At 53.5% G+C, this 115343-nt stretch carries 104 protein-coding genes and 1 pseudogene (2 of these 105 only partly in view); 51 read left to right on the top strand and 54 right to left on the bottom strand.

Annotated features, from left to right (window positions below; all coding sequences use genetic code 11):
- Nucleotides 1–98: the final stretch of a ParB family protein gene (locus PW844_RS08830; RefSeq protein ID WP_299450445.1), read on the top strand. The gene continues 874 nt to the left of window position 1, outside the view; the window shows 98 of its 972 coding nt (coding positions 875–972); the start codon falls outside the window, past its left edge; it ends in the stop codon at nucleotides 96–98.
- Between the two features lie 451 nt (nucleotides 99–549).
- Here the strand turns inward: PW844_RS08830 and PW844_RS08825 are convergent, their stop codons facing one another.
- A complete protein-coding gene (locus tag PW844_RS08825; RefSeq protein WP_299450442.1) occupies nucleotides 550–2484 on the bottom strand; it encodes a sigma-54-dependent Fis family transcriptional regulator in 1935 nt (644 codons plus the stop codon).
- Between the two features lie 293 nt (nucleotides 2485–2777).
- On the opposite strand from PW844_RS08825, the gene PW844_RS08820 reads away from it, so the two are divergent.
- The 7 genes from PW844_RS08820 to PW844_RS08790 all read left to right on the top strand — a co-directional run bounded on the left by PW844_RS08820 (nucleotide 2778) and on the right by PW844_RS08790 (nucleotide 11057).
- Entirely contained in the window at nucleotides 2778–4184 is a 1407-nt protein-coding gene (locus PW844_RS08820) for an FAD/NAD(P)-binding protein (protein WP_299450439.1), read from the top strand.
- A 77-nt stretch (nucleotides 4185–4261) separates the two neighbouring features.
- Nucleotides 4262–5653, top strand: coding sequence for an LLM class flavin-dependent oxidoreductase (locus PW844_RS08815; RefSeq protein ID WP_299450436.1), 1392 nt, complete (start codon nucleotides 4262–4264; stop codon nucleotides 5651–5653).
- The gene (locus tag PW844_RS08810; protein WP_299450433.1) at nucleotides 5650–6669 is read left to right on the top strand and encodes a methionine ABC transporter ATP-binding protein; all 1020 of its coding nucleotides are present in this window, start codon (nucleotides 5650–5652) and stop codon (nucleotides 6667–6669) included. Before PW844_RS08815 ends, PW844_RS08810 begins: the two co-directional genes overlap by 4 nt.
- Nucleotides 6666–7364 carry a methionine ABC transporter permease gene (locus tag PW844_RS08805; protein ID WP_299450431.1) on the top strand — a complete coding sequence of 233 codons (699 nt, stop codon included), beginning with the start codon at nucleotides 6666–6668 and terminating at the stop codon, nucleotides 7362–7364. Before PW844_RS08810 ends, PW844_RS08805 begins: the two co-directional genes overlap by 4 nt.
- Nucleotides 7361–8236: a MetQ/NlpA family ABC transporter substrate-binding protein gene (locus PW844_RS08800; RefSeq protein ID WP_299450429.1), complete on the top strand. Its 876-nt coding sequence runs from the start codon at nucleotides 7361–7363 to the stop codon at nucleotides 8234–8236. Before PW844_RS08805 ends, PW844_RS08800 begins: the two co-directional genes overlap by 4 nt.
- Nucleotides 8237–8411: 175 nt before the next feature.
- Nucleotides 8412–9845, top strand: coding sequence for an MFS transporter (locus PW844_RS08795; protein ID WP_299450426.1), 1434 nt, complete (start codon nucleotides 8412–8414; stop codon nucleotides 9843–9845).
- A 3-nt stretch (nucleotides 9846–9848) separates the two neighbouring features.
- On the top strand, nucleotides 9849–11057 hold the full coding sequence (locus tag PW844_RS08790; RefSeq protein ID WP_299450424.1) for an acyl-CoA dehydrogenase family protein: 1209 nt from the start codon (nucleotides 9849–9851) through the stop codon (nucleotides 11055–11057).
- An 80-nt stretch (nucleotides 11058–11137) separates the two neighbouring features.
- Here PW844_RS08790 and PW844_RS08785 read toward each other — a convergent pair whose 3' ends face one another.
- A complete protein-coding gene (locus PW844_RS08785; protein ID WP_299450422.1) occupies nucleotides 11138–12094 on the bottom strand; it encodes a sulfonate ABC transporter substrate-binding protein in 957 nt (318 codons plus the stop codon).
- A gap of 264 nt (nucleotides 12095–12358) precedes the next feature.
- Here PW844_RS08785 and PW844_RS08780 point away from each other — a divergent pair, with 264 nt between their 5' ends.
- Together PW844_RS08780 and PW844_RS08775 are read left to right on the top strand one after the other, a co-directional pair.
- Nucleotides 12359–14410: an FUSC family protein gene (locus PW844_RS08780; protein ID WP_299450419.1), complete on the top strand. Its 2052-nt coding sequence runs from the start codon at nucleotides 12359–12361 to the stop codon at nucleotides 14408–14410.
- Nucleotides 14407–15102, top strand: a complete 696-nt coding sequence (locus PW844_RS08775; protein WP_299450416.1) for an aspartate/glutamate racemase family protein — start codon at nucleotides 14407–14409, stop codon at nucleotides 15100–15102. The genes PW844_RS08780 and PW844_RS08775 overlap by 4 nt, the downstream gene beginning before the upstream one ends.
- Here the strand turns inward: PW844_RS08775 and PW844_RS08770 are convergent.
- A complete protein-coding gene (locus tag PW844_RS08770; protein WP_299450413.1) occupies nucleotides 15094–16026 on the bottom strand; it encodes a LysR family transcriptional regulator in 933 nt (310 codons plus the stop codon). The genes PW844_RS08775 and PW844_RS08770 overlap by 9 nt on opposite strands.
- Before the next feature lie 130 nt (nucleotides 16027–16156).
- Between PW844_RS08770 and PW844_RS08765 the strand changes: the two genes are divergently transcribed.
- Nucleotides 16157–16990 (top strand): SDR family oxidoreductase, encoded by an 834-nt coding sequence (locus tag PW844_RS08765; RefSeq protein ID WP_299450410.1) that lies wholly within the window; start codon nucleotides 16157–16159, stop codon nucleotides 16988–16990.
- Nucleotides 16991–17034: 44 nt separating this feature from the next.
- Here the strand turns inward: PW844_RS08765 and PW844_RS08760 are convergent, their stop codons facing one another.
- From PW844_RS08760 to PW844_RS08730, 7 genes are all read right to left on the bottom strand, one after another.
- Complete coding sequence (locus PW844_RS08760; protein WP_299450408.1) at nucleotides 17035–17886, bottom strand: aldo/keto reductase; 852 nt, start codon at nucleotides 17884–17886, stop codon at nucleotides 17035–17037.
- Nucleotides 17887–18017: 131 nt separating this feature from the next.
- Nucleotides 18018–19289, bottom strand: coding sequence for an alanine racemase (locus tag PW844_RS08755; protein WP_299450405.1), 1272 nt, complete (start codon nucleotides 19287–19289; stop codon nucleotides 18018–18020).
- An 11-nt stretch (nucleotides 19290–19300) separates the two neighbouring features.
- Complete coding sequence (locus PW844_RS08750) at nucleotides 19301–20038, bottom strand: amino acid ABC transporter ATP-binding protein (protein WP_299450402.1); 738 nt, start codon at nucleotides 20036–20038, stop codon at nucleotides 19301–19303.
- Complete coding sequence (locus PW844_RS08745; protein WP_299450399.1) at nucleotides 20035–20679, bottom strand: amino acid ABC transporter permease; 645 nt, start codon at nucleotides 20677–20679, stop codon at nucleotides 20035–20037. Before PW844_RS08745 ends, PW844_RS08750 begins: the two co-directional genes overlap by 4 nt.
- Nucleotides 20676–21413: an amino acid ABC transporter permease gene (locus PW844_RS08740; protein ID WP_299450397.1), complete on the bottom strand. Its 738-nt coding sequence runs from the start codon at nucleotides 21411–21413 to the stop codon at nucleotides 20676–20678. Before PW844_RS08740 ends, PW844_RS08745 begins: the two co-directional genes overlap by 4 nt.
- A 49-nt stretch (nucleotides 21414–21462) precedes the next feature.
- Entirely contained in the window at nucleotides 21463–22299 is an 837-nt protein-coding gene (locus PW844_RS08735) for a transporter substrate-binding domain-containing protein (RefSeq protein ID WP_084881162.1), read from the bottom strand.
- A 109-nt stretch (nucleotides 22300–22408) separates the two neighbouring features.
- The gene (locus PW844_RS08730) at nucleotides 22409–22801 is read right to left on the bottom strand and encodes a RidA family protein (protein WP_299450392.1); all 393 of its coding nucleotides are present in this window, start codon (nucleotides 22799–22801) and stop codon (nucleotides 22409–22411) included.
- Nucleotides 22802–23195: 394 nt separating this feature from the next.
- Between PW844_RS08730 and PW844_RS08725 the strand changes: the two genes are divergently transcribed.
- Nucleotides 23196–23948 (top strand): IclR family transcriptional regulator, encoded by a 753-nt coding sequence (locus tag PW844_RS08725; protein WP_084881160.1) that lies wholly within the window; start codon nucleotides 23196–23198, stop codon nucleotides 23946–23948.
- A 122-nt stretch (nucleotides 23949–24070) separates the two neighbouring features.
- A complete protein-coding gene (locus PW844_RS08720) occupies nucleotides 24071–25177 on the top strand; it encodes an ABC transporter substrate-binding protein (protein ID WP_299450387.1) in 1107 nt (368 codons plus the stop codon).
- A gap of 50 nt (nucleotides 25178–25227) precedes the next feature.
- Here PW844_RS08720 and PW844_RS08715 read toward each other — a convergent pair whose 3' ends face one another.
- Nucleotides 25228–26091, bottom strand: coding sequence for a DMT family transporter (locus PW844_RS08715; RefSeq protein WP_299450384.1), 864 nt, complete (start codon nucleotides 26089–26091; stop codon nucleotides 25228–25230).
- Nucleotides 26092–26211: 120 nt separating this feature from the next.
- Here PW844_RS08715 and PW844_RS08710 point away from each other — a divergent pair, with 120 nt between their 5' ends.
- Nucleotides 26212–27636, top strand: a complete 1425-nt coding sequence (locus PW844_RS08710) for a PLP-dependent aminotransferase family protein (RefSeq protein WP_299450381.1) — start codon at nucleotides 26212–26214, stop codon at nucleotides 27634–27636.
- Here the strand turns inward: PW844_RS08710 and PW844_RS08705 are convergent.
- From PW844_RS08705 to PW844_RS08685, 5 genes are all read right to left on the bottom strand, one after another.
- Entirely contained in the window at nucleotides 27623–28720 is a 1098-nt protein-coding gene (locus PW844_RS08705) for an NADH:flavin oxidoreductase/NADH oxidase (RefSeq protein ID WP_299450378.1), read from the bottom strand. The two genes, PW844_RS08710 and PW844_RS08705, sit on opposite strands and share 14 nt — an antisense overlap.
- 83 nt (nucleotides 28721–28803) lie before the next feature.
- Complete coding sequence (locus PW844_RS08700; protein ID WP_084881156.1) at nucleotides 28804–29556, bottom strand: DNA-binding transcriptional regulator YciT; 753 nt, start codon at nucleotides 29554–29556, stop codon at nucleotides 28804–28806.
- A 94-nt stretch (nucleotides 29557–29650) separates the two neighbouring features.
- Complete coding sequence (locus PW844_RS08695) at nucleotides 29651–30913, bottom strand: DUF1479 domain-containing protein (protein ID WP_299450374.1); 1263 nt, start codon at nucleotides 30911–30913, stop codon at nucleotides 29651–29653.
- A gap of 195 nt (nucleotides 30914–31108) precedes the next feature.
- Entirely contained in the window at nucleotides 31109–32506 is a 1398-nt protein-coding gene (locus PW844_RS08690) for a Na+/H+ antiporter NhaC family protein (protein WP_299450371.1), read from the bottom strand.
- Nucleotides 32503–33648, bottom strand: a complete 1146-nt coding sequence (locus PW844_RS08685; protein ID WP_299450368.1) for a M20 family metallopeptidase — start codon at nucleotides 33646–33648, stop codon at nucleotides 32503–32505. The genes PW844_RS08690 and PW844_RS08685 overlap by 4 nt, the downstream gene beginning before the upstream one ends.
- Before the next feature lie 112 nt (nucleotides 33649–33760).
- Between PW844_RS08685 and PW844_RS08680 the strand changes: the two genes are divergently transcribed.
- Complete coding sequence (locus PW844_RS08680) at nucleotides 33761–34705, top strand: LysR family transcriptional regulator (protein WP_299450365.1); 945 nt, start codon at nucleotides 33761–33763, stop codon at nucleotides 34703–34705.
- On the opposite strand, the gene PW844_RS08675 is transcribed toward PW844_RS08680, so the two are convergent.
- Nucleotides 34671–35729, bottom strand: a complete 1059-nt coding sequence (locus PW844_RS08675; protein ID WP_299450362.1) for an SDR family oxidoreductase — start codon at nucleotides 35727–35729, stop codon at nucleotides 34671–34673. The two genes, PW844_RS08680 and PW844_RS08675, sit on opposite strands and share 35 nt — an antisense overlap.
- 98 nt (nucleotides 35730–35827) lie before the next feature.
- Between PW844_RS08675 and PW844_RS08670 the strand changes: the two genes are divergently transcribed.
- Nucleotides 35828–36727 (top strand): LysR family transcriptional regulator, encoded by a 900-nt coding sequence (locus tag PW844_RS08670; RefSeq protein WP_299450360.1) that lies wholly within the window; start codon nucleotides 35828–35830, stop codon nucleotides 36725–36727.
- Here the strand turns inward: PW844_RS08670 and PW844_RS08665 are convergent.
- Entirely contained in the window at nucleotides 36687–37382 is a 696-nt protein-coding gene (locus PW844_RS08665) for an O-methyltransferase (protein ID WP_299450358.1), read from the bottom strand. The genes PW844_RS08670 and PW844_RS08665 overlap by 41 nt on opposite strands.
- 91 nt (nucleotides 37383–37473) lie before the next feature.
- Here PW844_RS08665 and PW844_RS08660 point away from each other — a divergent pair, with 91 nt between their 5' ends.
- Entirely contained in the window at nucleotides 37474–38133 is a 660-nt protein-coding gene (locus tag PW844_RS08660) for a TetR family transcriptional regulator (RefSeq protein WP_299451101.1), read from the top strand.
- Between the two features lie 99 nt (nucleotides 38134–38232).
- A complete protein-coding gene (locus tag PW844_RS08655; protein WP_299450356.1) occupies nucleotides 38233–39054 on the top strand; it encodes a Cof-type HAD-IIB family hydrolase in 822 nt (273 codons plus the stop codon).
- Between the two features lie 37 nt (nucleotides 39055–39091).
- Here PW844_RS08655 and PW844_RS08650 read toward each other — a convergent pair whose 3' ends face one another.
- Nucleotides 39092–39979 carry an SDR family oxidoreductase gene (locus PW844_RS08650; protein WP_299450354.1) on the bottom strand — a complete coding sequence of 296 codons (888 nt, stop codon included), beginning with the start codon at nucleotides 39977–39979 and terminating at the stop codon, nucleotides 39092–39094.
- A 103-nt stretch (nucleotides 39980–40082) separates the two neighbouring features.
- On the opposite strand from PW844_RS08650, the gene PW844_RS08645 reads away from it, so the two are divergent.
- Entirely contained in the window at nucleotides 40083–40907 is an 825-nt protein-coding gene (locus PW844_RS08645) for a helix-turn-helix transcriptional regulator (RefSeq protein WP_299450352.1), read from the top strand.
- Here the strand turns inward: PW844_RS08645 and PW844_RS08640 are convergent.
- Entirely contained in the window at nucleotides 40849–41280 is a 432-nt protein-coding gene (locus tag PW844_RS08640; protein ID WP_299450350.1) for a helix-turn-helix domain-containing protein, read from the bottom strand. The genes PW844_RS08645 and PW844_RS08640 overlap by 59 nt on opposite strands.
- 113 nt (nucleotides 41281–41393) lie before the next feature.
- On the opposite strand from PW844_RS08640, the gene PW844_RS08635 reads away from it, so the two are divergent.
- Nucleotides 41394–42443, top strand: coding sequence for an NAD(P)-dependent alcohol dehydrogenase (locus tag PW844_RS08635; RefSeq protein ID WP_299450348.1), 1050 nt, complete (start codon nucleotides 41394–41396; stop codon nucleotides 42441–42443).
- Between the two features lie 64 nt (nucleotides 42444–42507).
- Here PW844_RS08635 and PW844_RS08630 read toward each other — a convergent pair whose 3' ends face one another.
- Both PW844_RS08630 and ascF read right to left on the bottom strand, forming a co-directional pair.
- Nucleotides 42508–43938: a 6-phospho-beta-glucosidase gene (locus PW844_RS08630; protein ID WP_299450345.1), complete on the bottom strand. Its 1431-nt coding sequence runs from the start codon at nucleotides 43936–43938 to the stop codon at nucleotides 42508–42510.
- 12 nt (nucleotides 43939–43950) lie between these two features.
- Nucleotides 43951–45399, bottom strand: a complete 1449-nt coding sequence (gene ascF / locus PW844_RS08625) for a PTS cellobiose/arbutin/salicin transporter subunit IIBC (protein ID WP_299450342.1) — start codon at nucleotides 45397–45399, stop codon at nucleotides 43951–43953.
- Nucleotides 45400–45681: 282 nt separating this feature from the next.
- Between ascF and PW844_RS08620 the strand changes: the two genes are divergently transcribed.
- From PW844_RS08620 to PW844_RS08590, 7 genes are all read left to right on the top strand, one after another.
- Entirely contained in the window at nucleotides 45682–46695 is a 1014-nt protein-coding gene (locus tag PW844_RS08620; protein WP_299450340.1) for a LacI family DNA-binding transcriptional regulator, read from the top strand.
- A 197-nt stretch (nucleotides 46696–46892) separates the two neighbouring features.
- Nucleotides 46893–47438 (top strand): helix-turn-helix domain-containing protein, encoded by a 546-nt coding sequence (locus tag PW844_RS08615; protein ID WP_299450339.1) that lies wholly within the window; start codon nucleotides 46893–46895, stop codon nucleotides 47436–47438.
- A complete protein-coding gene (locus PW844_RS08610; RefSeq protein WP_299450337.1) occupies nucleotides 47435–48466 on the top strand; it encodes an HlyD family secretion protein in 1032 nt (343 codons plus the stop codon). Before PW844_RS08615 ends, PW844_RS08610 begins: the two co-directional genes overlap by 4 nt.
- Entirely contained in the window at nucleotides 48463–50022 is a 1560-nt protein-coding gene (locus PW844_RS08605) for a DHA2 family efflux MFS transporter permease subunit (RefSeq protein ID WP_299450336.1), read from the top strand. The genes PW844_RS08610 and PW844_RS08605 overlap by 4 nt, the downstream gene beginning before the upstream one ends.
- 21 nt (nucleotides 50023–50043) lie before the next feature.
- On the top strand, nucleotides 50044–51321 hold the full coding sequence (gene fabF, locus PW844_RS08600) for a beta-ketoacyl-ACP synthase II (protein WP_299450334.1): 1278 nt from the start codon (nucleotides 50044–50046) through the stop codon (nucleotides 51319–51321).
- Nucleotides 51322–51463: 142 nt separating this feature from the next.
- Nucleotides 51464–53299: a methyl-accepting chemotaxis protein gene (locus PW844_RS08595; RefSeq protein ID WP_299450333.1), complete on the top strand. Its 1836-nt coding sequence runs from the start codon at nucleotides 51464–51466 to the stop codon at nucleotides 53297–53299.
- Nucleotides 53300–53470: 171 nt separating this feature from the next.
- On the top strand, nucleotides 53471–54547 hold the full coding sequence (locus tag PW844_RS08590; protein ID WP_299450332.1) for a diguanylate cyclase: 1077 nt from the start codon (nucleotides 53471–53473) through the stop codon (nucleotides 54545–54547).
- Between the two features lie 3 nt (nucleotides 54548–54550).
- Here PW844_RS08590 and PW844_RS08585 read toward each other — a convergent pair whose 3' ends face one another.
- Nucleotides 54551–55012 carry an OsmC family protein gene (locus PW844_RS08585; protein ID WP_299450330.1) on the bottom strand — a complete coding sequence of 154 codons (462 nt, stop codon included), beginning with the start codon at nucleotides 55010–55012 and terminating at the stop codon, nucleotides 54551–54553.
- 51 nt (nucleotides 55013–55063) lie between these two features.
- Nucleotides 55064–56092 (bottom strand): LacI family DNA-binding transcriptional regulator, encoded by a 1029-nt coding sequence (locus PW844_RS08580; protein WP_299450329.1) that lies wholly within the window; start codon nucleotides 56090–56092, stop codon nucleotides 55064–55066.
- A gap of 445 nt (nucleotides 56093–56537) precedes the next feature.
- Between PW844_RS08580 and PW844_RS08575 the strand changes: the two genes are divergently transcribed.
- The 3 genes from PW844_RS08575 to PW844_RS08565 are packed head-to-tail and all read left to right on the top strand — an operon-like array spanning nucleotide 56538 to nucleotide 60376.
- Entirely contained in the window at nucleotides 56538–57257 is a 720-nt protein-coding gene (locus tag PW844_RS08575) for a gluconate 2-dehydrogenase subunit 3 family protein (RefSeq protein ID WP_299450327.1), read from the top strand.
- A gap of 34 nt (nucleotides 57258–57291) precedes the next feature.
- Nucleotides 57292–59064 (top strand): GMC family oxidoreductase, encoded by a 1773-nt coding sequence (locus PW844_RS08570; protein ID WP_299450325.1) that lies wholly within the window; start codon nucleotides 57292–57294, stop codon nucleotides 59062–59064.
- A 1-nt stretch (nucleotide 59065) separates the two neighbouring features.
- A complete protein-coding gene (locus PW844_RS08565; RefSeq protein WP_299450323.1) occupies nucleotides 59066–60376 on the top strand; it encodes a c-type cytochrome in 1311 nt (436 codons plus the stop codon).
- A 406-nt stretch (nucleotides 60377–60782) separates the two neighbouring features.
- Here PW844_RS08565 and PW844_RS08560 read toward each other — a convergent pair whose 3' ends face one another.
- Nucleotides 60783–60947, bottom strand: coding sequence for a general stress protein (locus tag PW844_RS08560; RefSeq protein ID WP_013511857.1), 165 nt, complete (start codon nucleotides 60945–60947; stop codon nucleotides 60783–60785).
- A gap of 201 nt (nucleotides 60948–61148) precedes the next feature.
- Nucleotides 61149–62063 (bottom strand): LysR substrate-binding domain-containing protein, encoded by a 915-nt coding sequence (locus tag PW844_RS08555; protein ID WP_299450320.1) that lies wholly within the window; start codon nucleotides 62061–62063, stop codon nucleotides 61149–61151.
- Nucleotides 62064–62174: 111 nt separating this feature from the next.
- Between PW844_RS08555 and PW844_RS08550 the strand changes: the two genes are divergently transcribed.
- Nucleotides 62175–62780, top strand: coding sequence for a LysE family translocator (locus PW844_RS08550; RefSeq protein ID WP_299450318.1), 606 nt, complete (start codon nucleotides 62175–62177; stop codon nucleotides 62778–62780).
- On the opposite strand, the gene PW844_RS08545 is transcribed toward PW844_RS08550, so the two are convergent.
- A complete protein-coding gene (locus tag PW844_RS08545; protein WP_299450316.1) occupies nucleotides 62777–63745 on the bottom strand; it encodes a PDR/VanB family oxidoreductase in 969 nt (322 codons plus the stop codon). The genes PW844_RS08550 and PW844_RS08545 overlap by 4 nt on opposite strands.
- An 11-nt stretch (nucleotides 63746–63756) precedes the next feature.
- Entirely contained in the window at nucleotides 63757–64788 is a 1032-nt protein-coding gene (gene hpxD / locus PW844_RS08540; RefSeq protein WP_299450314.1) for a molybdenum cofactor-independent xanthine hydroxylase subunit HpxD, read from the bottom strand.
- 128 nt (nucleotides 64789–64916) lie between these two features.
- Here hpxD and PW844_RS08535 point away from each other — a divergent pair, with 128 nt between their 5' ends.
- A complete protein-coding gene (locus tag PW844_RS08535; protein WP_299450312.1) occupies nucleotides 64917–65831 on the top strand; it encodes a LysR family transcriptional regulator in 915 nt (304 codons plus the stop codon).
- A 69-nt stretch (nucleotides 65832–65900) separates the two neighbouring features.
- Here the strand turns inward: PW844_RS08535 and msrA are convergent, their stop codons facing one another.
- The 3 genes from msrA to PW844_RS08520 form a co-directional block, all read right to left on the bottom strand.
- Nucleotides 65901–66443: a peptide-methionine (S)-S-oxide reductase MsrA gene (gene msrA, locus PW844_RS08530; RefSeq protein ID WP_299450310.1), complete on the bottom strand. Its 543-nt coding sequence runs from the start codon at nucleotides 66441–66443 to the stop codon at nucleotides 65901–65903.
- Between the two features lie 76 nt (nucleotides 66444–66519).
- Nucleotides 66520–67305 (bottom strand): type I methionyl aminopeptidase, encoded by a 786-nt coding sequence (gene map / locus PW844_RS08525; protein ID WP_299450309.1) that lies wholly within the window; start codon nucleotides 67303–67305, stop codon nucleotides 66520–66522.
- Nucleotides 67302–67547 carry a ParD-like family protein gene (locus PW844_RS08520; RefSeq protein WP_084881122.1) on the bottom strand — a complete coding sequence of 82 codons (246 nt, stop codon included), beginning with the start codon at nucleotides 67545–67547 and terminating at the stop codon, nucleotides 67302–67304. Before PW844_RS08520 ends, map begins: the two co-directional genes overlap by 4 nt.
- 212 nt (nucleotides 67548–67759) lie before the next feature.
- On the opposite strand from PW844_RS08520, the gene bdcA reads away from it, so the two are divergent.
- Nucleotides 67760–68473, top strand: a complete 714-nt coding sequence (gene bdcA, locus PW844_RS08515; RefSeq protein WP_299450305.1) for an SDR family oxidoreductase — start codon at nucleotides 67760–67762, stop codon at nucleotides 68471–68473.
- Nucleotides 68474–68517: 44 nt separating this feature from the next.
- On the opposite strand, the gene PW844_RS08510 is transcribed toward bdcA, so the two are convergent.
- Complete coding sequence (locus PW844_RS08510; RefSeq protein ID WP_299450303.1) at nucleotides 68518–69411, bottom strand: LysR family transcriptional regulator; 894 nt, start codon at nucleotides 69409–69411, stop codon at nucleotides 68518–68520.
- An 86-nt stretch (nucleotides 69412–69497) separates the two neighbouring features.
- Between PW844_RS08510 and PW844_RS08505 the strand changes: the two are divergent.
- Nucleotides 69498–69842, top strand: a pseudogene (locus PW844_RS08505) (carboxymuconolactone decarboxylase family protein); the annotation flags it as partial.
- Nucleotides 69843–69926: 84 nt separating this feature from the next.
- Nucleotides 69927–70283 carry a carboxymuconolactone decarboxylase family protein gene (locus PW844_RS08500; RefSeq protein WP_299451099.1) on the top strand — a complete coding sequence of 119 codons (357 nt, stop codon included), beginning with the start codon at nucleotides 69927–69929 and terminating at the stop codon, nucleotides 70281–70283.
- Nucleotides 70284–70934: 651 nt separating this feature from the next.
- On the opposite strand, the gene PW844_RS08495 is transcribed toward PW844_RS08500, so the two are convergent.
- Nucleotides 70935–71102 carry a general stress protein gene (locus PW844_RS08495; RefSeq protein ID WP_299450301.1) on the bottom strand — a complete coding sequence of 56 codons (168 nt, stop codon included), beginning with the start codon at nucleotides 71100–71102 and terminating at the stop codon, nucleotides 70935–70937.
- A 30-nt stretch (nucleotides 71103–71132) separates the two neighbouring features.
- Here PW844_RS08495 and PW844_RS08490 point away from each other — a divergent pair, with 30 nt between their 5' ends.
- The gene (locus PW844_RS08490) at nucleotides 71133–71348 is read left to right on the top strand and encodes a hypothetical protein (protein WP_299450300.1); all 216 of its coding nucleotides are present in this window, start codon (nucleotides 71133–71135) and stop codon (nucleotides 71346–71348) included.
- 227 nt (nucleotides 71349–71575) lie between these two features.
- Here PW844_RS08490 and PW844_RS08485 read toward each other — a convergent pair whose 3' ends face one another.
- The 7 genes from PW844_RS08485 to PW844_RS08455 all read right to left on the bottom strand — a co-directional run bounded on the left by PW844_RS08485 (nucleotide 71576) and on the right by PW844_RS08455 (nucleotide 79622).
- Nucleotides 71576–72244, bottom strand: coding sequence for a fimbrial assembly chaperone (locus tag PW844_RS08485; protein ID WP_299450299.1), 669 nt, complete (start codon nucleotides 72242–72244; stop codon nucleotides 71576–71578).
- A gap of 22 nt (nucleotides 72245–72266) precedes the next feature.
- Nucleotides 72267–73646: a fimbrial usher protein StbD gene (stbD, locus tag PW844_RS08480; RefSeq protein ID WP_299450298.1), complete on the bottom strand. Its 1380-nt coding sequence runs from the start codon at nucleotides 73644–73646 to the stop codon at nucleotides 72267–72269.
- Complete coding sequence (locus PW844_RS08475; protein WP_299451097.1) at nucleotides 73600–76110, bottom strand: fimbrial outer membrane usher protein; 2511 nt, start codon at nucleotides 76108–76110, stop codon at nucleotides 73600–73602. The genes stbD and PW844_RS08475 overlap by 47 nt, the downstream gene beginning before the upstream one ends.
- A gap of 28 nt (nucleotides 76111–76138) precedes the next feature.
- The gene (locus PW844_RS08470; protein WP_299450297.1) at nucleotides 76139–76903 is read right to left on the bottom strand and encodes a fimbria/pilus periplasmic chaperone; all 765 of its coding nucleotides are present in this window, start codon (nucleotides 76901–76903) and stop codon (nucleotides 76139–76141) included.
- Nucleotides 76904–76961: 58 nt separating this feature from the next.
- Nucleotides 76962–77507, bottom strand: a complete 546-nt coding sequence (locus tag PW844_RS08465; RefSeq protein WP_299450294.1) for a fimbrial protein — start codon at nucleotides 77505–77507, stop codon at nucleotides 76962–76964.
- Between the two features lie 21 nt (nucleotides 77508–77528).
- Nucleotides 77529–78008, bottom strand: a complete 480-nt coding sequence (locus PW844_RS08460; RefSeq protein ID WP_299450292.1) for a LuxR family transcriptional regulator — start codon at nucleotides 78006–78008, stop codon at nucleotides 77529–77531.
- A gap of 723 nt (nucleotides 78009–78731) precedes the next feature.
- On the bottom strand, nucleotides 78732–79622 hold the full coding sequence (locus PW844_RS08455) for a LysR family transcriptional regulator (RefSeq protein WP_299451095.1): 891 nt from the start codon (nucleotides 79620–79622) through the stop codon (nucleotides 78732–78734).
- Nucleotides 79623–79758: 136 nt separating this feature from the next.
- Between PW844_RS08455 and PW844_RS08450 the strand changes: the two genes are divergently transcribed.
- Together PW844_RS08450 and PW844_RS08445 are read left to right on the top strand one after the other, a co-directional pair.
- A complete protein-coding gene (locus PW844_RS08450; protein WP_299450290.1) occupies nucleotides 79759–81081 on the top strand; it encodes a nucleobase:cation symporter-2 family protein in 1323 nt (440 codons plus the stop codon).
- The gene (locus PW844_RS08445) at nucleotides 81074–81550 is read left to right on the top strand and encodes a nucleoside deaminase (protein WP_299450288.1); all 477 of its coding nucleotides are present in this window, start codon (nucleotides 81074–81076) and stop codon (nucleotides 81548–81550) included. The genes PW844_RS08450 and PW844_RS08445 overlap by 8 nt, the downstream gene beginning before the upstream one ends.
- 50 nt (nucleotides 81551–81600) lie before the next feature.
- Here PW844_RS08445 and PW844_RS08440 read toward each other — a convergent pair whose 3' ends face one another.
- Nucleotides 81601–82194, bottom strand: coding sequence for a MerR family transcriptional regulator (locus PW844_RS08440; RefSeq protein ID WP_299450287.1), 594 nt, complete (start codon nucleotides 82192–82194; stop codon nucleotides 81601–81603).
- Between the two features lie 453 nt (nucleotides 82195–82647).
- Here PW844_RS08440 and mdcA point away from each other — a divergent pair, with 453 nt between their 5' ends.
- The 8 genes from mdcA (at nucleotide 82648) to mdcH (ending at nucleotide 89699) form a co-directional block, all read left to right on the top strand.
- On the top strand, nucleotides 82648–84303 hold the full coding sequence (gene mdcA / locus PW844_RS08435; protein WP_299450286.1) for a malonate decarboxylase subunit alpha: 1656 nt from the start codon (nucleotides 82648–82650) through the stop codon (nucleotides 84301–84303).
- Nucleotides 84303–85169, top strand: coding sequence for a triphosphoribosyl-dephospho-CoA synthase (locus PW844_RS08430; protein ID WP_299450285.1), 867 nt, complete (start codon nucleotides 84303–84305; stop codon nucleotides 85167–85169). Before mdcA ends, PW844_RS08430 begins: the two co-directional genes overlap by 1 nt.
- Nucleotides 85170–85178: 9 nt before the next feature.
- The gene (gene mdcC, locus PW844_RS08425; protein WP_299450284.1) at nucleotides 85179–85478 is read left to right on the top strand and encodes a malonate decarboxylase acyl carrier protein; all 300 of its coding nucleotides are present in this window, start codon (nucleotides 85179–85181) and stop codon (nucleotides 85476–85478) included.
- Entirely contained in the window at nucleotides 85471–86307 is an 837-nt protein-coding gene (locus PW844_RS08420) for a biotin-independent malonate decarboxylase subunit beta (protein ID WP_299450283.1), read from the top strand. The genes mdcC and PW844_RS08420 overlap by 8 nt, the downstream gene beginning before the upstream one ends.
- Nucleotides 86304–87092, top strand: coding sequence for a biotin-independent malonate decarboxylase subunit gamma (mdcE, locus tag PW844_RS08415; protein ID WP_299450281.1), 789 nt, complete (start codon nucleotides 86304–86306; stop codon nucleotides 87090–87092). The genes PW844_RS08420 and mdcE overlap by 4 nt, the downstream gene beginning before the upstream one ends.
- A 131-nt stretch (nucleotides 87093–87223) precedes the next feature.
- Complete coding sequence (locus PW844_RS08410) at nucleotides 87224–88183, top strand: AEC family transporter (RefSeq protein ID WP_299450279.1); 960 nt, start codon at nucleotides 87224–87226, stop codon at nucleotides 88181–88183.
- Between the two features lie 2 nt (nucleotides 88184–88185).
- Nucleotides 88186–88791 (top strand): malonate decarboxylase holo-ACP synthase, encoded by a 606-nt coding sequence (locus PW844_RS08405; RefSeq protein WP_299450277.1) that lies wholly within the window; start codon nucleotides 88186–88188, stop codon nucleotides 88789–88791.
- Nucleotides 88788–89699 (top strand): malonate decarboxylase subunit epsilon, encoded by a 912-nt coding sequence (gene mdcH, locus PW844_RS08400; RefSeq protein WP_299450276.1) that lies wholly within the window; start codon nucleotides 88788–88790, stop codon nucleotides 89697–89699. Before PW844_RS08405 ends, mdcH begins: the two co-directional genes overlap by 4 nt.
- On the opposite strand, the gene PW844_RS08395 is transcribed toward mdcH, so the two are convergent.
- Together PW844_RS08395 and PW844_RS08390 are read right to left on the bottom strand one after the other, a co-directional pair.
- Nucleotides 89681–90628, bottom strand: a complete 948-nt coding sequence (locus tag PW844_RS08395) for a LysR family transcriptional regulator (protein WP_299450274.1) — start codon at nucleotides 90626–90628, stop codon at nucleotides 89681–89683. The two genes, mdcH and PW844_RS08395, sit on opposite strands and share 19 nt — an antisense overlap.
- A 29-nt stretch (nucleotides 90629–90657) precedes the next feature.
- Nucleotides 90658–91851 (bottom strand): low temperature requirement protein A, encoded by a 1194-nt coding sequence (locus tag PW844_RS08390; protein ID WP_299450273.1) that lies wholly within the window; start codon nucleotides 91849–91851, stop codon nucleotides 90658–90660.
- 155 nt (nucleotides 91852–92006) lie between these two features.
- Between PW844_RS08390 and PW844_RS08385 the strand changes: the two genes are divergently transcribed.
- Nucleotides 92007–92234 carry a hypothetical protein gene (locus PW844_RS08385; protein ID WP_299450272.1) on the top strand — a complete coding sequence of 76 codons (228 nt, stop codon included), beginning with the start codon at nucleotides 92007–92009 and terminating at the stop codon, nucleotides 92232–92234.
- Between the two features lie 100 nt (nucleotides 92235–92334).
- Here PW844_RS08385 and PW844_RS08380 read toward each other — a convergent pair whose 3' ends face one another.
- Both PW844_RS08380 and PW844_RS08375 read right to left on the bottom strand, forming a co-directional pair.
- The gene (locus PW844_RS08380; protein ID WP_299450271.1) at nucleotides 92335–92667 is read right to left on the bottom strand and encodes a gamma-glutamylcyclotransferase family protein; all 333 of its coding nucleotides are present in this window, start codon (nucleotides 92665–92667) and stop codon (nucleotides 92335–92337) included.
- Between the two features lie 32 nt (nucleotides 92668–92699).
- Nucleotides 92700–92849 carry a hypothetical protein gene (locus tag PW844_RS08375; RefSeq protein ID WP_299451147.1) on the bottom strand — a complete coding sequence of 50 codons (150 nt, stop codon included), beginning with the start codon at nucleotides 92847–92849 and terminating at the stop codon, nucleotides 92700–92702.
- On the opposite strand from PW844_RS08375, the gene PW844_RS08370 reads away from it, so the two are divergent.
- Nucleotides 92817–93071 carry a hypothetical protein gene (locus PW844_RS08370; RefSeq protein WP_299450270.1) on the top strand — a complete coding sequence of 85 codons (255 nt, stop codon included), beginning with the start codon at nucleotides 92817–92819 and terminating at the stop codon, nucleotides 93069–93071. The two genes, PW844_RS08375 and PW844_RS08370, sit on opposite strands and share 33 nt — an antisense overlap.
- A gap of 21 nt (nucleotides 93072–93092) precedes the next feature.
- Here the strand turns inward: PW844_RS08370 and PW844_RS08365 are convergent, their stop codons facing one another.
- Entirely contained in the window at nucleotides 93093–93779 is a 687-nt protein-coding gene (locus PW844_RS08365) for a hypothetical protein (RefSeq protein WP_299450269.1), read from the bottom strand.
- Nucleotides 93780–93998: 219 nt separating this feature from the next.
- Here PW844_RS08365 and PW844_RS08360 point away from each other — a divergent pair, with 219 nt between their 5' ends.
- On the top strand, nucleotides 93999–94352 hold the full coding sequence (locus PW844_RS08360) for a DUF1428 family protein (protein WP_208717807.1): 354 nt from the start codon (nucleotides 93999–94001) through the stop codon (nucleotides 94350–94352).
- Nucleotides 94353–94394: 42 nt separating this feature from the next.
- Here the strand turns inward: PW844_RS08360 and PW844_RS08355 are convergent, their stop codons facing one another.
- Genes PW844_RS08355 through PW844_RS08345 form a run of 3 tightly spaced genes read right to left on the bottom strand, consistent with a single transcriptional unit; the run spans nucleotide 94395 to nucleotide 99503 of the window.
- Nucleotides 94395–95360: an acyltransferase family protein gene (locus tag PW844_RS08355; protein ID WP_299450265.1), complete on the bottom strand. Its 966-nt coding sequence runs from the start codon at nucleotides 95358–95360 to the stop codon at nucleotides 94395–94397.
- The gene (locus PW844_RS08350; protein WP_299450264.1) at nucleotides 95353–98415 is read right to left on the bottom strand and encodes an efflux RND transporter permease subunit; all 3063 of its coding nucleotides are present in this window, start codon (nucleotides 98413–98415) and stop codon (nucleotides 95353–95355) included. Before PW844_RS08350 ends, PW844_RS08355 begins: the two co-directional genes overlap by 8 nt.
- Nucleotides 98415–99503: an efflux RND transporter periplasmic adaptor subunit gene (locus PW844_RS08345; RefSeq protein WP_299450262.1), complete on the bottom strand. Its 1089-nt coding sequence runs from the start codon at nucleotides 99501–99503 to the stop codon at nucleotides 98415–98417. Before PW844_RS08345 ends, PW844_RS08350 begins: the two co-directional genes overlap by 1 nt.
- Before the next feature lie 461 nt (nucleotides 99504–99964).
- On the opposite strand from PW844_RS08345, the gene PW844_RS08340 reads away from it, so the two are divergent.
- Nucleotides 99965–102694: a cation-transporting P-type ATPase gene (locus tag PW844_RS08340; RefSeq protein ID WP_299450261.1), complete on the top strand. Its 2730-nt coding sequence runs from the start codon at nucleotides 99965–99967 to the stop codon at nucleotides 102692–102694.
- Here the strand turns inward: PW844_RS08340 and PW844_RS08335 are convergent.
- From PW844_RS08335 to PW844_RS08320, 4 genes are all read right to left on the bottom strand, one after another.
- A complete protein-coding gene (locus PW844_RS08335; RefSeq protein WP_299450259.1) occupies nucleotides 102683–103714 on the bottom strand; it encodes an AI-2E family transporter in 1032 nt (343 codons plus the stop codon). The two genes, PW844_RS08340 and PW844_RS08335, sit on opposite strands and share 12 nt — an antisense overlap.
- Nucleotides 103715–103875: 161 nt before the next feature.
- Complete coding sequence (locus tag PW844_RS08330) at nucleotides 103876–104895, bottom strand: hypothetical protein (protein WP_299450257.1); 1020 nt, start codon at nucleotides 104893–104895, stop codon at nucleotides 103876–103878.
- A gap of 331 nt (nucleotides 104896–105226) precedes the next feature.
- Nucleotides 105227–106498 (bottom strand): gallate dioxygenase, encoded by a 1272-nt coding sequence (locus PW844_RS08325; RefSeq protein WP_299450256.1) that lies wholly within the window; start codon nucleotides 106496–106498, stop codon nucleotides 105227–105229.
- Between the two features lie 13 nt (nucleotides 106499–106511).
- On the bottom strand, nucleotides 106512–107891 hold the full coding sequence (locus tag PW844_RS08320) for an aromatic acid/H+ symport family MFS transporter (protein WP_299450254.1): 1380 nt from the start codon (nucleotides 107889–107891) through the stop codon (nucleotides 106512–106514).
- Between the two features lie 408 nt (nucleotides 107892–108299).
- Between PW844_RS08320 and PW844_RS08315 the strand changes: the two genes are divergently transcribed.
- Nucleotides 108300–114911 carry a hypothetical protein gene (locus PW844_RS08315; protein WP_299450253.1) on the top strand — a complete coding sequence of 2204 codons (6612 nt, stop codon included), beginning with the start codon at nucleotides 108300–108302 and terminating at the stop codon, nucleotides 114909–114911.
- Between the two features lie 73 nt (nucleotides 114912–114984).
- Here the strand turns inward: PW844_RS08315 and attM are convergent, their stop codons facing one another.
- On the bottom strand, nucleotides 114985–115343 hold the final stretch of the coding sequence (gene attM / locus PW844_RS08310; RefSeq protein WP_084881079.1) for an N-acyl homoserine lactonase AttM. It continues 433 nt past the right edge of the window; the window shows 359 of its 792 coding nt (coding positions 434–792); the start codon falls outside the window, past its right edge; it ends in the stop codon at nucleotides 114985–114987.

Raw genomic sequence — 115343 nt, 5'->3', positions numbered from 1 at the left:
GCATGTTCAGCTATGAATTTAATCGACAGTCAAAAGAACTTCAGGACGAGTTGGATCGGGTGATTAACGAGACCCTGAACAAATACCTCAATCAATAAGCAATGCCGCCTTCGGGCGGTTTTTTTTGCCTCCTTTTCTTTCGCCAGCGTAATTTCACCGCTAACTGCATGAAATATCAGTAATGAGGTCTAAAATTTCAGGCTGAAATCGCCATGGTTTCACTCATCACGGACAATCCTTCCGATCATTGAACACAACCGGTGACGGCAAATTAACCATCCCGGTGTGAAGGCGACAATCCATTAAATTAAGATTGTCTGGAGCCGCACTGGACGGGAAATTATAAAGCTCGCCACGCCGATTTCATTCCTATCCCTATGAATCTAATGATTTTTAGAAAAAGATTTCAGGGTGAAATCGCCACATTTATGCACCCTGTCGAGACGCCATAATAAATACTGGCCAAAATTAGCCAGATGATATGCAACGATTTATCCACAGAAAAAGTGGATAACTTTCATCACACAGCAATTTGCTATGAGCCTCAAGTCAAGCCAGCAAACGTAATGTAGAAGAGAATTGCCAGACAGCATCTCTGACCCGAACCGGTTTATTAATTAAACCCAGCGCATAGAAACGATCGGCAATCGTCTGCTGTTCTCTGATAACTTCAAAAGCCATAGCTCGGGTCTGGTGACTGCGACGAGATAAAGCACGCTCAACCGAGTGAATTTCGAGACCCAATTCCTGGGACAGCAGCTTGGCAGATTCCTGTCTGTGACTATCGATAAACTGCCCGGTCTGCTGCAAGGCCTCCACCAGCTGGTGCACAATGTCATCGTGCTGCTGCACGTAATCACGGCGAGCCAGATAGAATTGATGATTCCGAACGCGCCCTTCTCCATTGGCGATAATACGTAATGTGGGGTTACTTTCTGCCGCGCTAAGTAATGGGTCCCACATCATCCAGGCATCTACAGCAAGATAATCGCTTACGGTTAACGGATATTTTGGCGGAGCGTAAACCACTTTTATCTCATCAAGACCAATCCCCGCTTCATCCAGCAACTGCAACAACAACCAATGAACATTGGAGCCTTTATTGACAGAAATGCGTTTACCGCGCAAGTCGGCCAGTGTGGTGATGTCGCTTTCGCTGGGGACAACGATGCCAACGCTGCTCGGCGCAGGGGGTTCCCAGGCGATGTAAGTCACCACATTACCGCTGGATTGTGCAAAGATCGGGGGAACCTCCCCGGTTGTGCCAAAATCAATTTCATTGTTCTGCAAGGCATAAAGCAACTGGGGACCTGCAGGGAACTCACTCCAAAGTACATTTACTCCCTGCTTTGCAAAGCACTGTTCAAGGCTCTGGCGGGCTTTTAACACGCCAAGATTGCCAAATTTTTGGTAACCAATACGAAGTTCGCGCTCACCAGGCGGAGACATCAGGGAAGATGCCTGGGGAGCAGAAGAGGATTTGCGACGGCCCTTAATCACGCCCTGATTGGCCAAATGCGTGCGTAAGGTATGGCGACTAATACCTAATAATGTGGCGGCCTGGGTCTGATTGTTATCAGTCAATTCAAGTGCGCTATTGATCAGGCTATTGATCACCCGGTTAAACAACTGATGTGGTTCATTGGCTAAATGCTGACGTAAAAAGCTATCAAGTGACGAATCTCGTACATCAGCAAAGCGGCGTTCACTGTAACCGGCAAGTCGCAGTTGTGCGGGAGTAAGGATTTCCTCCCGGCTAAGCAAAACCGCGTTATGCAATGTATTCTCGAGTTCACGGATATTGCCGGGCCAGCTGTATTCGAGTAACGCTTCGAGTGCCTCGGATGACAACCGCCTTGCCGGGCGACCGAGGCGTCGTGAATACAGGTTAAGGAAATGCTGAGCCAACACCGGGATGTCTTCGCGCCGCTGACGCAAGGGGGGTAACGGGACTACAGCAATATTGAGACGATAAAATAAATCCTCACGGAAACGACGTTCACGAATTGCCTGGGCGAGGTCAACGTGTGTGGCTGCAATTACCCTGACATCCACTTTGATGGGTTTACGCGAACCGACACGCGTAAACTCGCGTTCCTGCAATACGCGCAGAAGTTTAACCTGCAATGGCAAACTGAGTTCGCCAATCTCATCCAGCAGCAGTGTGCCACCCTGAGCTGATTCAAACCAGCCCGGATGCGCCTGGGTCGCGCCGGTAAACGCGCCTTTCTCATGCCCAAATAATTCTGCCTCGGCAAGGCTCTCAGCTAATGCGCCGCAGTTGACGGCGAGAAAAGGGCCATGACGGCGTGCGCTGTTATGATGCAGATAGCGCGCAACCACTTCTTTTCCGGTACCGGTCTCGCCGACGATCAGCACCGTAGCATCAGTCGGCGCAAACTTATCAAGCAACGACTGGAAAGCGCGTGATGCGGGATCAACCAGACGGGGTGAATCATTGAAATCAGCATAGGTTGTCAGCATGGTGTGTATCCTTAGTGAAGCATCACCACACGCTAACCAGGCACGTTCACTGTGAACAGCAGGAAAAAAGCATAACGAGTTGCAAATGCAACAAATGCTGTTGTGGCACGGTTGCGATTGCAACAGGCCAGATAGCAGCACCAGACAATAACCTACTGATAAATGGTAATTTATCGAAATTGCGAAGCTGGCATGATTTTCGCTATGGTCTATATAACTAAATAAATGCACCCGAATGTTCATTTTTTAATAAAGTTATATAGGAAATGCATACAGGCAATGGGGACAAGGCGATGCAGACACCGCATGTGATTATCGTTGGAGGCGGGTTCAGTGGTACGGCGCTTGCGATTCATCTTGCCCGAACTGCGACGACGCCCCTGCGCGTGACAGTGGTTGAACCAAGAGACAGCCTCGGCGCTGGCGTGGCTTATTCGACCCGGGAGCCTGCGCATCGCATCAACGTACCCGCTGCGCGTATGCAACTGAGCGGTGACGAGCAGGGCGCTTTCGACCGCTGGTATCGTCAGCAACCTGAATGTTCACTGGATTCAGTAGCGCATTGCGCTGATGGCGCGGTTTACCCACAACGTGGGATGTTTGGTCGCTATCTGGCGGAGCAATTTGCGCAAGCAGGCTTACAACATCCACAGGTGGTATTGCAGCACATTCAGGCCAGCGCCATCGCCTGGGAAGGAGAGCGACTGCTGCTGAGCAACGGGGAAGCACTACAAGGCGATGTGCTGGCATTGGCGATCAGCCATCCGCCACCGGCACTGCCTCGCGCCTTACTCCCTTTTGCGGCACATCCGGCATTGATTGCCAATCCCTGGCTACCGGGAGTGCTGGATAACATTGCCGTGAATGCCTCGGTCGCGATTATCGGTACCGGCCTGAGTATGGCGGATGTGGTGGCATCGCTGGCAACGCGTCAGCATCACGGGCCGTTGCTGGCGTTCTCACGTCGTGGGCAACTGTCGCGTGCCAATCTGAGCGGAGACTGGCCGGAGTGGACGCTTGCTCCGCAGCAGCAACCGAGCGTACGGCAGTGGCTACACCATATCCGTGCGGAAGTAGCACGCGCCGCCGAACAACAATTGCCGTGGCAGCGCGTGCTGGATGAGGTGCGCGTGCAGGGACAGGATATCTGGCAGTCCTTGCCGCCAGGCGAACAGCAACGTTTTGTGCGTCATCTGCGTTCATGGTGGGATGTCCATCGTTACCGCATCGCGCCACAGGTGGCGGCGGCTATAACCGAACGCCAGCAGGTGGGCAGCCTGCGCGTGTTAGCCGCACGCCTGATCAGGATCGATGCCAGCGACAAGCAACTGACAATTCAGCTGCATACGCGCCATGGCGTGACGGAAAATCATCAACTCGATCATCTGATTGTCACGACCGGCCCCGGCCATGAGGCATTGACCGCCAGCCAGCCGTTGCTAAAGTCGCTCAGTCAACAGGGCATCATTCGCGCCGATGCGCTGGGATTTGGTATTGATGTCGATCGCCACTCCCATACGCTGACGCAATCCGGCCAGCCGAACGCCGGGTTGTTCGTTGTCGGCCCGGCAGCCCGCGCGCGCTTTGGTGAGCTGATGGGCTTGCCGCAGGTGGCTGATCATGCCGCCGACGTCGCACGCCAGATTCTGGCATCGCTGCCACCCACTCACGCGGAGCGATGTCCCCCTTTCGCCCCTTAATTCCCCAACATTTCCCAAAAAATTAACTGACGAACGCCGGGTCGCACAGCGATCACGGCCTCGCTATGGAGATTGCTATGCCATCGCAACGTGAAATTCGCCTGAATGCTTTTGATATGAACTGTGTCGGACATCAGTCGCCGGGCCTGTGGGCGCACCCGCGTGACCGTTCCTGGCAATATAAAGACCTGGAATATTGGGTCGATTTAGCCCGCCTGCTGGAGCGCGGAAAATTCGATGGGCTGTTTATCGCCGATGTGCTGGGTGTTTACGATGTCCTTAACGGTAATGGCGATGCGGCCATTCGCCAGGCGACACAGGTTCCAGTGAACGATCCGCTGGCGTTGATTACGCCGATGGCGCTGGTGACCGAGCATCTGGGGTTTGGGCTGACGGCATCGTTGTCGTTTGAACACCCTTATCCGTTTGCCCGCCGTCTCTCGACACTCGATCATCTGACCAAAGGGCGTATCGGCTGGAATATTGTCACGTCGTACCTGGAGAGTGGCGCGCGCAATATCGGTCATAAAGCGCAAACCGATCACGACAGCCGTTACGACTATGCCGACGAGTATTTGCAGGTTGTTTATAAACTGCTGGAAGGCAGCTGGGAAGCGGACGCGGTGCTGCGTGACCGTGAACGGCGTATCTTCAGCGACCCACGCAAAATTCATCCTATCAACCACCAGGGCACCTTCTTTAGCGTGCCGGGCATTCACCTTTGCGAACCCTCTCCACAACGCACGCCGGTATTGTATCAGGCAGGGGCTTCCAGCCGGGGCAAGCAGTTTGCGGCGGAACACGCTGAATGCGTATTCGTGGCTGCACCCTCCAAAGTGCTACTGAAGAAAACCGTGGCGGACATTCGTCGTCGCGTGGCAGAAGCGGGGCGCGATCCGCGCAGCATTCTGATCTTTAACCTGCAAACGGTGATTGTCGGTGAAACCGATAAAGCGGCGCAGGCGAAATGGCAGGAATACAAAAATTGGGTGAGCTACGAAGGTGCGCTGGCGCTGGTATCAGGTTGGACCGGTATCGACTTCGGTCAGTACCAACCGGATCAGGTGCTGAAGTATCTGCACACCAACGCCATCCAGTCGGCGGTTGAAACTTTCTCAACGGCTGACCCCAATCGCCAGTGGACGGTTGCCGCGCTGGCGGAGTGGGTTGGCATTGGTGGCTTTGGCCCATTACTGGTCGGCAGTGCGGTAACAGTAGCCGATGAACTGCAAAGCTGGGTGGAAGAAACTGACGTCGATGGCTTTAACCTGGCGTATGCGCTGACTCACGAAACCTTCGAGGACGCGGTGGAGCTGCTGATCCCTGAGCTGCAAAAACGTGGTGTATATAAGCAGGACTACGCCAGCGGCACGCTGCGTGAAAAATTGTTCGCTGCGGGGCCACAGTTGCAGGCACCGCATCCCGGGGCCGGTTACCGCGTGCAGTCTGTACCGCAGGAGGTCATATGATCGAAATCGACGCGCTGAGTAAGCACTATCGTGCCCCCGATGGCCGGGTGACCGAGGTACTGAGATCGATCAACCTTGAAGTCCAGCCCGGCAACATCACGGCGGTGGTCGGGCCGAGTGGCGCAGGGAAATCGACGCTGGCGAAATGCATCAGCCTGTTGGAACAGCCGAGTGCGGGTAGCATCCGCGTTAATGGTCACGATCTTTCACGTCTGAGTGGTGAGGTGCTGCGGTGTGAACGACGTGCCATAGGGACAGTCTTTCAGTCTTCCGCATTATTGCAGCGTAAATCAGCGTGGGAAAACGTCGCGCTGCCACTGCGTTATCTCGGGGTGGTTGAACGTGATATCGCCGCACGGGTAGGGGAATTGCTGGAAAACGTCGGACTGAGTCATAAAGCCTGCGCTTTTCCCGGGCAGCTTTCCGGTGGGCAGCGTCAGCGCATTGGTATCGCCCGTGCGCTGGCGCTGCGTCCCTCGGTATTACTGGCCGATGAAGCGACATCCGGCCTTGACCCGGAAGCCACCGTCACCATTCTCGACCTGCTGCGCAAGCTACGTGATGAATATCGTCTGGCAATCGTATTAATCACCCATGAGATGGACGCGGTGCGCCGTGCGGCAGACGCCGTCGCGGAGATTCGTGACGGTCAGATTGTGCATTACGGCGTGGTGAAACAATTGCTGGCGCAGCCTGATTCACACCTGGCACAGCAGTTGTTGCCGCTGGCTCCACAGCCCGCGTTGTCAGAACTGGTACTGCAGCTCAGCTATCGCACCGATGTGCCGGTCGTCAGCGACTGGATATCGCGGTTGAGTCAGCAATTCGGGCTGCGTATCGATCTGTTGGGGGCGCACGTTGAGCAGGTTAATGGCCTGCAGCTGGGACGATTGCAGGTTGGTGTGCATTTCCAGCGTGAGCGTGTGTCGCTGTCGCATCTACTCAACCAGCTGGAACAGCTGGGGTTGAGTGCCAGCGTGGTCGCGGGTGTAACGATGTTGAAGGAGGCGGTATGAGCGTCTCGGTGATGAGTCAGGATACCCCGTGGAACGAGATCCCGGCGCTGATGCTGCCTGCCATCGGTGAAACCGCGTTAATGGTCGGTATCGTGATATTGTTTGTCGTAACCTGCGGCGGGGTTGTAGGGGTGGTGCTGTTTAACACCTCCGCGCGGGGGCTGTTTCCCCATCGTGGTGTAAATCGGGTACTGAGCTGGATCGTCAATATGGGGCGTTCGTTGCCTTTTCTGGTACTGATGGCAGCGATTATCCCGTTCACCTTCTGGCTCACTGGCACCACCATCGGCATTCCGGCGGCGGTGGTGCCGATGATCGCGGCGGGTATGCCATTTTTTGGTCGCCTGGTGGATAACGCGCTGCGTGAATTGCCGGGAGAAGTGACGGCCGTGGGCCTGGTATGCGGTGGTTCGCGCTGGCAAATCATTCGCCAGGCGCAGCTGAGCGAAGCCCTGCCAGCCATCGTCGCCGCCATCACCCTCAACCTGATTTCCATGATCGAGTATTCCGCGATTGCCGGCACCATCGGCGCAGGCGGGATTGGCTATCTGGCGGTGGTGTACGGCTACCAGCGTTTTGATAACCACATCATGATTGCCACCATCGTGGTGCTGATCTCCTTTATTCAAACGATTCAATTTCTCGGTGACCGCCTGGTTACCGCATTACGCCATCCTCAGGGGACATCGCTATGACAACACAGGAATTTGAGTTACGTAAAACCCGCCGCTGGCCGTGGCTGCTACTGATTATAGTGGTCATTGCTGGCGCGGCGGCGACATGGTTCTGGCGTAGCCAGCAACCACAAGCAGTAGTGTTTGGCTCCACGTTAAAAATTCACTATGAACCGGCGATGGCGGGCGAGCAGAAGCTGATTGAGTTTGTGAACGACCATATCGCGCCAGATTATGGTTTGAAGCTGGAGGCGGTAGGGGTTCAGGACCCGGTACAGGCCGATCGGGCAGTGGCCGAGGGACAATACGCCGCCACGGTTTACCAGCACCAATGGTGGCTGAAGCAGGTGGTGGATGCGAATAATTTTGCCCTGACGCCTGCGCTGCCGCTGTTCCAGTGGGCATTTGGTATCTATTCGGATCGTTATCGCTCGGTAGAAGACTTGCCACAGGGTGCCACCATTGTGGTGCCGGATGATGGGGCGAACCAGGGGCAGGCGCTGTGGCTGTTGGCACGCCAGGGGTTGATCACTCTCGACCCGAATGTCGAGCCCCGTACGGCGAAACTGAAAAACATCACCGGCAATCCGCATAATTTTGTGTTCAAAGAGCTGGATTTGCTGACGATGCCGCGTGCGCTGAACTCCGTTGACGCCGCAATTGGTTATGTATCGCAGTTTGATGCCGGTAAAGTGCCACGCGACAAAGGGATTTTGTTCCCGCCCGCACCACGGACTTTTGCCTCACAGCTGGTGATCGGCACGCCGTATCTGTCGCAGGAGAATATCGAAAAGCTGAAAAAAGCGTTTTCTGACCCCCGCTTACAGCAATGGTTAAAAACTACCAATGATCCACTGGTAAAAGGTGTTTTGGTGCCGGTATCCGCTGACTAAACCCACATTTTAGCCGACTTACCCGGACACGCGAAGCGTGACCGGGTTTTTGTGTTTTTTATTTGTTTATGTTATTGATATATAACAAATTAATATCCATATTTGTTGTTTTGCATCGCTGGATTTAACGCCTATAACAACCTCACCTGCATAACTAAAAACATCGTGAGGCGTTATGAGTACCATCCCTTTAGAAAACACCTTGCCGGTTTCAGAGCCGGTTCGTTCGGTCAGCGATGTCGCGCGGCTGATCAACACCCGCAGTGAGAAAAACAACTATGCCCGCATGATTGTGTTTCTTGCGCTTGGTGGCGTCTTCCTCGACGCCTATGACCTCACTACGCTTTCATACGGTATCGATGACGTGGTGCGTGAATTCCAGATCTCTCCTTTTATTACCGGGCTGGTGACCTCATCGATCATGGTCGGGACTATCGTCGGTAACCTGATTGGCGGCTGGCTGACCGATAAATATGGCCGCTACTCGGTATTTATGGCTGACATGCTGTTCTTCGTGGTGTCGGCCATTGCTGCCGGGCTGGCACCCAATGTCTGGGTACTGATAGGTGCGCGCTTCCTGATGGGCATTGGCGTGGGGATTGATTTGCCCGTGGCGATGTCGTACCTGGCTGAATTTTCCAAATTCGCCGGGAAAGGCAACAAAGCGGCCCGGCTCGCCGCCTGGTGTCCGATGTGGTATGCCGCGTCGACACTTTGCTTCCTGCTGATCTTCGGCCTCTATTTCCTGTTACCGAAAGAACACCTCGACTGGCTGTGGCGTGCTTCGCTGTTGTTTGGCGCAGTACCTGCCTTGCTGATCATTGCGGTGCGCAGCAAATTTATGAACGAATCCCCACTGTGGGCGGCCAATCAGGGTGACCTGAAATCGGCGGTACGTATCCTGCGTGATTCTTACGGCATCCATGCCCATGAAGCGGAACCGGAAGCGCCTCCGGCATCAGCCGCGCCAAAAGTGAGTTTCCGCGTATTGTTTGAAAAACCGTGGCGTGAACGCACCATCGTAGCTGGGGTGATGAACATCTGCATCTCGTTTGAATACACCGCGATTGCTTTCTTCCTGCCGTCGATTCTGGCGCAATTTCTCGGCGCAGGCGTATTTGAAACCATTTCGGCCTCGCTCGGCCTGAATGCGTTGTTCGCCTTCACCGGCGGCCTGCTGGGCATGCGTCTGGCGTGGAAGTATCCGTCGCGTCATGTGGCGATCGCTGGATTTGCCCTGCAATTCCTCGCCCTGATTGCGCTGGCGTTGATTGGTCATCCCGAGGCGGTTACGGGCATCGTGTTTGCCGTGCTGATGTTGGGTCTGTGGCTGTTTGCCGAAGGTTTTGGTCCGGGGGCGCAGTTGATGGTCTATCCGGCGTTGTCTTATCCCACATCGATTCGTGCTACCGGCGTTGGCTTCAGTCGCGCGTTGTCTGGCATTGGTAGCGCTCTCGCGCTGTTTATTCTGCCGATGCTGCAATCGGCGCTCGGTACCAACATGTTCTGGGTGGTGTCACTCAGCGCGCTTATCCCGATCTTCTTTCTGCTGGCGGTGCGCCATGAGCCAACCCGTCACGATATCGATGACCTTTCCCCTCAGGAGTAAACCATGACCTTACTTGCCACAGGCACTGATTACACCCAGCTTGCCGCCCATTTCCGCCCGGTGTTTGCCCGCATCGCGACGGGTGCTGCCGACCGCGAACGTCACCGCACGCTACCGGATGACCCCCTGCAATGGTTGAAAGAGGCGGGTTTTGGCACGGTACGTATCCCACGTGAAAAAGGTGGCTGGGGGGCATCACTCCCGCAGCTGTTCCAGTTGCTGACCGAACTGGCCGAAGCGGATTCCAATCTGCCACAGGCGCTGCGCGCACATTTTGCCTTTGTCGAAGATCGACTGAATCAGCCGGATAGTCAGGAACGTGATGGCTGGTTCCGCCGTTTTATCGATGGCGAGCTGGTGGGCAGCGGGTGGACGGAAATTGGCACGGTTAAACTGGGTGATGTTGTTACCCGCGTCACGCCGGATGAAAAAGGCTGGACGCTCAACGGCGAGAAGTTTTACAGCACCGGTACCCTGTTTGCCGACTGGATTGATGTCTATGCACGGCGCAATGACAACCAGGGCGATGTGATTGCCCTGGTCAGCGCCCATCAACCCGGCGTGAGTCGTGAAGATGACTGGGATGGTTTCGGGCAGCGCTTAACCGGCAGCGGCACCACGCGTTTTGAGAACGCTTATGTTGAGCAGCAGCATGTGTTCGATTTTGCCGAGCGCTTCCGCTATCAAACCGCGTTCTATCAACATGTATTGCTGGCGACGCTGGCCGGTATTGCCCGTGCGGCCGCGCGGGATGCGACACAGGGGGTGGCGGCTCGCCAGCGGATTTACAGCCACAGCAACGGCAGCGCGTCACGTCAGGATGTGCAGGTGTTGCAGGTGGTCGGTGAAGTGACCAGCCTGGCCTTTGCCGTGGAGGCGACGGTGATCCGCGCGGCACATTCACTGCAATCAGCATATGAAGCGCATATCAGCGCTGATGAGGATTACATCAACGCCGTCAATGCCGAGGCGGAAGCCGAAGCCGGACAGGCGCAGGTGATTGCCAGTGAACTGGTGCCCCGTGCCGCGACAGAATTGTTCAATGCGCTGGGGGCGTCCGATACCCGTCTGAGCAAAGCGCTGGACCGCCACTGGCGTAACGCCCGTACCGTGGCTTCCCACAATCCGGTGATCTACAAAGCACGCGATATTGGCGACTGGAAGGTGAATGGCACACCACCGACAGCCATCTGGCAAATCGGCGGGGTGTAGCGGCGTGATTTATCACGCAATTCCGCGCGCAGTGTTGGAAAATACCGCGCGATAAATTGCGCAGCTAAGGTATGTGCAAATTATTGGGTTGCTTTTTTATCCAGCGACCAGGTTGCGCTGCGTACGTCCACCTTCACCGGCAGCAGGCCGACACGGGTAAAACTATCCGCCAGAGCCTGCTGTTCAGAAAATACCTGCGGTGTCATGCGTTGCGCGCCATAGGGCAGGCGTGCCAGCGTGGTTTGCCAGATAGCTTTATCCAGCCCGGTTGATTTTGACAGAATCGCAGCGGCATCATCCTGGTGCTGGTTAGCCCAGTCGCTAAGCTTACTCAGCTCATCTACCACCTGTTGCGCCGCTTGTGGGTACGTTTCCGCAAAATGACGACTGGCGAGATAGAAGGTGTAATGTGGCACCAGGCCTTCGGCATTGCGCACCTGACGTGCGCCGGTATGCGCTTCCACTTCGGCGAGGAACGGATCCCAGATCACCCAGGCATCAATCGCACCTTTCTGGAACGCAGCACGGGCATCGGCGGGAGGCAGATAAACCGGTTTGATATCTTTGTAGCTTAGCCCGGCTTCTTCCAGCGCTTTCACCAGCAGATAATTGACGTCCGAGCCTTTATTCAGACCAACGCGTTTGCCTTTGAGATCGGCCACGCTTTTGATCGGTGAATCGTTGGGTACCACGATTGCTTCCGTTTTCGGATTAGCCGGTGAATGCGCGAGGTAGACCAAATCCGCTTTAGCCGCCTGAGCGAAGGCTGGTGGCGCATCCCCGGTAGCGGCGAGGTCGATACTGCCGACGTTCAGTCCTTCCAGCATTTGTGGTCCGGCAGGAAATTCGACCCAGTGAACGTTAATCCCTTCTTTTTTAAAGGTGTCATCCAGCGAGCCACGGTACTTCAGCAGCGCGAAGATATTGGCTTTCTGATAACCGATAGTGACGGTTTGCGGATTCGCCGCGAAGCTGTGTGCGGAAAGCAGCCCAAGGCTTAACGCCAGCGTGCTTAATACATGCGTTTTACGTTTCATCGTTGTTCTCTCGTGGTTTTTTCACCACCATAGCAAAGCGCATATATAACCAATAAATAACGATTTTTGATCGCTTATAACTTTATTTGCTGATTTGTTCACATTCACTGTAATCAGTAAAGTGAGAAAAACGTCGCGCGGAATTTCCATAGATGCCCATATAATTAGCACGGTAATAATTTGTATAACAAATCAAAATGCCAACCACAGAGGCTTCTGCCAGGATAGAGTTCCTCCCTGCCTGCTCAAGGTCTTTTAAGCTTTATGAAGTGGTTTTCTCAAAGCGCAGTGCTGTTTTCTGCCAAAACCTGTCTTGCTGCCTTTCTGGCTTTTTACATTGCTCTGGAACTCAATCTCGATAAACCGGCCTGGTCGCTGACTACAGTGTACGTTGCTTCCCAGCTCTACTCCGCTTCAACGGTGTCGAAATCGATCTTCCGTTTCTTTGGTACGCTGTTGGGTGGTCTGTTCACGCTGCTGATCTACCCGGCTACGGTGCAGGACCCGATACTATTCAGCCTCGCAATCTCGCTGTGGGTGGCGGTCTGCCTCTATCTGTCGTTGCACGACCGCACGCCGAAAAGTTATGTATTTATGCTGGCGGGATATAGCGCAGCCATCATGGGGTTCCCCGATGTGACGTCACCGGCGTCGATTACTTACACCGTCATCTCACGTATTGAAGAAATCACTGTGGCGATTGTGTGCAGCAGCCTGGTACATCGCCTGATTATGCCGGTGTCGATGCGTCATCTGCTGGAGCAGAGCGTCAGCCAGTGGTATCAGAACGCACGCAATCTGTGCCGTGAGCTGGTAACCGCGATGCCAGCCGAGAAGACGGTTGAACGGGAAGGCATCCTGATTCAGATGGCGAACTACCCGCTGAATGTGGAAACGCTGATTACCCATTGTGTCTATGAAGGAGACTCCGCGCGTCGTCTGGTGCGTCTGGTCAGCGTGCAATATCAGCATCTCTCTTATCTGATTCCGACCCTGACAGCCATTGAGTCGCGGCTTAACCTGCTGGCACAACAGAACATTCTTTTCCCCGAGTATGTTGCGCAGGCGTTTCAGCAATTCCTGCTGTGGCTGAATGGTGATGACGATCAACCGGTGCATGCCAATCTGGTGGCGGCGCAGGATCAACTGAAGCAGGCATGGGAAGAGGGTAGGTTGAACAGCGAGGAGAGCATTTTATTGCTCGGATTGCTGGAACGGTTGCTGAACTTTGTGCGTATCGCCCATGCTTACCACAGCGTCAGCGAGCGTGTGAGTGAGTGGACACCAACGGTGAAACCCGGAAAAACCGTGGCACGTACCCATCGGCATATCGACAAAGGTTTGTTGCTGCTCTCATCCTTTACCGCGTTTATCGCCACTTTTGCCACCTGTCTGTTCTGGATCGGCAGTGGCTGGGTGGATGGTTCGACCGCGCCGATGATGGCGGCGGTGCTGTGTTCATTCTTTGCCGGAATGGATAGCCCGATCGCCCCCATGAAGTTGTTCCTCAAAGGGGTGATCATTGCGGTAGCCATTAGTCTGATGTACATCGTGTTTCTTATCCCACAGGCCATCACCTTTGAAGCGCTGATCATTTGTCTGGCTCCGGGCTTGCTGGCGCTGGGTTTGGTGATCGCCAATCCTTCGACTAACCTGATTGGCCTGATCGTCGCGACACAGATACCTGGCTTTATCGGCATGAGCCATCACTTCAAACCGGATTTGCTGCTTATAGTGAACGCTGTGCTCTCGACCATGCTGGGTATCGTCTTTGGGGTGGTGATTACCGCCTTGATCCGTAATAAACGGCCATCGTGGACGGCGAAACGCGCGATGCGGAAAGGTATCCGCGAGCTGCTGCAATTTCTTTCGGCGATGCGGCTTAATGGCGTAACCCTGTCGATGCGTCAGCAATTTGTGGCACGCACGCTGGATAAGGTGAATGTGATCCTGCCACGTAAACGCGTTGATCCGGTGCCGGACCTGGTGGCGGGGGGAAACCTGATTGCTGAAGCCTGGCTGGGAGCTAATTGCTATGACTTCTATACACGTCATCAGACCTTACTGGCAGCGCATAACATTGATAGTGGAGCGATGTTTCACGAGCTGAGTCTGTTCCTGAAACAGCGTCTGAAGTCGCTGCAAACCCAGCCGCAAGCGGCATTGTTGCTTGAGCTGAACCGTTTGTTGCTGGGACTGGAGGCGGGGGCGTTACAGGATCGCGCTCTGTTTGTCCCGCTGTTCCATTTATTTAATATTCGGTTATCGTTATTTCCGACGGCACGATGGCCGGACAAAACAAAGGACGCACAATGAAACTGATCGGTCTGATTGGTGGGATGAGCTGGGAATCAACCGCGCTGTATTACCGCATTATCAATGAGCAGGTGAAGCAGCAACTGGGTGGATTGCACTCTGCGCGTAGCCTGATGTATAGCGTCGATTTTCAGGAAATCGAGAAAATGCAGATGGCCGGAGAATGGGAAAAAGCCGGAGAGATGCTGGCCGCTGCCGCCGTCAGTCTGGAGCAGGGTGGGGCAGATTTCATCGTGCTTTGTACCAATACCATGCATAAAGTGGCTCATCAGATCACGGAGGCTGTGCAGATTCCACTGCTGCACATTGCTGACGCCACGGCGGAGCGTATTCGTCACTCAGGGGTAAAACGCGTGGGGTTGCTGGCAACAGCATTCACTATGGAACAGGATTTCTATAAAGGTCGCCTGCAACAGCAGTACGGCATCGAGGTACTGGTGCCCGCCGCTGCGCAACGCAAAGTGGTACACGACATCATCTATCAGGAATTGTGTCTCGGTGTGATTCGCGATGAATCGCGGGCGCAGTATCGCGAGATTATCGCGCAGCTGGTGGCTGATGGCGCTGAAGCTATCATTCTCGGTTGTACCGAAATCACCCTGCTGGTCAAACCGGAAGATGCGACAGTGCCGTTGTTCGATACCACGCTGATTCATGCGCAGGATGCGGTGAAGCTGGCGCTTTCAGCGTAAGCGTTTTTCCCTGCGCTGCTTTTCTGCTGCCTCATTTCTCTGGCGTAAGGTCTGTAAAAATACCTGAAACGCCGGAGAAAGCAGGCGACGGCTGGGGTAATAAATGTGATAACCGGCAAAAGGTTCGCACCAGGCTTCCAGCACCCGCACCAGCGAGCCAGCCTCTAGCTGGGCTTGCACCATATCTTCCATCACCATAGCTAATCCCAGCCCGGCCTCGGCAGCTTTCAGCGTTGCGACGATATTATTGACAATAAATTGCCCATCAACGCGTACGTTGAGTTCGCGTTCCCCCTGATTAAATTCCCACACATAGATGCCACCTGAACTGGGCAAGCGGATATTGATACAGGAATGATGGGTTAAATCATGCGGCGATGCAGGAACGCCATGCCTGGCGAAATAGTCGGGTGTTCCCACCACCGCCAGGCGCAACTCGGGGCCAATACGCGAGGCGATCATATCCTGTTCCACCTGCTCGCCGAGGCGAATACCGGCATCAAAACGTTCACTGACGATGTCTGTCAGGGCGGAGTCCAGCGATAGTTCAACTTTAATGTCAGGGTAGGTATGCAGTACCTCGTTGATGGCGGGCCAGATCAGGGTGTCTGCTGCGTGCTGTCCCGCCGTGATACGAACCGTTCCGGCGGGTTTATCGCGAAACTGACTTAGCGCCTGTAATCGATTGTCGATATCGCTAAACGCCGGCCGCAGAGTATTTACCAGCTGTTCACCGGCTTCCGTTACGGCAACATTGCGTGTGGTTCGAATCAACAGACGCACACCGAGGCGTTCCTCCAGGCGTCGTACGGTCTGGCTCAGTGATGGTTGCGAGGTACCCAGCCTTGCCGCTGCGCGCGTAAAGCTTTTTTCTTCAGCCACCACTAAAAATGCGGCCAGATCGCCCAGCTCATCTCGAAGCATTTATAAATCTCAGATATAAGTTCATTAACTATTAAGCATATTATCACCTGAATCACCCGCGTATAGACTTTCGCTCATTGATTGAACCGCAGGGCGGCAATCCCTTATGACGAACTATTGAGAGGTCAATATGACGAAAGATATCGTGGTAATAATTGGTGCGGGTGGCATTGGTCAGGCGATTGCACGCCGTCAGGGATTTGGCAAAACGCTGCTGCTGGCCGATTTCAATGCTCAGACGCTGCAACAGGCTGCTGAGCAGCTCCTGGCGGCGGGATACCGCGTCGAGACGCAGGATGTTGACGTGACATCGCGCGACTCGGTACAACGGCTGGCTGCTTACGCGACTTCACTGGGTAATGTGATGCAGGTGGTCAATACTGCCGGTCTGTCACCGAATATGGCCCCGGTAGACAAAGTTCTTGAGGTTGATCTCTACGGTGCTGCGCTGGTGTTTGATGAGTTTGAAAACGTTATCGCTCCAGGTGGGGCAGGCCTGATTATCTCCAGCATGGCGGGCCATATGATGCCCGCGCTGTCAGCGGAACAGGATCAGGCGTTAGCCTTTACGCCAGCTGACGAATTGCTGGATTTACCTTTCCTGCAACAGGATGCTATCCCGAATACCCTGGTAGCTTACATGATGGCGAAGCGCGCCAATCATCTTCGTGTGCAGGCATCGGCTATCAGCTGGGGTGAGAAGGGTGCACGGGTTAACTCGATAAGCCCAGGGGTGGTTGTGACACCGCTGGCGCAACATGAACTCAACTCCGAAATTGGCGATATCTATCGCGCAATGGTCGATGCCTCTCCGGTGAAACGTATGGCTCCCCCAGAGGAAATTGCTGTTGCGGCGTCTTTCCTGCTGGGTCCGGATGCCGGATTTGTTACTGGCAGCGATTTACTGATTGATGGCGGTGTGATTGCGGCGATGCGCGCAGGAAAATTGCAAACACCGGGTTAATGAGGTGAATCTCTGGCCACCCGGTGTGGCCAGAGTTGCGTGGCTTAAATATCCAGCTTGTGTTTGGTGATCGCCTCAACGCGAGCGGGATCGCGGTGCGAGAAGAAGGCGCTGGTGCCGCTATCCATTGCGGTAATCAACAGCATCTCTTCCGCATTGAGCGCGAAATCTTCGATGGAAAAGTTTTCCTGCATCCGTTGTTTGCGCACGGATTTCGCCAGCGACACCACGCCGCGTTGCCATAACCAGCGCAGAATCACTTGTCCGACCGATTTGCCATAACGCTTACCGATATCGGTGAGCAGGGGATTTTCGAACAGATTATTACGTCCTTCGGCGAAAGGTGCCCATGCCTGCGGTTGCATCTGGCGGCTTTGCATCCACGCAACAGGATGCAGCTGCTGGTGAAAGGGGTTGACCTCGATCTGATTCACTGCCGGAATGATACGGTTATAGGCGATGAGGTCTGCCAGCCGGTCCGGGTGGAAATTGCTCACGCCGATGGCGCGGATTTTTCCCTGCGTGGTTAATTCTTCCATCGCGCGCCAGGCACCATGCACATCGCCATACGGCTGGTGGATTAAATACAAATCTACGTAATCAAGCTGGAGGCGGTTAAGAGAACGTTCGAACTGGGCTTTAGCCCCTTCGTAGCTGGTGTCCTGCAACCACAGCTTGGTGGTGATAAACAGTTCTTCACGTTTGATCCCACTTCGGCGGATAGCGTTTCCGACCTGGGTTTCATTCAGATAGGCAGCTGCGGTGTCGATGAGACGATAGCCGACCTCAATGGCATCCAGCACTGATTTTTCACACTCTGCCGGGTCGGTAATCTGGTAAACGCCGAATCCCAGCATCGGCATACTGACGCCGTTATTTAACAGGACGCTTTGCATTTTTATCTTTCCTGTGACGATGGAGAACTAAAAAGCATAGCGCCTGGTGGGCGGCGGAATAGACTTTTTTCGGTCGTTAGCCCCTATAAATGGCGTTCATAAATCAAGGGCCGCCATTGGCGACATATGACTCAGAATGCTGTTTCCAGTGAATCTGTGACGCAATAATCATCATCCACCAGCGGCAGATAGCGCCATTTATCGAAAGCGGTGCAGGGATGCGAAATCCCACAACCAACCCAGTCACCCACCTTTAATTCGTCTGCTTCCGGCAGCAGCAAATACGCATGTTGATCGTTCACTTCGCTGATACGCATCGCGCCAGCCGCACGAGGTGCACTGCCATCGGCATCACGTACCCACATCGGGTTCGGCAAATCCTGATCGAACGGCACATCGCGGCGGCCGAAATCCACAAATGCCAGTCCCGGCTCCGGGCGTGATAACACACGACCCCAGATCTCCAGCGCGGCATTAAAGTGATGCGTGGCACCCGGTTGCGAGAAGGGATTGATACGCGCATATAACCCGTTATCGTGCGCCATATAAGCACCGGAACGAATCAGCGGGGTAACGGGGAATGGCAGCTGCGCTTCGGTAAAACAGGCGGTGACTACATCAAACCAGGCTCCGCCACCGGCGCTGAGAATAATGTGGTCGCTCGCGAACAGCCGTTTTTCCGCCAGCCGTGCGGCAGTGGCGATCAGCATCTGACAATAGTCATGTACCCGGGCGATACCGGCGCTATCGCGACCCGCCCCCAATGCGCCCTCATAGCCCGCGACACCCACCAGTTGCAGGGCAGGGCTGGCAGCGATTGCTGTCGCAATCTCCAGTGCAGTTGCCTGGGTACGGCAACCAGTGCGCCCGCCACTGACCGACATCTCCAGCAGTACCGCAATCTGGCTGTCACCGAGGTGCTGTTCCAGCAAGCGTACTCCTTGTAGTGAATCTACGTAGCAGAGAAAACCGTGGTCGGGATGCTGTTTTTGCCATTCACCCATCCAGCGGATACCGGCAGGATCGACCAGCTGATTGGCGAGAAAGACGTTGCGAATACCAAACTGACGCAGCGCGCGTACCTGTGCCGGGGTGGCGGCACTGAGTCCCCAGGCTCCCCCCTCGGTAATGGCGCGGCGCAGAATGGCGGGCGACATTGACGTTTTGCCATGTGCCGCCAGCATCACGCCCTGTTCACGGCAGAAATCAGCCAACTGGCGCAGATTGTTTTCCAGCGCCGATTGCTTCATCAGCAGCAACGGTGAAAACACCTGTTCACTGCTGAGCACGGCGGTGCCAATCGGCAGCGGCGCGTCACCCGCACCGGCGACCGATTTGAATCGCGGTGCGTGTTGTTGTGCATCCAGCTTGCCATCCGCTACCAGCGGAAATTGAATCGACATAACGCCCCCGATCAATGTTCAAGTACGCGTGATAAAAACTGCTGCGTGCGCGGGTTTTGTGGATGGACGAAAATCTGCTCTGGCGATCCCTGTTCGGCAATCACGCCCTGGTCCATAAATACCACGCGGTCAGCCGTTTTGCGGGCAAAACCCATCTCGTGGGTCACCACCACCATGGTCATGCCTTCACGTGCCAGGCTGCGCATCACTTCCATCACCTCGCCCACTAACTCCGGGTCGAGAGCTGACGTGGCTTCATCAAAAAACATAATTTTAGGTTCAACCGCCAGCGCACGGGCAATTGCCACGCGTTGTTGCTGTCCACCGGACAGCTGCGCTGGATAGTGATGTGCGCGCTCAGCCAGACCGACGCGCGTCAGTGCCGCCATGCCGCGTTTATCGGCTTCCGCTGCGGAGAGTTTCTGCGCTTTGATCAACGCCAGCGTCACGTTACCCAGCGCCGTTTTATGCGGAAACAGATTGAACTGCTGGAACACCATGCCAACATGACCACAGATTTCCCGGCTGCGTTTGCGATCGTGCAATGGCACCTGATTGACCCAGATCTCGCCACCGTCGGCAGTTTCCAGCCCGCTCATAATGCGCAGCACGGTACTTTTCCCCGAACCTGATGCACCAATCAACACCAGCACTTCGCCGGGCGAGACGTCAAGGCTGATCTCTTTCAGCACCTGGGTGGCACCAAAGGATTTAGTAATACGGCTCAGCGTAATGGCGGATTTGCTCATGATAACTGGCTCCTGGTTTGATGATGTTGAACCCAACGGGAAAGTGGAAAGCACACAACGAAGTACAGCACGGCCACCAGGCCATACACCACTACCGGCTGGCCGATGCGGTCAACAATCGCCTGACCTTGATGCATCAGTTCCGACATGCCGATCATGCTGACAATTGAGGTGTCTTTAATCAGGGAAAGGTACTGGCCTACCAGTGGCGGTAGCACGATGCCGCGCGTCTGCGGCAGGACCACGCTAAGAAAGGTCTGGCGTTTCGACAGGCCGAGGATCCATGACACTTCCCATTGTCCTTTCGGCACGGCTTCGATCCCGGCACGAAAAACTTCGGCAATATACGCGCCCTGATAAATGCTCAGGCCGAGAATTCCGGCGGCAAACAGGTTAATTTCATAGCCGAAATACGCCACGCCAAAGTAAATAAACATCAGGGTGATCAGCACCGGTGTGCCACGGAACAGCTCGGTATACAGCACGGCAACCTGGCGCGCGACCGGTAATCGGCTGGTTCGCAGCACGGCCGCGAGCAGACCAAGTAAGGTGCTGCCAACAATCGCTGCCACCGACAGGAGCAGGGTGATACCCAGCCCTTTTAACAGCAGCGGTAAAGAACTGATGATCAGGTCGCTCATAGCGCGTTCTCCCGTTTCAGTGGGTTAGTCAGCCATTTTCTTGCCCACCACCAGGCGGACTTTTTTACCTGGGTCACCAGCGGCGGATGAAACATCCGTCGTCCTGCCAGATTGCCGAGCCAGGAAAACAGGTTGCTGAGCAGCAAATACACCACCGTCACTACGCTGAAAGTCTGGATATAGAGCAGGGTACGGGCGTTGATCACCGTTGCTGTGCCGGTCAGTTCTGGCAAGGCAATTGCCGATAGTAACGACGTGCCGAGTAGCAACTGAATCAGGTTATTGATAATCGCTGGCCATACAGCGCGCGCGGCCTGGGGCAGCACTACGCTGAGAAACACCTGACGACGCGGAATACCCAGAATCCACGCCGCCTCCAGCTGTCCTTTCGGCACGGACTGAATCCCGGCGCGAAAAGTCTCCGACAGATACGCACCAACGTTGATACCCAGCGCCAGCACACCGGCGGTAAAGGCGCTCATGGTGATGCCGAGAGAGGGCAGCCCGAAAAAGATAATAAAGATTTGCAGCAGGACGGGCGTATTACGGATAAATTCAACATAACAGTGACTTACCCAGCGCACCGGTGCCAGTGGAGAGGCTTTCGCCAGTGCTGCCACCAGCCCCAGCGCCACGGCCAGCGCAAAAGCCAGCAGGGTGACCTGGAGGGTCAGCCAGGCGGCGGCCAGAAAAGTTTCGCCATAATTCCACAGGGTTAACCATTGATAACTCATGGGCCTACTCCTTCTGACGGCGCAGCATGCAGCGCTGCGCCGCAGACAATCAGAATTGCGGGTTCAGCGGGTAACGCGGTTTGCTGCCAAACCATTTCTGGTACAGCGTGGCATTCTCACCGGAAGCATTGATTTCAAACAGGAATTCGTTCAGATAATTGAGCCATACCTGATCGCCTTGTTTCACCCCAAAGGCGTTGTATTCCAGCGGCACCAGCGCTTCGTTGGTGACGGTCAGCGTCGGATCGAGCTTGGCCTGATACGCAAGGAAGTTGTTATCCTCGATCATCGCATCGGCCTGGCCCTGTTTCACGGCGAGAATCGCTGCCTGTGAAGAGTCGTATTCCTGGATTTTCACGTCGATACCCATGCTGCGTACTTCGTCACCGTTGGTTGAACCTTTGACGGTCGCGATGGTTTTACCGGCCATGTCGTGGGCGGATTTGATGCCACTCTCTTTGCGTACCAGCATCGCTTCACTCGCTACCACATACGGGTTGGTGAACCCGATCTCTTTGGCGCGTTCCAGATTGCGGGTGAAGTTGCAGAACACCACGTCCACTTTATTGGTTTGCAGGTTGGGGATGCGGTTGGCGCTGGTGGTATTGACCATTTCCAGCTTGACGCCCATCTCTTTCGCCAGCGCTTTGGCTAAATCGACGTCATAGCCATCAGGATTGCCGTCCTTATCGTAAAAGCCGAAAGGTGCGAAGCTCAGACAGTCACCGACGCGCAGGGTGCCGCGTTGTAATACGGTTTGCAGCGCGGATTGTGGTGCCGCACCCGCCTCTTTTTTCTCCTCGGTGGGAGTACAGCCAGCCACGGCCAGCATAACCAGCGCACCTGCGACCATTCTGGCGCTCATCTTCAACGAAATTGCATTCATTTTTTATGCTCTCTTATTTAATGGAGACAACATGAAAAAACATGACTTATTAACGACACACCCTGGTGTGGGCAAAATAAAAATTCAGACTGTTGTTGGTGAGGTGATGTTATTTACGATCGGTACGGAAACATTTCATATCGACTTCAACTTTGCAGTCGACAACTAAATCCTGCACGCTACAAATACGTGCGGGAGGGTTCCCGCTAAATATCTCACTGAATACTTTATTAAATGAACTGAAGTAGCGGGCGTCAGTTAATACCGCAGTGACGTGCACCACATCTTCCACCCGGTAACCGGCTTCCCGCATGATAGACAGGCAGTTTTCGAACGCCAGCCGGGTCTGTTCGATGATGCCGCCTTCCACCACTTCACCATCGCGCATCGGTGTCTGGCCGGAGATATACAGCCAGCCATCAGCTTCTACCGCCCGTGCGAACGGCAGTTTCTGGCCGCCGGTGCCGGTGCCACCCTCAATGCCATAACGTTTGATCGTCATGCAACTCTACTCCTTTTTGATCAGGACAACTCCTTACTGAGTTGTCCGGTATATCAGACATGTATCTGTAATATCGGATAGGGCAAGATTTGCACAGGATTTTTGCTTTTGCAATATGTGTGGGTGGATTTAATTTTTTGTGATGTTGTCGCGATCGCAAAATAAAAAAATGAAGCTGAAGTTTTCTTAATCGGAATGTGACCTTTATCGTGGTTTTAAAAAATACAGCAAACGGCATGCGCTAAAATGAGGCCCCAAAATAGAACAGGAAAATATAAAGACAGAAAATAAAATATTAATTAACAGGGATGGGTTAACGTCAGCGCTGGGTGTATGATGCTTTTCTTTTTGGCGCAGTTCAGCCACCGCATTATTGCCTGAGGAGAATTTGCTTATGCCGGATGAAAAGCCATCACGGGCGCGCGGCGTTGACCGGGTTATCGACATTTTTCGCCAGTTGCATATCGCCCGGCAGCCGATGGCGATGCGTGATTTGATCGATGCCACCGGCGCACCCCGTTCCAGCGTTTATGAGTTAGTCAGCCTGCTGAGTGAAGCGGGTCTGGTGGAACTGGATGCCGATGGCGCGGTTTTCTTTGGTCGGGAAATGCACTACTACGGTGCAGACTACATGGCGCATAACGATCTCATCCGCCGTGCTCATCAGTTAATGGTAGAAATCGTCGCGCGTCATGGCGAAACCGTGCAGCTCTGTATGCTGGAAGGGGATAAGTACACCGTGGTGTTGTCGGAAAGTAATGCGCATCCGTTCAAAATCACATCGGACATCGGTGTGCGCGTGCCCATCACCTGGACAGCCACGGGACGTTTGCTGCTGAGTAACTGGTCCGATCGCGCGATTCTCGATCTGATCCCGGAAGAAGACTATCAGTTGGCGAATGGACAAATCCTCGATAAACAGGCGTTTTTGACTGACATCCACCGCGCCGGGCAGCTGGGGTATTGTCTGACAGAGGGCCTGTCGGAGAGTTTCACCTGTTGTATGGCCGCCCCGATTCGCTCGCGTAGCGGACAAGCGGTGGCGGCGATCTGCTTTATGGTGAGCCGTGATACCCCTGAGGAGCGTCGCCAGATGCTGTTGCAGGAACTGATCGTTTCCGGGCAAAGACTGTCTGATTTCACCTGAACTCCTTCGCGTTTTCTACACACTCCGACACAACTGATTGAAGTACAGTTTATTTTTTGTGTTTTAAAGTTGTGTTAAGGTTATTGATAATAATAACTATTCTTTTTATCACGGAGTTTGCGATGAAAACGCGCTTGTTACTGGCTATGGGGTTACTGGCTTCAACGGCGGCTTCGGCCACCACCTATCCAGTGAGCATTACTGATATGGATGGTCATACCCAGACCATCAACAAAGAACCGCAGCACATTATTTTGCAGGATGGTCGTGATGTCCTGACGCTGGCGTTACTGGACCGTGATGACCCATTCAAACGCGTGGTAGCCTGGAATAACCTGCCGAAAAAGCAAGACACCCAGACCTGGGACATGCTGAAAGGACGCTGGCCGGAAGCGACGAAAATCGTTGATATGGGGTTCAACGATCAGGGACAGGTCAATCTGGAAAGTGTACTGGCGCAAAAGCCAGATTTAATGATTGCGCAGCTGCGCGCCAAACCGGCGCTGAAGCAATCGGGTGTGCTGGATACGCTTAACAACCTGCATATTCCGGTGGTGTTCGTCGATTACGAACTGCACCCCGCTCAGAACACCGCGCCGTCTGTTACTCTGCTGGGTAAAGTGCTGAACCGCGAAGCGCAGGCCAAAGCCTATACTGATTTCTATCATCAGCACATGGAAAAGCTGACGCAGACGATTGATAAAATTAACAAGAAACCCACGGTATTTATCGAGCCGATTGCGGGTAACAGCGACAATTGCTGCTTTACTCACGGTCATAATGGCTGGGGTGGTCTGGTTGAAGCCGTGGGTGGCAAGAATATCGGTTCCGCGTTGCTGCCAGGTAGCTCTGGTTTTGTCGCACTGGAAAAAATTATCGCCATGAAGCCGGATGTCTACATCATGACCGGTTCAAAGCGTCCGAATACCAATGTGCTGCCGTTTGGTTACGGTGTGGATCCCAAAGATGTGAGTGTCACCTTCCAGAAACTGCTGAGCCGTACCGGTCTGTCGCAGATCGAACCGGTGAAACAGGGCCGTGTGTACGGGGTTTATCACCACTTCTATAACCATCCGTACAACATCATCGGTATGGAAATTCTGGCGAAAGATCTCTACCCACAGCAATTTAGCGATCTCAATCCGGTCGCTGATTTCCATACCATTATTAAAGATTTCACCACCTTCCCTGACGATGCGATCACGCTGAGTTACCCGGAAAATAAATAACCGACACGGATTGGTAACGGCGCGATAAATCGCGCCGTTACAGACGTGTCTCAACCCGCAAAGCGTTTAGCACCGAATACGCATACAAGGGTGGCGGACGCCACCATCAGCATGGCCCAGCTGACCGATTCGTGCAGCAGCAAGGCCGCCAGCGCAAATCCCATAAACGGTTGTATCAACTGCAATTGTCCTACCGCCGCAATGCCTCCCTTTGCCAACCCGTGATACCAGAAGATAAAGCCGATCAACATGCTGAAGATTGAGACGTAGGCGAACCCCAGCCAGGCAGACATCGCAATGTTGGCAAAGGTTACCGGACGAGTGAAAACGGTGATCGGTAACATAACCGGAACGGAAAGAATCAGCGCCCAGCTGATGACCTGCCAGCCACCGAGACGCCGCGAGAGTTTTGCCCCTTCAGCATATCCCAGCCCGCATAAGATGATGGCCCCGATCATCAGGCTATCACCCGTCATCATGGTGCTCGCCGTGCCGCTCAGCACATAACCGGCGATGATGGCTCCGCCGGTCAGTGAAAATAACCAGAACAGCGGGCGGGGCCGTTCACCACCGCGCAGCACCGCAAAAATTGCCGTGGACATCGGCAGCAAGCCAAGGAACACAATCGAACGCGCTGATGAAATATGCTGCACAGCCAGGCCGGTGAGCAGTGGAAAGCCCACAACGACGCCCAGTGCGGTAATCGCCAGTGCCGGAATATCGCCACGGGCAGGGCATCTCTGGCGCAGCGCCAGTAATAATAAGCTCCCCAGCAGGGCGGCAATGGTGGCACGCGCGCAGGTGAGAAACAGCGGGTTAAAACCGGTGATGGCGGCACGGGTGGCGGGCAGCGAACCGGCAAAAATCATCACACCAATAAAACCACTGACCCAGCCATTTAATACAATTTTCATCATCGTCTCCTTACTGAATGTTGCGCAGTAAACCACTGACAACGACGGTCAGACCAGATACAATCCAGTACGATTTCAAAGAACTGTACTGGTCATCAGGGCAGTACAGCAGGAGGCGATATGGCAACCCGCATCGAACAATTGATGGATGATATTCGTCAGCAGATCGCGTCCAGGGCGCTGACGCCGGGCAGTCGCTTGCCTTCGGTGCGTGCCAGAGCGCAGTCGGCAGGCGTGTCCGTTTCCACTGTGGTGGAGGCATATGATCGGTTGGAAGCGGAAAATATCATTGTCTCGCGTCCGGGGGCTGGCTTCTTTGTTTCCGGGCCGATAGCGCCGCTGGATCTTGCGCAGCTCGGGCCGCAGGTGGAGCGCGACATCGATCCGTTGTGGATTACCCGGCAGGCACTTGAAGCGACGTCGGACATGCTGAAACCCGGCTGTGGCTGGCTGCCACCCGACTGGATGTACGAAGAGGGAATTCGCCGCGCGTTACGCAAAGCGGCGCGTAGCGAAAGCGCCTTGCTGGCCGATTACGCCACACCCGCAGGCAACCCGCAATTGCGACAACTGCTGACCCGACGCCTGGCGGGTTATGGCATGTCGGTGAAGCCTGAGCAACTGTTGCTGACGGATTCCGGCACCCATGCCATCGATCTGATCTGCCGCTTTTTCCTCGAACCGGGCGATAGCGTGCTGGTGGATGATCCCTGTTATTTCAATTTTCATGCGCTGCTCAGAGCGCAGCGGGTTAACGTGATTGGCGTGCCCTGGACGGCACAGGGGCCGGACCTCGATGCGTTCCAGCAGGCACTGACACTGCACGCTCCGCGTCTGTACATCACCAACTCCGGCATCCACAACCCGACCGGTGCCACGCTCTCCCCGACGACGGCACATCGGCTACTGAAAATGGCCGAAGATTCGGATCTGGTGATTGTCGAGGACGATATTTTCGCTGATCTGGAAAGCAGCACGGCACCGCGTCTGGCCGCGCTCGATGGCCTGTCGCGGGTCATGCTGATCGGCAGTTTCTCCAAAACGGTTTCCGCCTCGGTTCGCTGCGGCTTTATCGCGGCTAAACCCGCGTGGGTGGATAAACTCACCGATCTTAAAATCGCCACTGGCTTTAGCAGCGGCCAGCTGGCGGCCGATGTGCTGTTGAATATTTTGAAGGACAGTGGCTATCGACGGCATATCGAGGCAATTAAGCAGCGTCTGGCGGATAATCGGGCAGAGGTCATCTCACGGCTCGGGCAGCTGGGCATCCGGCCGTGGCTGGTGCCGCAAAGCGGGTTATTTCTCTGGTGTGAACTGCCGGAAGGGATGAATGCTGCGGACGTCTCGCGCGCCTGTTTGTCTCAGGGGGTGGTACTGGCCCCTGGCAACACCTTTAGCCAGTCCGGCACTTGCGATCGGTTTTTGCGCTTTAATGTGTCGCAGTCAAATGACGAACGCATTTATACCGTTCTGAAGAAAGTCATGAGTAGCGGTGCGATAAATCGCACCGCTACGTATGGGCGCAGGAACGTTAACGGGCCTTAATACTTCCCTTCACTCCGTGCGGTTCAGAGCGCAGATACTGTGGCGGCACATGGACACTGGCTCCCAGTTCGGCTGCGGCATGCCAGGGCCAGCGTGGGTCGTAGAGGATACCTCGTGCCAGCGCCACCAAATCGGCATCGCCTTCCTGCAACAGGTCTTCGGCCATGCGCGCTTCGGTAATCAGCCCCACCGCGATGACCGGCATGCGGGTGATTTTGCGCAGCTCACGGGCGAAGGGCACCTGATAACCGGCTGATACGGTGATTTTCTGCTGTGCAGAAAGGCCACCGCTGGAGACATGAACATAGGCTGAGCCCAGCGCTTCGATTTTCTGACAGAACTCAGCAGACTGCACCACATCCCAGCCGCCTTCAACCCAGTCAGTCGCGGAAATTCGCACGCCCACCGCGACATGCTCCGGCACGGCAGCGCGTACCGCTGCTAACACTTCAAGCGGGAAGCGCATACGGTTTTCCAGGCTGCCGCCATACTCATCATCACGCTGGTTGGCAAGCGGTGACAGGAACTGATGCAGCAGATAGCCATGGGCGGCATGCAGCTCGATCAATTCAAAACCAATACGCACCGCGCGTTGTGCGCTGGCAACAAAAGCGAGTTTGATACGTTCGAGGTCTGCATGGGTCAGCGCGGTGGGTGGGCGCTCACCTTCATGCATCGGGATAGCAGAAGGCGCAACGGTCTGCCAGCCTTGCTGCTCCAGCGGAATCTGTGTGCCGCCTTGCCATGGGGCGAAGGTAGACGCTTTGCGTCCGGCATGGCCCAGCTGAATACCGAGACGAATATCAGCATACTGGCGAATATCGTTAACCACGGTTTGCAGGGCGTGCTCCGTGGTGTCATCCCACAGGCCGAGATCCTGGGGCGAAATACGGCCTTCCGGTTCTACCGCCGTAGCTTCGATGATCAACAACCCTGCGCCGGAGAATGCCAGCTGGCCTAAATGGATACGGTGCCATGCCGTGGCGCATCCCTGTTGTGCCGAATACTGGCACATCGGGGCAATCACGATGCGGTTATCTAACTGAAGCGCACCCAGTTTGATTGGGCTAAACAATTTGCTCATGGGTTTATCCTGGTTTCATGCCAAAGGAAGACATCATGCGCTTATCAGCGTAACGGGCAACGATCAATTTGTGCGTTATAACGTTACTTAGGCTGGGCGACCAGCTCTAACCGCACCCCGGTTTCCGTCAGTTGCTCGCGTGCGGTGGCGGGAATGCCGTCATCGGTAATCACGGCATCAAACGGGTGTTCCGGTGCGCTGGGATAGGGGTGGATCACGCCAAATTTGGAGGAGTCGGTCACGGCGATGGTGTAAGTCTGTTTGGCCATTACCGCATTGATCACATCGCATCGCATCATATCCCGACCGGTAAAACCGGTATCCGGGTGCCAGCCATCGACGCCGAGAAAGGCTTTATGGAAATTGATATGTTGCAGGCAGAAGCGGGTCAGCGATCCCACCATCGATTCACTGCTTTTCTGGTACTGGCCCCCGAGTATAATCACTTCACACTGCGAATCCCGCAGCAGTTGGGCGATGTAGTGGCTCACGGTGATGATGGTCAGATCTTTGCGGCTGGCAAGGCAACGCGCCAGCAACGCGTTGGTGCTGCCGCCCTCAATGAAAATGGCTTCGCCATCATTAACCAGCGACGCAGCGTGTTCGGCAATCGCCTGCTTGATTTTATAGCGGGTACGCATGCGCGAACCGACATCATCGCTGTCGGGGGCCACGGCTGAGCCATGCACGCGGCGCAGGAAATTTTCGCGCTCCAGTGCGTTGAGGTCCTGGCGGATGGTCACTTCGGAAACGCCGGTCAACTGCGAAAGCTCGCTCACGCTCACGCTGCCGCGCTCGTTCACCAGCTGGATGATCTGTTCGTGTCGGGTATTCATAGAGTTTTTAGGTGGCACGGTTAGGGTAAACCTCGCCAGTCTAGCAGAAAGCAGTGCGCCCGGTGGCGAACGATGGACCACCGGGCAGATTTCATCAGGCAAGCCCCAGGCTACGTTTGCCAATGGCATTCAGATCCGCAGTGGTGAAGCGATCCTGCCAGTCACGCTCATAATCTTCACGCGGGAAGTCGGGGGGAGAGATGCCGAAATCCAGCGCATTGGCGACTTTTTCCGCGTAACGCAGATTTTTGTCACATAACGGGGCTGCGGGAATATACATCACATTGCCCCAGCCCTGTTGTGATTCAACGGGAGCGACGGAATGGATCACATCGCAATGCCACCACACCGAGTCACCTGCCTGCAACGGCGGAATGGAAGATAAACCAGCGATCAGATCCGGGTGCCATTGCTGCGAAATCGGCAGTACTTTGCCGGGTGCCACACCACAGAGTTCATCTTCCGGCACATCACTGAGTAACGGGCGCAACAGCACATAAGCCATGGCTTCAGGCACCGGCACCACATGCAGCAAGCCCTGGCCCGCTTCCATATCTGAAAGCGCGGTCCAGCCCTGGAATGTGCGGAAAGCCGAACATTTAGTGGTATTGGCGACATCATATTCATCCACTTCGGTACGGTGCGCGGCATCCCAGGGGTCGTAGTCAGCAAACTGGTTATTGAAGATGTTGCGGAATACCTGCTGATAAGCGGGCAACAACCAGCGTTCCAGTGCACCGGAATCAGTATGCGCGCCCAGCCCTTTCGAGGTGGTACCCGGCAGGCGGCGACGGATACGGTCGGGATAGATAATGCTGACGTCAGGATCGAACCAGGTCACACCACCGCTATTAAATTTCCATAACCGATTCAGGAAGGACTGCGTCAGGGAGATCCCTTCGCTCTGGCGAGCTTCCATCTGCGATTTGGACCAGTAGATGGGATAAATTTCTGGTCGCGAGGCTTCCAGACTGCCGAAAAAGGTATCGCCGGGGCCACGATAGATGTTGTCAAAATCATTCAGTTCGAGGTAATCCAGCATCGCCTTATCCCAGGCCAGGGCTTCGTCACGAGCGAAGTTTTGCTTCACCACCACGCAGCCGCGACGCTTTATAAAGTCGATTTGCTCCTGAGAGATATTTTTTTCCGCGATATCACGCCAGCTCACCACCGGCCAGGCTGTTCCCCGCTGTGCTTCATCTTCCTTTGCTTCGGCAATGGCCTGGGTGATTTTGGCTTTCACCTGAAGGAATAAGCCTTCAACGTCGCCAATTTGCGCTCTCAGCTGTTGTTTCAGCAGCCGTATTTTTGCTTTGTGATCGTCAGGTAGGGTCACTGAGGTAAAAGAGGTGTTCATAGCAACTCCTGGTCGGTTCGGTTTGTTTCGAATGAATCTGAATTAACTTTCATTCGTAATATTAAGCGGAAATAACAAAAGCGCAACATCAAAATGTTGCGATCGCTCACAGATACCCAGGGGAAATTTTGCTCAAAAGAAAACGGCGCGAAAAATCGCGCCGTGTCAGGAGGTTGCGTTTACGTCGTTTCGGGCTTAGAAAGGCCCCCACTTAATCGACACGCCGATCAACAGCATCACCACGCAGATACTGAACCACACGGCGATCAGCGGCGCGATAAAACGCAGCCATTTACCGAAAGGAATACCGGCGGTCGCCAGCACTGCCATCAGTACGCCGGAGGTGGGGCTGATGCAGTTCACAATGCCTTCACCCAGCAACACGGTTTGCACCGTGACCTGACGTGTCAGGCCCAGGTTATCGCCCAGCGGAGAAAAGATTGGGATCAGCACCGCCGATTCGCCAGAGCCGGATGAGATGCCAAAGTGAATCAACGCTGCGCTGATAAACATGCCAATTGCCGCGAGCTTTTGCGGCACCGGTGCCAGCAGGTCGGTGAGGAAGCCAACAATAGGGTCGAGCACATGCCCCTGTTGCAGCACCAGCGACACTGCGCCCGCCAGGCCGACAATAAAGCCACCTTTCACCAGGCCAGAACAGCCGGAAAGGAAAGTATTGGCAATATCCGTCCCGGACATGCGGCCAATCAGCCCCACCACAATGGCCAGCAGGATAAACATGGCGGACATTTCATTGGTGCCCCAGTGCAGCCGCACGGCACCGCTGATGAAAATAATCAGCGCCAGGGCGCAGGTGATCAGAATCAGCTTATGGCGACCGGTGACGACAAGCGTTGCATCCTGTTCTTCTGCCTGTTGCGGGCGCAGATGACCTTCGCGACGCGCTTTACGTACCGACCAGATCAGGTAAGCAATGGCGCTCAGCGCAAACAACAGAAAGGTTATGCCGCGCAGCAGCATGCCGGAAAAAATCGGCAGCTGAGCCAGATGTTGCGTCAGGCCAGTGGTGGCCGGGCCTAATACCGAGACGTTAAACCCGGCAGCACAGGAGAGGTACACCAGCGATGCTCCAAGGATCGGCGACAGCCCCAGCGAACGCGCTACCAGCAGGCCAATTGGCACGAAGGCCACGACCGCATTGATTACCGCGCCAGTGGTACCGAGAATGGCGAAAATCACACCAAAGATCAGGATGATGCGGGTATCACTCAGACTGGTACTGCGGGCCAGCGAGTTCAGCGCTGTTTTAATCGCCCCAGTGGATTCCACCACCGTCAGCACACCGCCTGTAAACAGAATCAAAAAGATAATCGGCGCGGCTTTTACCATGCCTTCAGCGATGGCGGTAAAAATCTCCAGCGGATAGACACCGGACTGTGGCACCGCATGCAGGCTGCCTTTCACCGCAAACTTAATCCCCTCACGGGTGACATAATCGAATGCGCCTGCCGGGATCAGCCAGGTGGCAACAGCGGCCACCACCAGCATAATAAACAGTAGCAGATACGGACTTTGCCCGACGGGGCGGGCGGCAGGTGCCACTGCTGGCTGCGCGAGATTTACCTGGCTCATACCGCATCCTCTGCTGCACGGTTGCCGAGCACCATGCCTGCCACCAGGGCGGCACGCGGGACAATATTGGCAACGATAATGTGTTCATGGCGTGCGTGAATGCCCGCGCCGGTGGCACCGAGACCGTCAAGGGTGGGCAGACCCAGCGCCGCCGTGAAGTTGCCGTCGCTGCCGCCGCCGACGGATTTACCCTCAACGGCAAATCCGAGCTGTTGTGCGATCTGCTGCGCGTGTTGCAGCATCTGCTGTGATGCCGGAGTCTGGCGCATCGGCGGGCGGCCCTGTTCGCCCGTAACGGACAACACAATGCCCGGCAGCACCGGTTGCAGTTGGGTGATAGCATCATGGATGCGCTGGGCTTCAGCTTCACTGGTGACACGGGTATCAATGCCCAGTTCAGCATGGTCGGCTACCACATTGATCCGGCTACCGCCATTGGCGATGCCCACGTTGACCGTGGTCCCGCGTTCCGGTGCATTCAATGCATGGAGGAAGTGGATTTGATGCGCCATCTCCTGCACCGCACTGATGCCTTCTTCAGGATTGTTGCCGGCATGCGCCGCCTGGCCGGTAATCACCACGTCATAACGTCCGGTGCCTTTACGCGCAACTTTCAGGTCGTTGCTGCCTGCTACCGCGGGTTCCACCACCAGCACCTGCTGTGATCCTGCGGCGTTGCGGCCAATCCAGTCACTGGAGCTGGGGCTACCCACCTCTTCATCACTGTTGCACAGGAACACAATGCGCTGGCCGCTTAATAAACCCAGCTGTTGCAGGGCGCGCACCGCCCAGATGGCCTGTACCAGGCCCGCTTTCATATCCAGCACGCCAGGGCCGTAAAGTTTGCCATCCTCTTCGCGTAAGGCTAAATCACCGTGATCCCAGACCGTGTCGAAATGACCAATCAGGGTGGTTTGCGGCCCCTCGTTTCCGAGTGAAAAACGCAGATGATTGCCATATTCCGTCTGCTGATCCACCTGCGCATCAATGCCCAGGCGCTGCTGGAAAATGCTTTGCAGCACCTCGCCACAACGGTCCACCGCAGTCTTATCTAATGACGGTGATTCCGCCTGTACCAGTCGTTTGATATCACCCAGAATGTCATCAGCATGCTGTTGTAAGTAATTTTTTATGTTGTTCATTTATAGTTTCCTGCCTTAGTCCAGACGGCAGTATGCGCAGAAAACTCTGCGTATAAAAATGAGGTGGGAATGCTAGAATTGTTGACCTCAGAGCAACAGATAGGAACAACTTATGACAGCGGCCACTTATCCGGAGAAAGCGATAAGTTATTTGTATGAAGTCGGGATGCATGGCGGGATACGGCGTGCCGCCGATGCGCTGGGCATCAACCCTTCGGTCGTCAGTCGTCAGTTATCATTGCTGGAACGTAGCCTGCAATTACCCTTGCTGGAACGGCGTGGCCGCAATGTGGTGTTAACGGAAGCCGGTAAGTTACTGGCAGATGATTACGCGCAGACCAGCCAACGGCGCAAACTGCTGGAACGGCAGTTGCGCGATATGCGGCATATGCGCGGTGGCTCGGTGACATTGCGGGTGGGGCAGGGCATCGTGGAAGAGGTGGTCAACAACGTATTGAAGGAGTTTTCCGTCGCCTGGCCGGGTGTGTTTATCGATATCAGCTCGGGTGATATGCAAAGCACTGTGGATCTGATCATGCGCGGCGAAGTGGATATGGCGGTCGGTTTTGGCACTGCCGGGCCGCCGGGACTGAAGTCCCACAGTTTTCGTCGTGGACCCATTTGCGCCATTGTGCGCCCGGACCATCCGATTGCTGGATATAGCAAAATCAGCATTGCTGAACTGACCCAGCACCGATTGATCACCATGAGTGAAAACTTTGGCCTGCAACGTTATCTCAGCGCCATCTTCAAAAGCGAAGGGCAGGTGCTGGCCCCCGCCTATTGTTGCAACCTGTTTTCCAGTGCGCTGTCGCTGTGTCAGGCCGGGTTGGGCATTGCGTTTATGACCGAGCAGGCCATCCCGCAAGTGTTACGCCAGCAGGAACTCAGGGCGATTCCCCTGGATCATCGAATTGCCCGCGAAAGCCAGAGCCATTTGTTGCGCAGTGCCGATCATCGTTTCACCCCGGCTGCCAGCTATCTCTGGCAGCTGCTGTGTAATTTCCTCTACGAATCAGAAGTTAAGGAATCAGCCTCGCCTGGCGAAATGCGCTGAACAGATCAAAAAACATCTGGTCAGTGGCGCGGTACTGACTGAAACCGGCACGACGTAATTTGCTGCCGTCGCCAAACATGTCGTAATCCCAGCTAAAAACGAAATCAGCGAAACGGCCGTCGTTGAGTTGCAGGATATCCGCCTGCTGCAACGCGTGCTGTTGTGCCAGCGCCTGCCAGTGATCCCGGAAGTCGCGGAACAGCTGCTGGAACGACAACGCGACCGCCGGGGCACAGTCAAGTTCAAACCAGCGGGCAATGGCTGGCCAGAGTTCACTCCAGCGCCAGAGATCGCCGTTATTAACATTAAACGCCTGGTTGTGTGCCGCCGGGGCTTCGGCCGCCCAGACGCTGGCCGAAGCCAGTAAGCGGGCATCGGTATGATCCACCATACTTTGCCAGCTCAGTTCACACCCCGGAAACCGTAACGGCAACCCCGCTGCCTGACATAATGACGCGTAAACCGCGATGCTGAGTGCCAGATTCATCATATTACCCGGTACCGCGCTACCCACCACGCCTGGGCGCAGGGCACTCCAGTGCCAGTTTTTCCCCTGCTGGCATGCTGACAACCATGACAGCTGTGCTGCATTGAACTCCGCGCCTGGTACACCGGGATCGCTTTCACGCGCCGGGGTTTTAAAACGGCCAAGATGTGCACCATAAACCTTATAGCCCTGCATCAGGCTAACGTGTTGCAGTGGGGCATGCGCCTCAACGCCTTGTACCAGGTTGCGTAGCATCCGCACATTCGGTTCGACCATCGCTGACCAGTCCGCAGCATCGAGCCAGGCGCTATAAAAAATGTGGGTGATGTTAGTCAGCGGTGCCAGCGCCGCCGCACTCCCGGTGCTATCCAGCAGATCAACGCTGACATAGGGAATCGGTTGATTTTGTCGCGCCTGCTGACGCGTCAGTCCAATCACCTGCCACTGCTGCTCCAGCAGGGTGTTAACCAGCTGGCTGCCGACAATCCCGCTTGCCCCCGCCACCAGGGCCACCTTGTTGTGTGATGAATGATGCATTTGACCGTCTCCGCATGAGGTTGTGGCTGCATTCTCATCTATTATTTTTTGTGTTTATATCCCATCTATTCGATAGCACTTATCATGAAATTTAATAAATGAACAACAAACTCAATGCCATCACCACCTTTATCCGCGTCGCGGAAGCCGGTTCGTTCTCGGCAGCGGCGCGGCAGGCAGGTCTTAAACAATCGGCGATAAGTCAGCAAATCGCCGCATTAGAAGCGGAACTGGGTGTGGTGTTGCTTAGACGCACCACCCGATCGATGGCGCTGAGCGAGGCGGGGAGGCAATATCTGCAGCAGATATTGCCGTTGATGGAGGCCATGGATGAGATTGAAACCCAGCTGCGCCCGGCACAGCAACAGTTGCAGGGGAATCTGCATATGCAGTTGCCAAGTGGGATCGGTCAGCTTTTCCTGCCTTATTTACTCAATTTCCAGCGGGAGCATCCGGGGATCAGGCTGGATATCGCGCTCGACGATCGCTTATCGGATGTGGTCGTTGAAGGGGTTGATGTATCGCTGCGTCTGGCGGAACAGCCGCCGACAACCATGGCAGCGCGTTCACTGGCGCGGGTAGAAACGGTACTGGTGGCGGCTCCGGCATTTATCAGGACCACGCCGGTTAATGATGTTACGCAGCTGACGGCGTTGCCACATGTGCGTTTCCGGGGTATCGCCAGAGATGCGCCGTTAACTCTAATCGGCAGTGAGGGGATATGTTCCCTGGCGGTGAATACCGTATTCAGGGCTAACACCAGTCAGGTGCTGATGCAGGCCATAGAAGCGGGTATTGGCATCGGGGGCGTGCAACTACCGCTTAGCGCGGCGGCACTGGATTCGGGCAGGCTGGTGCACATCTTGCCAGACTATCGCCTGCCGGATCGCTATTTGTATGCTGTTTTTCCTGATGCGAGGTTTATCCCGCAGCGGGTCAGGGCGCTGGTGGAGTTCATTAACATTGCGCTGCAGACGATGCCGGGCTTCTCATTGTAAAGACCGAGACTTCCACATCCTCACCAAACGGCAGGGAGAGGTAACCGCTGTCGGCGGCCCGGACGCGGGCCAGATATTCCGGACTGTAATCAGCATTGTCGGCAATGATCAGCGCCCCGGGGCGTAACTGAGGTTCGACCAGGCGCAGAATTTCCGGATAAAGCCCTTTTGCCCCATCCAGCAACAGCATATCGATCGATGCTGGCAAATCCGTCGCCAGCGTTTGCAACGCATCACCGGCGCGCAGTTCAATCAGGTCGCTGACGCCTGCATCGGCAAAATGATTGCGTGCCAGCGCGACTTTAGACAGCTCGAACTCGCTGGCGATGATTTTCCCGCCCCCGTTATCGCGCACTGCGGCCGCCAGATGCAGCGTCGAGATACCAAACGAGGTGCCAAACTCCACGATATGCTGCGCCTTGCAGCTACGCGCTAGCATATATAGCAACCGTCCGGTTTCACGCGATACTGCCAGCGGCATATCCTTCAGTTGAGCATAAAGCTGGCGATATTCGGTTTTGCTTTGCATCAGGCGGATTTGCTCATCCCCCGAGAGCGCTGCGAGGCTGCTATTGCTGACTGGGGTGGTGTTTTCCGCCAGTTCAAACAGGTAAGCCAGCAGCGGCGCGAGTGGTGCAGAAGTTAAGGTATTCATCAGATTTTCCCATAGTGAGAGGTAGATTTCGTTGAGCGATAAGAATACGATGAATTCGTCGCATTTCACTATTCGCGTTCGGGAGATCGTCATGGGAGAAGGTCGTAACTTACGGATTTCAGAGAGGAAAAAGCCAAGGCAGGCACGCTCCAGCGAGCTGGTTGCGGCTATTCTGGAGGCGGCTACTCAGGTTCTGGCGCAGGAAGGTGCGACTCGCTTTACTACCGCGCGAGTAGCGGAACGTGCTGGCGTCAGCATTGGATCGCTGTATCAATATTTTCCCAACAAAGCGGCGATTCTGTTTCGCCTGCAAAGCGAAGAATGGCAACGTACCGGTAGCCTGCTGGGAGATATTTTACGCAACCCGCAACGAAGCGGAGAGCAGCGATTACACGACCTGACGCTGGCTTTTTTACAGTCCGAATGTGAAGAAGCGGCGATGCGCACTGCGCTGAACGACGCGGCACCGCTGTATCGCGACGCACCAGAAGTCCATGAGGCGCGTGCCGCGGGTGAGCATATCGTCAGCCATTTTCTGCGTGAGATGTTGCCGCATTTGCCTGATGATGAATGCGCACGGGCGGCAGATCTGATTAACAGCACGCTGGGGAATGTGGGCAAGCATTTTTCGGAAACGCCACGCTCCCCGGCAGAAATCCAGGCTTATGCCAGCGAGATGGCAACCATGTTCTGTGCCTGGATCGCGGGGAAAGGGGCAAAAATGCACGAAAAGAGGGCTGGAAAGCTCTGAAAGCGCGAATTCGCATTCTCAAGAACCCACACCACGAGTAAGCTTTATAAAACCTTTTCGCCGGACGGATTCGACGGCACTCTGATACGGGAGAGTAATATGGCAGTGAAAATGATTGCGGTGGATATGGATGGCACTTTTCTGGATGACAACAAGCAGTACAACAAGCAGCGTTTTCTGCGCCAGTACGCGTTGTTAAAAGAAAAAGGCATCCGCTTCGTGGTCGCCAGTGGCAATCAGTATTACCAGCTGCTGCGCTATTTTCCCGAAATCAAAAATGAAATCGCCTTTGTGGCGGAAAACGGTGCCTGGGTATCAGACAGCAACGAAGAGATTTTCTGTGGCGAACTGGCTCCCGAGGCGGTGCGTCAGGTGCTCGATATTCTGGCGAAAGAACCGGAAATCAGCACCGTGGTGTGTGGTCGTAACGGTGCCTATGTCCATACCTCAATGCCGGATGAGGTGATGGCGATGCTGGCTAACCATTATCATCGGCTGGAAAAGCGCGACAATCTCTACGACATCGATGACACCATCTTTAAATTCTCCCTGAATCTGGCACACGAAGGGGTGGATGCATTGCTGAAACGCCTGCACTCAGAACTGAATGCGATTGAAAATATTATGCATCCGGTTTCCAGCGGTTTCGGTTTTGTTGATCTGATTATCCCCGGATGCCATAAGGCGCACGGCATCGCCTTGTTGCAGGAGAAATGGGGTATCGATGATTGTGAAGTGCTGGCGATTGGTGACAGCGCCAATGACCTCGAAATGCTGCGTCAGGCGTGTTACAGCTTCGCGATGGCGAACGCCGCCCCGCAGGTCAGTGCTGTGGCAAGTTACAAAACTGAAAGCAACAATGACGACGGCGTGTTGAATGTGATTGCCCGCCTGCTGGCGCGTGAATTTCCGTTTGCCTGATTTTCACCTGATGGCGCGATAAATCGCGCCATTTCGGTTAACGAAAATAATCCGTCTCGCGCATATCCTGCAATAATCCCGGCCCGTTCGGCTGCCAGTTAAACGTTTTACGCGTCCATTCGCTGGAAGACAGATTATCGATGGCAGCAAACCGCGCCATCCAGCCCAGCCAGCTTTGCGCTTCATCCATCGTCAGACTTTTCACCGGCAGCGATAACCCGCTGGCAATGGTTTCGGCAATCTGCCGGAAGGCTATGCCTTCCTCTTGCACCGCATGCAAAATCGTACCGGCTTCGGCCTTTTCAGCCGCCAGGCAAAACAGTTCGGCAGCATCAAAGCGATTAATCGCAGGCCAGCGGTTCTCGCCTGATTCAACATAAACCGCAGCCCCTTTTTCTTTCGCCAGGTTGATTAGAATGGGCACAAAACCATGATCCCCTGCGCCATGCACCGTGGGGGGCAGGCGCACTAACGCCACGCGCACACCTTTATCCGCCAGCGCCAGCGCGGCGACGTTGGAGTCAGAACGGGGATGCGCGCCCGCTGCTGGTGGGTCCTGCTCGGTTGCCATACGCCCTGGTGCCACCAGCGCGGTGCCGGAGGTGACAATCAGCGGGCGATTTGAGCCTGCCAGTTCTTCTCCCATCGCCAGAATGGCGCGTTGATCAACCGCCGCAGCATGATCCATACGGCTGAAATCATGGATATAACCGGCATGGATCACGCCGTCACTCTGCTGCACTGCCGCGCGCAGGCTGGCGATATCTTCCAGGTCGCCGCGTATCACCGTCACGCCTTGTCGCTGTAGCTTTTCTGCTGATGCGTCGCTGCGCGCCAGACCCAGCACCTGATATCCACGTGCGTGGAGTTTTTTCACAATGGCTGAGCCGACAAAGCCGCTCGCCCCGGTCACAAAAATTCGCATAATCGTGCTCCTCACTGACTGGTAACAGGCACTATGATAAAAGCCTGCGGCGCGACGAAAAGTCGTGAGCTTATACGGGTATCGGGACTAACAGGATAAAACCATGACGATGCAAGACGACAATCTGCTGGGCAATTATCTGCGTGAACGCCGCCAGCGGCTGGATGCGGCCCGGCTGGGCTACCCGATGCAGCGTCGCCGCACGCCCGGTTTACGGCGGGAAGAAGTCGCGATCCGCGCCTGCGTCAGCACCACCTGGTACACCTGGCTGGAGCAGGGCAGAGGGGGTGCGCCATCAGAAGTGGTGCTGGAGCGGCTGGCACATGCGCTGGAACTGAGTGCGGCGGAGCGTGACCATCTGTTTCTGCTGGCGCAGAACCGCCTACCCGGTGTCACCTGGCAGGCGGGCGTCACGGTCTCACCTTCGCTGCAACGGGTGCTCGACAGTATGCCCGTGACACCGGCGCTGGTGAAAACCGCCGCGTGGCAGGTGGTGGCCTGGAACCGGGCTGCGACGAAAGTCTTTGTTGATTACGCCCAGTTGCCGCCTGCACAACGCAATATCCTGTTGATGATATTCCGCGATGAGCAGATGAAAAAACGCTTACCCGAATGGGAGAGCGTTGCACGGGGGCTGGTGGCGAATTTCCGCGCTGATGTGGCGCGCACCGGTGCCAGCGTTCATGTGCGAGCGCTGGTGGAGGAGCTGTGCACCATGAGCGAAACCTTCCGCCGTTTGTGGCAATCGCAGGAAGTCAGCCAGCATGGCGAAGGTATCAAGCAGCTGTGGCTACCGGACGAAGGGGTGCTGGAACTGGAGTACAGCACCTTCGCGGTAGAGGGCAAACCTGGACTCAGCCTGGTAGTGTTTAATCCGCATCGAGAACAGGATCATGCCTGTATGACGCGGCTGATGACTCGTCCATAGCGGCCTGATAATGCGTGGACATCTCATCCAGCGCTGCCTGATTCTCCAGGCCCCATTGATACATCTGCTCAATCGGCGCGGCAAAGGTCATGCCGAGGGGCGTCAGGCGATAATCCACCTTTGGCGGGATCACTTCATAGACATGGCGGGCGATCAAACCACGCTGCTCCAGTTCTTTTAAGGTCTGAAACAGCATCTTCTTCGAAATCCCCTGCAAACTGCTCTGTAATTCGCCGGTACGGGCGCGATGTCCCGGCCAGTGATATAACGCATGCAGCACCATGCTGCTCCATTTAAGTGAAAAAAGATCCATCAGACGACGCGGCGGAGAATCCGCGTAGAACATCAGTTTGCCATCAACCCAGGCAGGCATAGTCAGTTTCTCGCTTTATGGTCACCAAATGGTGACTACTATCAATATTGAACCATCTTCACTATAGTCTGCCGCCTTCACTCAGCCATTGCCAGTAAGCTTTCGGAGGCGCAATGAAAATCAACGCGTTAGTCGCACCCCATGCCACACAACCTTTGTCATCCGGCCAGATCGCGCTGCGTAGCGTGCAGCCACAGGATGTCCAAATTGAGATTCTGTACTGCGGCGTGTGCCACTCAGATCTGCATATGGCCCGTAACGAATGGGGTGTCAGCCACTATCCCCTGGTGCCAGGGCACGAGATTGTCGGGCGCGTGATGGCAACCGGTGCCGATGTCACCCGCTTTAAAGTGGGCGACGTCGTCGGTGTGGGCGTGATGGTCGACTCCTGTCGCGAGTGCCATTTTTGCCAGCAGCAGGAAGAACAATATTGCGAAGCCGGCTTTACCGCGACTTATAACGGCATCGATAAATATACTGGCGACCGCACCTGGGGCGGTTATGCGCAGCATGTGGTGGTCGATCAGCATTTTGTGGTGGCAGTGCCGCCGCAGCTGGCGCTGGCGGGGGTTGCTCCGCTGTTATGTGCAGGTGTGACGGTCTGGTCGCCGCTGCGTCATTTCAACGTCAAAGCGGGAGACCGCGTCGGTGTGGTCGGTTTGGGTGGCTTAGGCCATATGGCAGTGAAACTGGCGACGGCCCTGGGGGCGGAAGTGACACTGTTCACCACGTCGCCGGAGAAAGGTGCTGATGCACGCCGCTTAGGGGCGAAGCAGGTGGTGGTATCGCGTGATGTGGCGCAGATGGCGACCTGCCAGACCTCGCTGGATATGATTGTTGATTGTGTGGCCGCCCCGCACGACCTCGATCCTTATCTCGCCACGCTGAAAACCAATGGCAAATTGGTGCTGGTGGGCATTCCCGATCAGCCGCACCCGTCACCCAATGTGACGCCGATGGTGTTCCGTCGCCTGAGTATCAGCGGCTCGTCGATTGGCAGCATCAAAGAAACCCAGGAGATGCTGGATTTCTGCGGTGAGCACAACATCACGGCGGATATCGAACTGATTGCTGGTGAGCAGATTGAAGCGGCGTTTACACGTATGTTGCAGGGTGACGTGAAGTATCGCTTCGTCATTGATATGCAGGCAACGCGCTGGTAATACGGCAAAATCCCTGCTGTCAGGGCAGGGATTTCAGGCTGAAATCGCCAAACAAAGCGAGGGATTAGTCCAGATCCCGCCCGTTGCTGGCGATGACTTTTTTATACCACCAGAACGATTTCTTGCGCGTGCGATTCAGGGTGCCTTGCCCATGGTCATCGCGGTCAACGTAGACAAAACCATAGCGTTTACTCATTTCACCCGTCGAGGCGGCCACCAGGTCAATGCATCCCCAGGTGGTATAACCGATGATCGGGATACCATCATCAATCGCCTGCGCCATGGCATAAATATGTTCTTTGAGATAGCTGATACGGTAATCATCATTGATTTCGCCGTCAGCGGTTAACTCATCACGCGCGCCCAGCCCGTTTTCCACCAGAAACAGGGGCTTCTGGTAGCGGTCGTACATCGTATTCATGGTGATTCGCAGCCCAAGTGGGTCGATACCCCATCCCCAGTCGCTGCGTTTAATGTGCGGATTGGTCAGCGATTTCACCACGTTTGCCGCGCTGCTGTTTTGTTCATTCATCTCCGCTGAGGCACAGCGCGAAGCGTAGTAACTGAAGGAAACAAAATCCACGGTGTTTTTCAGGATCTCGCTATCGCCTTCCTCCATCTCGATCTTCACACCTTTCTCGCGGAACACCCGTGCGGAATAGGAGGGGTAGGCACCACGCGCCTGAACATCGATAAAGAACAGGTTTTCACGATCTTTTTCCAGCGCCGCCCAGACATCTTCCGGCTTGCTCGACCACGGATAGAAATTGCCACCCGCCAGCATGCAACCGACCTGGTTTTGCGGGTTGACCTCATGGGCAATGCGCGTCACCAGGGCACTGGCGACCAGCTCATGGTGTGCCGCCTGGTATTTAACCTGCTCGGGGTTTTCCCCGCTTTCGAACACCAGCCCGGCACCGGAAAAGGGGCTGTGCAGCAGGATATTGATCTCATTAAATGTCAGCCAGTACTTCACCAGGCCATCAAAGGCTTCAAAACAGGTGCGTGCGTAGCGGGCAAAGAACTCAATCATTTTACGATTGCGCCATGAGCCGTACTCGGTCACCAGATGCATCGGGACATCAAAGTGGCACAGGGTCACCAGCGGTTCGATACCGTATTTTTTACATTCGCTGAATACATCGCGGTAAAAAGCGATACCCGCAGGATTGGGCTGCAACTCATCGCCATTCGGATAGAGGCGGCTCCAGGCGATGGAAGTCCGAAACACGGTAAAACCCATCTCTGCCATCAGCGCGATATCTTCTTTGTAGCGATGATAGAAATCGATGGCGTTGTGGCTGGGATAATATTCGTCATCACGTAGGGTAAAACGCTTTTCAAGGCCCAGTTTCACCGGCATACGGTGCTGGCCATGTGGGATCATATCAACAGTGGTTAATCCCTTACCGCCTTCCAGGTAGCCCCCTTCAGACTGATTAGCGGCCAAAGCGCCGCCCCATAAAAATCCTGCTGGAAATGTCAGTTCAGACATGAATAGCCTCAATTAATTGGCGTTTACGGGTTTTACGATTTCAGGTGCCGTTGCCGGGGTTGTAGCGGCGGTTTTTTCCACCGGAATGTCTTCAAAGCCCAGCATCAGGGTCAAAATAAATGAGAGCACCACCGACAGCACCATCACGGCACCGACCCAGACAATACTCATCGGATTATTGGGATCAAAAAACTGCACGCTGGTGAACAAGCCGGGGGAGGCCATGGAATGGCTGGCAAGGCCACCAATCCCGGCCACCGCCCCGCAGATAAAACCACTGATCAGGCTGGCGATCAGCGGACGCTTGAGGCGTACCGCCACACCATATAGGGCCGGTTCAGAGATACCGGCGACAATCGCTGACGCGGCGGCGGCCAGTGCCGTCTGGCGCAGTTCCGGGTTTTTGGTTTTGAAGGCGACTGCCAGTGAGGAGCCGCCGAGGGAAAGGTTGGCACCAATTTCCGAAGGCATCACCATCCCCTCTTTACCGGTTTCGGCGATGGTCTGGATGATGGTCGGGGTAAATACCCGGTGCATGCCGGTCATCACCAGCAGCGGCCACAGCGCACCCATAATGGCCACCGACAGCCAGCCGAGATAACCGTGGATAGTATAAACCAGCGCGGAGATGCCGCTGCCGATCCAGATACCCAGCGGGCCAATCAGCACAATGGCGATCGGTGCAGCAATCAACACAATCAGCATCGGTTTAAGGAAATTTTTCGTCACCGCCGGGGTGATACGATCGACGATGCGTTCGATATGCGACAGGATCCACGTCATCACCAGCGCCGGAATAACGGTGTAGGTGTATTTGACGGCGGTCACTGGAATATATGCAAATTCAACGTGTTGCCCCTGTGCCGCTTTGGCCATCAGATCAATAAAATTGGGATGGATCAGCACCCCGGCGATGGCAATCGCCAGCGACATATTGGTTTTGAACTTCAGCGCGGCTGAGGCGGCCACCATCACCGGCAGGAAGAAGAACGCGCCATCGCCAATCACGTTGAGAATCACTAACGTTGATGACCCTTCGGCAAACACGCCAAACATATTCAGGACCATGGCGAGCAGCTTCACCATCGATCCGCCAATGATGGCAGGAATCAGGGGTGACATGGTGCCCACCAGCGCGTCAAGGATGCCTGTGCCGATACTTTTCAGCGTGATTTTTCGTTTCACCGATGTCGCGGCGGCGGTTGCTCCTGGCGTGCCGAGCTTTAACACTTCCTGATATGCCAGACCGACGTTATTGCCGATGATCACCTGGCATTGCGCATCGTTATGCACCACCCCCATCACGCCGGGGATGGCCTTCAATACCGGGTTGTTGATTTGATTACCGTCTTTGACCACAAAGCGCAGGCGGGTCATGCAATGCGTTACGGCTTCGATATTTTCCAGCCCACCTAACGCCTGGACTATGGCGCGGGAGACTTCGACATAATTCTTCGACATGGATTTTTCGTCTCTTATCAAAAGGTCACTTGCTGGCCGGTCGCACATCCGTTGTAGGGACAGAGGCGGAACGATTGCTCAGTTTCTCGCCATGAGAAACCGGTTTCACAAAATAATGAAATTGTATTTTTAACCTGGCAAGATATTTAAAATTTGATTTATGACATTGTGAACTGAATCACTTAATGGTGGTTGCGTGTCAAAGCCGGACATGCGAAAAATTTCCCAATCAATGAGCATGTTAGGTAGACTGCGAAACGTCTTGAATAAGATGAGAAAACCATGACAACCATTCTTGAAGTGGCTGAAAAAGCCGGTGTGTCGAAGGCCACGGTGTCGCGCGTGTTGTCGGGAAATGGCTATGTCAGCCAGGAAAAACGTGAACGGGTGCTGCGGGCGATTGCTGAGACTGACTTTCGCCCCAACCTGCTGGCGCGCAATCTGGCGGTTAAATCGACCCAGACCATCGGCCTGGTGATCACCAATACCTTGTATAGCGGCAGCTACTTTAGCGAGCTGATGTCCCATTCTGCACGCCTGCTGGAACAGCAGGGGCGTCAGTTAATTCTCGCCGACGGTAAACACAGCGCGGCGGAGGAGCGGGCGGCGATTCAGTTTCTGCTGGATTTGCGTTGTGATGGCATCATCATTTACCCACGTTTTCTCTCCATCGATGAGATGGATGAGATCATTTCTCAGCATAAACAACCGATTCTGGTGATCAATCGTCGCCTGCGGCAGCACCATAGTTTCTGCATTTATTCCGATCAGAAAGCCAACTGTATGCAGGCGGTAAACCAGCTGGTGGCGCTCGGGCATCGTGATATCGCCTTTATCACCGGATCACTCGATTCTCCCACCGGGCTGGAGCGCCTGTCAGGTTATAAAGCGGCGCTGGCTGAACATCAGATTCCGGTGCAGGACGCACTGATTATCCCCGGTAAGTGGAATGCGCACAGCGGGATGGCAGCGGTGGAAGCCTTGCTGGCGGGCGGTTGCCGCTTCACGGCGATTATCGCCAGCAACGATGAAATGGCCGTGGGGGCCATGAAACAACTTGCTGCGGCCAGCATCGCCATTCCTGAACAGGTTTCCGTGGTGGGTTTTGATGATATCCCCCTGGCACCTTACACTATCCCGTCCTTATCCAGCATGAAAATCCCGGTGACGGAGATGGTGCAGCAAACCATTGCACAGCTGGTTTCGATGCTGGACGGCGGCGAGATCGGCCAGCGCAAAAGTTTCAATGCCAACCTGATTATGCGCGAATCAGTCGGACCCGCTCCGAAACCTTAATTTCCGCTTTGATCCCGTAGTGGCGCGATTTATCGCGCAGTATTCAGCGTTTTCCAGGGCAAAAGACGCGCAATAAATTGCGCCACTACGTTTTGTACAGTCGTTATCCACTTTGAGCTGTCGAGACTGTAGTGACTTGCATTTTGAAAGTCACTATGGAAATCTGTGCGCATTAAGACCTTATCTGAGTCAGCACCATGAAAAACGAACCGCTTTGCCAGACCCCATGTCCGATTGCGCGCAGCCTCGGGAGGATTGGTGACAGCTGGAGCATGATCATCCTGCGCGATGCCCTGGCTGGATTTACCCGTTTTGATGAGTTCCAGAAAAGCGCTGACATTGCGCCCAACATTCTCTCCCGTCGCCTGAAAGAGCTGGTGGATGATGGTCTGCTGGAAAAGGTGTGCTACAGCAGCACGCCGCCGCGCTACGAATACCATCTCACCGAGCGGGGACGGGATTTCCGGCCGGTGATGCTGGCGCTGGCCGAATGGGGTAGCCGCCATTTTTCACCCGAAGGGCGTCAGATGCAGCTGGTGGAAACCGCCACTCAACGCCCGGTGCAGGCGATTATGGTGGATAGTGCAACCGGCCAGCCAGTCACGTCAGATAAATACAGCATGATCCCCGCCCCCGCAGCGGCACCCATCCTCCACTATCGCTACGAGTATTTGCAGAAAAAACGCGCGGGTGAGGCTGCGCTGAAGTTTATGCCGCAGACGCAAAAAGGCGTACAGCCATGAACAGACGCGTGGTGATCCCGGTGGTGGCCGTCGCAGCGGTGGTGCTGGCATCCGGTTACGGCCTGTGGTGGTGGCAATCAGGTCGCTTTATCGAGTCAACCGATGATGCTTATGTTGGCGGCGATATTAGCGCCATCTCCGCCAAAGTGGCGGGCTACGTACAGGATATTGCGGTGCAGGACAACATGCGAGTGAAAAAAGGCGAGCTGCTGGTGCGGCTCGACGCGCGTGATTATCAGGCCGCGCTGATGCAGGCCAGCGGTGAGGTGGATGCGCAACAGGCCGCACTTGCCGATATCGCCGCCACACGTGAATTGCAGCTGGCGACCATTGTCGGGTCGTCTGCGGCGGTGAATGCCGCTCAGGCGATGACGGAGAAAACCGCCGGGGACAGCCGACGTTATGGTGCGCTGGCGCTGAATTCTATCGTTTCGGCACAGACCCGCGAATATGCGCAGGCTGATTATCACCAGGCGGTGGCCCAGGAAGGGAAGGCGCGCGCCGACAAAAATGTGGCAGAACGTCAGTTGATGGTGCTGGATGCGCGTGAAAAGCAGACTCAGGCGGCGCTGGTCCAGGCGCAGGCGGGGCTGGAGATGGCAAAACTCAACCTGAGCTACACCGAGATACGAGCGCCTTTTGACGGCGTGATCGGCAACCGGCGCGCCTGGTCGGGAGCTTATGTCACCAGCGGTACGCAATTGTTGTCGCTGGTGCCCGCGCAGGGATTATGGGTAGATGCCAATTTTAAAGAAAACCAGCTGGCACATTTACACGCGGGGCAAAAGGCGCAGATCGTTGCCGATGTATTACCGGGGCGTACTTTTACCGGCCATGTTGTCAGCCTGTCCCCGGCTACCGGTTCGCGTTTCAGTATCCTGCCAGCGGAAAATGCCACCGGCAATTTCACCAAAATTGTTCAGCGCGTACCGGTGCGTATCGCGCTGGAGGGCGATGCAGCGAATCTCGGTCTGCTGCGCCCTGGGCTGTCAGTCACGGTAACGGTTGATGAGAAGCCATTGCCATGAGCAACCAGACTGCTCTGCCTGCCATTCCGTCATTGCAGATGCCGGTCAGCCAGAAGGTGATTGCCTTTGCCACCATGTGTCTGGGGATGTTTATCGCCTTGCTGGATATTCAGATCGTCTCCGCTTCGTTACGGGATATCGGCGGGGGTTTGTCGGCAGGAGATGACGAAACTGTCTGGGTGCAGACCAGCTACCTGATTGCAGAGATCATCATCATCCCGCTTTCCGGCTGGCTGGCACGGGTGATGTCTACGCGCTGGCTATTCGCCGCCTCAGCAGCAGGTTTTACCCTGATGAGCGTGTTATGCGGCTGGGCGTGGAATATTCAAAGCATGATTGCCTTCCGCGCGTTGCAGGGGCTGGCAGGTGGCTCGATGATTCCGCTGGTGTTTACCACGGCGTTTGCGTTCTTTCAGGGAAAACAGCGGGTGATCGCCGCCGCCACCATCGGCGGTCTGGCATCGCTGGCACCTACCCTTGGCCCTACTGTCGGCGGCTGGATCACCGAGAATTTTAACTGGCACTGGCTGTTCTTTATCAACATCCTGCCGGGCATCTACATCACGTTCGCCGTACCCGCGCTGGTAAACATTGACTCACCGGATACCTCGCTGTTGCGCGGTGCCGACTATCTCAGCATTGTTCTGCTGGCGGTGTCGCTGGGATGCCTGGAATACACACTGGAAGAAGGTCCGCGCTGGGGCTGGTTTGACGACAGTACCCTGACCATCACCGGCTGGCTGGCGCTGATTTGCGGGGTGCTGTTTATTGCGCGCACGCTGCGTCATAAGCAACCGGTGATGGATTTATACGCGTTAAAAGACCGCACCTTTACCCTCGGCTGCTATTTTTCCTTTATGGCCGGGGTCGGCATTTTTGCCACCATCTATCTGACGCCACTGTTTCTCGGCACGGTGCGCGGCTATAGCGCATTGCAAATTGGGCTGGCTATCTTCTCTACCGGCCTGTTTCAGGTGCTTTCTATCCCGCTTTATTCCTGGTTAGCTAACCGGGTTGATTTGCGCTGGCTGCTGGCAGCGGGGCTGATTGCTTTTGGTGTGTCGATGTACAGTTTTGTGCCCATTACCCACGACTGGGGCGCGCAACAACTGTTGTTGCCGCAGGCCTTTCGCGGCATGGCCCAGCAGTTCGCAGTGGCACCGACGGTGACGCTCACCCTCGGTAGCCTGCCGCCGGCACGTCTCAAACTGGCATCCGGGTTGTTCAATCTGATGCGTAACCTGGGCGGTGCCATCGGCATCGCGCTGTGCGGCACTATACTTAATGATCGAACAAACCTGCATTACAGTCGCCTCGCGGACCATCTCAATAGCGCCAGCCTGTCGTTAGGCGAATTTATGCAATCTTCTACCGCAGCACTGATAAAACAGGGCTTCAGCCCCGATGCTGCACAGACCGCCGCGCTGAAAAATCTTGCGGCACTTACGCTCCGCGAAGCCAAAACTCAGGCTTTCGCGGATGCTTTCTGGCTGATCATGATCGGGTTTTTTATCGCCGCCTTGCTGGTGCCGTTTATGAAAGTGCCAAAAACTTAAGTCTCACTATCCGGAGATCATATGGATATCTCATTAAAGCGCATCGTCGTGACTGGCATGGGTATTGTCAGCCCGTTGGGATGTGGTGTGGAACATGTCTGGCGTAACCTGGTGAAAGGGCAGTCCGGCATCAGCCCGCTACCTGAAGCTATTGCGCAGGATATTCCCTGCAAAGTGGCGGGCCAGGTGCCTTCGGTTGAACAGGATCCGCAACATGGTTTCGACCCGCTGGCGGTTATCCCGGCCAAAGAGCGCAAAAAAATGGATCGCTTTATCGAATTCGCGCTGGTTGCGGCTCAGGAAGCTCTGACGCAGGCCAACTGGTTCCCGCAGCTGGAGGCGCTGCGTGAGCGTACCGCGACCATCATTGCGACCGGTATCGGCGGCTTTAACGAAATCGCGGCGGCAGTAGAAACCACCAACAATCGCGGCCCACGCCGTTTATCACCGTTCACCGTGCCATCATTCCTTGCCAATCTGGCGGCCGGTCATGTTTCGATTGCGCATGGCTTTCGCGGTCCGATTGGCGCGCCCGTCACCGCCTGTGCCGCCGGTGCGCAGGCGATTGGTGATGCCGCGCGGATGATTCGCAGTGGCGAGGCGGATATTGCCTTGTGTGGTGGAAGCGAGGCGGCAATCCATCGCGTCAGCCTTGGCGGTTTTGCGGCAGCGAAAGCACTCTCCAGTGGCTTTAACGATCAACCCACCAGCGCCTCACGACCTTTTGATCAGCAACGCGACGGTTTTGTGATGGGTGAAGGGGCGGGCTTGCTGGTGATTGAATCGCTCGATCATGCGCTGGAGCGTGGTGCTACGCCGCTGGCGGAGGTGGTGGGTTATGGCACCAGTGCTGATGCCTACCATCTGACGGCCGGACCGGAAGATGGCAGCGGTGCTCGCCGGGCGATGGAGACGGCGATTCGTCAGGCAGGGATCACCCCTGACGCTATCCAGCATATCAACGCCCACGCCACTTCAACGCAGGTGGGTGATAAAGGCGAACTGGCCGCCATTCGTTCCGTTTTTGCCGACAATCCAGTGGCGATCACTTCAACCAAATCCGCGACCGGGCATCTGCTGGGTGCAGCAGGCGGCGTTGAGGCGATTTTCAGCATTCTGGCGTTGCGCGACCAGCTGGCACCGCCAACGCTGAATTTGCATCAGCCCGATGAGGCGGCTACCGGACTCGATTTAGTGGCGTTGACGGCTCGCCCGATGCCGATGGAGTACGTACTCTCCAATGGATTTGGCTTTGGCGGGGTTAATGCCAGCCTGATTTTCCGCCGCTGGCTGGGATAAACCACCCCACATCACGCCGCTCCGCTGCGGGCGGTGTGATGACTCGCGCATTTTTGTGCGCCTTACGATAAACAATTCCGCAATTCCTCCGATAACTCCAGCAGCAAACTTAACAAAAACGAAAAACGCAGGAGTGGGAAACATGGGATTGGTATCGCGATTGCGGAACGTGCGCATCACCAGAAAATTGTCGGCGGGATTCGGCATCGTGCTGCTGCTGGTGGCGCTTGCCTCCGGGCTGAGTGTGCAGCGCTTTAATGAAATCCATAATATCTATCAGAAAACCAACCTGATTTATGACATCAACATTGAGGTCTTCCAGGCGAAAATTAACCGCCTTAAATATCTCTATGGTGATGATGCGTCAGGCGCGGTAATGGCGAAGTATGTGACTCACGCGCAGCAACTCACCGATGAAGCCAAAAAACTTAACTGGTCAGATGGCGGCACGGAAATCATCAGCAATATCAGTACATGGCTGGCCGATTTTCAGCAGCGTATTAAGGCGATGACCCAGGCGACACAGCAGCTCAATAGCCTGCGTGCGCAGCTTGATAGCATCAGCCAGCAGGACACCACCTCACGCTACACGCAACTGATCCGTACTCCGGTTGCCACCCCGGAACTCACCAACCAAATCTATGACCAGTTGTTCGCCATCAGCAACGTGCGCGAAGAAGCGCTGGCGCTGCGGTTTAACGTCAGCGAACCGTTGCGCAAAACGCTGGAAACCCATTTCAGCCAGGCGGAACAAGGGATGAAAGCGCTGCTGGCGCAATTACCGCCGGAACAGCAGGGTGGATTTAACGCGCTGTGGCAGGACACCGAGCGTTTTAAAGATCTCAGCCTGCAGTCAGCACAGGCTTATACGCAACTGCGTAGCGCGGAAGATGGCGTGAAAGTCGCGGGTGATAAAAGCAGTGCGGCGATCAAACAAATCATCACCATTGTGAAAGCACGCAATGATGAACTGGCTAACGGCTCTTCTGCGCTGTTATTGCTGATTGGTGGGCTGGCGATTCTGTTTGGTGTTCTGGTGGCCTGGTACATTATTCGTCAGATTACTCAGCCGGTCTTTCATAACCTTGAACTGGCGGAGCGCATTGCCAGTGGCGATCTCAGCTCGCAGTTTGCCACCGATCGGCATGATGAACTCGGCAAGCTGACGTCGGCGATGGGGAGAATGAACGAGCGGTTGCGCAGCATGATTGGCGATGTATTAAGCAGCGTTAACAGCGTGTCGCACGCGGCCAGCGCCATCAATCAAGGCAACCTTGATCTGTCTTCGCGTACCGAGCAGCAGGCGGCGGCGGTGGTCGAAACGGCCGCCAGCATGGAACAGCTTACCGCGACGGTGAAAAACAATGCTGAAAACGCCCGTCAGGCCAGCCAGATTGCCGCGGAGGCCACCCGCAATGCCAATCAGGGCGGCGTCGCGGTGCGGGATGTGGTGAGTACCATGGGCGAGATTTCGGAAAGTTCGAAGAAAATCGCCGATATTACCGCCGTCATCAACAGCATCGCTTTCCAGACCAATATCCTGGCACTGAACGCGGCGGTTGAAGCGGCGCGCGCCGGTGAACAGGGTCGTGGCTTTGCGGTGGTAGCAAGTGAGGTGCGTAACTTATCGCAGCGTAGCTCGCAGGCCGCAAAAGACATCGAACAGTTGATCAGTGAATCGGTCAGCCGCATCAGCAATGGTCATCAGCAGGTGGCACGCGCCGGTGAAACCATGGATCACATTCTCAGCAGCATTGCGCGCGTCAATGAAATCATGGAAGAGATTTCGGCAGCCTCGGATGAGCAGAGTCGCGGTATTGAACAGATTGCCCGCGCGGTGGGTGAACTGGATACCACTACCCAGCAAAATGCTTCTCTGGTGAGCGCTTCGTCGGTTTCGGCTAACTCGCTGGAAGAACAGGCGGTTATGCTGGAACGTCTGGTGGCACAGTTCCGTTTACAGGGAACTGCCCGCTAAATAAAAAAGGCATTGCAGGCCGCCTGTATGGCCTGCGATGCTGGTTTTATTCGCAGATCGTCAGAAATTTATTCTGTTACTTATGCGCAAGGGAAAAAATCTGAAAAAGTCCGCTCGGATTCGTGCTTTTCCGATAAACTGGATTTCTTGACGATCTGATATTTCCCGTGAATGAATTACTACTCACCTGATGATAACCACCTGAAGCGACGATCTGTTCGCTTCGTCCGTCGCATGTTCCTGATGCGCCAGCTTGGCACGATCCTGTGTTTCTTCCCGATCCTCTCGGTTCTGATGGAAATGAATCGCGGTCTGGCATTCTGTGGTTTGCTGTTTACCAACGCGTTCATCTGGCCCTGGATAGCTTATCGCCTCGCGTTACGGGCAGAAGATTCTACCGCGACAGAGAGACGAAATCTGACTCTGGATGCCGCCTTCGGTGGCATCTGGGTGGCGCTGATGGGGATGAGCCCGATGCCGTCGTTTGTCATCATGGCGGTGCTGGCATCGGACCGCTATGCCGCTGGCGGTGGTGCGCAACTGCTGGCGGCCCTTCAGGCATTCTTTTGCACCTTTATGGTGGTGTGGCTGTTCGATGGCACGGGTTTCCATTGGGCGTTCAGTACCCAGACAGTCTGGCTGACGCTGCCTCTGGCAACGGTGTATATGCTGGCGCTGAGCGTAGCTTCCTACAATCTGACCTGGCAATTGCGTAAACGTAACCGCGAACTGGAGCGCATCGCGCTGATGGATCCGGGTCTGGAAATCCCCAATCGGCGCTTGTTCGAACGGCGACTGGAGAGTGAATTCCTCAGCACGCGTCGGGGTGACAGTTCCGCCTATCTGCTGCTGATCGATGTCGATAATTTTAAGGCGGTCAATGATACCTGGGGACATGAAGCGGGCGACTTTCTGCTGGCTGAGATCTCAGCGTTGTTGCGCAATTATGTCGGGCTGCAGGACATCCCGGCCCGTTTTGGCGGCGATGAGTTAGGGGTGATTGTGCACCATGCCTGCGACGAATCGGTGGTGGCACTGGCGGAGCGTTTGAAAGAAAAAATTGCGCAGCTGCGGTTGCCGGCATCAGCCGATTTCAGTTGCTCGGTGAGCATTGGCATTGCGGGTGCCGCCAGCGCGGAATCGCTCGGCTACTGGTTGCGTCACGCCGATGAAGCTTTATATCAGGTGAAACGCGCCGGACGGAACGGGGTACGCTTGTGGCAACCCGCGCTGGCCGGCGCGGCCTGAAACTTAATCGAAGCGGGGTTCGCAGTTCACTGGAAAGTTAAAGGAGTTGGCAACATAACAGGCCTCATGAGCCTGATGATGCAGCTCCCGCGCGCGGTCAGCATCTGCCGGATTGCGCAAGGTGATGCGCGGTTTTAAGGTGATTTGCGTAAACCGACCGCGCGTACCTTCCACCATTGTCCCTTCCGCTGCATCCTCATAACCCTCAACGATGATCCCTGCATCCGCACATAGATGCAGATACCACAATTTATGGCAGGCTGAGGCTGCCGCCAGCAGCAATTCTTCCGGGTTCCAGCGTGTGGCATCACCACGAAAGGCGGGATCGGCACTCAGCGGCATGGTGGGCTTGCCGTTTGCCAGCAGCTCGCCATTGCGGTCATAAGCGGTGTAACTGGCGGTGCCGTCACCGCGATTGCCGGTCCAGCGAACCGTCACCTGATAATGATGTTCCCGTGCTGCCATCGTTGTCGCTCCTTTTGCTGTTTAAGCCTGATAAATCGTCTGTGCAGAGTTTTACCGATTGTGCGGGAGGTTTTCGGCGGTGACAATCCTTAGTTCTACGCTGCCATCCTGATATATATCAGGCTGGTAGCCTTGCTCAAGATGACGCAGCAGGAGCTGTGTGGCCAGTTCAGCATGCTGGCGTGCGTTCTGGTCGAGGGTATAGGCCAGCACGTCTTCCTGTAATAAACGGTGGGTCACATCATACAGCTCATGGGTGATATAGCAGCAGTGACCAGCCAGACCATGCAGGCGCAGCAGTTCGCTGATATCGCTATTGCTGTCGCCGGAATTATATAAGCCGACCACCTTGTTTGATTGCTGTAATGTCTGGTGTAACAGAGCGCGTATTTTGTGGCGTTCATCTTCACCGGCCAGCACTTCACGCAGCCGCAGCCACGGGGCGCGTTGACTGATGGCATCACGGAAACCGGAAATACGTTGAATATGGGCGCGAAAATCAAAACGGCCACTGACCATAATGACGTCGCCTTCCGTTGGCATACTGCGGCTCATTAATAAACCGGCAGTGCGCCCGGCCTGATATTGATTTATTCCCACATGACATAAACGATGAGATTCGGGTAAGTCACTGGCCAGTGAAATCACCGGAACCGATTTTTGCTGGCACTCTGACAATGCCTGGTGAATAACCGAATAATCGTGACCAAAGACAATAATACCGTCGCGTAACTCACTACTTTTATTTATCTTTTCTGCCAGTTTTTCCGGTTGTGATTCCGCCACCAGCGTACGGAATAATTTTATTTTTCGATAGCCAAGCCGATCGGCAATATGGGCGAATTCTTCCGCCAGCTGACGGAAAAACCAGGTGTTGTTGCTGCTTAAAAAGACCTCAATTTGCCAGGGTTGCTGTGATTCCTCCGGCAGCAAACGCTGCAAACCCGCCTGACGCGCGGCGCGCAACACTTTGCGAGCTGTCTCTGGCCGGACGCCACCTCGTTCATTTAACACCCTGTCGACGGTCGCAATCCCAACCCCGGCCAGTTCGGCCACTTTAATCAGGGTGAGTTTTTTCATTTTTTCCTCAGCGCACCAGTATAAAAATTGTGCTGCATCATCCGGCAGCAAAGTTTGCGTTTTACATCACAGCAGGGCTTATTTTTGCGCCGTATTATGCTCAGGCGATCATCGCGTGCAAGCGACTAAATGTTGCGAAACAAAAACGCACTGTACAACTTATCGTTGCCGCAATTAAAAAAATCAATGATGGGAAACCATCAAGAAAACCCTTCCAAAATGCAGGGTGAGAAATTAATCTTTGCAACGTTGTTAAATTTTATTTAATTCCTTGATTTGAATGTAAAGGTTATTGCCTCGTTGTTATTCTGATTATTAAACGCCCAATGGGCATGTCTGTATTTAATTCATACAGCTTTTCTTTATGGCAAGTTTATCGCCAGGCTAAAACACGTCTGTTATTTAGCCCGGTTAGCAATGTGACAAATTCATTGGCAGGGAAAATATGAAACGCAGAGAATTCCTCACCTCCATCACCGCATTGGGAGTGGTGTCCTCGATGCCCACGCTGGCACAGGCCGACATTGTTAATGGCGGGCAGCCGTGGGAACCGGGCAAAGTGCAAACGCCAACAGCACCCCCGAAAAAAGGGGGGTTGCAATACCTCACGCGACACGAATTCGACACCGTAGGTGCTATCGCTGAACGTTTTATTCCGGCTGATGATATGAGCATCAGCGGCAAAGACGCTGGTTGCGCCATTTTTATCGATCGTCAGCTGGCCGGTGATTACGGCAATGGTGTGGCGGTCTATCGTCTTGGCCGCTTTGTTAAAGGCACTCCGGAACAAGGCCCACAGTCACCGCTGACTCCCGCACAACACTATCGTCTGGGCCTTACGGCGCTCGATAACGCGACGCAAAAACAGTACGGCAAAACGTTTGTGGCGCTAACAGGTGAGCAGCAGGATGTGGTTTTACAGGCCATGGAGAACAACAAGCTGGATCTCGGCCAGCAGGTGGAGACGAAGGTGTTCTTCGAACTGCTGCTGCAAAACGTCCGCGAAGGCTTCCTTTCTGATCCGATCTACGGTGGCAATAAAGAGATGGCCAGCTGGAAGATGATTGGCTTCCCTGGCGCACGCTACGATTTCCGTGACCTGCTGGCGAAGAAAGGGCAGAAGCTCAACATCATTCCCACCAGCCTGATCGATAACACCCTTTAATTCTTTGTCTGCTGCGCAATAACGAGTTCTGAACATGAATAATGTCCGTCCAAAAGCTGATGTCGTCATCGTCGGTCTGGGTTGGTGTGGTTCTTTGATCGCCGAAGAATTGACCCGTGCTGGTTTGAATGTCGTTGCCATTGAACGTGGCCCGTGGTTTGAAACCGCGACTGACTTCCCCCCTTCGATTGATACCGATGAACTGCGCTGGGATACCCGTCGCAGTATGCTGCTGCCGCCCGCAGTGGAAACCACCACGTTCCGTAACAACCGCAACCAGACCGCGCTGCCGTCGCGGGAGTGGAACCTGAACGAACTGGGCTACAACGTCGGCGGGTCCGGCACCCACTGGGCTGGGATGGCCTGGCGTTTTACCCCGTTCGATTTTGAACCTTACACACAAACTGTCACCCGCTATGGCAAAAAACAGATCGCAGAAGGGCTGATTTTGCAGGACTGGGGCGTCACTTATGACGAACTGGAACCTTTCTATGACCGTTTCGAGAAGATTGCCGGGGTGTCGGGCAAAGCGGGCAAGCTGAATGGCGAAATTATCCCCGATGGCAACCCATTCGAAGGCAATCGCAGCAGCGACTATCCGTTACCCGCGCTGGAAAGTATGCGTCTGACCGATCTGTTCCGGGATGGTGCGAAGAAGCTGGGTCTTAATCCATTTATGGTACCAGCCGGGCAGGCCTCGCGCGCCTATGTCAATCCGCTGGGCGTGCGTATGGGGCCCTGCACCTATTGTGGCTACTGCCTGTATTACGGCTGCGGCAACTTCTCCAAATCCAGCCCCAACGCCTGTGTGATTCCGGCGCTGATGCAGCGTGAAAACTTCACCGTGCTGACGGATTCTGCCGTCGTACGCGTCAATAAAGCCGCCGATGGTAAAACAGCCACCGGCGTGACCTATATCGACAAGAACAAGAAAGAGTGGGAGCAACCAGCGGATATCGTGATTTTGTCCGCATTCCAGATGCAAAACGTGCGCCTGCTGCTGCTGTCGCAAATTGGTAAGCCTTACGATCCGGTGAGCAAAACCGGCGTAGTGGGCCGTGCCTACAGCTTCCAGACCGTGTCCGGTGCCAATTTGTTTTTTGCGGATGAGAACCTTAATCAGTACATCGGGGCCGGTGCGTTATCACAGCAGGTTGATGATTATAACGGTGATAACTTCGACCATACTGGCCTCGGTTTTATCGGTGGTGCAGGCATTCTGGTGGTCGCGCGCGGTGCGCGACCGATTGGTAACGCCGATGTGCTGCCACCGGGTACGCCGCGTTGGGGTAAAGAGTGGAAACAGGCGTATACCCACGCGTTCCAGAACGCCACCTTTATTTTCGGTCAGGGCACCAGTTACTCGCACGAAGATTACTACCTCGATCTCGATCCGGAATACAAAGATGACAACGGCAATCCACTGCTGCGCGTCACCTATGACTACAACGAGAACGACCGTCGCTCAGCGAAGTTCATCGAAGAAAAAAGCGTCGAAATTGGTAAAGCAATGGGCGCACAACAGGTGATTGGCACCAACTCGGCATCGGGTAGCTATTCCCCTTATAACTTCGCCAGCGATCACACCATTGGTGGTGCGGTGATGGGTACCGACCCGAAAACCAGCGTTTTGAACCGTTATCAGCAGAGCTGGGATGTACATAACCTGTTTGTTCTCGGGGCGTCGTCCTTTCCGAACAATGCGGGCTACAACCCCACCGGCACCATTGGTGCACTCAGTCTGTGGACGGCGAAAGCCATTATCGAGCAGTACCGGAAAAACCCTGGCCCGCTGGTGAAGGTGTGACATGAAAAAAACAACGATTGCAGGTGGCGTGGTCATTGTGGCCGCCGCCGTGGCTGCGGCATTGCTGTGGCAAAACGGGAACACATCGGCGGATGATGTCGCAAGTCAGGATGTGCTGACCAGCCAGCCGCCAGGTGCTGATGATGTTGCGGCCGTCGCTCGTGGTCGCTATGTCGCGATTGCCAGTGACTGCACGGCGTGCCACACCATGCCGGAGAGCAAATTGCATCTGGCCGGAGGTTATTCGATCAGCACGCCATTTGGTGGCATCTACGCCAGCAACATCACGCCTGATGCGGAAACCGGTATTGGCAGCTGGACCGAGCGGGATTTTTTCCGCGCGGTACGACATGGCAAAGGCAAACAGGGTGAGAACCTTTATCCGGCGATGCCTTATAACGCCTACGTTAAGCTGACCGATCAGGATATGCATGACTTGTGGATGTATATGCGTTCCGTGCAGCCGGTGCACTACAAGGTGCCGGAAACACACCTCGGTTTCCCGTATAACATCCGTCTGGCGATGATGGGCTGGAATCTTTTGTTCTTCAAAAATGCCGGTTTCCAGTCGGATCCGAATCATTCCGCCGAGTGGAATCGTGGGGCTTACCTGGTGGAAGGGCCGGAGCACTGTGCCGCGTGCCATACTGCGAAAAACCTGATTGGCGGTGACACCAGCGATTATTTGCAGGGCAGCAACCTTGCGGAGTGGCACGCACCGGACATCACGCCGAATGATTACACCGGCATCGGTGGCTGGAGCAATGACCAAATCGTGCAGTACCTGAAGCTGGGCAGCAACCATGTCGCGGTGGCATCGGGTCCGATGGCTGAGGCGGTGACCAACTCGACTCAGCATCTGACCAATCAGGATTTGCAGGCGATTGCGGTGTATCTGAAATCGGTACCGGCTTCAGCAACGCAGCGTCCGCAGCCCCTGTCTGCGGATACTGCACAAATGAAGATGGGTGAAAATGTCTATTCGGCCAACTGCAGTGCCTGCCATAACAGTGATGGTAAAGGCATACCCAACCTGGCGAGCAGCCTGGCAGGGAATCCGGGACTGATGGCTGAAGATACGTCATCAATCATCACCACCGTGTTGCAGGGTGGGCGCGGGGCTGTCACCACCGGCAATCCTACCAGCGGTGCGATGCCATCCTTTGCCTGGAAACTCTCGGATACCCAGGTGGCGGCGGTAGCGACTTATCTGCGTAACAGCTGGGGCAATGCTGCGCCCGCGGTGACCACTGACGACGTGGCGAAACAGCGCACATCACTGCGGCTGCCTGCGCAAATGGCAGAACATTAATCGTTAAACCTGTGCGAAAACGCGCTGCGGAATTGTAGCGGCGCGATTTATCGCGACTGATGTTGTGATTCTGTACAAATTATCAAAGTATCACTTCGCATAATTCGCCATACCGAAACACATATTCTTCAGGAAAGTAGCATCAGAAATGCAAGAAATCACGACTTTTTATAAGGTTAGTTAGTGTCAGGTCCATTTATTAATTGAGATATATTCAGTTCTGGATTTGTTTTAATTTGTACAAAGATAATATCCTTGTACAAATTAAATAGGCTGCTTGTATAAGATGGCGGGGAATATCCTGGTGTTTGTGGGAAAATAACTCTCCGATAGCATTTAACATGTGCGTCAGGAAAGGATTTCCCACAAAAGGCAGAAATGAATATGGAATATTTGGATGTTTTCGTTACTTGCGGCGACTGATTTTTCCACCTTTTCGGCCTGCTTCGATGGCGCGTTCCGGGTCATTGCGGAAGTTTCCGCCACTCATCTGACCACCTTTGCGACCTGCTTCAGCCGCGCGCTGCTTATCTTCTGCAAAGTTACCTGAACCACCACGACGTTGTGTCATTGTTTATTCCTCATCGATGTATTTGGCGATTAACGGTACGTGCTTCTTTTACCTCATGAAGCAAGAGTAACTGTAGCGGTGATTTTAATTATGGTGGTCTAGGAATAATCCTAAGTTTGCAATTTTGTCGGGTTTAAATTCTGCTGTTAAAATTATTTTCGCTGATTTAGATAGCTACAAAATAATTTCCAGCCTAATGTTCTAAGCGCCGATGTTTAACTGTTGCACTCCCTCTGGCAGTTCGGCAGGGACATGTTCTTTCAGCCAACACCACAACGCTTCGGTCTGAGAGGTTTTGGCACCGACGCGCGGGCAGACAAAGTAATATCCGTCACCGGTTGCCACCGCCTGTGTAAAAGGTAGCGTCAGCAATCCATCGCGCACCGCAGTGAGACTCAACATCAGGTCACCCACCGAAATACCGTGGCCGCTGATTGCCGCCATATTGCCTTGTTCCAGCGTGTCGAACACCTTGCCCTGCCAGAGATTGGGGGCGGGGGTGTGCCCGGTGGCGTGCAACCAGCGTCGCCAGTCGCGCCGATCGGCCGTGGGATGAATTAATTCACAGTTGGCAAGATCCTGCTGCGCCTGGTGTTTCAGAGCCGGGGCACACAGCGGAATCAGCCACTCTTTAAATAGCAACCGACTTTCGCTATCAGGGCCAAAATCACCGTTGCCGAGCAGGATAGCGCAATCAAAAGGCTCGCTGCTGAAATCGACACTGTCGGTTTCCATCCAGACGCTGGTGATTGCCACGGGTTGTGTAGAGTTTTGCTCACGATAGGCCTGCAATACATCGAGCAACCAGCGCATGGTCAGCGTTGACGGTGCTTTCAGACGCAACGCTTTACCCTGCTGGCTGAAGGCGGCACAGGCACGTTCAAGGTTGTCGAATCCCTCCTGCAATTGCAGCGCCAGTATTTTTCCCGCCGGGCTGACTTCCACCTTTGGTCCACGCCTGATGAAGAGTTCACAGCCAAACACGGTTTCCAGCGTACGGATATGACGGCTGATGGCTCCGGGGGTGACATGCAACACAACAGCAGCCTGGCTGAAGGACCCAAGCCGGGCCGCACAGGCGAAGGCGCGCAGAGCATAGAGAGGTGGAAGCGACATCATCGTCTTCTATTGTGAGTAAAACTCATATTCAACGTCAGTTTTATCCGTTTTTCAACTGGATCAGAGCGGGGGATACTGGCGCTTCCTTTTTCTCCGCAGATGTCGCTTATGAACCTGGTGTTGCTCAGTACCTATATGTTGACCGTTCTCACCCTATTAGCGACGCCAGGTCCGGTGGTGGCGCTGGTAACCGGCACCGCTGCACGCCACGGTACACGGCGGGCCTTTGCTACGGTGATGGGCACACACGGTGCGTCGCTGGTGCTGATTGCGCTGGCAACCCTGATGTTGGTTGGATTGGTTTCGATTAATACACTAAGTTTGCGCATCGCGGCGCTGGTAGGATGCGGTTATATCGGTTTTGGCGCATGGCGGGGATTAACCGCGTCAGCATCACCTGCGAGACAGCAACATGTTATGCAGGGCGGGGTGTGTCAGGGTTTTTGGGTCGGGGTGGCGAATCCGAAAGATATTCTGTTTTTCGCCGCGCTGTTTCCTCAATTCATCAGCGTCACGCCTCACGTCAGCACCAGCCTGATGCTGCTGACAGTGGTGTGGATGGTGTTCGATTTCAGCGTGATGACTTGCTACATCCTGGTGGTACGTCACTGGGTGACGGGCAAACAACAGCGGCGGCTGGAGGTGTTATCCCAATGCTTTCTGCTGCTGATTGCCCTTGCTGGCGTGGGCTATAACCTGTGGGAAATGTTCTAAAGATCAATCACCAGGTTGCGCGACAAACTGCGCGAACAGCACAGGGCGATATATTGCTCTGCGGCGCTTTTCTCGGCGTCTGATTGTACCGTATCGCGATGATCGGCTTCCCCTGCGGTCACACGCGTCAGACAGGCACCACACATGCCCATCTCGCAGGAGAGCGGAACATCGACGCCGTTTTCCAGTAATACCGTGGCGATGGTCTTTTCTGGCGGCACCGGCCATTGCTGACCGCTGGAAGCCAGGGTCACGGTAAAACTCTCTTCGTCGCTACTCGTCAGGGCAGTCGTCAGGGGCTTAAAGGCCTCAATATGGATATTTTCCTCATGCCAGCCGTGCTGCTTTGCCGTGGTACGCATATGGACCATAAACCCTTCCGGGCCACACAAATAAAGATGGGTATCGTCTGCCGGTTCCAGTAACTCTGCCGGGACATGATTACGCGGACTGCGTCCTTCACTGCTGTGCCAGATTTCACAGAAACCGTGTTGAAAGGGTTGGGATAATTCCGGCAAAAAAGCTTCGTCACCCCGTTCACTGACATAGTAATGGAGCATAAAGGGGACACCGGCGGTTTCCAGCGCCTGTGCCATGGCGTACAGCGGCGTAATACCGATACCCGCCGCCATCAGAATCACTTTGCCTGCGGTGGTGAGCGGGAAAAGGTTACGTGGCGGAGAAATGTCAATCACCTGGCCGGGGCGCAGCACCTCGTGCACGTAGCGCGATCCACCACGCGATTGTTTATCACGTGCAATACAAATCTGGTAATGGCCGGTATTTTTGCTGTGTCCGGTCAGTGAATATTGCCGTACCAGCCCCTCACGGAGATGGACATCGATATGCGCTCCTGGTTGCCAGCACGGTAAAGGCTGCCCATTTTCTGCCACCAGATTAATCCCCAGATTGTGACGACCCTGGCGATAAATCCCATCAACCACGACCCGTAACATGTTGCTCATCATCGCCTCCATTACACCAGGAAAAACTCACCAAAGCCCATACGTTTCAGGCCGCGACGATAGGCGATCGAGCTGCGATCTGCCGGGATATGTGCCTCCAGCGTCAGGTCAAGCGGCAGGCGTTCTGGCATTTGGGTTTCCACCATCAGCCGGTCCTCCTCGAACACACGCTGGTTAAAGGCATGGACATCTGCCACCGGAATGTGCAAATCAAAATTGCGGGCAATCGGGGCGAACATGCGGGTTTTACGTGCTGAAACCGGTGACGCCGCATTCATGATTACCAGTCGCGCCTCGCCGGGAAAATGGATAGTCAGTGTGGCAGTGAACGGCAGGTGCATCTCAAAATGACGCAGCCACTCGAAGCCTTCCGGCGCCTGCTGGCCGCTGTCGGCGGCGAAGTTACTGACGGAACTCCAGTAATCCACCGCGAAACCATAGGCGGTTTCGATGGGGTTATAAGGCGGAACGGTCTGGTTCGCCGGGTCGGCAAAGGTTTCGGTATGCACCCAGGCGAAATGCGCCACATCGAGAAAGCCTTCCACCTGACGACCGGCAAAGCCGTTAACATCAAAGCCCGGGCAGTTAATCTGCTGGAATCCGGCATCGTCCCAGTGCGGCATCACCGGCAGCGGAGCGGGGTTGTCAGCGTCCGGGGCCATGCACACCCAGATCAGCCCGTAACGTTCTTCCACCTGATAATTGATCAGGTTGAGTTTGGCGGGGATCGGTTGTCCAGGGCTGGAAGGGATGCGGTTACAACGCCCGCCTTCACCGAAGCGCAGGCCGTGATAAGGACACACCACCCCTTCTTCATCATGAAAACCGAGGGTCAGTGGCACACCACGATGCGGACACACATCGCGTGCCACCACCACCTGACCTTTGATGCGATACACCACCAGCTGCTCATCCAGCAGCACCGCCTTGGTGGGGGCACCGGCGATGTCACAGGAACGTGCCACAGGATGCCATTGGCTTGCCAGACGCAACCAGTCATCAGGTTCAAAAGTGCAGTGGGCGGGTGGGGTGATGGTGTTCATAGCGATGTCCTGTCGGTTGCTCACATTAAAAGACTTCATTTTTGTCTGGTCATTGTTGATAATTATCCCTGTACAAATCCATCAGCATTAATTCAATTATGTGTTGCAAAAATTAGTACAGGTGAAGCATGAGTCCATTTTCCCGATTCGCGGTTTATTTTGCCGAGGTGGCGCGCAGCGGCAGTCTGCGCAAAGCGGCGGAGAAGTTGCATGTATCGGCGTCTGCCATCAACCGGCAGATTTTGCAGGCAGAGGAAGGTTTCGGTACGCCGCTGTTTGAGCGTCTGCCTGATGGTCTGCGTATGACGACCGCCGGTGAATTGTTGTATGACGATGTGATGCGCTGGCAGCGCGAGTTCCGCGTCACTCGCCAGCGTTTTGATGATATTCAGGGGTTGAAACGCGGCAATGTCAGCGCCGGACTGGTGCAGGCGTTGACCAGAGGCAGGGTGGCCGATGCGCTGGCGGAAATCGCCCGGCAACATCAGTGGCTGCGGCTGGAGCTGACGGTAGACAATAGCCATGCCATCAGCCAGTTAATCCGCCAGGCGGAAATTGATTTTGGCCTGATTCTCGATCCCGCCGGACAAAGCGGGCTGGAAGTGCTGGCGTTTGCCGAACTGGATATGGGGGTGGTGCTGCCACCAGAACATGCGCTGAGTGGCCAGGCATCGTTATCGCTCAGTGAGCTGAGTGGTGAACGCCATATCATTCCCGGTGAGTCGCTGGTGGTGCATGAACGCGTCGCTGCGTTGTATCGCAAGCAGGGGCTGGAGCCGGATAATATCATCGCCTGCAACGATATTCGGCTGATCCGCAGCCTGATTGCCCAGGGCACCGGTATCTGCGTATTAAGCCGGCTGGATGTGATGAGTGAAGTGGAAGAAAATCAGTTGAACTTTGTGCCGCTGAAAAACAGCGTATTGCGCCCCCTGACGCTGGCACTGTGTACGGCACCTTCCCGTCAGCTGTCGCGCGCCGCACAACGGGTGATTCAGCGCATTACCGAAGTGATTGATGAGATGACGCCGCCCGGTGGCTGAGCGGCGTTGGGATTTAATAGGCCGGCTGAACATGATCTGGCCGTTTAAATAAGCAACTACCGGGAAGTATCAGGTCTGGTTTTCTTTTGCCTGTTTCGGGAACTTATTGCGCAGTTTTTGCAGTTTGGCGGGGATATTCATCATGCAGAAGGCATTTTCCTGGCCCTCTTTTTCCCAGAAGTTCTGATGGTAATCTTCGGCTGGATACCATTCGCTTAGCGGTTCAAGTGTGGTCACCAGAGGCTTACCGATTTCAGCTTCTGCGCGTGCGATACCCTGTTTAGCGGCAATACGCTGTACTTCAGAGGTGGGGAACAATGACGAACGGTAGCGGGAACGTTCAATGCCATCTTTGATATTCGGCTGGCTTGGATCATGAGTTGCGAAGTGGATATCCAGCAGATCGTCGTAGCTGACGATGTCGGCATCAAACACGATTCTGACCGCTTCAGCATGGCCCGTGGTATCGCTATACACCTGGTCATAAGTCGGAGAGGCCACATGGCCGCCGATATAACCACTTTCTACTGAGATAACACCATCGATGGACTGAAAAATCGCCTCGGTGCACCAGAAGCAGCCACCGGCAAAAATCGCGCTTTCACTTTTCACGCTAATATCCTGACCCTGAAATAAATGATGGCGCTACCCTACATCACTGGCAGGGAAAGCGCCATCGTCCAACATGTCAGATGGTCGGGTATTCACCGGTGCCGTCCGGCCACGGCGTCAACAGGTCAAATCCGCTTTCCGTCACCGCCACGGTATGCTCCCATTGGGCAGACAACGAACGATCTTTTGTCACCACCGTCCAGCCATCGGACAATACGCTGGTGCCCGCCTTACCTGCATTGATCATCGGTTCGATAGTGAAAATCATGCCAGCTTCCAGCGGCATCCCCGTTCCCGCTGTACCGTAATGCAGAATTTGTGGGTCACCATGATAAATTTCACCGACGCCGTGACCGCAATACTCACGCACCACCGAAAAACCGGCTTTCTCCGCGACCTGCTGGATCGCCGCGCCAATATCACCCAGCGTTGCGCCGGGTTTCACAACGCGTATGCCAGCCACCATCGATTCATAGGTGATCTCCACCAGACGTTTGGCGCGCACTGACGGCGTGCCAACGAAATACATCCGGCTGGTGTCGCCGTACCAGCCATCTTTGATGATCGCCACGTCGATATTAACGATATCGCCGTCTTTCAGCTTCTTCTCCCCCGGAATACCGTGGCACACCACATGATTGACGGAAGTGCAGGTGGTACGGGTATAACCGTGATAGCCGATATTGGCCGGAATCACCTTTAATTCGTTAACGATAAAATCGTGACAGATGCGGTCCAGTTCGTCGGTCGTGACGCCGGGTTTGACATAAGGGGTGATCATTGCCAGCACTTTGGCGGCATCATGACCGGCAGCGCGTGCCAGTTCAATTTCCTGGGGTGAATGCAATTTGATGTCGTTCATTGCGCGGTTCCCTGCGGTGTCAGTAAAGAGGTGTTAAGCAGCTTAGCAAGATCGGAGCCGCCATCGATTTCTACCCGCATCAGCAGACGTGTCAGTTCCTGATGGCTTAATTGTGGATAGAGTTCGGCCAGCATGCCGATTTTCATCCAATGCTCCGCCTGAGCGTTGATCGAGCGGCTTAACGCCGTGCTCGCTACGCGCAGATTCTCGTGCATCAGATCGGAGATTTTTACGATACCCATCACATGGCCTATATGAAACGTATATGGTTTATATATAGGTTACGCCGGGCGCACTGATTTTGAAAGATAAAGTTTTCGCTGGCACGAAAATGAATCTGCGAACTTCAGGTTACGTCTTTGTCGGGAAACGTGCGGCGATAGCGCAATAAACGTCAGCTAAACTGAGTGCATCGTAGCCAATGGCGGCTACCCGAAATCACTAAGGAGTGCCCATGTCTTATTTCCAAGGTAAGTCTGTCCTGGTGCTCGGCGGCAGCCGGGGAATTGGTGCGGCGATTGTCCGGCGTTTTTGTGCTGAAGGTGCTAACGTCATCTTCACCTATGCCGGGTCGCCCGATGCCGCCAGACAACTTGCTGAATCAACGGGTAGTCAGCCTTTCCAGACTGATAGCGCAGACCGCGACGCCGTGATTGCCCGTGTAAGGGACAGTGGCCCGCTGGATGTGCTGGTGGTCAATGCGGGCATCATTGCCTTCGGCGATGCGTTAGAACAGGATCCTGACGAGGTTGAACGGCTGTTTCGTATCAATATCAATGCACCTTATTTTGCCTCTGTCGAAGCAGCCCGTCAGATGCCAGAAGGTGGACGCATTATCATCATGGGTTCCGTAAATGGTGATCGCATGCCGATACCCGGCATGGCGTCTTACGCCCTGAGTAAATCTGCCTTGCAGGGCATGGCGCGAGGACTGGCGCGTGATTTCGGCCCGCGTGGTATCACGATTAATGTGGTGCAGCCTGGCCCCGTCGATACGGATGCAAACCCGGCGGAAGGACCATTAAAAGATCTGATGCACGGGTTTATGGCGATTAAGCGTCATGGGCGGCCTGAAGAAGTTGCAGGGATGGTCGCATGGCTGGCTGGCCCGGAAGCGGGTTTTGTCACCGGGGCAATGCATACTATCGATGGCGCATTTGGTGCCTGATTTATCCCGGGTTCGGGAACATTCGCCCGCGCTGGCGGGCGTTATCATGCGCTTCTGACCATCTCAAGCAATGCCTGTAAGGCGGGGGAGGTATTGGATTTGAGAAACGCCACGCTAACACCGATTGACAGCGTGCTGGCTTCCGGTTTCAGTTCGCGAAACACCACCCCCTGCCGTTTAATATTCCTCAATGAGGAGGGAATCAGCGCGAACCCTTTCCCCTCGGCAATCAATCCAAGCAGGATGTGATGATCCGGTGGTTCTGGCAACATCGTTGGCCGGAAAGCGATTTTATCGAAGAATGACTGGCAATAATCATAAAAGCCGGGATTCAGCGGACGCTCAAACCAAAACATTGACTCGTAACTGAGATCGCCGAAGCTAACTTTGCGTTTACGCGTGAGGGCATGATGCGCAGGCAGGGCCACCACCATCGATTCTCGGTGAATGACTTCTGTAGCAAGATCGGCAGTATCGGTATGTAAACCAATAAATGCCACATCCATTACGCCGTTCCTGATATCCCGCACCAGGTTGATGGAGTGATTGCCTTTGGTGATGAGCTGCCATTGGGGAAAGCGTTGCTGAAAGCGGGAAAAAACATCGGGAAATACGCTTCTGTCAAAAACAGTGGTGTAGCCAATAACGATTTTTCCCTGAGTCACGTCTTGTGCCGATCTGGCCGCCGCAATCGCTTTTTCTGCCTGTGCCAGTGTGCGTTTCACTTCCGGAAGAAATTTTTCTCCTGCCGCTGTCAGGGTGACACCACTCCCTGTGCGTATAAATAATTCAACGCCCAGCTGTTCTTCTAATTGCCGGATTTGTCTGCTGAGCGGTGGCTGAGAAATATGCAGACGCCGGGCAGCACGCCCGAAGTTACGCTCCTCACTGACTGCAAGGAAGTAGCGGAACTGGCGAAGATCGATAGAAGTATTCATACCGAAAAGGTATCACAGAAAGGGTATTCGCCACATCCTTTCGCGGGTTGTAGAGTTCGTCAACTTAATCATTTCAGGAAAAAACTATGTCAACATCAACTCGCTATGATTCAGGTCTGGCAACGTTAAAGCAGGTTGGCGGAGCCGACTATGATGGCCCACTGAATCAATTAAAAGATGTCGCACCGGATCTGGCCCGTTTTACGGTGGAATTTTGCTATGGCGACATCATGTCACGCAGCGAGCTTGACTTGCAGACCCGCCAGTTGAGTACCGTCGCGGCTCTTGCGGCAATGGGGAATGCGCAGCCACAGCTCAGGTATCATATTGCGGGAGCGCTTAATGCAGGCTGTGAGCCTGAAGCAGTGATTGAAGTGATCATGCTCTGTGCGGTCTTTGCGGGTTTTCCTGCCGCCGGGAACGCCATACTGGTGGCTAAAGAAGTTTTAGCCGAACGTGGCTCCTCTTTTCAGCCAGTAATGCAAGCTGCCTCTGACAACCGCTACGCAACTGGCATGGCGGCACTGGAAGCGATCAGTGCCGGAGCGGGTAAAAACGTTACGCAAAGCCTGATGGGGATAGCGCCTGACCTGGCCCGGTTTGTGGTTGAGTTTTCATACGGGGATATCTTGTCCCGGACGGTGATCAATCATCGCACTAAAGAACTGACTATTGTTGCCATGCTGACTGCGCTTGGCACGGCTCAGCCGCAGTTAAAAGTGCATATCAGCGCAGCGCTTAATGTTGGGGTAACCCCGGTTGAAATTACTGAAGTCATACAACAGATGGCTATTTATGCCGGATTCCCGGCGGCGCTTAACGGTATCTTTGCAGCGAAGGAAATCTTTAACAACAGGAATACCGCTCGCTGACTTTTCAGTGTAGCAACTGAAAGTTCGACGTTTTTCAAGACCAGCATTCACGTTAACGGAAAGAAAAAACCCGCGAATCGCGGGTTAAAATGCATCAGATTCGAAACCAGGAAAACTCTCGTTCGCAGCACGTTGCTGTGTGTGCTTTGCGTCGCTATATTAGCAACGGCCAGAAGGATGTAAAGATAATGTTAAATGAAGAAAATCGACCGTGATGATTAGTTTTTTAATCAGAGAGTATGACGATAGCTGCAAGGTAACGAGAGTGCATTCTATCGTTCCGCATCAGGCGGTTAACAAAATCATCGCCTGCACGATCGCGATGCTCTTGCTTTGAGGAATATTCAGGTTTAAACCGCAATTCTCACCGGCTTGCCGACCAGTCACCAGTAATGAGCGGGGTTCTCATGCTCTTTCATATCCAGAGTGAATAATCTTAATGGAAATTTGAAGTGATATTTTAAAATGTGGTTTATGACTTTGTTAATACAAGCAGTAAAGGGAAGCTTGTTTTGTTCATGGAATGAATTGAAGGAATAAAGCCCCCTTTTTTGTGAATATTTAGACATTTTAAAAGCCAGTAGAGAATGTAAAATTCCAACGGAGCATCCCTGCTCCAGCGCCTATCATCCCTGAATCAGTTAGCGCAGATCAGGAGCCGCGATTGTTATGCTGGCCGCCTTTCTTACCTGCGTCTGACGCTCTGTCACGGTCATTTTTAAAGTTGCCGCCGCTGTTCTGGCCGCCTTTCTTTCCTGTTTCGGATGCTTTGTGTTTGTCTTCATCGAAATTTCCTGAACCGCCTCTATGTTCAGCCATAATATATCCTCTTGATGAGTAAAAAATAACATGACGGCCAACTCACATCACATGTGTGTTACGCAATTAATCCTAATGCAATATTCCTTTAGTGCAAGCGGTGAAAAAAATGAAATGGCTTTTTTTACGGATTTCACTGAAGGGATTGGCATAATGTTCTGTGCTGCAAGGGATTATTTTTTTGTAAAATATATCCGTTTCATTAATGCGATGGCGCTATTGGTGTTAATTGATATTGTAAAATAAGATAGGCTTCTGTTGTTTGCCAGTTTAAATTTCCGGCCTGTTTCTGAGAATTGTCTTAATAAAAGGGGCCAAAAACGGTGGCCTATTTTCGCTGCTGGCACATGAACTCGAATGTATCAGCGCTGGTATTCCATCTGAAATAATCATGCAGTTAAGAGGAAGAAAGAGGAGGGCAATGATGTGTCCCTCGCTGTGCTGCGCCAGATTTGGCACAGCACAGCCCAAAGTTACACCAAAGGTAAAATGTTGGTGGAGTAATTTACCGGATTGCCATTATCATCGATCACGTCATATTTAACTTTCTCCCCTGGTTTGAACACCTCGCTGAGTGGCACGACTAACTGGGATTGGGGCTCAATAAGGAGATTTTTCAAATTATCGTGACTGCCAATGGTGGCATTGATACTCATGTACCAGGGAGTGGGATTCTTTACAACCAACTGCCTGTCTTTTGCCATAAACTGGATTTTTGCCGGGTCGGCAATCTGCGGTGCATTAAGCCCTGCAGGTCGTACAAACACCTTAAGCCGAATCCGTAAGGGCAACACCACCTTCTTCTCAACTTTACTCATATCGCTTTTCAACGAGGGTATCTGATAGATGTTTAGCCAATAGAGGCTTTCTCTGTCAGCAGGAATAGACCCCCTTGATGTTAACATCAGACGCAGTGAACGGAGTTCACCAGGAAACATCTTCATAACAGGCGGTAAAGCTATCACTGGTGTTCTGCTTTGATCTGGCGAGGCATTGATGTCGCCATCATCAGTCCATACCTGAACAATGGTTGGGCTTTCACTGCTGTTAACTAAATTAATCGACTGCATATTCGCCGAGGCGTTAAAAATAACCCTCGTTTTGTCAACATTGACTACAGCAGAGGCAGTGAAAGTAGCCATCGTTATTATTAAAATCATTGTCTTACTGAAAGCTGATGACAACTTGCAATTGTGCATTGACTGTTCCTGCTGTAATAGTTTGCCCATCGATGGCTTCGAGAGATGCGGTGAAATCCCCGCTATAGATGCTGGTGGAGTCTGATGAAACCAACGTGGTGAGATCTTTATAGGCATACCACCCACGGGTATTTCCTGTTCCGGTGCTGGTGAGGTCTGGCAGCAGATTTATTGCTGTGCCGTTACTGTTATAGATTTTGATTCCTACGCCAGATGCCACGCCGCTGCTACCATAATGGGTATCAAGCAACCAGGTTAGCCCGCCGCCAGAAGTGACCAGGCCCAGATTCGTTGCCTGGGTGACTGCGTTTGATTGGTTAACTAAAAAACCCATCGCGACATTTGCAGAGCCTGAGGAGGAGGTACTGGTGCTGGAAATAGCACCTGACTCACACTCAATACTGACGGAGAAGGGAGCCTGACTGCTGCCACCGGCTGAAAGTGTACTGATACTGACCGTAGGCAAAAGGACCACGGAAGGATAATCCTTGACCTCGCACAGTGCTCCACGCACATAGGTCACGTCACTGTAGCTGCTCCAGGTACCTGGCCAGTTGCCATACCAGCCATAAAAATAGCTGGCGCTATCCATACCGGCCGTAAGGCTATTGGTATCCAGTCCCGGACCTTTGAACGCAATATATCCCCTCGGCTGACTCCTGGAATCAAGCCAATAGTTGCTGGAATTATAATAATAAGTTGTTGAATCGATCTTAAACATTTCATACAGCACATTACTGAAGGCGCTGGCGGGTATGTAAATATAAGTACCATCAGAGTACCAATTATCGGATGTTAATTGCCGTTGCTTCCAGTAACGGCTGTAATATTCTCCGGTGCTGAGGTTAGTCATGCGCACAGCAACATTTTTGGCCTGATCGTAATATGCCCCGTCCACTTCAGAAGTGGTATATTTTCCGGTGTAACTGTCATCGCCATTGGTTGCATACATTTCATATAAACTATCGGCATCGGCGACATCACAGCGATATAAAATCTGATTGGCTGTGTACGCTGTATTACTGGCTGAGGTCAGGAAGTTACCGACAGCGCTTGCCAGCAATGTGCCAGAAGCCTGGAATGTGCTGCCACTGTTGATGCTTATAACCGCAGGTAAGCCTATGTTTCCATTGCAGTTATCACAGGCTCCTGTCCAGGATGTTGCCGTATATCCTGCCGCAATCGCGGCAGAAGATAAGGAAGAGGAACTGGTGATTTTGGTACAGCTCGCCTGTATTGAGAAGCTAATAAAGTAAAAAATAAATAATATGGGGAAATAAATTTTTAAGCGCACAGGGTTATTCCTTGCTGCATGAGCTATTGAGGTGAATAATTCCTTCGTCATCACGTCCTGTAATCTGATAATTGACGTAACAGGTGCGGGTGGCTGATTCGCCCCAATTCACTTTTAATGTGCCGGAATCATGGGGTACGCGGGCATATAACTGTCCGCCCTGGCCAACAACACCAATTAATGTATTATCAGCATCACGAACTTCAGCGCCCATCGGCGGAACTTCACCATTACGCATCGTCAGATTAATGAGCACGGCTTTACCTCGGATGGTGGCGAAGTTAATTTTTGCCACTGCACCGGCATAGGGCACAACTCGTTGGCTACCACCACTCAGTTCTGCATCCGAACTCATATTCAGCGTATCGAGACTTACCGTATTGGCACGATAAGGTGTCAGAGAGGGCAGAATGGCGTAGCCAAAGCTATCGACTACCGCGCCCTGACCATTGCGCACTGCTGCACCTTGAGCACCATCAGCATGGATTAAGGCAAATGTATCGCTGGTGTAAGGGCCGAGGGTGACCCCGCCGCTATGAATCAGGATGGTTCCTGATGCCCCCAGGCCTGCCTGCCGATAGTTACTTCCCTGACCATAATTGGCACGGAAGTTACCCACGCGCGTATTCTGCTGAACGCTGCCACCAAAGGTGGTGGAATTGCTGTTGCCGTCTGTACGATCCTGATCGGTACCTGCGTAGATTGAATAGCTGAAGTCGCGGTTTTGTCCAGCAGAACCGGTTAATGAAACGGTTGAGGAGCGGGTTTCCTTCGATTGGTTATAGTTGTATGCCACTGACGACAGGTTGTTGCCCCAGTTCAGTGGAATAGAAATATTCAGAGAGACGGTATTTTCCGTGTATTTCTGTTTGCTGGAGTCATCATCGGAATCATTGACGCTAACATTGTAGCGATCGTAGTTATAGGATGTGCGTTGACGTGCGACATTGAAGCTATAGCTAATCTTTTTCCAGGTATTGCTGTATCCCATCTGCAACTGCGTAATACGTGACTGATTATTATAGTAATCTGCTGTGCTGGCATTCAGACTAACCATCCCCAGACCATCAAAAGACTGGCTGAGGGTGGCCGATAAGCGATTGCGCTGATGCAAAGTATCTGAGTAGTAGCTGACACCTGATTGGTTCTGGCGCCTTACGCCCAGCACATCTTCCAGGTCTCTGAACCCACTGGTGGAGTAACGGTAAGCGGCCAGCACCAGGTTAGTGCCTGTCTGGAATGTTTTGCTATAACTGACTTCGGCACGCCAGCCAGTGACATTTTTATTTTGCTCGGCTTTGGCATCGGAGAACGTGGTGTTAACACCCAGCGCACCCGCTTCGGTTGCCAGCACACCCCCCAACAACCATGCCTGGTAGTCTTTGGCCAGCCGTGAACCCGCAGTGGCGGTCAAGCGGTTGCTGATACCTTTTTGCAGTATCCCTTCAAAGAACGCATTATCTACCGAGTAATATTGCCGTACCCGGCCCAGAGCGAGTGAATAGTGCCAGTTTCCGGGACGGACTGAATCCGGAACCGAGGAGTAAGGCACGGTAAAAGTAGAGGTTTTACCGTTCGCTTCAATCACTTCAACTTCCAGATCACCCTGGCTGCGTGTGTTATACAGATCGTTGATGACAAATGGACCCGGAGGAACCGTCGTCTCGTAGATCACTTTGTTTAACTGTTTAATCACCACGCGTGCGTTAGAGGAGGCGACGCCCCGGACTTCAGGCGCATAACCACGCCGACCCTGTGGCCACATGCGTTCATCAGTCGCCAGTTTGATACCATTAAAGGACAAGCTGCCGAAAAGTGAGCTTTCGGTATAGTTGTCCCCAATTGACATCAGGCTATTGATGCTTTCCAGTGGATGCTGGACCCAGGTTTTCACCACATTGTAGCGATAACTGCTGCCGCTACTGCTGGTTTGGAGGTAGCGTAAGTTTCCCTGGTGACGAAATTGCCAGTTGGCAATATTGGTGCCAGCAGTAATACCACTCCATAGATATTGGTAGCTGTAACCGGTACCTGGATTTTCCGTCCAGGTATAGTTGGTGTTATGGCGAATAAATAAGGCCGTCATCCCATCATCCCACTCAGCAGCTGGAATATATCCTCTGGGTATCCTCTGGAGCTCGGCCATTGGAATCATCAATTGCAAGCGCAGAGAGGACTGGTCAAATTCCCACTTTCCGGTTTTCACCCACCATGAAAGGGGATGGCATTGATCGTCATTTTTGCCATCTGGCATTGCTTTGATTTGCATTAACTTAGCGATGGAATCAGGAATACAAGGCTCAGATTTGTTCCCGGCATTACCTGCCGCGAAGTTGACCTTTACGCCTGATTTGATCAGTTGGTTGTTAAGGTAAATATCGACCAAATAGTTTCCCGCAGGTGTGCTGCTCTCATTAAATCTTTCGAGATTCTGGCCAAAAGCCGAGCCTTTGAAGAGTGATGAATCAAAATAATATTCATCACAAAAACCTTTGGCTGGGAAATACGTGGAAATACTTAAAGCGAAAAAAGTGAATTTAACGTTACTGCACTTCAACCGTATAATTTTCACTTATCCTTGCTCCCTGATCATTAATAGCAGCTAGCGATGCCACACCCGCACCCTGCAAGTGTTTACCCGAAGCCGGAAACCAAAATATTTGTTTAGAAAATGGTGCGACCATGTCCGGTCGGGCTTGGAATGTCTGGCCTGCAATTTTCAGCGATACGGTAACAAGTGAGGCATGCCACGGCTGTGGATTATCAATCTCAAGACCATTGCCTTTTTTGCTGTCCCTGATGTGCCGAATTTTGAGCCCGTCTAAAATATTGCCCGGCTTACCGATAGCCGCTGGGCGGTAGAAGATCTTGATACGATTGCGTAACATCACCATCATCGCATTTTGTTGTGTCGCACCTGCCCGATTTGCCGGTGGGATTTGCAGGACATTAAACCAGAAAACCGATTCTCTATCCTGAGGCAGAGATTGATTGCCACTGAATATCACCCGAACAATTTGGCCTGATTTGGGTTGAATACGAAATACCGGTGGAGTGACAATAAACGGTGTCTGAGTTGTCTGTTCCGGTCGGGAATCAATATCACCGTCATCAAACCATGTCTGCATAACATAAGGCAGGTTGTCATTATTTTTTAACTGCACATCAACTGACTTAGCATTCGCCGGATAAATAATACGGCTTCCCTGAATGGTGACGCTGGCTTCAGCCGTTACTGAAATAAAGCATGACAACAATAAAAGGGTCAGAACTGTTTTGAATAGCGAGAGATTACGACTTACAAACATACCTGGGTTCTCAAATAGAAAAAGTGCGTATCCTGTAACCGATACGCACCAAAAAATATTACTGATAGCTCACTGCATACTGGAGTGAAGCGACAACCGTACCTGCTGTAGGCACGCCTGTAGCGTAATATTGAACGTTATAGTTGGCGCTGGATTCGGTTTCACCCGTCGCCAGGGTGAGGTCGCCGCTGGCGGTGTATCCGTCAGTCAGGTCAATCACCGTGTCTTGCGGGTCCAGAATCTGAACTTCTACATTTTGCGCGGTTCCGGTGTTGGTCAGGTTGCCGGTTGAACTGACGTTATTACCGACAAAAACGGTTGATACACTGGTTGATGCCGTTGAGTCTCCAGTACAACCGGTCAGGCCCATGGTGAAGGTGGTTTCACCGGCAGTATCACCGCTGGCCGCTAAATCAGTGGTACTTACTGTAGGCATCAATACAACCGGTGACGTGGTGTTGCCATTGACTGTGACGGAGCAAGTCTCAGCGGTGACTTCGCCCTGGAAACTGATGGTGTTATCAGAGGCTGAATACGCAAAACCCGAAACCAGACTTGCGCTCATGATCAGTGACAAACATGATTTCGTTACTTTGTTAGCCATCGAATAGTTCCTTTATCTCTATTATCTTGAAAGAAGCTTATTAAGACTGATACCGGTTTTTCTGCGGATAGAGTCTTTCATGTTATAAATTTTCTTGACCTCGACCATCAATTCTCTGGAAATCGAAATGAGTGATCGATCATTAACGACCAGATCGAGAAATCTGACTTCATCTTTAGTTAGCGGATTTCCTTTATACTTTCCCCCTCCCTTTATGCCGTAATAGGAGTAATTAATTGACTTCTTAATTTCTTCAAGACTTTCCCGACCAGTGATTACGGTGCTGATTGTCTGATCTTCTCTTTTCCAATAAAGGGCGAGAGCCTCCATAGGGGCGTCACAGATCAGAATAATATTCAGTTTTGTCAACCTGAGATAATCTATCCAATTTCTATTGGTGAAATAACGCAGGTTCCTTGCTGAAAAATCAACAAATACACACCCTCTGCAAAATACACTTTCGTATTGGCCGCTAACAATAGAAAGTACCCCCTTAGTCATGAAGTAATTTCTACCTGGCCATACGGCGATCTTCTGTAGGGGACACCGGTTAAGCAGGTCTGTTGCTTCGCCTGTAAGCTGACAACCAAACTTACAACTGACGCAGCAAATGTCCTCTCTGGTTATGTTCTTCATAAGCTGATCTCGACCGCTTCGTAAGAGAGTTGAGACAATCCTAAGGTTTTAATCCTTCCAATTCAATGGGTTAAAATTATTCGTGTTTTTGTGGCCTGGGAAAATTCTTAAAAGTAGCCGTAGGCATTTAATGAGAGATGTTATTGAGTTTTCGTAATTTAGGCTTTATCTAAAAGAGTACATAACTCTAATTAGGTAGGATGATTCTGAGGGGTATAGGATATTTCCGGGGAAATTGAAGTTTTGATCAATAAAAAAATCGCATTATTTGCTAAAGTTTTTTCGAGATTTCGTTCTACCGCATGAAGCATTTTGACGGATTACTTAATTGTTGAGTAACGTATCTCAATGATAAATAGAATAATTAACTTACCCGTATGGCGGATGCAGATTTTTTTCACGGAAATTGGACTTTTGTTGCGTGAAGTTTATCGTAATTATTTTTTTGAAATCGTTGATTAAAAACAAAAAATAGCCATGTCTGCACGTCAATGTAGAGTGATTGTGTAGTTTTGTCTTAGTTTTTTATCTAAAAGTAACTAATTATACAGACAAGCTTGTGTAGGTCGTAAATAGTGTGGATTCCCCTCAAAGCGTAGTGCTATTTCCGGCATGATCCTTTTCGAAAATTTTATTTTTAAGTAAACGATCAATCAACCAGCTCATGGCGCGTCCGGCGCGTTTTTTTCGCGACCACAACAGGTCTACTCCGACAATCCAGTCCGTATGCGGATACTCCTTTTGCCGTAACTCAGTTAATACCCCTGTCTCCAGTTCGCGCTGTACAAAAATGCGTGGAACCGAAGCCCAGCCGAGTCCGGCAAGGGCCGCATCGATCATTGCATTGTAACTCTCGACTCGCCAGACCAGCGGGCTGCCGAGATATTCGGTACTGGGGATGGTTTTCTGTTGTTCGCCAAAGGTGATATGTCGCCAGCGGTGCAAATCGGCAAATGACACCGGCAGACGTTTCGCGAGCGGATGTTCTGAACTGACCACATGCACCATGATCAGCTTACCTAACTGGGCGAACTCAATGGCATCACTGTCCACCGGACGCGACATGGAGATACCGACATCCACTTCATTTTTCCGCACCATCGCTTCCACATCACCCTGAAAGGGTTCACGGACATGAATATCTACTTGCGGGAAATGCATAGCAAATTCGTATAGCACGGTGGCGACCGTCTTATAGGGAACTTCGATTGCCAGGCTGACATGCGCTTCGGTTTCAATGTTGAAGGCACTGACTCGCTGCTCCAGAGCATTGCATTGTTCCAGAACGGTTTTGACATATTCACGCAAGGTATTGCCTTCCGGAGTCAGGCTTATCTGGCGCGGCGTGCGAACAAAAAGGCTGAGGTTGAACTCGTCCTCAAGATTACTCATCGCCATATTGACCGAAGATTGTGAGCGCTTCATCACGCGGGCTGCTGCTGAAAATGAACCTGACTTTGCGACTTGTTCGAAGGTCATAAGTTGATCTAATGAATACTTCACGTAATGCCTCACCTTTCAGTTTTATTGAAAGCAGCTGATTATCGGTTGCCATTTTTAATTACATATAGTCGAACGGTCGTTCAGTCAACGTTTTCATTTTTCAGGGGGCAGTATGGAAAGCGTGTTAAATAGCGGGCAGGCGGATAACCCGTTGACCTTAAGGCGTATTTTGACGCTGGGATTCCAGCATGTATTGGTGATGTATGCAGGTACCGTGACGGTTCCGCTGATTCTGGCATCGGTGCTAAAACTCCCGGGCAGCGAAACCATCGTGTTGATTAATGCCTGTTTACTGACATCGGGGTTAGCCACTATTTTGCAATCGCTAGGGGTAGGGCGTTTCGGTGCGCGCCTGCCTTTGATCCAGGGGTGCTCTTTTGTGGTACTAGGGCCGATGTTGATGGTCGGCCAGCAATATGGCATTACCTCGGTATTTGGTGGCGCGATTGCCTGTGGCTTATTTACCTTGCTGGTTGCACCTGTTTTCAGTCAACTGGTGAGGTTTTTCCCTCCCGTGGTGATTGGTTGCGTGATCACGCTAATCGGCATATCGCTAATGCCCGCCGCTGCGATTTGGCTGGGAGGCGGCAATCCTGACGCCCCGGATTTTGCCAGCGTCGATAAGCTGCTGCTCGGTGCCGGAACCTTGATCATTACCCTGATTTTCTACTGCATGACGCGAGGGGTGATTCGTAATTTCAGTATTCTTTTTGGCCTGTTTTGTGGTTCCGCGCTGTCCTGGATGATGGGCATGACCCATTTTTCTGCGGTCTCCAGTGCGGGGTGGGTGGGGTTGAGCATGCCATTCGCCTTTGGCCTGCCCGAGTTTCATTTTGCGCCGATACTGGTGATGTGCCTCTCGATGCTGATTGTGATGACGGAAACCACCGGCAATGTTCTGTTAATCGACAAACTGATTGGCCAACCGACGACCTCACACCGTCTGGCGGATGCGATTCGCGCTGATGGGTTGTCCACTATGCTCGGAGGCTGTCTGAATAGCTTTCCCTACAATGCATTTTCGCAAAATGCCGGGCTGATCATGCTGACAAAAGTGACCAGTCGGCTGGTGCTGATTGCGGCGGGAGCCATTCTGGTGGGGCTTGGCGTGTTTCCTAAGCTGGGTGCCATCATTGCCGCCATTCCCAGCCCGGTATTGGGCGGGGTAGGGATTCTGATGTTTGGTATGACGATCAGCGCCGGGATTCAGGAGCTAAAGAACACAGATTTTAATAATGAAAAGAACATATTAATTATCGCTGTCTCGATAGCGGTGGGGATCGTGCCGATGGCTTTTCCGGCAATTTTCCATGCCTTGCCTCCGTCGTTAAAGCTGGTCTTCGACAGTGGAATCTTCCTGGGTGGATTCACCGCTGTGTTATTGAACGCGGTACTGAATCGCCATGCCTCGCAAACGGAGCGCTCCCATGCTTAATGATTATGATGTTGAATTTATCCGCTTATCCAATGAGGTAGGCAGACGTGCGATTGCGCTGGGAAAACATCCGTTTGGTGCGGTACTGGTGGCTCCAGACAATAAAACCGTGCTGCTGACACAATGCAATATCGATAGCGTGAACCATGCGGAATCGACGCTGGCGCGTAACGCGGCAACGAATTTTTCTCCCGAGTATTTATGGCAATGCACGCTTTATACCGCAGTCGAACCCTGCTGTATGTGTGCCGGGACCATCTATTGGGCGAATATCGGGCGGGTGGTGTTTGGCATGAGCGAAGCGCACTTGCTGGAATGCACCGGCAGCCATGAGGAAAACCCAACCATGAGCCTGGCAGCGAGTGAGGTTTTTGCGCATGGGCAGAAAGATGTGCGTCTTATTGGACCGATTCCTGCGCTGGAACCCGAAATCTTTGGCTTGCAACAATCATTCTGGCAGAAAAGATAAATGACAAGGAGGTTCTGCGGAACCTCCTTCTTTGGCTGAATATCATACCCTTAGCCCGGTAAAACAGTCGTCACACGATTAAATGTGCCAGGGTTATTAACCTGATGAGAAGTAAACTCATTTGTTTTTAATTCCATGCTACCGTGAAATGAGAATGCCGGTTGCTGTAATGGTTTCAATCTTTTCTGTACTGTACAGGGATAGTCAGTCATACAGGCCAGCGCTCTGATCGTTGCGACAGCAAATTGATGGTTCTCCGGTTGGTTTATTGCCGAAGCAGGTTGATGAATCAACGGGAGAAATAAATATTTTGTCAGGTCATAAAAACAATAAGTCCTGGTCAGTTTTCTCAGGTGATCATTAATAGCGAAGCGGCTATGGTTATCTATTAATGCCTGCAACTCTTTTCGCCGGGCTGGCCAGCCGCTGGGTCGGTAACACCATGAATCATTGAGGAGTTGTTTAATTTCTTCCAGCGTATCGCCAGATGACGTCAGCGCCTTAATGACACGGATATCAGCAAGGCAGGCCTCACTAATCTGTTGTGAGAAATCTATTTTTATCAGGCGGTTTCTATGCCAGTTGCGCAGAATCTCAGGACAAAGATGGGTTAATCGGCACACTTCATCTGTGGTGTATCGCATATTTCATACTCTCCGGGGGAACTGTAAACAGAACATCAATACGCCCCTATCATGCTTTATTAATCTATCGGTTAATTGATCGCGATCATCATACCTCTTAAGAGGTATTATATTTCCTGTTGAACATCTTTAGACACAATAAATAATTGGATCTGTGAATGATTGTAAAAAAGCAAATATAGCGCTTCGCTTAATGACTGGCATAAATTTGTCGCGGCGAGATTAATCGCGCTGTTTCATTTTCGGCATTGTAAAAAGACGCACAATAAATTTCGCTGCTACGGAGTGAGAAAAAACGTCCGCGTCTTTGACCCACATCAAACTTTTTAATATTTAATCATTACTCTCAGGCTAACGATTTGCTCCCGGGCTTGATTGATGAAATTGCCCCTGAAGACCAGACTCAATCCAGTTGCAGCAATCATTGAGATTCGCTAATTCAGGAGGTTAGTCATGTCATCAGGACAGAATACGCCGCGTGTCTGGAATACGCGGCGCATCGAAAAACAGCGGAGACTGGCATCCGTACCGGTAGCGGGCAAAGTGCTTCCGGGCGATCAACTGGTAGAAATGCTTGAACGGTTGATTTCACCAGGTGACCGGGTGGTGCTGGAGGGGAATAACCAGAAACAGGCCGATTTCCTCTCACGCATGCTGGCGCAGGTCAATCCTGCTAAGGTCAACAATCTGCATATGATCATGCCGAGCGTTGGGCGCAGTGAACACCTGGATATTTTTGAGAAAGGGATCGCCCGTAAGCTCGATTTCTCTTTTGCCGGTACGCAGAGCTTGCGTATCTCCCAGTTACTGGAAGATAACATTCTCGAAATCGGTTCCATCCATACCTATATAGAGTTGTACTCGCGTCTGTATGTCGATTTAGCGCCCAACGTCGCGCTGATTGCCGGTTATAAAGCCGACCGTAAAGGTAATCTGTACACCGGTCCCAGCACCGAAGATACCCCGGCGCTGGTGGAAGCCGCCGCCTTCCACGATGGCATTGTCATTGCTCAGGTGAATGAACTGGTGGATGACGAATGCGATCTGCCACGCGTTGATATACCCGGCTCGTGGATTGACTACGTGGTGGTGGCAGATAAACCCTTCTTTATCGAACCGTTATTTACCCGTGACCCACGTCTGATCAAACAGGAACATATCCTGATGGCGATGATGGCCATCAAGGGCATCTACGCCGAACATCAGGTGCAGTCGCTGAATCACGGTATCGGGTTCAACACGGCGGCGATTGAGCTGCTGCTGCCAACCTACGGCGAACAACTCGGCCTGAAAGGCAAAATCTGTAAACACTGGACCCTCAACCCGCACCCCACGCTGATTCCCGCTATCGAAAGCGGCTGGGTGGAAAGTGTGCACTGCTTCGGCGGTGAACTGGGGATGGAAGAGTACATCCGCGCTCGTCCCGATATTTTCTTCACCGGTGCTGACGGTTCCATGCGTTCCAACCGCGCCATGTGCCAGCTTGCCGGGCAGTACGCAGTCGATATGTTTATCGGCTCCACCTTGCAGGTTGATGGCTCAGGGAACTCCTCCACTGTTACCCGTGGCCGTCTCGCGGGCTTTGGTGGCGCACCTAACATGGGCCACGATCCACATGGCCGTCGTCACGCCACACCCGCTTGGCTGGCAATGATCAACGAGCCTGATCCGCTCCAGCGTGGCCGTAAGCTGGTGGTGCAGATGGTGGAAACCTTCCAGGCCGGGGTGAAACCGACCTTTGTGGAAAAACTGGATGCAGTTGATGTGGCGAAAAGCGCCGGTATGCCGCTGGCTCCGGTGATGATCTATGGCGATGACGTCACCCACGTACTGACGGAAGAGGGTATCGCTTACCTGTATCGCGCCACCAGCCTTGAAGAACGTCGGGCGATGGTGGCGGCGGTGGCGGGTATCACCGATATCGGTCTGGGCGTAGATGCGAAACGCGTCGCCGAACTGCGCCGCAGCGGCAAAGTGGTGTTCCCGGAAGATATCGGTATTCGTCGTTCAGATGCCACCCGTTCTCTGCTGGCGGCCGGTAGCGTCGCTGACCTGGTTGAATGGTCAGACGGCCTGTACAACCCGCCCGCGAAATTCCGGAGCTGGTAATGAAACGACTCTCACCCACACCGGTTGAACATCGCCTGCAATGGCTGGCGCAGGTGGCGACCGATTGCCTGATTGAAGAAGTGAACCTCACGCCCAAGCCTGGGTTGGTTGATCGTCGCGGTAGTGGTGCACATCACGATCTCACGCTGGCATTGATGGAGCAATCCGCCCGCAGCCTGACACCGACTTTCTACGCGCTGGCGCAGCAAAGCTGGCAACGTCCGGCGGATATCGCTCTGCGGGAAACCATCGGGCAACTGGGGCGTGAAGGTGAGAGACAAATGATGATGGTGACCGCCGGGGTGAATACCCATCGCGGTGCCATCTGGGCACTGGGATTGCTGGTCAGTGCCTGCGCCATGCAGGCAGGGGTTGGCACCAGCCAGCACATCTGTGAGCTGGCCGCTCAGCTGGCAACATTGCCGGATCGCGCCGCGCCGAAAACCTTCAGCAAAGGGTTACGGGTGGTGCATCGCTTCCGGGTTCCCGGTGCACGCGAAGAAGCACAGCAGGGCTTTCCCCATATCACCCGACTGGCGCTGCCGCAGTTGCAGGCCAGCCGACGTAACGGGGCCGATGAAACGGCGGCGCGCATTGATGCGCTGATGGCCATTCTGACTTCTCTGACCGATACCTGCGTATTGCACCGGGCCGGGTTGCCAGCGCTGCGCGCCCTGCAGAACGGCGCGCGTCAGGTCCTGGCCGCCGGGGGCTATGCACAACCGGCAGGGCGCAGGGCGCTGGAAAAACTGGATAACGCGATGCTGGGGTTCAACGCCTCACCGGGCGGGGCCGCCGATTTACTGGCCGCCACATTGTTTCTTGACCGGATGACGGGCGCTCACGCATTGCCACTCAATGAATAAGAGGTAGCTATGGAACACATAACGTTGTCATACCCGTCCAGCCGCACGCTCAGCGGTAAGGCGCTGGCGGGGGTTGTGGGATCGGGTGATATGGAGGTGCTGTTTTCAGCTGACGATAAAAACGTCCTGAATATCGCGATTACCACGTCGGTGAACAACAGTCAGGCGCGCTGGGAAGCGTTGTTTAACCGCCTATCCCAGCTCACTGATTTGCCTGCGGGCCAGCTGGTGATTCATGACTTTGGCGCTACACCGGGTGTCGCACGTATTCGTATTGAACAGGTGTTTGAGGAGGTCGCTCATGCGTAACGACAGCAGTTTTATTGAGTTACGGGCGCGGCAACGGGCGCTGGCGTTACTCGACGCAGGCAGCATCCGCGAGTTGCTCGATCCTTTCGAAGGCGTGATGTCGCCGTGGCTGGAAAAGCAGGGCATCGTACCGCAGGCCGATGATGGCATGGTGGTAATGAAAGGTACCCGCAACGGTAAACCTACCGTGGTGGTCGCTATCGAAGGAACTTTCCAGGGCGGCAGCATGGGCGAAGTGTCCGGGGCCAAAATGGCCGCTGCACTGGAACTGGCTGCCGAAGACAACCGTAAAGGCATTCCGACTCAGGCAATTCTGTGCCTCGAAACTGGCGGTGTGCGCTTGCAGGAAGCCAACCTCGGCCTGGCAGCGATTGCCGATATCCATGCGGCCATCGTTGACCTGCGGCGTTACACCCCGGTGATCGGCATCGTCGCCGGTACGGTGGGTTGTTTTGGTGGTATGTCGATTGCCGCAGCGCTATGCAGCTATCTGATCGTCACTCGCGAAGCACGTCTGGGCCTGAACGGTCCGCAGGTTATCGAACAGGAAGCCGGCATTGAAGAGTACGACTCGCGCGACCGTCCGTTTATCTGGAGCATGACCGGCGGTGAAATTCGTTATCAAAGCGGGCTGGTGGAAGCGCTGGTGGGTGATGGCGTCAATGCGGTGCAGGCAGCGGTGGACACGGCGATTGCGCAGGGCGTACCGGCGCAGCATCGCAGCGATAACTATGCCTTCTATCTGGATCGTTTATCCCGCTTTGATACGCAGCAACAGGCCAGCACGGCCGTGATTCAACAGGTCTTTGCACCGGAGGTGAACAAATGAGCGCAATTAACAGCCGTGGTGAACTGTGGTTTAACCAGCTGACCGCCGGAGCAGAAAGAATGTTGGGCCTGTGCCCCTCGGTGCTGGCAGCTGATGCCGACGGTGTCCGCTATATCGCCGTGATCCCGGATGCACACAATCGCTACCCGCGTGCCGCCAAAGGGGAAGTGGGGTTACTGGAAGGCTGGACGCTGGCGAAAGTGGTGCACCAGACCATCGCCGCCGATGCCGATAAACCGACCAAACGCCCGATTGTCGCGGTGATTGATGTCCCCAGCCAGGCGTATGGCCGCCGTGAAGAAGCCTTCGGTATTCACCAGGCACTGGCGGGCGCAGCGGGTGCCTATGCCCAGGCCCGGCTGGCCGGACACCCGGTCATCGGGTTGATTGTCGGTAAGGCAATGTCCGGGGCGTTTCTGGCGCACGGGTATCAGGCCAATCGTCTGATTGCCTTTAATGATGCCGGTGTGCTGGTGCACGCAATGGGTAAAGAATCTGCCGCCCGCATCACGCTGCGTACCGTGGAAGCGCTGGAAAAACTGGCGGCGACCGTGCCGCCGATGGCCTACGACATCAGTAATTACGCCACCCTGGGCCTGCTTTCTTCGCTGCTGAACATTGCCGACCCGGATGCGCCGGGCGCGAGCGACCTCCAGCGGGTGCGTGACACGCTGGCTGCCGCGATTGAGGATGCTCGCCGTGATCCACGCCGTGGTTCCGGTGAGGTAGCTGCCAATCGCCAGGCTTCTGCGCAGGTACGCGAACGTATGCGTGCCGCCTGGTAATAAAAAAATAACAAAGACTTACCTGCCGGATAGCGACAGGACCGGGTGTGTGACTCACGCCCGGTGACCTGAAGCATCTGTTAAATGAACACCATCGCGTCAGTATTCACTCTTCTAATAACAGGTGATTTATGACTTACGTGATTCTTCATGCCCTTGCACCCATTTTTGTCATCATGCTGTTGGGTTTCTGGGCTGGCAAGGCTGGGATGGTCGATAACAAGAACGTCTCACTGCTCAATATTTTTGTGATGGATTTTGCCTTACCGGCGGCGCTGTTCAGTGCCACGGTGCAAACTCCCTGGAGCGGTATCGTTGCGCAGATGCCGCTGATTGTGGTGCTGACCCTGGCGATGTGGATTGCCTATGCAGCACTGTATTTCATTGCTGTCGGTGTGTTTAAAAAGTCTCCACAGGATGCGGCCGTGCTGACGCTGACCGTCGCGCTGCCCAACTATGCCGCGCTCGGGCTGCCGATTCTCGGCAGCGTGGTGGGTGAAGGTTCTGCTACCTCGCTATCGGTGGCGGTTTCCATCGCCTGCGGCTCCGTGCTGATGACGCCGTTCTGCCTGCTGATCCTCGAACGTGAGAAAGCGCGTGCTGCCGGTGAAACACAACGCTCAACGCTGGCCATGCTGCCGGTACTGATGTGGCGTTCAGTGAAAAAACCGATTGTCTGGGGACCGTTGCTGGGTGTGGTGCTGTCAGCATTTGGTGTGAAAATGCCTGACCTGCTGCTGGCGTCGATTAAGCCGCTGGGCCTGTCAGCCACCGCTGCCGCCTTGTTCCTGACCGGGGTGATCCTCTCGGCGCGTAAACTGAAAATCAACACGATGGTGATTAGCTCTACCGTCACTAAGTTGCTGATTCAACCAGCGATAGCCTGGGGGATTGTGTTGGTGTTCGGTTTACACGGCACCGTCGCGGTCACTGCTATTCTGATGATTGCGCTGTCTGCTGGTTTCTTTGGCGTGGTATTCGGCAACCGTTTTGGCGTGCAGTCACCGGATGCGGAAGCTGTGCTGTTGCTTAGCTCGCTGTTGTCGATTCTGTCGCTGCCGCTGTTTATCTCTTTAACCGCAGGAATCTGAAAATGAACTTCGCCGCACGTCCACATGACCTCCTCTGGCTGCGCCATGATGCAGCGCTACTTGGGGTGACAGAACCCTGGGTGGCGGAACTGTGGAACCATCAGCAACCGGTGGTGGTGCGGCGTGATGTGAGGAAGGATGGACTGATTCCGGTTGGCGTGCGTGGTCAGGCACGCCATCAGCGGGCTGCGGGTTGGGTCGCACCGCATGATGTCACTCACATCATCTCACCCGAAATGCTGGTCGTCCCGGCGAAGTTAAATGACCATCCGACGGTGCAGGCGCTGGTGATGTTGCGCCAGCACCCCTGGTCGTGGGAATGGGGCGTCACCGGCAGTACCGGCTTCGCACTGGCAACCGCTTTGCCGGTGTTGCATCGGGACAGTGATTTAGATCTGCTGATTCGTGCACCACAACCCCGGCAGCCCGTAGATTTTGCCCGCTGGCAACAGGCGCTGGCGGCGTTGCCCTGTCGCGCTGATACCCAGATAGAGACGCCGCAGGGTGGTTTTGCCCTGAATGAGTGGTTGCGTAGCGGACGGGTATTGCTGAAAACTGCGCGCGGGCCGCGCCTGACGGCTAACCCCTGGGCAGAGGAGACGCCATGAAAACCTTATTTACTTTCCCCGGCCAGGGTGCACAAAGGCCGGGCATGTTAGCTGAGTTGCCGCGCGATGAAACATGGCAGCTGGCGCAGGAGATACTGGGTGATGAACTGGCGACACTGGATAGCCACGAAGCGTTGCAGCACACCCGGGCAGTGCAGCTGGCGTTATTGATTGCCGGGGTGTCAGCCGCACGACGGTTGGTAGCCCAGGGCATCGAGCCGGATATGGTATGTGGTCTGTCGATTGGCGCTTATCCGGCGGCGGTGATTGCTGGGGCGCTGGATTTTGCTGATGCCATGCGGCTGGTTGCCCTGCGTGGTGACGTAATGGAAAGCGCGTATCCGCACGGCTATGGGCTGACGGCGATCAACGGTTTGCCACTGGAGCAGGTTGAACCGCTGGTGGATAACCAGCACAGTTTTATCGCCAACATCAACTCGGAAACACAAATCGTGATCGCTGGTAGCGAGCAGGCGATGCAATCCGCCGGTGATGCGGCGCGCGCGCGCGGGGCGCGTTGTGTCCGACGTCTGGCGATCAGCGTACCCTCCCACTGCGCATTACTGGCTGAACCGGCGAGTAAGCTGGTGGCGTCGATGAAACGGGTGACCCTGCAACGTCCGCGTTGTGCTTACCTGAGTGGCAACAGCGCTCGTGTGCTGTGGCAGCCGGAGCGTATTGCGGATGATCTGGCGCTGAATATGGCGCGCCAGGTACGCTGGCATGAGGCGATGGTCGCGGCTGAGGAGCGCGAAGTGCGGCTGGTGCTTGAAATGCCGCCAGGCGGCGTGCTGACCGGGCTCACCCGCAGCACGCAGCCGCAGGGTGAGTGTCTGGCGCTGGAACGCAGCAGCATGGAACTGGTGCATCATCTCTATGCCCGCCTGCATCAGGACGAGGGGCGCTGAGCCTTATGTTGTAGGCTTAAGGCATACATTCGACCTTCTGCCACCAGCGCCAGCAGGTTGGGATCGTGCTCGCGGTTGCGGGCAAAGACGATGGCGATTTGCTGGCGCATCTGATACGGCTCGGCCAGTTTAAGAAACTGCAAATCGTGTTCGTATTGTTTGCGCATGCGGCCCGGCACCAGCGAATAGCCCATCCCGGCCTGCACCAGACTCAGCATGGAAAAGATGTCATTCACCCGCGTGACAATATTGGGTTCGAAACCGGCGACATGACAGGCTTCCTGGAAGCCGGTAAAGGTGGCGAATCCTTCATCCAGCGAGACAAACGGCTTATCACTGTAGTCGCGCAGATCAATATCTGCTGTTGAATCGCGCTGCTCGGCAGTGGGCACCGCCAGATAGATATCATCCTGAAACAAACCCACCTGCTCAAACACCCTCTGGTCGATTTCGGTTGCCGTCACCGAGATGATCATCGCGTCCAGCTGATTGTTTTGCAGCATGCCTGTCAGCACCTGATTCGACCCCATCGTCAGGTTCAGCTCCAGCTCGGGGCGGCGCAGCTTCATATTCATAATCAGGCGCGGCACGGTATCCAGCGACAATGAATAGAGGGTGCCGATCCGCAGATGACCCAGCCCGATACCCGCCGTGCGTCGCGTCTCTTCCAGCCCCTGGCTCAGAGTTTGCAGCGCTTCATTGCTGTATTCCAGCAACGTCCAGGCGGCAGGTAACGCCACCAGATTGCGCCCCTTGTGGGCAAACAACGGACAGCGCAGACTCTCCTCCAGCGTATGTAACGCACGATGCACGCTGACGGTGCTAATGCCGAGAGTTTCTGCCGTGCGGGCCAGATTCTCGCTTTCCATATAGGTGCAGAAGATAAAAAGCTTACGCACCGTCAGGTCGTTATCGAAATTGAGTTTCATGGATAAAGGCTTAAAAATGAATTCGCTGGCTATGATACACCTTTCATTTTAATCATGCGGCTGCGATGTACCCGGGATTCGGCAAACGCGGAAATCAGCATAATGACGGTGGTGAGCCAGCCTGCCTGTTCCAGCGTCAGTTGTTGCACAATCCCCACAGCCAGACACAGCACCAGCGCCCCGACAATATGCGTCAGCGGGATGGTGCCGTACACCACCCGTTTATAAATGGCGCTGCCAATCAGGAAGATGATCGAACCGGCGCAGATCACCGCGCCGTGCAGGAACGTGACGCTTTGTTCCGGGTCTTCCTGAATCAGATCATTGCCCACCGCCATGACGATAATGCCGCCCACCAGGATCACATGGACGTAATGAAACATCGCGCCCATCCTGCCCGGATCGGTGGAATGGGTGATGGCCTGAGTCGCCTGTTCGCCGGAGGTGCCAAAGTAGAGCCACCACACTGCCATAGCCGACAGAAAGGTCGCCGCCATTGCCGACAACACCGGAAACGTCCATTCATCACTGGCGGCAAGGCTGCCGCCGGTTGCCAGCAGTGTTTCTCCCAATGCCACAATGACAAACAGCTGACAACGTTCGGTGAGATGTCCTCCCTCAATGGTCCAGTCGCGTGTGGAGGATCGCCCCATGCCGGGAAAGGCAAATCCGCTCATGGGTGAAAGGTACTCACATAACACGGCTAACGCCCACAATGCGGTACGCAGACTGTCGTTGCTGCGCGCCCCGGCACACCATAACGCCGCCGAGATAAGCAACCATACCAGCATGCGACGATAGTTGGCGGTCAGCGCATGGTGCTGACCAAGCAGGCAGACAATCCAGGCTGTGCGTCCCACCTGGATAATCACGTAAGCAGCAACGAAATAACCCGCCTTATCACCGAAGGCTTGCGGCAGGGCGGCGGCCATGATCAGCGCCGCCGCCATCACGACAAATAACAGCGTGCGGATCTGCGGGGTTTCCGGGCTGAACCAGTTGGTGACCCAGCAGGTGTATTGCCAGCCGAGCCAGACGGCAAACCACAGAATCAGCGTATGCAGCATGCCGCTGGCGCTAAGGTCGTGCAGCAGGGAATGACTGAGCTGCGTTACCGCAAAGACGTAAACCAGATCGAAAAACAGTTCTTCCCAGGTGACACGGGCATGGTGCCCGTCACGCTGGCGCAGCAGCGGATGCAGACGGCTATCTTCATCGGTCATGGCACTTACCTCAGCAGATGATCAACAGTGGAGTCAACTTACATATTAAGAGGTTATCGATAGTTGCGTGACGTTATCATTCAACATAAGATATTTGCGCTAAATTTGTGCCGCTCTCTCCCTGTCGGGGGCTTCCCGGCTTTAAAGAGGGCACAATGATGTGCGATTTAGTATTAAAACTGCTGGAACTGGCTGGCTTTGCGGGTGATGCGGAAGCGCTGATCCAGCACTGCTGGACAGGGGCGGCAACACAGGCGGGGAAATATACCGTTATTGTGGTTGTTGTTTTGATCGGACTTATGGTCCGGCGGTTGTGGAAAAAACTAAGGGGGCAAACGCTGCAACGTCGGCCCCCCAGGATAAACCACAAACGTAAAAAGTAGTTTTTCCGGCGGCACGGTCATACCCACTGTGCCGCCGTTTTTTATTATCAATAAGGTCTATATTTTCGTCAACCGTAATTTTTACGACCCATGCAAAATGTTACTCACTACGCGGCTGCAACTGATACACCCACGCGGTCACCTGCTGGCCTTGTGACGTCGTGACATCAACCTCCACCCGGTCATAGCCGTCTTCAAACTCATCCAGCATCGGCCAGTGGGCATCCAGCTGGTCTGACAAAAACAAATAACCCGCCACGCGCGGGCCGTTTTTATCCAGCACGATACCCGGGAAATCTGCCGCTGCGCCCCAGCCACGTTCGAAGAAGGTGCCAGTCACGTAACCCGCCAGCCAGTCGCCGCCGATGTTTTCCAGAATATGCGCATTGGAACGGCCCGGGCATAGCGTGCCGTAGACAAATAAAGGTTTCATTTTCCCTCGTAAAATCAAACAAAAGAACCACTTTAGCGCTCGTGGTGCGGGATGTCACCTGCACCACAGGAAAGCTGATAAGCAAAGTCTATCGCATTGAAAACCAATAACGTCTGGCTGGTAGCGGGCAGGGTGCGAATAATCATGTTATGACTATCTATCGCGTAAGAGTGGGGTTTCATAACCCTTCAGCCCTGACTTTCAGGCAGCTTGATGAAATTCTCGAACCACAACGTTTCTGGCGTACTGAGCCTGACAGTGGCCGCTTCCGTTACTTCACCGAATATCAATACCAGTCTGAGGTGCGGGACCTGTGTTCGGTATGTTCACTGGCGTATTCCCAGGCTTGCCGGGTGAAGCGTTGTCCCTTAATCCTGGTGGAGGTGATAGCGGAAGCGTGCTGAATCTAAAAGGGCGATTCATGCTTACGGCTGTTCTTTATCATCGTCAGCGGGGACGAGAGGTTCATCAATCTCGCTCTGCTTACCGGATTTCAACAGCTGAATATCCAGGATCACATAGGTCATGGTGGTAATAAACAGCGAGATAACACTGCCGATCACGCCACTGGTGGTAAAGGTGAAGAAGTTATACATCACCACCCAGGTCAGGCTGATAAAAAGCGCCAGGGAAGTCATGATCGCTGAGAAGGAATAATGTGTGGTGCGCGCACCCATCGCATTAATCTGCTGGCTCAGGTTGGTGCCGGTATATTTTTCCAGCAACACAACGCTGCGTTCCCAGTTCCGTGCGCGACGTGCGCTGCTGCGGGTAAAGAACAGAAACAGCAGCGAGAGGAAAAAGCCAGAAAAAGCGATTAAGACCGGCACCGCTTCCAGTGCGTACGCGATGCTTTTATGGCTGGTGTCTTTGGTGCTGAGGTCCAGCGTGAGCGATGCACCCAGCGCCGCGTAGAGAAATATAAACAGCACAAGAAATATCGCACCGCGCTTCCAGTTCAGCTCTGCTTCCTGGTTTACCTGCTGACGCGCCACCTGTAGCGCCTGCCGTAGCGGGTTTGCCTGCGCAGAATCCGCATCAATGCTGTCAATTTTCTCGCCAAAAAAGCTATGGATAAAGGGCTGATCGGCCTGTTCGATTGTAATACGCATAAAATTCCGTGTGACTTAACGAAGGTGGGTGAAAGTTTAACGCATTGAGCAGGTTAAAGGGACTGGTGAATATAAACGTGGCATGCCTGAGGTAATTTCACCGCCATTGAAGGCATTCAGAAGTTTTGCGGCCCATCACGCAAATCCAGTTTACCTGGCTCACGTACACTGAACCTCGCGATCATCACCGATCGCGCAGTTGACGACGGAGGATCACCTATGTCCTATGTTGATGGATTTGTTGTGGCGGTTCCGGTAGACAACAAGGAGGCTTATCTGGCGATGGCGGCCAAAGCCGCACCTTTGTTTAAGGAGTTTGGCGCGACGCGCATCGTTGAATGCTGGGCAGATGATGTACCGGACGGTAAAACCACCGACTTCCGCATGGCGGTAAAAGCGGAAGAGGACGAAACGGTGGTGTTTAGCTGGATTGAATACCCTTCGAAAGAAGTGCGTGATGAGGCTAATAAAAAACTGATGGCCGATCCGCGGATGAAAGAGATGGGCGAAAATATGCCGTTTGATGGCAAGCGCATGATTTATGGCGGTTTCGCTCCGCTGCTCGATGAATGACAAGGCCCTGCTGGCTGTGCGGCGTGCCGCCAGCCATCCCCATTACAAACTAATCAATTTTTTGACGCCCGGAATTTGCAGCATTGCCAGCGAAATCAGCATTGCCAGTGCTACCGTCAGCGCAATGACCAATAGCTTATCCACCACCGATCGGATGCTGATGGCCCACGCCAGAATATTGAAAACCAGATAATGCAGGATATAGACGCCGGTCATGGTTTTACCCAGAGTGGCGAAGACCGCCGGTAGCTTTTTCCAGTGCGCAGGCAGCGTGATGCCGTTAACGCTGATGGCTATCAAGATCACCAGAAAATAGACCTGCGACCCTGTCAGGACGAAATCATTGCCGGTAGAGATAAAGCGGGCGATGAAGTAGTAACGTTCATACAGCCAGGTAAAAAGATACACCGCGGGCAGCAACAGCAGGCTGAGCCGCACCACCCGCACCGATTGTAGCGTTTGTTTCACCATCGGCAACGCCATCAGACGGCCGGAGAGGTAATAGAGCACCCAGGTCCAGATGCGGTATTGCGGTAGCAGTGAGAACGCCCGGTTGTCCGGCCACAATACCGCGAGAATGTCATACAAAAATGCTGCCAGTAACAGGATAAAAATAATCGCTGCCGTTCTGCCGGGAAACAACATTAACCGGTCAATCAGGGGGTGTGACACGTAAATTAAAATCAGTGAAATCATAAACCACGGCTGAATCAGATAGCCTTTGTTCTGCACCCCGGCGAACCAGAAAAAGGTAAACCAGAAGAGAAAAATCAACAAAATGCGGCGAATCTTATCCAGTTGCCAGCTGGGGCTGTGATTCTGCCCGCTGTCGATATAACCGCTCAGTAAAAAGTAGAGCGGTGTGGCAATAGTGGAAATAAAACTCAGAATGTTGAGGGCCAGACTGTAATTGTAGTTATAGCGATCATAACTCTGATACAGGGTGAAAAAAGACACTGCCGTCATGCAGGCCAGCGTCTTCAACAGATTAAGCCCGGTGTTATTCATCAACAGCTTCCTTTGCATGGAAACAGCGATACAGTACCGGCAGCACCAGCAAAGTCAGCACCGTGGCGAAACCTAAGCCGAAAATGATCACCACTGCCATGCTCTGGAAAAAGACATCGCGCAACAATGGCAACAGACCCAGTACGGTGGTAAATGCCGTCAGCAGGATCGGTCGCAAACGCGAGGTCGCCGCATCCAGAATCGCGTCCTGTAGCGATTTCTGCTGTCGGAACTGGCGGGTTTCTTCAAGCAAGACAATGCCATTGCGGATCAGCATTCCCGAGAGACTCAACAACCCAATCAGCGCCATAAAGCCAAACGGAATACCGGTCAGCAGGAAGCCACAGGTGACGCCGATTAAGGCCAGCGGTACGGTGATCCAGATTGCCACCGCATCGCGCAGCGAGTTGAACATCAGGATGGTGATAACAAACATTACCAGGAAGCCAATCGGCAGCGAACTCAGCAACCCACTTTGCGCTTCACGTGAACTTTCCAGCTCGCCTCCCCATTCGAGGCGATAACCGGGCGGCAACTTCAGCTGTTCGATTTGTGGCTGCACCCGCGCCACCACCTGTGCCGCAGTGAACCCCAGGGCGGGGTCCGGGTCAGTTTGCACCGTTAATACGCGCATACGATCCCGGCGCATAATCAACGGGTCTTCCCACTCAAGACGGAAATCCGACACCACGTTGCTGAGCGGAACAAAGTGTTGTAATGAGTTGCTCCACAACTGAATGTTGGCAATGTGATCAATATTCTGGCGTTCATCATCCGCCGGATACAACATCACCGGGATCAGCCGCGAGCCATCGCGGAAGATACCCACCGCATCCCCGCTGAAATTCATGCGTAACGCCTGATCGATATCGCGTTTATCGATACCCAGTTCCTGCCCGCGCAATGCCGAGTATTGTGGGCGGATAACTTTGCTACGCTCTTGCCAGTCATTACGCACCGGGAACGTGGTGCCATCGGCCTGGAAAATGCCATCGATCTGGCTGGCAATGTGGCGCAACGTATCAGGATCCGGACCGATAACACGCAGGGCGATCGCGCTGTCGCTGGCGCTGCCGAACTGAATACGTTTAATGCGTTCATTCACCTGCGGATATTGCTGCTGAATATAATGCTCAGTCGCTAAGGCGATACGTTCCAGCTGGCGGCCATCTTTCACCCGCACCATGATTTGCGCGTAATTGGTGTACTGACGGGTGGAATCATAAGTCAGGGTAAAACGCATCGCGCCCTGACCAATGGTGGTGACGGTAGCCGCTACCCCCTCTTCCTGATTAATAAAACGCTCGATTTGCGCGGCGGTCGCGGCGGTATGGTTGATATCGGTGCCATAGGGCAGCCAGAGATCGGTGAAAAATATCGGCGTGTTGGAGGAGGGGAAGAAGTTCTGTTTAACAAAGGTGAAGCCATATAAGGATGCGGCCAGGCAGGCTACCATCACTGTAATTGTCAGCCAGCGCACGCGAATCAATGCGGTCAGTGTGCGGCGGTAGACGCGAAACACAATGCCCTGATAAGGGGATTGATCGTCCTGTTGCGGCATTTTTAATTCTTTACGCCGCGCTTCGCTCCATTTGATAAACACTGGCGTCAGCGTCAGTGCAGTAACCCAGCTGAGTAGCAGGGAGATCAGCAGCACCTGGAACAGGGATTTACAGTATTCACCGGTGGAGTCCTGAGACAGGCCAATCGGGGCGAAAGCGATGATGGCAATCACCGTTGCGCCCAGTAGCGGCAACGCCGTGCGTTGAATCATTTGCGTGGTGGCCTGCTGCAACGGTTTCCCGCGCTGCTGGTCGATCTTAATGCCTTCCACCACCACAATGGCGTTGTCCACCAGCATACTGAGCGAGATGATCAGTGCGCCCAGCGAGATGCGTTGCAGTTCCAGCCCGAACAAATACATCACCAGCAACGTACCCAGCACGTTGAAGGCCAGCGATGCGGCGATGACGATGCCGCTGCGTACCCCCATAAAGATCAGCAGCGTTCCGACGACAATCGCCAGTGCCATCAGGAAGTTAAGGATAAATCCATCTACCGACTGTTTCACTTCCTGCGCCTGGTTATAAAACACCTTCAGTGAAATGCCTGCCGGTTTGTCCTGCTGATAAGCGTCGAGCTTTTGCGTCAGCGCATCACCGACGTTAATCACGTTAACGCCGGGCGCAAAGGAGACGCCAATCGCCAGCGCCTCATGCCCATCAGCATGGTAGAGATTATCCGGGGTGTCGGTCACGCCGTGTGACAGGGTGGCGATATCGTGCAGATGCAGGGTTTGCGTGGTGCCGGGGCGCGATATCGGCAGGTTGGCTAAATCCTCCAGCGACTGAAATTCACCGGTGGGGTTAAAACGGATGGATTCACCATCAATACGGATACTTCCGGCGTTTGAGACGACGTTGCTTCGGCTAAGCAAATCAGCCACCCGCGCTGTGGTAATACCGTAGCTGCTCATTTTCGTACTGGAGAGAGCGATACGGATTTGCTCCTGCTGCACACCCGCCACTGCCACTTTGGCCACGCCGGGCACCAGCACCAGGTCACGCCGCAGTTGGTCGGCGTAGTTACGCAGTTCGTCGTTAGTGAAATCTTTGCCATAAATCACAAAGAAATAGCCATAGACGTCGCCAAAATCGTCATTCACAAACGGGGTATGCGCCCCCGGCGGAAACTGAAGCGCGGCATCACCTACGCGACGCCGGAGTTCGTCCCAGATTTGTGGCAGCTGATTTGCCAGGTAGCTGGTATGAATCGAAACGGTGATCTGCGACAGGCCGTTACTGGAGATGGACGTGACGTTATCGAGTGAAGGGAGCCGCTGTAACGCGTTCTCCAGCGGTAACGTCACCTCCTCTTCCACCTGCTGTGCCGATGCGCCGGGATACTGCGTGACAATCACCGCGGCTTTAATGGTGAACAGGGGATCTTCGAGTCGGCCAATGTTGAGCAGCGCATAAATACCGCCAACGCCAAGCAGCAGAATGACCATCCAGATGCGGATGGGTTTATTAATAAAGTTGTCTAAAATCCGCATTATAACCCCCGCTCACGGGTCCAGATGCGGATCGCTTCGCCATTGCGTAGCTCGCCGGTTCCTGCTGACACAATACGATCGCCAGGTTTGAGTCCGGAAATAATCTCAACGCCTGCGGCACTGACATCGCCAACTTCTACCTGCTGATCTTTAACGTGTAAATCATTGCCCTCGCCGACAATCAACCAGACATGGGGCTGATTGGTGGGACTGCGATCGGGATTGAACACCGCAGCACCGGGTACCACCACGCGTGATTGCGCTGGCGCATTTGGCAGGTTATGCAACTGGACCCGTACCGACCCGCTTAGCCCTGCCACATTGGGTAAATCGGCCGGACGCGGCATGGTCAGTACCACTTGCCAGGTCATGGTAGCGGCATCGGTTTGCGTGGTGTGTTCTTTGTAGCTGGCGGTGAAGGTTCTGCCGGGCAGGGCGTTAAATTGCACCTCCGGCTGGTAGCTGACGTTCTGGATATCGAGACTGGTAAACAAACTTTCCGGCACGGTGAAGATCACATCCAGCACATCGGCGCGGGTTAGCAAGGCAATGGGTTGTCCTGCGGCCACCACCTGATGATTACGGACCTGAACTCTGGCAATCACCCCATCAAAGGGGGCGCGCAGGGTGAGAAATTGCAACTCTTCCTGAGCAATTCTTAGCGCAGTGGCGGCAGCATCACGATTGGATTTCTGCACATCCATATCAGCCTGCGACACGGCGCTGCGGTTGGAAAGTGAACGGAAGCGCTGATATTGCCGATCTGCCAGTTGGAACGTATTTTGCCGATCCTTCACGCGCAGACGTGCATCAGTATCATTCAGCGTCGCGAGGGTTTGATTGGCTTTAACCGTCATCCCATCACGTAAATCCAGCTGCGTGATTTGCCCCGCGCGTTTAAAAGCGAGGTCGGTGTTATCACCTGCCTGAATACGTGCCGGGAATATGCGGATATTGGAAGCATTGCCAGCGGCGATGGTAAACGCCTTAATTACACGAGGTTGCGGTGGTGGGGATTCTTTTTTTTCATCACAACCGGTAAGCAGAACACAGCAAAGCAGAAAAAGCATTGCCTTGTATTTTATCATTATTTTTCCCTCATCCCGAAAATACCGCGCCATGGATTAATCAGTTAATAAGGAACAATTTTAAGCATTACTACATTTGTGTTGCAGTTCAGAAAAGCTATCAGGAGATATGTGATACCACGAACCAGGTTAGCAGTCCCACCAGAGTGGTGGCGACAACTGCCATGATGACGAAGCCAAAAACCAACTTAACCATCTGTATTTCCATTATTATTTCCCTTTCTCTCTGCCGTTGATGGTGACAAGAGACGTGTAAAGCCAGAATCGGTACGTACAGGCAAGCTAACATTGCCATTCTGATAATATAGATTAGATTTAATTTATCTCATTCAAATCATTAGCTGGATTATTTTTTTTCAGGCGAAAGTGTCGGTCAGTGTCTTAAAAATCTAATTACCTCAGTTTGTGTGTGTTTTGTTGAAAAACTCATTTTAACAATAGCTTAATAGCTAGGGGTCCATATGGAAAATGTTCAAGGTCAGGATAAGGGTGCTGTTTTAGCTGGGCAGCCCTGGTATCAGTGCACTACAGAGGAAACTTTCCAAAACTTAGCAAGTTCACCGTCTGGCTTATCTTCTTCTGCAGCCAATGAGCGCCTGGAAAAGTACGGCCCCAATGCGCTGCCACAAAAACCTGAGAAGTCAGCACTACTGAAATTTATCGCGCATTTCAAAGATGTATTGATTTATATCCTGTTTGCCGCAGCGCTTATCACGGCGGTGATGGGCCATTGGGTGGATACATTTGTTATTATCGGTGTGGCAGTGATCAATGCGTTAATTGGTTTTATTCAGGAAAGTAATGCCGAAAAATCACTGAAAAGTATCCAGAATATGTTAGCCAGCGAAGCCATCCTGGTGCGCGACGGCAAACAAATCACCGTACCTACCCAGGATATTGTGCCCGGCGATGTGGTGATGCTGCGTCCTGGCGATAAAATCCCGGCAGATTTGCGTTTGTTTGACGTGCATAACCTGCGGGTGGAGGAGGCGATTCTCACCGGCGAATCTACCGTGGTGTCTAAAAATGTTGATGCGTTGTCCGGTGAAAAATCACTGGGCGACCGCCTTAACCTCGCGTTTTCAGGCACCACTGTCAGTTCTGGCACCGCTGCGGGCGTGGTGGTGGCCAGCGGTGGCGACACCGAGCTGGGGCATATCAACGAGATGATAAGCTCTGTGAAAGAGGTGAAAACTCCGCTGCTGGTCCAGATTGATAAACTCGGCAAAGCGATATTTTTCATCATCCTGCTGATGATGGTTGCGCTGTTTATCTTCGGTTACATCCTGCGTGATATTCCCTTCCCTGAACTGGCGCTCTCGGTTATCAGCCTGGCGGTGGCGGCGGTGCCGGAGGGCTTACCGGCCATTATCTCGATCATCCTTTCACTCGGCGTGCAGTCAATGGCGCGCGTACAGGCGATTATCCGTAAATTACCTACCGTTGAGACGCTGGGTGCGATGTCGGTCATTTGCTCTGACAAAACCGGCACCCTGACGATGAATGAAATGACGGTCAAAGCGGTGGTGCTGGCAAAAAGCAAATGGCGCGTCAGCGGCAACAGCTATGAACCGAAAGGCGAAATTGTGGCAGAGGAAGGGGCCAGTGGACTGAATGCCGCAACTGATCCGCTGTTCCAGCAATTTCTGCATGCGGTTGATATCTGTAACGAAAGTCAGCTGCGACAGGATGCCAGTGGGCACTGGGTGATCGTCGGTGGTCCCACCGAAGGTGCGATGAAAGTGCTGGCGGCAAAAGGTATTGCGCAGAAAAAATCCGTTGAGGTGATCAGCAAACTTCCTTTTGATTCGCTGTATAAATACATGTCAGTGAGTTGTGTTGCGGACGGACAAGCTTACATTGTGTTGACCGGCGCACCTGATGTGCTGCTGAAGCTTTGCCAGCAGCAACAGACACCCAATGGCGTGGAGCCGCTGGACCTCGCTTACTGGGAAGCGGCGATCACCACCTACGCCAGTGAGGGGTTACGTACTGTCGCTGCTGCGTGGAAGCCGATGTTAGAGCCGGTTACTTCGCTCGATCATGATGAACTGAATAACGGCATGGTACTGCTGGGGCTGGGTTGCATGATGGATCCACCACGTCCGGAGGCCATCTCGGCCATTCACGATTGCCAGCAGGCGGGGATTCGCGTCAAAATGATCACCGGCGACCATCAGGAAACCGCGATGGCTATCGGGCAGATGCTGGGTATTGGCAACAGCAAATCAGCGGTCACCGGCTATGAGCTTGAGCATATGAACGACGCGGAACTGGCGCAGGCAGCGAAAACCTATGACATCTTTGCCCGTACCAGCCCGGAGCATAAATTACGCCTGGTAAAAGCGCTGGAATCGAGCGGCGAAATCGTCGGTATGACCGGCGACGGTGTGAACGATGCACCAGCGCTGAAGCAGGCCAATGTCGGTATCGCCATGGGGATCAAAGGCACCGAGGTGACGAAAGAGTCGGCGGATATGATCCTCGCGGATGACAACTTCGCCACTATTGCCGCCGCGGTCAAAGAAGGGCGGCGGGTGTATGACAACCTGAAGAAAACCATCCTGTTTATCATGCCGACCAACCTGGCGCAGGGCTTACTGATTATTATCGCCATTCTGATGGGGAATCTGCTGCCGCTCACTCCGGTGCAGATTCTGTGGATGAACATGGCGACTTCCGCCACGCTGTCTTTTGGTCTGGCATTTGAACCGGCAGAAGCCAATGCCATGCGCCGTCCCCCACGTAATGTGAAGGCGCATGTGATGGATGGATATGCCATCTGGCGTGTCATTTTTGTCGGCTTGTTAATCTCCATCAGCGCCTTTGTGCTGGAAGCCTGGCTACAACCGCGTGGCTACAGCCCGGAATTTATTCGTACCGTGCTGCTGCAAATGCTGGTGACGGCGCAGTGGGCCTATATGATCAACTGCCGTAATTCGGAAGGCTTCTCCCTCGACAGCGGGTTGATGAAGAACAAGGGTATCTGGCTGGTGACGGTGGTGCTGATCGTGCTTCAGGCGATCATCATTTATATCCCACTGATGAATACGCTGTTCGGCACCCGTCCGTTACCGATTAATTACTGGTTTATTTCACTGATTGTCAGTATCGCTATCTTTATTGTGGTTGAGATAGAAAAACGTCTGACACGATCATGGCGTGGGGTGAAAACCCAATCACTGACCTGAGTTCGATAATGCGGAGTCCTGCTGTTGCCGGAAACTGGCCAGCAGGACTTTTTTAATCAGGTAGGTCAGAGGGATCGCCAGGATAGCGCCGGTAATGCCCAGCACGGCCTGCCAGAACAAAAAAGCCAGCAGCTGGCTGGTTAATGACATATCCAGCCGCTTACCCACCATCAGCGGCTCCAGCACGGAACTGAGTGTCAGGTTTAACACCACAAAAAATCCCGCTATCACCAGGGCAATTTCCAGATCGAAGGCGAGATAGCTTTGTACCACGGGCGGAATGGCGGCCATAAAGGAACCCAGCACCGGCACGTAATTGAAAACAAACATCAATACGCCCCAGAAAAAGGCGAATTTTAATCCCAGTAACTGCGCGCCACCCCAGACGATCAGACCACCGAAGATTCCCGTCAGCGTCTTAACCCTGGCATAGACAATGACACTCTGAATCCCTTCCTGTAGCGCCAGATAAATCGCCGGTGAGTCGCCCTGCGCGCGTTTGTGCAGCGCATTTTTCAGTAACGGCAGCTCGTAAAGCATAAACAGCAGCATCAGGAAAACCATCACCCACCATGACAGCACGCCGGGGATTTGAGTCAGGAAAGCGGTGGCCCAGCGAACGATAGCACCGGCATCGACAAACGCCAGCATTTCGTCCGGTGCCAGGGCAATGCCGATGTGATCCAGGGCCTGAGTCACCTCCTGCAATCTTGCCGTCAGCAACAGCGGCGTCTGGCGGCTCAGCAGGATCAAATCCGGGGTTAACACGGTCAGTTTGATAATGGTCACCACGATGATCAGCAGCAATACCGAGATAATCAGCAGCGAGGAGAGAATGCGCGGGATGCGTTTATGCTCGAACCAACTTACGAGCGGGTCCAGCATGATGGAAAGCAGCATCGCCAACAGAACCTGGTTAATAAGGTGAGAGGACAGATGCAGTCCGAACAAAATCAATGTCAGACAGGCAAGTAAAATCAGTACACGCGATAACTGTGGCCACGGCGTAAACCAGCTCATTTCGTTATTTCCCTGAAGTTAATGCTTTGGATCTTGCAATAACTATATGCGCAATATTTTGACCTGGCCTGGATAATCACCACGGATGAGCAGAAAACAGTCACGGCAGTGCCAGATGATGCTTACCCTCTGCCCATGGAGTTTTGAGCAAAGGGAGCGAATCAGAGGTGGGTATATAAATGGAAATGCAGGAAGTAGTAACTGAGGTAACCAAAGAGAGTCAGAGCCACCAACATCATGACAAAACCAACGGTATTGGTCATCGCTGAACGGAAGATAAAGGTCTTACGCGGTGTCAGTAACACGGCAACCAGTGGAATGATGAACAGGAAGTGGCCGATAAAATCCGTCAAACCAAATGGGATAAACGCCAGCACCACGATGGTGGCAAGCACCCCAATGCTCGCATAGCCCGCCATTTTTCCTGTATAGATATGCCATGCCAGGCATAACTCAACGAAACCACAGGCCCGAACAAAAAACGCCCAGTTCAGCCCCATCGCCAGATAGCTATGGTCGTTCAGCAGCTGGTAGAAAAGGGCCGGCTGCATAAACTTATCTATACCTCCCCAGAGGAAAGAATAGCAAAGTACGAAACGAAGCAATTCCAGCTCAGTACCGTAAGTTCTTCGCGGCAATATTGTCTGCGTGATTAAATAAACACCCGTACCGACAAAAACAAAATAATCCAACATATGGAACAAGCCATAAAGCTGAACGGCATAGCAGTATAAGAACAGGATGCCAAAACCAGCAATAAAGCTTGATCTTTTTGAGAAGGCAGTAAATGCGATGACGAAATGCAGGTATTTCAGCCAGGGATTCTCAATAATAAGTTCCGGGGTAAGAATAACATGAGGGTAAAATATTCCCAGAGTCAGGAAAAATACACCGGTCCCCCAACGCATAATTTCCGGTATTGCATTGTGCGATTTTTCTAACCAACCATGGAGCTGTGGGCGATCGGTAAAAGAGGGGATTTTTCGATCCAGTACCGAAGTGGCAAAAATGATAGCAATGGAAAGAAAGAGTAGCGCCCAGAAGTCCTGAGCTCCTGCAATCCGGGCAAGAGACTCTGGAGCTTTGGTGGTGTCATAGTCAACAAACCATTTAATGTGGGCGGATGCCATCAACGGAAGCCCCAACACGCTGGCAGCAACAATACGGGTTTTAGTTATCATAGAGTCCCTCAGGAGAGTCCTTCTCTTATTTAAATAATGACGCTGAAGTGTAAAGAACTGTCATTAGGTCCACTATGAGAAAACAGGAAGAGGGGAGGAGTCATTTCCCGATATATGTGCTTATGAGCCTGTCATTGGGGGCAACTTACTGGGCGTGCCTAACGGAAGCCTTTCTGCGCTAAGGAAAAGAACGGTAGTGCGCGGTCAATAATTGACCGCGCTCTTGCCCGGGTGCGCCGGGCGTGGCCCGCAGAAGGTTATCCACAGGGTTTTGCCACGGATATGCACCCGGAATGTGGACAAAGCGGGGCGGCTCTATCGCGCAAAGAGATTACTTAGCGGTTTGATCTTCTTTTCCCGCCACCGAATAGGTCACCTGCTGATTACGGGTTTTCATAAATTCCTCCAGTGAGATACCTCGCATCGCCGCGTAAATATCCAGATTGGAAGCCCCAATCACCGCGCCCATTTTTTCCAGCAGGAAAAAGCTGGCACCGTATTGAATCAGGCTGCGCCAGTCACGCTGCCGAATCATTTCACATTCGCGCGCGCTCAATTGCGCGGCATCGAACATGGCTTCAGCATCGTGACGAAAACGCTCGCGCGGACCCGGCTGGATTAGCTGATGCAGGAAGCGGTTGAGACGCAGGCTCTCCAGACTGCGTTGCTGGGTGAAGGGATAGCTGCCTGGCAATTTTTCGATGCCCGCCAGTTCCCGTGCCATTTTTTCGCGATGTTGTTGTATCGTGTCCAGCGGGGCGTCACCGGCCTGGTTTTCCAGCACCAGGGTGGCGATACCGGTCATGGAAGGCAGGTAGTAACCCTGATGTTTTTTCACCACATTGGCGGAGAGCGCACCGCGCATCACCAGCCACATTATTTCCTCCGTCCCTTCTACACCGCTCAGTTCAGCGTATTGCGCAATAGTCAGTTCCGTCAGACGCTCGGGATCGTTAACCAGCAAATCCATAAATTGCTGATCCCATTCCACATTATTAAAACCACAGCGCTCCCCGTGTACCTGGTGGGAAAGCCCACCGGTGGCGACAATCGCGACGTTGATATCTTCGGGATAGCTTTCAATCGCCCGGCGCAATGCCTGACCGAGCTTATAACAGCGGCGCGCCGACGGGATGGGGAACTGTAATACGCCGACCTGTAACGGGATCACCCTGGTCGGCCAGCCGTCTTTAAACGGCAGCAGCGCGGAAAGCGGGGAGAACAGGCCATGATCCAGCGGTTTGTCCATAAAGAATGACATATCAAATTCGTCGCTCATCAGGCTGGTGCCGATATGACGTGACAGCGCGGCATCGCCTTTCACCGGCGGTAAATCCCGTGGGCCGCCACCTTCATCAGCCACCCGATACTGGTTATCAATGCCCAGCGAAAAGGCAGAGTAGTGGTCAAAGAAGAATGAAGTGACGTGGTCATTAAAGATATAGACCAGCGCATCGGGTTTCTTTTCTTCCAGCCACTGCTGCATCGGTGCGAAGCTGGCAAAAATCGGCTCCCAGGCACCTTCATGCTGTTTATCATGGTCAACAGCAAAACCTATGGTCGGGGTATGAGAAACGGCCAGGCCGCCAATGATGTTCGCCATGGGATGTCTCCACTTATCGGTTATTTAAGGTTTGTGACAGCGCGGGGATGTCGGCAAGTCCCGCGCCTTTTATTTTCATGGTCAGAGGTACTGTGCGATGCAAAACGATGCTCAGCGCTGCCAGCAAGGCAGGCAGGGCGAGGATGAAGAAAATGGATGACTGGTCAGGAAACGCCCCCATCAACAGCCCACCCACCGAGGAGCTGAGAATCGCCCCGGTGCGGCCAATGCCATGCATCCAGCTCACCCCGGTGGCGCGAATTTCCGTGGGGTAGTAAGCCGGTGAGTAGACCTGCAAGCCGTTCTGCGCACCATTGATGCACATGCCGATAATAAAGATGAAGGCTCCGAGCGCCACGCCGCTGAAACCAAAGATGCCCTGCGCCGCCAGGCAGAGACAGCCCAGCAGATACACCACGCCAATGACATATTTGGCGTTCAGTTTGTCCATCAATGTGCCAACAATGATGCCGCCTAACGGGCCACCGAGCTGGAACAACCCGGCGAGGATCGCGGCCTGCTCCAGTGAAATACCACCAGAACGCATAATGGTTGGCAGCCAGCCGTTCAGCAGGTAAATCACGAACAGCCCCATAAAATAGGTCAGCCACAGGATGATGGTGCCGCGGGCAAAACCGTGGCGGAAAAGCTGGGCAATCGGGCTATGGCCATTGACGCGTGGTGAGTGCAGTACAAAGCTGTTTTCGTGGCTAAAATGGCCGCCCATGCGGTTCAGCAGCGCGGCAATCTGTTGACGCGGTGCTTTGCGCACCAGCAGATTCAGTGCTGATTCCGGCAGCAGCCAGGCGAAGAAGGGCAGCATCAGCAGGGGAACGACCCCGCCAAAAATCAACACTGCCTGCCAGTGATACAGGCTGAGCAGACCCGCGGCGATAAACCCACCCAGACCCGAACCGATATTAAAACCACTGAACATCAGGGTGATCATCACCCCCTTGCGGCGTTCTGGCATATATTCCGACAGCAACGTCACGCAGTTAGGCATCACCGCACCCAGCCCGAGGCCGGTGATAAACCGCAGCAACGCCATTTGCAGTGGCGTGGTGGCAAACGCGCACACCAGACTGAAGGCGGAGAACATCAGAAACGATAATAAAATAATGCGTTTGCGACCGAAACGATCCGAGAGCGGGCCTGCAATTAACGCGCCGATGGCAACGCCAAACATTGCAGCACCGAGAATCGGCCCCATCGCCGCGCGGGAAATGCCCCAGTGTTCAATCAGCGCGGGAGCGATAAACCCCATTGCGGCGGCATCGTAACCGTCGAACATGATAATGACCAGACAGAGGAATAATACGCGCCACTGGAAAGGCGAAATCGGCCGGGCGTCGATCCACGCTTTGATATCGACCAGGTTGTTTGTGTTCATGGGTACGCTCTCTGTTATGCCGTGTCAGACGGCTATTGTCATGATGAGAGAAATTTAACAATCCGATCACACCTTAAGCATGGCGACAGGCAGTGTCTGTCAAAAAAGGCTTTTAAGGGTATGAGTTAGATTTATATTGTGAGCTGGCTGACAAACTCAGCGCGTGCAGAAACAGCCCGCAGATGGTGTTGTCCGCAGGGAAAGTAAAGGTTAAGTATGAATTTCGTTTAGCAGGCTGCTGAGACAGCCAACGCGATCAACATGGGTAACACGGGACCAGAATCATCGTTGAAATTACATCACCTCTGTAAGTTTAAAGACGATAGTTCAGGTATTTTTCCGAAAATTTGCATCGGATGTTACCGGTAATCTTTCCTGAAAATAATACTATCGACATCAGGATATCCCATGAATCAGCTCGTTTCTTACCAATATACTAAACCTATCAATCACATAAGCCCCACGGAACCCACTTCCTCGCAAAGTGACAGTACCCAGCAGACTTACCCTGCATGCGATAAGAATGCATTGGCAACGCTGCTCGACTGCGCCAGCTTTACCGCTAAAAGAAATGAGGACTGGTGTAAAAACCGCATCATTGGTGCGCATTTCGAGGCGCTATGTACGCCAGAGGTTGCCGATTGGCTGCTTGAGCAGACCGGGCTGAGGTATTTCCCCCCGGTCCCTCAGCCGGATGGCATGCCTGCTCCGTTGACGACACTTTTTTATGGCGCGGGCACCCAGCTGGACGGGCCGGAGAAGGCGAAGCTGCTTGAGGCATTGCAAAAGCTGGAACAGAATTGCCCGCACGTTAAAGAGGAGGAGCCGGTAGCACAGCCGGTGGTACTCCCGGACTGGAAAGCGAGTGTCGCCCGACTGAAGGAATTCCGTCGCCTGGGGGAAAACCGGGTTTATCTGGAGGTGGATGTACCGCGTCTGGAGGAAACGACGCTGGATCTCGCAGAGCGGAAATGGACGCCAGATGCCCTGCATGCGGGAGCTTCGCTGCATCTTATTTGTAAGCAGCTTTTAACCCATTACGGGAAACAGCAAGCGCTTATGAAAGCACAGAACATAGGTGATCAGAATGTCGCTATGCGGGATTCGATACTGTCGTTATGCAATCTGGCGCAGGCGCTGGAGAAGGCCGACACGTTACTGATTGGGTTAGCTGAGTACAAGGCCACCGGAGACCAGGAGGTTCTGCCCGCTGGGGCAGAAACCGCGATCAGAGAGTTACAACGAGCGTGGGCGGAGTTGCAATTTGCACCGCTGTGGCGGGCAGTGGATATCCCAATAAATATCGCTGCATTTGATAAGTCGCTGCATAAGCTACTGGATGACACCTTCAATTCCTTAGAGGCAGGTTGCAGCCTGACGGTAAAAGCGATTCAGGCCGAGCGTCCGCATTATCTGCGGGCGACACGCACCGAGCAGCAATGGCTGCAGCAGGAAGCGGACGATGTCATCAAAGCATGCCAGTTCAGTAGCAATCCATTGGTTTCGCAGTCGGCGGCGGCCCTGAATAGCCTGTGTCAGAAGATGTCGGTAGCGCTGTCTGAAGCCGGTGCATGCAAAGATGACGTGATACTGGCAATGCGACAATCTTCCGGTGACTTGTGTGACCTATCAGCGGCGCTGCAAAACGCCGATGCCATTCAGCCATTGGTGGAGAAGGGACAAACGGCAGGAGAAGAAAAAGAAGTCCGTGCGCTGGCAGAGAAGGCGCTAAATACGGTAAGTAATGCACTGAATAAAGCGCTAAAAAAGCTGACGGAACACCAAAAAAAACTGGCTGGCGCGCAGGTCCCCGGCCTGAAAAAAGGGGAATTTAGTGACGCGTTCCACAAACTCAGCAGCGAAATAAAACTTCTGACGGAACAAATGGAAGTGAATCGGCAGGCCGTGAAGGAACCGCTGCCAAAAGGTATGGACGATTTCCTGTTGCGCAGTCTTGATCATAGCCGGCTGGCACGCAAACTGGGTAATACCGATGACAAAACAGCAGACTCATTGTCAGCACTGTGGCGGCTGGGGGTGAAAGGCTGTCAGGGGGTTCGGAAAGCTTGCGCTCATTATTCCACTGAAGCGATGCAGAGTGATTTTAATCAGCTAATCAGGGGGGCTATCACCGGTCCGATGAGCGTTATGTACCGGGTATGTAATGCAACTGAGGATTTGTCGACTGCGGCGGTTGAGGCGGCAGCGAAAAACCCCGAAGTGAAGCGACTGGCGACCGACAAAAACCGTCCGTTAATCGAGGATGCGCCAGCGAAAACGATGAAGGGCTACCGGGAAGAAAAGATGGCGGCTCTGAAGCTGAAGCAGGAAAACTCCAGCGCCGAGATGGAAAAACTGGGGATGTCGCTGGACAGGCTGAAAAGGGATCTGGACCGGATGCTGGATGCTTTTCCAAAGGATGCACAGCAGAAGAATATTCATGAACTGCGTGGATGTTGTGCCAGGGCGGTGAAAACCTTTCAGAAAGCACAAACGCGGGCGAGTGGGGTTTTGGACGAATTGGTTCAACCTGGGGGAAAAGCAGGAGAGAAGCTGACGGGTGCTGCACTGCGTGATAAGGCGGACTATAAAAATGCGCAGCGTGTTGTTCAGCAGGCTCTGGCCGAGATGCGCGGAGCCATGAATGTTGTGGCAATGGCAACGACGAAGATTACCGGGAAGTGTTTTGATCTGTTTTCCAATGACGCACGCATTATCAGGCCGATGGCGGAAAGTTTGTTCGCCTTCGAAGCCATGATGCCTGCGGATGCCACGGCAGATGAGCGTGCAGATAGACGAGCGTTGGTGAACGTCGTGGCGCGTAAGATGGGACGTTGCTTCGCTAAACCCACCGATCCGCAGGGAAAAGATTTTGCCCGACGCGTGCTGGCCGAAGTGGATCGCCAACGGGAAAACATGCATGTGGTGCCGAAGACGGCTGAAGAGGTGATGAAATTCTTCCTGAGTTGGGAACAGCAACTGGTCGAAAAATCTCCCAGTAAAATGGTGTCAGGTTTAGCGTACGAGGCGGCTAAAGCCATGTTTAGTGCAACGTTGCCGAGTATGTTTGGGGACGTGATGGTACACACTGCGAAGGCGATAAAGACGGTCGTCAAACTGGCCATTATCACGGCTCAGTATTACGACCAGAAAAAAAATCTTGAAAACTCAGTTAAGCCGGGGCAATGCGTCAGGCAAATTCATAAGGATGCGCTGAATGACTGGCTGCTTAAGTCAGCGTTGACTGAGATTATCAGTGCGCTGGTTCCGATGCCTGAGGGAGTGAGCGTGGGTGCGAAGACGGTAGCGCAAGTGGCATTAACCGGGGTGAAGATGAAGCGTGACGGCATTATGCCGACATTTAAAAAAATAGGGGAAGAATTCAAGACCGAATTGCCATCAGCCATGTTGCTTCAGGGCGTTGCGGCAGGTGCGAAAGAGGTCGTGCTTGATGTCTATGAATGGAACCTCGCCAGGTTGCAGAAGCAAGCATTAGCCGATTTAGCCCAGGGTGATACTCGCACTGCGGGGCAGAAGCAGCCACGCTCTGTGGCAGAGACCGAGGCGATGCAAGGGGATGCCGCTGTGGCGGATGCGTCATCACCCCGCAAACTCAGAGGTAAAAGAGGTGTTACGACGGAGACGGGGACGAAAGTCAGTGCCGAAGACAAGATTGCGGCAGTTAATACTCGGAGTCGTGGCTCCTTCTCGGTGAATACCAAGGTTGAGGTTTATCAGGGGCATCCAACCTATGACACGATAACAGTTGATCTTAAAACAGCACTGGAAAATAAAGACAATAAATTTTTAAATATCCGTTATCCAACAGGTACATTAACGTCAGTACAAAACGAGTTCGATAGTTATTCAAAGCGTAATTTTCATCGCGATAAAATAACATTTATCGCAAGGCAGATGACACCCGAGCAGTGGGTTGCCTATATGAATTTCAAACATAATGGTGCAAACATATCACAATCCCGCCTGGTATATGTAAAAACCGACGGTACAGAAGGTACGGGTGAATTACAGGACGTGTTAAACAATACCAATGGTGACGTTTCCAAAATAATCAGAAGCGATGATTATCTGGCAAAAAGAGTGGTTGATGATTTGGATTTTTATGTGCAGGCAAATAAAACGCTTCCACTTGAAGATCGTATCACACAGGATAGGTTAAATTTCGATCGCACCCTTGCATATTATAATATGACAAATGGTGATCCTAAGAAACTGCCTGAGTTGATTCAATCGGGTGAGCTATCTGCATCATCATGGGATGCATGGAACACGATACAGGATACTAAAAATGAGCTGAATCGTGCGATTGCAGATAAAACAAGTTTCACCGAGGTCCGGCAAGCTCATCGGGACATGTTTTATAAACAATATGAACAGATAGACCCTGGTAAAGGTTATGAGTATAACCAGACTATACAAAATAAAATCGACCTGATCAAAAATGAGTACGATATTTATACTGCTCTCGAACAGGATACCAATGAAGCCATTAACGCTCTGAAATCGCAACGCATCACCTTCTCAGAGGAACCATTAGAGCGTATGCGGCAGTCACTTATTGTCGCCTATAAGATGAAATACCCGGAAGGGGCAGAAGGATTCCGTGATAAAGAAATTTATCAGGACGCACTGCGGATATTAGCGAATAAAGATGCCGATCCCGAAAAAGCACAGGATCTGGCGAATGCGCATATGCTGATTAATTATATTGGCTATCACCGGCCAGAATGGACCGGAAATCGACATATCAAATTGGATGCGAATGATTTTTATAAAAATCTTTCTGATGTCAGTGTCAAAATGTCAGCTGAAGATGTATTTGATACCTTTAGTCAAACCCTGTCATCTCCGGCATCTCCTTATAAGGGTTTGAATGAATTGCAACCTATTTCAGAATACTGGAATAAAACAGATAGCGAATATTATGCTGATATTGACGACTACAAAAATAATCATGCAAAAAATGAAGCTACTGATGATATCCATTATCTGGAACTCTCTTCGGGAGTCTATCCGTCAGATGTATTGACCCCCCCCGTTGCTGTCAAAACTTTTCAGGTGGAAGTGCCGGTTACTGAAGTCAGGTTCAGCGAGAGTAAAACCCTTAAAGGGGATTTTAACCATTATGAAACAGAGAAAGGAACAGTATCGTTGTATCAGACCAGGTCCGGTGATTACTGGGCTTTGACGACAGTGGGAAATAACAAGAAGCTGACAAAGATAAATGCTGACATTTTTTCCCGCTATGAGAATCTAAGTTCTTTCGATAATGAAGAACAGGTCAAAAGATTTTTCAGAGATACCGGGGTCGATGAAGATTTATTACCACGCCCGGAAACAACCACGGCATATGCGACTCTTGCGAGTGGAGCCGATAGCGTCTTGTTAGCACCATATCGTTTGGGTCAAGCCATCGCAGGGCGTGACATCTCAAAGCCTGTCATTAAGGTGCATGTTGATCAACGCTATTTTAAAGTCAAAGAAACGGGTCCGGTGCGCACTAATTCGAATAAAAGCATGCGTCAGTTGATGATTGATGAAGCAACGGAAACCAATAAGCAGGTGGCAGAAGAGAAGAAAAACTTCTCCTCGTTTGATCGTAGAACTAAACCTGCTGACTGGGATAGCCTTTCACTGCAAAAGAGATTTTATCGTGCCCTGAGTATCACCTGGGGCCAGGCCAAGGATTTTAACCTCGCTGTTTTTAAACCACTGGAAATCTATGTCCGCTGGCTGGAAGATGCCGGTTATAAACCAACCGACGAAGACATAGCGGAAGCCTATGTTGATTTAGGCATCGCCATCGCGACGCTCGGTTACGGCTCCACGGTTAAAAGTATCAAGGGAATCAAAAAGGCACTGCAACTGGTGAGAGAAGCCAGAGAGATGGGTCTGAAAGGCAAGGCATTTAAATTGCATATGTTTAAAGGCATGGCGCCTATCATGCAAGGTGCGGCTAAAGGCATGGTGAAGGCACCGTTGCGCGAAGCCTTTCCTCTGTATGACTTCTCCGATATGGCACTGAGCCTGGCTAAAAAACCATCGAGACCTGCAAACCTGAACCTGGTGCCTGAGTCAGATGTGGCAAGAATCAATGGCCAGGCATCCGCGACGCCTGTTGTTAATACCCCCGGTACGATCAGCAGCCGAGGCCTGCATGACACATTCCAGGTCGGTGTGACAAAAGACCAGGGCGTGACGATAAATCACTATGTTGACAGCCCGGCAGCGCGTCGGTCCTATGTCGATGATGCGCAGCAATTCTACACGCAGACCAATCAAAATGGTGCTGAAATTAGATTAACCACTCATGAGACCAATGGCGCTATTATCCATAATGAAATTACCGATGCCGACTATCGTATTCGTACTTCTGGCGCATCGCCAAAAGGAAAAATTATCGTTTTAACGGGAACACATGGTAGTCCCAATGGCGTGAGAAATGACACATTTACCGAGCGCGGTTTTTATCGTAGCGATGTAAGAGCGAATGCGCTCAATTCAAATGTGCAGATTATTGATATATCAGGAAAAACTGACGAGGAAATCGCAGCTATTATCAAGGGCGCGCAGAAAGGTGATACCGTTATCGGCGCTTTCTGTCACAGTCGTAATGATAAAGCTATTACCAAGGCACTTGGCATCCCACCGTTAGAATCACATGTCACCCCGGATGGTAGTGAATGGCTGAGAAATATCCAGCGCAAGACACCGTCATCGCTGCGTGAACTGAGTCCTGCGACATCAAGACTTCCGGTTCCATCGACTAAAGTGATGGCGGGCCAGGAATATTTGTCAAAACCTAACGAATCGCTGATGGATATTATGATGGAATATAACTCGCAACACCCAAAAAATAAGACAAGTATTAATGCGTTAAGAAAGCTCAATCCTCATCTGGCAGATAAGAAGACGGTCCCTGATAACGTCGTCCTTCCGGTGGGGACTAAAGTTAATATTCCAGAAGTTTCGACGAAAAAGAAGGGGATATTATGGTAATTAATTTATCCGCAGGCACATGAAAATCAACTCGCAGAGGGGTATGGCACCCCTCTGGATTTCATCAGCTTACTCAGGAATAGTATTCCGGTGCTTTTTTAAAATTAGCCCAGGCATCGGGGTCATGGCCTGTCACTACAATGGCATCAGCACGCTCAGCAACGGCTCTGAGCTTCTGTACGGAACGGACTGAATCGACCGCTGAAGCGAGGAAGCCAGGCAGTGCTTTTTGCTCCCAGTGATCCACGGTATAAGCCGCATCGATAGTCAACAGCAGTGGTTTGCTGTTCGGCAGGCGTACCAGGAACGACTGATGACCAGGGGCATGGCCGGGAGAAAAAATGGTGGTTAAGGTGCCGTCGCCGTAGATGTCATAAAAATCATCGTCGGTGCCGTTGAGGAATTGCCAGTTCAGCCCTGGACGGTCAAAGT

It is taken from the genome of Pantoea sp., assembly GCF_028283705.1.
GTDB lineage: Bacteria > Pseudomonadota > Gammaproteobacteria > Enterobacterales > Enterobacteriaceae > Pantoea.
This window is presented reverse-complemented; position numbering and strand designations above follow the sequence as displayed.

What these genes read in the sequence shown, in the direction of transcription:
- PW844_RS08705 (WP_299450378.1), bottom strand. Translation starts at nt 28,720, where the DNA reads ATGAGCAAATTGTTTAGCCCAATCAAACTGGGTGCGCTTCAGTTAGAT.
- PW844_RS08620 (WP_299450340.1), top strand. Translation starts at nt 45,682, where the DNA reads ATGACAACCATTCTTGAAGTGGCTGAAAAAGCCGGTGTGTCGAAGGCC.
- PW844_RS08580 (WP_299450329.1), bottom strand. Translation starts at nt 56,092, where the DNA reads ATGAAAAAACTCACCCTGATTAAAGTGGCCGAACTGGCCGGGGTTGGG.
- stbD (WP_299450298.1), bottom strand. Translation starts at nt 73,646, where the DNA reads ATGACGAAGGAATTATTCACCTCAATAGCTCATGCAGCAAGGAATAAC.
- PW844_RS08495 (WP_299450301.1), bottom strand. Translation starts at nt 71,102, where the DNA reads ATGGCTGAACATAGAGGCGGTTCAGGAAATTTCGATGAAGACAAACAC.
- PW844_RS08750 (WP_299450402.1), bottom strand. Translation starts at nt 20,038, where the DNA reads ATGAGCAAATCCGCCATTACGCTGAGCCGTATTACTAAATCCTTTGGT.
- PW844_RS08785 (WP_299450422.1), bottom strand. Translation starts at nt 12,094, where the DNA reads ATGAAACGTAAAACGCATGTATTAAGCACGCTGGCGTTAAGCCTTGGG.
- PW844_RS08485 (WP_299450299.1), bottom strand. Translation starts at nt 72,244, where the DNA reads ATGGCTACTTTCACTGCCTCTGCTGTAGTCAATGTTGACAAAACGAGG.
- PW844_RS08350 (WP_299450264.1), bottom strand. Translation starts at nt 98,415, where the DNA reads ATGCGGATTTTAGACAACTTTATTAATAAACCCATCCGCATCTGGATG.
- PW844_RS08335 (WP_299450259.1), bottom strand. Translation starts at nt 103,714, where the DNA reads ATGAGCTGGTTTACGCCGTGGCCACAGTTATCGCGTGTACTGATTTTA.
- PW844_RS08510 (WP_299450303.1), bottom strand. Translation starts at nt 69,411, where the DNA reads ATGAATACTTCTATCGATCTTCGCCAGTTCCGCTACTTCCTTGCAGTC.
- PW844_RS08405 (WP_299450277.1), top strand. Translation starts at nt 88,186, where the DNA reads ATGAACTTCGCCGCACGTCCACATGACCTCCTCTGGCTGCGCCATGAT.
- PW844_RS08775 (WP_299450416.1), top strand. Translation starts at nt 14,407, where the DNA reads ATGAAACTGATCGGTCTGATTGGTGGGATGAGCTGGGAATCAACCGCG.
- PW844_RS08805 (WP_299450431.1), top strand. Translation starts at nt 6,666, where the DNA reads ATGAGCGTCTCGGTGATGAGTCAGGATACCCCGTGGAACGAGATCCCG.
- PW844_RS08635 (WP_299450348.1), top strand. Translation starts at nt 41,394, where the DNA reads ATGAAAATCAACGCGTTAGTCGCACCCCATGCCACACAACCTTTGTCA.
- PW844_RS08645 (WP_299450352.1), top strand. Translation starts at nt 40,083, where the DNA reads ATGACGATGCAAGACGACAATCTGCTGGGCAATTATCTGCGTGAACGC.
- PW844_RS08655 (WP_299450356.1), top strand. Translation starts at nt 38,233, where the DNA reads ATGGCAGTGAAAATGATTGCGGTGGATATGGATGGCACTTTTCTGGAT.
- hpxD (WP_299450314.1), bottom strand. Translation starts at nt 64,788, where the DNA reads ATGAACACCATCACCCCACCCGCCCACTGCACTTTTGAACCTGATGAC.
- map (WP_299450309.1), bottom strand. Translation starts at nt 67,305, where the DNA reads ATGAACGACATCAAATTGCATTCACCCCAGGAAATTGAACTGGCACGC.
- PW844_RS08575 (WP_299450327.1), top strand. Translation starts at nt 56,538, where the DNA reads ATGAAACGCAGAGAATTCCTCACCTCCATCACCGCATTGGGAGTGGTG.
- PW844_RS08745 (WP_299450399.1), bottom strand. Translation starts at nt 20,679, where the DNA reads ATGAGCGACCTGATCATCAGTTCTTTACCGCTGCTGTTAAAAGGGCTG.
- PW844_RS08630 (WP_299450345.1), bottom strand. Translation starts at nt 43,938, where the DNA reads ATGTCTGAACTGACATTTCCAGCAGGATTTTTATGGGGCGGCGCTTTG.
- PW844_RS08650 (WP_299450354.1), bottom strand. Translation starts at nt 39,979, where the DNA reads ATGCGAATTTTTGTGACCGGGGCGAGCGGCTTTGTCGGCTCAGCCATT.
- PW844_RS08430 (WP_299450285.1), top strand. Translation starts at nt 84,303, where the DNA reads ATGAAACGACTCTCACCCACACCGGTTGAACATCGCCTGCAATGGCTG.
- PW844_RS08535 (WP_299450312.1), top strand. Translation starts at nt 64,917, where the DNA reads ATGAGTCCATTTTCCCGATTCGCGGTTTATTTTGCCGAGGTGGCGCGC.
- PW844_RS08355 (WP_299450265.1), bottom strand. Translation starts at nt 95,360, where the DNA reads ATGAATAACACCGGGCTTAATCTGTTGAAGACGCTGGCCTGCATGACG.
- PW844_RS08490 (WP_299450300.1), top strand. Translation starts at nt 71,133, where the DNA reads ATGACGGCCAACTCACATCACATGTGTGTTACGCAATTAATCCTAATG.
- PW844_RS08765 (WP_299450410.1), top strand. Translation starts at nt 16,157, where the DNA reads ATGACGAAAGATATCGTGGTAATAATTGGTGCGGGTGGCATTGGTCAG.
- PW844_RS08365 (WP_299450269.1), bottom strand. Translation starts at nt 93,779, where the DNA reads ATGCGTATTACAATCGAACAGGCCGATCAGCCCTTTATCCATAGCTTT.
- fabF (WP_299450334.1), top strand. Translation starts at nt 50,044, where the DNA reads ATGGATATCTCATTAAAGCGCATCGTCGTGACTGGCATGGGTATTGTC.
- PW844_RS08325 (WP_299450256.1), bottom strand. Translation starts at nt 106,498, where the DNA reads ATGGCGAACATCATTGGCGGCCTGGCCGTTTCTCATACCCCGACCATA.
- mdcH (WP_299450276.1), top strand. Translation starts at nt 88,788, where the DNA reads ATGAAAACCTTATTTACTTTCCCCGGCCAGGGTGCACAAAGGCCGGGC.
- mdcC (WP_299450284.1), top strand. Translation starts at nt 85,179, where the DNA reads ATGGAACACATAACGTTGTCATACCCGTCCAGCCGCACGCTCAGCGGT.
- PW844_RS08610 (WP_299450337.1), top strand. Translation starts at nt 47,435, where the DNA reads ATGAACAGACGCGTGGTGATCCCGGTGGTGGCCGTCGCAGCGGTGGTG.
- PW844_RS08455 (WP_299451095.1), bottom strand. Translation starts at nt 79,622, where the DNA reads ATGACCTTCGAACAAGTCGCAAAGTCAGGTTCATTTTCAGCAGCAGCC.
- PW844_RS08390 (WP_299450273.1), bottom strand. Translation starts at nt 91,851, where the DNA reads ATGACCGATGAAGATAGCCGTCTGCATCCGCTGCTGCGCCAGCGTGAC.
- PW844_RS08815 (WP_299450436.1), top strand. Translation starts at nt 4,262, where the DNA reads ATGCCATCGCAACGTGAAATTCGCCTGAATGCTTTTGATATGAACTGT.
- mdcA (WP_299450286.1), top strand. Translation starts at nt 82,648, where the DNA reads ATGTCATCAGGACAGAATACGCCGCGTGTCTGGAATACGCGGCGCATC.
- PW844_RS08800 (WP_299450429.1), top strand. Translation starts at nt 7,361, where the DNA reads ATGACAACACAGGAATTTGAGTTACGTAAAACCCGCCGCTGGCCGTGG.
- PW844_RS08810 (WP_299450433.1), top strand. Translation starts at nt 5,650, where the DNA reads ATGATCGAAATCGACGCGCTGAGTAAGCACTATCGTGCCCCCGATGGC.
- PW844_RS08380 (WP_299450271.1), bottom strand. Translation starts at nt 92,667, where the DNA reads ATGAAACCTTTATTTGTCTACGGCACGCTATGCCCGGGCCGTTCCAAT.
- bdcA (WP_299450305.1), top strand. Translation starts at nt 67,760, where the DNA reads ATGTCTTATTTCCAAGGTAAGTCTGTCCTGGTGCTCGGCGGCAGCCGG.
- PW844_RS08445 (WP_299450288.1), top strand. Translation starts at nt 81,074, where the DNA reads ATGCTTAATGATTATGATGTTGAATTTATCCGCTTATCCAATGAGGTA.
- PW844_RS08700 (WP_084881156.1), bottom strand. Translation starts at nt 29,556, where the DNA reads ATGAATACCCGACACGAACAGATCATCCAGCTGGTGAACGAGCGCGGC.
- PW844_RS08770 (WP_299450413.1), bottom strand. Translation starts at nt 16,026, where the DNA reads ATGCTTCGAGATGAGCTGGGCGATCTGGCCGCATTTTTAGTGGTGGCT.
- PW844_RS08550 (WP_299450318.1), top strand. Translation starts at nt 62,175, where the DNA reads ATGAACCTGGTGTTGCTCAGTACCTATATGTTGACCGTTCTCACCCTA.
- PW844_RS08570 (WP_299450325.1), top strand. Translation starts at nt 57,292, where the DNA reads ATGAATAATGTCCGTCCAAAAGCTGATGTCGTCATCGTCGGTCTGGGT.
- PW844_RS08370 (WP_299450270.1), top strand. Translation starts at nt 92,817, where the DNA reads ATGACTATCTATCGCGTAAGAGTGGGGTTTCATAACCCTTCAGCCCTG.
- PW844_RS08340 (WP_299450261.1), top strand. Translation starts at nt 99,965, where the DNA reads ATGGAAAATGTTCAAGGTCAGGATAAGGGTGCTGTTTTAGCTGGGCAG.
- PW844_RS08520 (WP_084881122.1), bottom strand. Translation starts at nt 67,547, where the DNA reads ATGGGTATCGTAAAAATCTCCGATCTGATGCACGAGAATCTGCGCGTA.
- PW844_RS08795 (WP_299450426.1), top strand. Translation starts at nt 8,412, where the DNA reads ATGAGTACCATCCCTTTAGAAAACACCTTGCCGGTTTCAGAGCCGGTT.
- mdcE (WP_299450281.1), top strand. Translation starts at nt 86,304, where the DNA reads ATGAGCGCAATTAACAGCCGTGGTGAACTGTGGTTTAACCAGCTGACC.
- PW844_RS08695 (WP_299450374.1), bottom strand. Translation starts at nt 30,913, where the DNA reads ATGAACACCTCTTTTACCTCAGTGACCCTACCTGACGATCACAAAGCA.
- PW844_RS08740 (WP_299450397.1), bottom strand. Translation starts at nt 21,413, where the DNA reads ATGAGTTATCAATGGTTAACCCTGTGGAATTATGGCGAAACTTTTCTG.
- PW844_RS08450 (WP_299450290.1), top strand. Translation starts at nt 79,759, where the DNA reads ATGGAAAGCGTGTTAAATAGCGGGCAGGCGGATAACCCGTTGACCTTA.
- PW844_RS08720 (WP_299450387.1), top strand. Translation starts at nt 24,071, where the DNA reads ATGAAAACGCGCTTGTTACTGGCTATGGGGTTACTGGCTTCAACGGCG.
- PW844_RS08330 (WP_299450257.1), bottom strand. Translation starts at nt 104,895, where the DNA reads ATGATAACTAAAACCCGTATTGTTGCTGCCAGCGTGTTGGGGCTTCCG.
- PW844_RS08685 (WP_299450368.1), bottom strand. Translation starts at nt 33,648, where the DNA reads ATGAACAACATAAAAAATTACTTACAACAGCATGCTGATGACATTCTG.
- PW844_RS08420 (WP_299450283.1), top strand. Translation starts at nt 85,471, where the DNA reads ATGCGTAACGACAGCAGTTTTATTGAGTTACGGGCGCGGCAACGGGCG.
- PW844_RS08395 (WP_299450274.1), bottom strand. Translation starts at nt 90,628, where the DNA reads ATGAAACTCAATTTCGATAACGACCTGACGGTGCGTAAGCTTTTTATC.
- PW844_RS08820 (WP_299450439.1), top strand. Translation starts at nt 2,778, where the DNA reads ATGCAGACACCGCATGTGATTATCGTTGGAGGCGGGTTCAGTGGTACG.
- PW844_RS08470 (WP_299450297.1), bottom strand. Translation starts at nt 76,903, where the DNA reads ATGTTTGTAAGTCGTAATCTCTCGCTATTCAAAACAGTTCTGACCCTT.
- PW844_RS08595 (WP_299450333.1), top strand. Translation starts at nt 51,464, where the DNA reads ATGGGATTGGTATCGCGATTGCGGAACGTGCGCATCACCAGAAAATTG.
- PW844_RS08590 (WP_299450332.1), top strand. Translation starts at nt 53,471, where the DNA reads ATGAATTACTACTCACCTGATGATAACCACCTGAAGCGACGATCTGTT.
- PW844_RS08715 (WP_299450384.1), bottom strand. Translation starts at nt 26,091, where the DNA reads ATGAAAATTGTATTAAATGGCTGGGTCAGTGGTTTTATTGGTGTGATG.
- PW844_RS08725 (WP_084881160.1), top strand. Translation starts at nt 23,196, where the DNA reads ATGCCGGATGAAAAGCCATCACGGGCGCGCGGCGTTGACCGGGTTATC.
- PW844_RS08320 (WP_299450254.1), bottom strand. Translation starts at nt 107,891, where the DNA reads ATGAACACAAACAACCTGGTCGATATCAAAGCGTGGATCGACGCCCGG.
- PW844_RS08360 (WP_208717807.1), top strand. Translation starts at nt 93,999, where the DNA reads ATGTCCTATGTTGATGGATTTGTTGTGGCGGTTCCGGTAGACAACAAG.
- PW844_RS08565 (WP_299450323.1), top strand. Translation starts at nt 59,066, where the DNA reads ATGAAAAAAACAACGATTGCAGGTGGCGTGGTCATTGTGGCCGCCGCC.
- PW844_RS08585 (WP_299450330.1), bottom strand. Translation starts at nt 55,012, where the DNA reads ATGGCAGCACGGGAACATCATTATCAGGTGACGGTTCGCTGGACCGGC.
- PW844_RS08460 (WP_299450292.1), bottom strand. Translation starts at nt 78,008, where the DNA reads ATGACTAAGGGGGTACTTTCTATTGTTAGCGGCCAATACGAAAGTGTA.
- PW844_RS08615 (WP_299450339.1), top strand. Translation starts at nt 46,893, where the DNA reads ATGAAAAACGAACCGCTTTGCCAGACCCCATGTCCGATTGCGCGCAGC.
- PW844_RS08385 (WP_299450272.1), top strand. Translation starts at nt 92,007, where the DNA reads ATGATGTGCGATTTAGTATTAAAACTGCTGGAACTGGCTGGCTTTGCG.
- PW844_RS08780 (WP_299450419.1), top strand. Translation starts at nt 12,359, where the DNA reads ATGAAGTGGTTTTCTCAAAGCGCAGTGCTGTTTTCTGCCAAAACCTGT.
- PW844_RS08660 (WP_299451101.1), top strand. Translation starts at nt 37,474, where the DNA reads ATGGGAGAAGGTCGTAACTTACGGATTTCAGAGAGGAAAAAGCCAAGG.
- PW844_RS08670 (WP_299450360.1), top strand. Translation starts at nt 35,828, where the DNA reads ATGAACAACAAACTCAATGCCATCACCACCTTTATCCGCGTCGCGGAA.
- PW844_RS08345 (WP_299450262.1), bottom strand. Translation starts at nt 99,503, where the DNA reads ATGATAAAATACAAGGCAATGCTTTTTCTGCTTTGCTGTGTTCTGCTT.
- PW844_RS08640 (WP_299450350.1), bottom strand. Translation starts at nt 41,280, where the DNA reads ATGCCTGCCTGGGTTGATGGCAAACTGATGTTCTACGCGGATTCTCCG.
- PW844_RS08410 (WP_299450279.1), top strand. Translation starts at nt 87,224, where the DNA reads ATGACTTACGTGATTCTTCATGCCCTTGCACCCATTTTTGTCATCATG.
- PW844_RS08710 (WP_299450381.1), top strand. Translation starts at nt 26,212, where the DNA reads ATGGCAACCCGCATCGAACAATTGATGGATGATATTCGTCAGCAGATC.
- ascF (WP_299450342.1), bottom strand. Translation starts at nt 45,399, where the DNA reads ATGTCGAAGAATTATGTCGAAGTCTCCCGCGCCATAGTCCAGGCGTTA.
- PW844_RS08790 (WP_299450424.1), top strand. Translation starts at nt 9,849, where the DNA reads ATGACCTTACTTGCCACAGGCACTGATTACACCCAGCTTGCCGCCCAT.
- PW844_RS08675 (WP_299450362.1), bottom strand. Translation starts at nt 35,729, where the DNA reads ATGCATCATTCATCACACAACAAGGTGGCCCTGGTGGCGGGGGCAAGC.
- PW844_RS08755 (WP_299450405.1), bottom strand. Translation starts at nt 19,289, where the DNA reads ATGTCGATTCAATTTCCGCTGGTAGCGGATGGCAAGCTGGATGCACAA.
- PW844_RS08760 (WP_299450408.1), bottom strand. Translation starts at nt 17,886, where the DNA reads ATGCAAAGCGTCCTGTTAAATAACGGCGTCAGTATGCCGATGCTGGGA.
- PW844_RS08735 (WP_084881162.1), bottom strand. Translation starts at nt 22,299, where the DNA reads ATGAATGCAATTTCGTTGAAGATGAGCGCCAGAATGGTCGCAGGTGCG.
- PW844_RS08555 (WP_299450320.1), bottom strand. Translation starts at nt 62,063, where the DNA reads ATGTCGCTTCCACCTCTCTATGCTCTGCGCGCCTTCGCCTGTGCGGCC.
- PW844_RS08825 (WP_299450442.1), bottom strand. Translation starts at nt 2,484, where the DNA reads ATGCTGACAACCTATGCTGATTTCAATGATTCACCCCGTCTGGTTGAT.
- PW844_RS08375 (WP_299451147.1), bottom strand. Translation starts at nt 92,849, where the DNA reads ATGAAACCCCACTCTTACGCGATAGATAGTCATAACATGATTATTCGC.
- PW844_RS08605 (WP_299450336.1), top strand. Translation starts at nt 48,463, where the DNA reads ATGAGCAACCAGACTGCTCTGCCTGCCATTCCGTCATTGCAGATGCCG.
- PW844_RS08690 (WP_299450371.1), bottom strand. Translation starts at nt 32,506, where the DNA reads ATGAGCCAGGTAAATCTCGCGCAGCCAGCAGTGGCACCTGCCGCCCGC.
- PW844_RS08665 (WP_299450358.1), bottom strand. Translation starts at nt 37,382, where the DNA reads ATGAATACCTTAACTTCTGCACCACTCGCGCCGCTGCTGGCTTACCTG.
- PW844_RS08730 (WP_299450392.1), bottom strand. Translation starts at nt 22,801, where the DNA reads ATGACGATCAAACGTTATGGCATTGAGGGTGGCACCGGCACCGGCGGC.
- PW844_RS08465 (WP_299450294.1), bottom strand. Translation starts at nt 77,507, where the DNA reads ATGGCTAACAAAGTAACGAAATCATGTTTGTCACTGATCATGAGCGCA.
- PW844_RS08500 (WP_299451099.1), top strand. Translation starts at nt 69,927, where the DNA reads ATGGCGGCACTGGAAGCGATCAGTGCCGGAGCGGGTAAAAACGTTACG.
- PW844_RS08440 (WP_299450287.1), bottom strand. Translation starts at nt 82,194, where the DNA reads ATGCGATACACCACAGATGAAGTGTGCCGATTAACCCATCTTTGTCCT.
- PW844_RS08560 (WP_013511857.1), bottom strand. Translation starts at nt 60,947, where the DNA reads ATGACACAACGTCGTGGTGGTTCAGGTAACTTTGCAGAAGATAAGCAG.
- PW844_RS08545 (WP_299450316.1), bottom strand. Translation starts at nt 63,745, where the DNA reads ATGAGCAACATGTTACGGGTCGTGGTTGATGGGATTTATCGCCAGGGT.
- PW844_RS08315 (WP_299450253.1), top strand. Translation starts at nt 108,300, where the DNA reads ATGAATCAGCTCGTTTCTTACCAATATACTAAACCTATCAATCACATA.
- PW844_RS08680 (WP_299450365.1), top strand. Translation starts at nt 33,761, where the DNA reads ATGACAGCGGCCACTTATCCGGAGAAAGCGATAAGTTATTTGTATGAA.